100 protein-coding genes and 2 pseudogenes (2 of these 102 cut by a window edge) are annotated in these 115343 nt (G+C 50.5%); 56 read left to right on the forward strand and 46 right to left on the reverse strand.

Annotated features, from left to right (window positions below):
• Positions 1–873: the 5' portion of a sulfatase-like hydrolase/transferase gene (locus tag LIX00_RS24555; RefSeq protein WP_227357574.1), read on the reverse strand. It extends 525 nt beyond the left edge of the window; 873 of the gene's 1398 nt are visible here — the first part of the coding sequence; it begins with the start codon at positions 871–873; the stop codon falls past the left edge of the window.
• A gap of 209 nt (positions 874–1082) precedes the next feature.
• Here LIX00_RS24555 and LIX00_RS24560 point away from each other — a divergent pair, with 209 nt between their 5' ends.
• From LIX00_RS24560 to LIX00_RS24585, 6 genes are all read left to right on the forward strand, one after another.
• The gene (locus LIX00_RS24560; protein ID WP_227357575.1) at positions 1083–2867 is read left to right on the forward strand and encodes a hypothetical protein; all 1785 of its coding nucleotides are present in this window, start codon (positions 1083–1085) and stop codon (positions 2865–2867) included.
• 1206 nt (positions 2868–4073) lie between these two features.
• Positions 4074–5264, forward strand: coding sequence for a sulfatase family protein (locus tag LIX00_RS24565; RefSeq protein ID WP_255679380.1), 1191 nt, complete (start codon positions 4074–4076; stop codon positions 5262–5264).
• Positions 5261–6652 (forward strand): sulfatase, encoded by a 1392-nt coding sequence (locus LIX00_RS24570; RefSeq protein WP_227357577.1) that lies wholly within the window; start codon positions 5261–5263, stop codon positions 6650–6652. The genes LIX00_RS24565 and LIX00_RS24570 overlap by 4 nt, the downstream gene beginning before the upstream one ends.
• 42 nt (positions 6653–6694) lie before the next feature.
• On the forward strand, positions 6695–7156 hold the full coding sequence (locus LIX00_RS24575; protein WP_227357661.1) for a dTDP-4-dehydrorhamnose 3,5-epimerase family protein: 462 nt from the start codon (positions 6695–6697) through the stop codon (positions 7154–7156).
• A gap of 2 nt (positions 7157–7158) precedes the next feature.
• Positions 7159–8232, forward strand: coding sequence for a glucose-1-phosphate thymidylyltransferase (locus tag LIX00_RS24580; RefSeq protein WP_227357663.1), 1074 nt, complete (start codon positions 7159–7161; stop codon positions 8230–8232).
• A gap of 2 nt (positions 8233–8234) precedes the next feature.
• Positions 8235–8414, forward strand: coding sequence for a hypothetical protein (locus LIX00_RS24585; RefSeq protein WP_227357578.1), 180 nt, complete (start codon positions 8235–8237; stop codon positions 8412–8414).
• 3 nt (positions 8415–8417) lie between these two features.
• Here the strand turns inward: LIX00_RS24585 and rfbD are convergent, their stop codons facing one another.
• Positions 8418–9308 carry a dTDP-4-dehydrorhamnose reductase gene (rfbD, locus tag LIX00_RS24590; RefSeq protein WP_227357664.1) on the reverse strand — a complete coding sequence of 297 codons (891 nt, stop codon included), beginning with the start codon at positions 9306–9308 and terminating at the stop codon, positions 8418–8420.
• Between the two features lie 54 nt (positions 9309–9362).
• Here rfbD and rfbB point away from each other — a divergent pair, with 54 nt between their 5' ends.
• The 3 genes from rfbB to LIX00_RS24605 all read left to right on the forward strand — a co-directional run bounded on the left by rfbB (position 9363) and on the right by LIX00_RS24605 (position 12673).
• Positions 9363–10295, forward strand: a complete 933-nt coding sequence (rfbB, locus tag LIX00_RS24595) for a dTDP-glucose 4,6-dehydratase (RefSeq protein WP_227357579.1) — start codon at positions 9363–9365, stop codon at positions 10293–10295.
• On the forward strand, positions 10292–10744 hold the full coding sequence (locus tag LIX00_RS24600) for an NUDIX domain-containing protein (protein WP_227357580.1): 453 nt from the start codon (positions 10292–10294) through the stop codon (positions 10742–10744). Before rfbB ends, LIX00_RS24600 begins: the two co-directional genes overlap by 4 nt.
• Before the next feature lie 594 nt (positions 10745–11338).
• Positions 11339–12673, forward strand: a complete 1335-nt coding sequence (locus tag LIX00_RS24605; RefSeq protein WP_227357581.1) for an outer membrane protein assembly factor BamB family protein — start codon at positions 11339–11341, stop codon at positions 12671–12673.
• A gap of 754 nt (positions 12674–13427) precedes the next feature.
• On the opposite strand, the gene LIX00_RS24610 is transcribed toward LIX00_RS24605, so the two are convergent.
• The 4 genes from LIX00_RS24610 to LIX00_RS24625 all read right to left on the reverse strand — a co-directional run bounded on the left by LIX00_RS24610 (position 13428) and on the right by LIX00_RS24625 (position 15529).
• Positions 13428–13850, reverse strand: a complete 423-nt coding sequence (locus tag LIX00_RS24610) for a type II toxin-antitoxin system VapC family toxin (protein WP_227357582.1) — start codon at positions 13848–13850, stop codon at positions 13428–13430.
• Positions 13850–14077 (reverse strand): AF_0619 family ribbon-helix-helix protein, encoded by a 228-nt coding sequence (locus LIX00_RS24615; RefSeq protein WP_227357583.1) that lies wholly within the window; start codon positions 14075–14077, stop codon positions 13850–13852. Before LIX00_RS24615 ends, LIX00_RS24610 begins: the two co-directional genes overlap by 1 nt.
• Positions 14078–14569: 492 nt before the next feature.
• The gene (locus tag LIX00_RS24620) at positions 14570–15157 is read right to left on the reverse strand and encodes a metal-dependent hydrolase (protein ID WP_227357584.1); all 588 of its coding nucleotides are present in this window, start codon (positions 15155–15157) and stop codon (positions 14570–14572) included.
• 114 nt (positions 15158–15271) lie between these two features.
• Complete coding sequence (locus LIX00_RS24625) at positions 15272–15529, reverse strand: winged helix-turn-helix domain-containing protein (protein ID WP_227357585.1); 258 nt, start codon at positions 15527–15529, stop codon at positions 15272–15274.
• A 348-nt stretch (positions 15530–15877) separates the two neighbouring features.
• On the opposite strand from LIX00_RS24625, the gene LIX00_RS24630 reads away from it, so the two are divergent.
• The 5 genes from LIX00_RS24630 (at position 15878) to LIX00_RS24650 (ending at position 19706) form a co-directional block, all read left to right on the forward strand.
• On the forward strand, positions 15878–16279 hold the full coding sequence (locus LIX00_RS24630; RefSeq protein WP_227357586.1) for a hypothetical protein: 402 nt from the start codon (positions 15878–15880) through the stop codon (positions 16277–16279).
• A gap of 236 nt (positions 16280–16515) precedes the next feature.
• The gene (locus tag LIX00_RS24635; RefSeq protein ID WP_227357587.1) at positions 16516–16854 is read left to right on the forward strand and encodes a hypothetical protein; all 339 of its coding nucleotides are present in this window, start codon (positions 16516–16518) and stop codon (positions 16852–16854) included.
• Positions 16851–17744 (forward strand): DUF8008 family protein, encoded by an 894-nt coding sequence (locus LIX00_RS24640; RefSeq protein WP_227357588.1) that lies wholly within the window; start codon positions 16851–16853, stop codon positions 17742–17744. Before LIX00_RS24635 ends, LIX00_RS24640 begins: the two co-directional genes overlap by 4 nt.
• 439 nt (positions 17745–18183) lie before the next feature.
• Positions 18184–18699, forward strand: coding sequence for a hypothetical protein (locus LIX00_RS24645; RefSeq protein ID WP_227357589.1), 516 nt, complete (start codon positions 18184–18186; stop codon positions 18697–18699).
• Between the two features lie 245 nt (positions 18700–18944).
• Positions 18945–19706: a LamB/YcsF family protein gene (locus tag LIX00_RS24650; protein WP_227357590.1), complete on the forward strand. Its 762-nt coding sequence runs from the start codon at positions 18945–18947 to the stop codon at positions 19704–19706.
• A 271-nt stretch (positions 19707–19977) separates the two neighbouring features.
• On the opposite strand, the gene LIX00_RS24655 is transcribed toward LIX00_RS24650, so the two are convergent.
• Positions 19978–21333 (reverse strand): acetyl-CoA carboxylase biotin carboxylase subunit, encoded by a 1356-nt coding sequence (locus LIX00_RS24655; protein WP_227357591.1) that lies wholly within the window; start codon positions 21331–21333, stop codon positions 19978–19980.
• Between the two features lie 212 nt (positions 21334–21545).
• Between LIX00_RS24655 and LIX00_RS24660 the strand changes: the two genes are divergently transcribed.
• The 3 genes from LIX00_RS24660 (at position 21546) to LIX00_RS24670 (ending at position 23773) form a co-directional block, all read left to right on the forward strand.
• Positions 21546–22451, forward strand: a complete 906-nt coding sequence (locus tag LIX00_RS24660) for a 5-oxoprolinase subunit B family protein (RefSeq protein ID WP_227357592.1) — start codon at positions 21546–21548, stop codon at positions 22449–22451.
• A complete protein-coding gene (locus tag LIX00_RS24665) occupies positions 22448–23428 on the forward strand; it encodes a 5-oxoprolinase subunit C family protein (RefSeq protein WP_227357593.1) in 981 nt (326 codons plus the stop codon). Before LIX00_RS24660 ends, LIX00_RS24665 begins: the two co-directional genes overlap by 4 nt.
• A gap of 84 nt (positions 23429–23512) precedes the next feature.
• Positions 23513–23773 carry an acetyl-CoA carboxylase gene (locus LIX00_RS24670; protein WP_227357594.1) on the forward strand — a complete coding sequence of 87 codons (261 nt, stop codon included), beginning with the start codon at positions 23513–23515 and terminating at the stop codon, positions 23771–23773.
• Between the two features lie 580 nt (positions 23774–24353).
• On the opposite strand, the gene LIX00_RS24675 is transcribed toward LIX00_RS24670, so the two are convergent.
• Entirely contained in the window at positions 24354–26696 is a 2343-nt protein-coding gene (locus LIX00_RS24675; protein ID WP_227357595.1) for a hypothetical protein, read from the reverse strand.
• A gap of 450 nt (positions 26697–27146) precedes the next feature.
• Between LIX00_RS24675 and LIX00_RS24680 the strand changes: the two genes are divergently transcribed.
• Positions 27147–28550: an outer membrane protein assembly factor BamB family protein gene (locus LIX00_RS24680; protein WP_227357596.1), complete on the forward strand. Its 1404-nt coding sequence runs from the start codon at positions 27147–27149 to the stop codon at positions 28548–28550.
• Between the two features lie 1164 nt (positions 28551–29714).
• Here the strand turns inward: LIX00_RS24680 and LIX00_RS26045 are convergent.
• Positions 29715–29837, reverse strand: a complete 123-nt coding sequence (locus tag LIX00_RS26045) for a hypothetical protein (RefSeq protein WP_255679381.1) — start codon at positions 29835–29837, stop codon at positions 29715–29717.
• A 309-nt stretch (positions 29838–30146) separates the two neighbouring features.
• Here LIX00_RS26045 and tbsP point away from each other — a divergent pair, with 309 nt between their 5' ends.
• Complete coding sequence (gene tbsP, locus LIX00_RS24685; RefSeq protein WP_227357597.1) at positions 30147–30977, forward strand: transcriptional regulator TbsP; 831 nt, start codon at positions 30147–30149, stop codon at positions 30975–30977.
• Positions 30978–31445: 468 nt separating this feature from the next.
• Here the strand turns inward: tbsP and LIX00_RS24690 are convergent, their stop codons facing one another.
• The 4 genes from LIX00_RS24690 to LIX00_RS24705 all read right to left on the reverse strand — a co-directional run bounded on the left by LIX00_RS24690 (position 31446) and on the right by LIX00_RS24705 (position 35638).
• On the reverse strand, positions 31446–31703 hold the full coding sequence (locus LIX00_RS24690; RefSeq protein WP_227357598.1) for a PRC-barrel domain-containing protein: 258 nt from the start codon (positions 31701–31703) through the stop codon (positions 31446–31448).
• A gap of 601 nt (positions 31704–32304) precedes the next feature.
• A complete protein-coding gene (locus LIX00_RS24695) occupies positions 32305–32457 on the reverse strand; it encodes a DUF1328 family protein (protein WP_227357599.1) in 153 nt (50 codons plus the stop codon).
• A 269-nt stretch (positions 32458–32726) separates the two neighbouring features.
• Positions 32727–33926 carry a Cdc6/Cdc18 family protein gene (locus LIX00_RS24700; protein ID WP_227357600.1) on the reverse strand — a complete coding sequence of 400 codons (1200 nt, stop codon included), beginning with the start codon at positions 33924–33926 and terminating at the stop codon, positions 32727–32729.
• Between the two features lie 77 nt (positions 33927–34003).
• Positions 34004–35638 carry an ArnT family glycosyltransferase gene (locus LIX00_RS24705; RefSeq protein ID WP_227357601.1) on the reverse strand — a complete coding sequence of 545 codons (1635 nt, stop codon included), beginning with the start codon at positions 35636–35638 and terminating at the stop codon, positions 34004–34006.
• A 787-nt stretch (positions 35639–36425) separates the two neighbouring features.
• Here LIX00_RS24705 and LIX00_RS24710 point away from each other — a divergent pair.
• From LIX00_RS24710 to glmM, 3 genes are all read left to right on the forward strand, one after another.
• The gene (locus tag LIX00_RS24710) at positions 36426–38255 is read left to right on the forward strand and encodes an ABC transporter substrate-binding protein (RefSeq protein ID WP_227357602.1); all 1830 of its coding nucleotides are present in this window, start codon (positions 36426–36428) and stop codon (positions 38253–38255) included.
• A gap of 103 nt (positions 38256–38358) precedes the next feature.
• Entirely contained in the window at positions 38359–39195 is an 837-nt protein-coding gene (locus LIX00_RS24715) for a phosphatase PAP2 family protein (protein WP_227357603.1), read from the forward strand.
• A gap of 814 nt (positions 39196–40009) precedes the next feature.
• On the forward strand, positions 40010–41323 hold the full coding sequence (gene glmM, locus LIX00_RS24720) for a phosphoglucosamine mutase (protein WP_227357604.1): 1314 nt from the start codon (positions 40010–40012) through the stop codon (positions 41321–41323).
• 297 nt (positions 41324–41620) lie between these two features.
• Here the strand turns inward: glmM and LIX00_RS26225 are convergent, their stop codons facing one another.
• On the reverse strand, positions 41621–41785 hold the full coding sequence (locus LIX00_RS26225; RefSeq protein ID WP_368410795.1) for a zinc ribbon domain-containing protein: 165 nt from the start codon (positions 41783–41785) through the stop codon (positions 41621–41623).
• Between the two features lie 529 nt (positions 41786–42314).
• On the opposite strand from LIX00_RS26225, the gene LIX00_RS24730 reads away from it, so the two are divergent.
• Both LIX00_RS24730 and LIX00_RS24735 read left to right on the forward strand, forming a co-directional pair.
• Positions 42315–42467, forward strand: a complete 153-nt coding sequence (locus LIX00_RS24730; RefSeq protein ID WP_227357605.1) for a DUF2080 family transposase-associated protein — start codon at positions 42315–42317, stop codon at positions 42465–42467.
• A gap of 3 nt (positions 42468–42470) precedes the next feature.
• Entirely contained in the window at positions 42471–43667 is a 1197-nt protein-coding gene (locus LIX00_RS24735; protein WP_227357606.1) for an RNA-guided endonuclease InsQ/TnpB family protein, read from the forward strand.
• 341 nt (positions 43668–44008) lie between these two features.
• On the opposite strand, the gene glmS is transcribed toward LIX00_RS24735, so the two are convergent.
• From glmS to LIX00_RS24750, 3 genes are all read right to left on the reverse strand, one after another.
• Complete coding sequence (glmS, locus tag LIX00_RS24740) at positions 44009–45823, reverse strand: glutamine--fructose-6-phosphate transaminase (isomerizing) (protein ID WP_227357607.1); 1815 nt, start codon at positions 45821–45823, stop codon at positions 44009–44011.
• Positions 45824–46183: 360 nt separating this feature from the next.
• The gene (locus tag LIX00_RS24745; RefSeq protein ID WP_227357608.1) at positions 46184–47545 is read right to left on the reverse strand and encodes a thrombospondin type 3 repeat-containing protein; all 1362 of its coding nucleotides are present in this window, start codon (positions 47543–47545) and stop codon (positions 46184–46186) included.
• A gap of 293 nt (positions 47546–47838) precedes the next feature.
• Entirely contained in the window at positions 47839–48411 is a 573-nt protein-coding gene (locus LIX00_RS24750; RefSeq protein ID WP_227357609.1) for a DUF7344 domain-containing protein, read from the reverse strand.
• Between the two features lie 493 nt (positions 48412–48904).
• Here LIX00_RS24750 and LIX00_RS24755 point away from each other — a divergent pair, with 493 nt between their 5' ends.
• From LIX00_RS24755 to LIX00_RS24775, 5 genes are read left to right on the forward strand one after another with little or no spacing between them, the layout of a single operon-like run.
• On the forward strand, positions 48905–50275 hold the full coding sequence (locus LIX00_RS24755) for a nucleotide sugar dehydrogenase (RefSeq protein WP_227357610.1): 1371 nt from the start codon (positions 48905–48907) through the stop codon (positions 50273–50275).
• Positions 50276–51229 carry a glycosyltransferase family 2 protein gene (locus LIX00_RS24760; RefSeq protein WP_227357611.1) on the forward strand — a complete coding sequence of 318 codons (954 nt, stop codon included), beginning with the start codon at positions 50276–50278 and terminating at the stop codon, positions 51227–51229.
• The gene (locus tag LIX00_RS24765) at positions 51229–52290 is read left to right on the forward strand and encodes a DUF354 domain-containing protein (protein ID WP_227357612.1); all 1062 of its coding nucleotides are present in this window, start codon (positions 51229–51231) and stop codon (positions 52288–52290) included. The genes LIX00_RS24760 and LIX00_RS24765 overlap by 1 nt, the downstream gene beginning before the upstream one ends.
• A gap of 44 nt (positions 52291–52334) precedes the next feature.
• Complete coding sequence (locus LIX00_RS24770) at positions 52335–54317, forward strand: hypothetical protein (RefSeq protein ID WP_227357613.1); 1983 nt, start codon at positions 52335–52337, stop codon at positions 54315–54317.
• Positions 54318–54356: 39 nt separating this feature from the next.
• A complete protein-coding gene (locus LIX00_RS24775) occupies positions 54357–55274 on the forward strand; it encodes an NAD-dependent epimerase/dehydratase family protein (protein WP_227357614.1) in 918 nt (305 codons plus the stop codon).
• Between the two features lie 30 nt (positions 55275–55304).
• On the opposite strand, the gene LIX00_RS24780 is transcribed toward LIX00_RS24775, so the two are convergent.
• From LIX00_RS24780 to LIX00_RS24790, 3 genes are all read right to left on the reverse strand, one after another.
• A complete protein-coding gene (locus LIX00_RS24780; protein WP_227357615.1) occupies positions 55305–56264 on the reverse strand; it encodes a nucleotidyltransferase family protein in 960 nt (319 codons plus the stop codon).
• A gap of 1028 nt (positions 56265–57292) precedes the next feature.
• On the reverse strand, positions 57293–58561 hold the full coding sequence (locus LIX00_RS24785; protein ID WP_227357616.1) for a DUF1616 domain-containing protein: 1269 nt from the start codon (positions 58559–58561) through the stop codon (positions 57293–57295).
• Positions 58562–58606: 45 nt separating this feature from the next.
• On the reverse strand, positions 58607–60325 hold the full coding sequence (locus LIX00_RS24790; RefSeq protein WP_227357617.1) for an asparagine synthase-related protein: 1719 nt from the start codon (positions 60323–60325) through the stop codon (positions 58607–58609).
• Positions 60326–61381: 1056 nt separating this feature from the next.
• On the opposite strand from LIX00_RS24790, the gene LIX00_RS24795 reads away from it, so the two are divergent.
• A complete protein-coding gene (locus LIX00_RS24795) occupies positions 61382–62188 on the forward strand; it encodes an FkbM family methyltransferase (protein WP_227357618.1) in 807 nt (268 codons plus the stop codon).
• A 66-nt stretch (positions 62189–62254) separates the two neighbouring features.
• Here the strand turns inward: LIX00_RS24795 and LIX00_RS24800 are convergent, their stop codons facing one another.
• Entirely contained in the window at positions 62255–63859 is a 1605-nt protein-coding gene (locus LIX00_RS24800; RefSeq protein WP_227357619.1) for a hypothetical protein, read from the reverse strand.
• A gap of 333 nt (positions 63860–64192) precedes the next feature.
• On the opposite strand from LIX00_RS24800, the gene LIX00_RS24805 reads away from it, so the two are divergent.
• The gene (locus tag LIX00_RS24805; protein WP_227357620.1) at positions 64193–65515 is read left to right on the forward strand and encodes a polysaccharide deacetylase family protein; all 1323 of its coding nucleotides are present in this window, start codon (positions 64193–64195) and stop codon (positions 65513–65515) included.
• Positions 65516–65645: 130 nt separating this feature from the next.
• On the opposite strand, the gene LIX00_RS24810 is transcribed toward LIX00_RS24805, so the two are convergent.
• From LIX00_RS24810 to LIX00_RS24820, 3 genes are all read right to left on the reverse strand, one after another.
• Positions 65646–66212 (reverse strand): FkbM family methyltransferase, encoded by a 567-nt coding sequence (locus LIX00_RS24810; protein WP_227357621.1) that lies wholly within the window; start codon positions 66210–66212, stop codon positions 65646–65648.
• A 346-nt stretch (positions 66213–66558) separates the two neighbouring features.
• Positions 66559–68757, reverse strand: a complete 2199-nt coding sequence (locus LIX00_RS24815; protein WP_368410796.1) for an oligosaccharide flippase family protein — start codon at positions 68755–68757, stop codon at positions 66559–66561.
• A gap of 611 nt (positions 68758–69368) precedes the next feature.
• Complete coding sequence (locus tag LIX00_RS24820) at positions 69369–70619, reverse strand: glycosyltransferase (RefSeq protein ID WP_227357622.1); 1251 nt, start codon at positions 70617–70619, stop codon at positions 69369–69371.
• A 283-nt stretch (positions 70620–70902) separates the two neighbouring features.
• Here LIX00_RS24820 and LIX00_RS24825 point away from each other — a divergent pair, with 283 nt between their 5' ends.
• On the forward strand, positions 70903–71817 hold the full coding sequence (locus LIX00_RS24825) for a glycosyltransferase family 2 protein (protein ID WP_227357666.1): 915 nt from the start codon (positions 70903–70905) through the stop codon (positions 71815–71817).
• 368 nt (positions 71818–72185) lie between these two features.
• Positions 72186–72767, forward strand: coding sequence for a DUF7344 domain-containing protein (locus tag LIX00_RS24830; protein ID WP_227357623.1), 582 nt, complete (start codon positions 72186–72188; stop codon positions 72765–72767).
• A 478-nt stretch (positions 72768–73245) separates the two neighbouring features.
• Here LIX00_RS24830 and LIX00_RS26440 read toward each other — a convergent pair whose 3' ends face one another.
• Together LIX00_RS26440 and glmU are read right to left on the reverse strand one after the other, a co-directional pair.
• Positions 73246–73470, reverse strand: coding sequence for a DUF7563 family protein (locus tag LIX00_RS26440; RefSeq protein ID WP_438267129.1), 225 nt, complete (start codon positions 73468–73470; stop codon positions 73246–73248).
• 313 nt (positions 73471–73783) lie between these two features.
• Complete coding sequence (glmU, locus tag LIX00_RS24840) at positions 73784–74965, reverse strand: bifunctional sugar-1-phosphate nucleotidylyltransferase/acetyltransferase (RefSeq protein ID WP_227357624.1); 1182 nt, start codon at positions 74963–74965, stop codon at positions 73784–73786.
• Positions 74966–75613: 648 nt separating this feature from the next.
• Here glmU and LIX00_RS24845 point away from each other — a divergent pair.
• The gene (locus LIX00_RS24845; RefSeq protein WP_227357625.1) at positions 75614–75910 is read left to right on the forward strand and encodes a hypothetical protein; all 297 of its coding nucleotides are present in this window, start codon (positions 75614–75616) and stop codon (positions 75908–75910) included.
• 347 nt (positions 75911–76257) lie between these two features.
• Positions 76258–77127, forward strand: a pseudogene (locus tag LIX00_RS24850) (RNA-guided endonuclease TnpB family protein); the annotation flags it as partial.
• A 163-nt stretch (positions 77128–77290) separates the two neighbouring features.
• Here LIX00_RS24850 and LIX00_RS24855 read toward each other — a convergent pair.
• Positions 77291–77794, reverse strand: a complete 504-nt coding sequence (locus LIX00_RS24855; RefSeq protein WP_227357626.1) for a PH domain-containing protein — start codon at positions 77792–77794, stop codon at positions 77291–77293.
• Positions 77795–78069: 275 nt separating this feature from the next.
• Between LIX00_RS24855 and LIX00_RS24860 the strand changes: the two genes are divergently transcribed.
• Positions 78070–78321: a hypothetical protein gene (locus LIX00_RS24860; protein ID WP_227357627.1), complete on the forward strand. Its 252-nt coding sequence runs from the start codon at positions 78070–78072 to the stop codon at positions 78319–78321.
• A 23-nt stretch (positions 78322–78344) separates the two neighbouring features.
• Here the strand turns inward: LIX00_RS24860 and LIX00_RS24865 are convergent, their stop codons facing one another.
• Both LIX00_RS24865 and LIX00_RS26050 read right to left on the reverse strand, forming a co-directional pair.
• Positions 78345–79805, reverse strand: coding sequence for a M1 aminopeptidase family protein (locus tag LIX00_RS24865; RefSeq protein ID WP_227357628.1), 1461 nt, complete (start codon positions 79803–79805; stop codon positions 78345–78347).
• A 120-nt stretch (positions 79806–79925) separates the two neighbouring features.
• Positions 79926–80015, reverse strand: coding sequence for a hypothetical protein (locus LIX00_RS26050; protein WP_255679382.1), 90 nt, complete (start codon positions 80013–80015; stop codon positions 79926–79928).
• Between the two features lie 362 nt (positions 80016–80377).
• Here LIX00_RS26050 and hisS point away from each other — a divergent pair, with 362 nt between their 5' ends.
• The 3 genes from hisS (at position 80378) to LIX00_RS24885 (ending at position 82440) form a co-directional block, all read left to right on the forward strand.
• Entirely contained in the window at positions 80378–81670 is a 1293-nt protein-coding gene (gene hisS, locus LIX00_RS24875) for a histidine--tRNA ligase (RefSeq protein WP_227357629.1), read from the forward strand.
• Positions 81671–81989: 319 nt separating this feature from the next.
• Positions 81990–82193 (forward strand): hypothetical protein, encoded by a 204-nt coding sequence (locus LIX00_RS24880; protein ID WP_227357630.1) that lies wholly within the window; start codon positions 81990–81992, stop codon positions 82191–82193.
• Positions 82186–82440 (forward strand): DUF7563 family protein, encoded by a 255-nt coding sequence (locus LIX00_RS24885; RefSeq protein ID WP_227357631.1) that lies wholly within the window; start codon positions 82186–82188, stop codon positions 82438–82440. The genes LIX00_RS24880 and LIX00_RS24885 overlap by 8 nt, the downstream gene beginning before the upstream one ends.
• A 214-nt stretch (positions 82441–82654) precedes the next feature.
• Here the strand turns inward: LIX00_RS24885 and LIX00_RS24890 are convergent, their stop codons facing one another.
• The gene (locus tag LIX00_RS24890) at positions 82655–83794 is read right to left on the reverse strand and encodes a two-component system sensor histidine kinase NtrB (RefSeq protein WP_227357632.1); all 1140 of its coding nucleotides are present in this window, start codon (positions 83792–83794) and stop codon (positions 82655–82657) included.
• A gap of 629 nt (positions 83795–84423) precedes the next feature.
• The gene (locus LIX00_RS24895) at positions 84424–85038 is read right to left on the reverse strand and encodes a response regulator transcription factor (RefSeq protein ID WP_227357633.1); all 615 of its coding nucleotides are present in this window, start codon (positions 85036–85038) and stop codon (positions 84424–84426) included.
• Positions 85039–85956: 918 nt separating this feature from the next.
• On the opposite strand from LIX00_RS24895, the gene LIX00_RS24900 reads away from it, so the two are divergent.
• On the forward strand, positions 85957–86949 hold the full coding sequence (locus LIX00_RS24900; RefSeq protein ID WP_227357634.1) for a helix-turn-helix transcriptional regulator: 993 nt from the start codon (positions 85957–85959) through the stop codon (positions 86947–86949).
• 430 nt (positions 86950–87379) lie between these two features.
• Positions 87380–87976 carry a DUF7344 domain-containing protein gene (locus tag LIX00_RS24905; RefSeq protein WP_227357635.1) on the forward strand — a complete coding sequence of 199 codons (597 nt, stop codon included), beginning with the start codon at positions 87380–87382 and terminating at the stop codon, positions 87974–87976.
• 67 nt (positions 87977–88043) lie between these two features.
• Here LIX00_RS24905 and LIX00_RS24910 read toward each other — a convergent pair whose 3' ends face one another.
• A complete protein-coding gene (locus LIX00_RS24910) occupies positions 88044–88271 on the reverse strand; it encodes a UPF0058 family protein (protein WP_227357636.1) in 228 nt (75 codons plus the stop codon).
• A gap of 204 nt (positions 88272–88475) precedes the next feature.
• Here LIX00_RS24910 and LIX00_RS24915 point away from each other — a divergent pair, with 204 nt between their 5' ends.
• From LIX00_RS24915 to LIX00_RS24930, 4 genes are all read left to right on the forward strand, one after another.
• Complete coding sequence (locus LIX00_RS24915; protein WP_227357637.1) at positions 88476–88775, forward strand: PadR family transcriptional regulator; 300 nt, start codon at positions 88476–88478, stop codon at positions 88773–88775.
• 398 nt (positions 88776–89173) lie between these two features.
• Complete coding sequence (locus LIX00_RS24920) at positions 89174–90130, forward strand: transcription initiation factor IIB (RefSeq protein WP_227357638.1); 957 nt, start codon at positions 89174–89176, stop codon at positions 90128–90130.
• A gap of 456 nt (positions 90131–90586) precedes the next feature.
• Positions 90587–90943, forward strand: coding sequence for a PadR family transcriptional regulator (locus LIX00_RS24925; RefSeq protein WP_227357639.1), 357 nt, complete (start codon positions 90587–90589; stop codon positions 90941–90943).
• A gap of 641 nt (positions 90944–91584) precedes the next feature.
• Positions 91585–91821 carry a UPF0058 family protein gene (locus LIX00_RS24930; RefSeq protein WP_227357640.1) on the forward strand — a complete coding sequence of 79 codons (237 nt, stop codon included), beginning with the start codon at positions 91585–91587 and terminating at the stop codon, positions 91819–91821.
• Positions 91822–92021: 200 nt separating this feature from the next.
• On the opposite strand, the pseudogene LIX00_RS24935 reads toward LIX00_RS24930, so the two are convergent.
• Together LIX00_RS24935 and LIX00_RS24940 are read right to left on the reverse strand one after the other, a co-directional pair.
• Positions 92022–93087 (reverse strand): annotated as a pseudogene (locus LIX00_RS24935) (RNA-guided endonuclease InsQ/TnpB family protein); the annotation flags it as partial.
• A 1038-nt stretch (positions 93088–94125) separates the two neighbouring features.
• Entirely contained in the window at positions 94126–94833 is a 708-nt protein-coding gene (locus tag LIX00_RS24940) for a class I SAM-dependent methyltransferase (protein WP_227357641.1), read from the reverse strand.
• A gap of 230 nt (positions 94834–95063) precedes the next feature.
• On the opposite strand from LIX00_RS24940, the gene LIX00_RS24945 reads away from it, so the two are divergent.
• Together LIX00_RS24945 and LIX00_RS24950 are read left to right on the forward strand one after the other, a co-directional pair.
• Positions 95064–95381, forward strand: a complete 318-nt coding sequence (locus tag LIX00_RS24945) for a hypothetical protein (RefSeq protein ID WP_227357642.1) — start codon at positions 95064–95066, stop codon at positions 95379–95381.
• Positions 95382–96544: 1163 nt separating this feature from the next.
• Positions 96545–96847 (forward strand): DUF5789 family protein, encoded by a 303-nt coding sequence (locus LIX00_RS24950; protein ID WP_227357643.1) that lies wholly within the window; start codon positions 96545–96547, stop codon positions 96845–96847.
• Positions 96848–97093: 246 nt separating this feature from the next.
• Here LIX00_RS24950 and LIX00_RS24955 read toward each other — a convergent pair whose 3' ends face one another.
• The 4 genes from LIX00_RS24955 to LIX00_RS24970 form a co-directional block, all read right to left on the reverse strand.
• Positions 97094–98074, reverse strand: a complete 981-nt coding sequence (locus LIX00_RS24955; protein WP_227357669.1) for a DUF7972 family membrane protein — start codon at positions 98072–98074, stop codon at positions 97094–97096.
• Between the two features lie 41 nt (positions 98075–98115).
• The gene (gene sp36 / locus LIX00_RS24960) at positions 98116–98340 is read right to left on the reverse strand and encodes a Sp36 family protein (RefSeq protein ID WP_227357644.1); all 225 of its coding nucleotides are present in this window, start codon (positions 98338–98340) and stop codon (positions 98116–98118) included.
• Positions 98341–98672: 332 nt separating this feature from the next.
• On the reverse strand, positions 98673–99188 hold the full coding sequence (locus LIX00_RS24965) for a hypothetical protein (RefSeq protein WP_227357645.1): 516 nt from the start codon (positions 99186–99188) through the stop codon (positions 98673–98675).
• A gap of 294 nt (positions 99189–99482) precedes the next feature.
• On the reverse strand, positions 99483–99677 hold the full coding sequence (locus LIX00_RS24970; RefSeq protein ID WP_227357646.1) for a cold-shock protein: 195 nt from the start codon (positions 99675–99677) through the stop codon (positions 99483–99485).
• Positions 99678–99781: 104 nt separating this feature from the next.
• Here LIX00_RS24970 and LIX00_RS24975 point away from each other — a divergent pair, with 104 nt between their 5' ends.
• Positions 99782–100210 (forward strand): DUF7539 family protein, encoded by a 429-nt coding sequence (locus LIX00_RS24975; protein ID WP_227357647.1) that lies wholly within the window; start codon positions 99782–99784, stop codon positions 100208–100210.
• Positions 100211–100258: 48 nt separating this feature from the next.
• On the opposite strand, the gene LIX00_RS24980 is transcribed toward LIX00_RS24975, so the two are convergent.
• The 3 genes from LIX00_RS24980 to LIX00_RS24990 all read right to left on the reverse strand — a co-directional run bounded on the left by LIX00_RS24980 (position 100259) and on the right by LIX00_RS24990 (position 103566).
• Positions 100259–101275, reverse strand: a complete 1017-nt coding sequence (locus LIX00_RS24980) for an alcohol dehydrogenase (RefSeq protein WP_438267130.1) — start codon at positions 101273–101275, stop codon at positions 100259–100261.
• Between the two features lie 1140 nt (positions 101276–102415).
• Complete coding sequence (locus LIX00_RS24985) at positions 102416–103147, reverse strand: helix-turn-helix domain-containing protein (protein ID WP_227357648.1); 732 nt, start codon at positions 103145–103147, stop codon at positions 102416–102418.
• A 95-nt stretch (positions 103148–103242) separates the two neighbouring features.
• A complete protein-coding gene (locus LIX00_RS24990) occupies positions 103243–103566 on the reverse strand; it encodes a rhodanese-like domain-containing protein (protein WP_227357649.1) in 324 nt (107 codons plus the stop codon).
• A gap of 91 nt (positions 103567–103657) precedes the next feature.
• Between LIX00_RS24990 and LIX00_RS24995 the strand changes: the two genes are divergently transcribed.
• The 4 genes from LIX00_RS24995 (at position 103658) to LIX00_RS25010 (ending at position 106975) form a co-directional block, all read left to right on the forward strand.
• Positions 103658–104764, forward strand: a complete 1107-nt coding sequence (locus LIX00_RS24995) for an MBL fold metallo-hydrolase (protein ID WP_227357650.1) — start codon at positions 103658–103660, stop codon at positions 104762–104764.
• Between the two features lie 8 nt (positions 104765–104772).
• Positions 104773–106068 carry an MFS transporter gene (locus LIX00_RS25000; protein ID WP_227357651.1) on the forward strand — a complete coding sequence of 432 codons (1296 nt, stop codon included), beginning with the start codon at positions 104773–104775 and terminating at the stop codon, positions 106066–106068.
• A gap of 130 nt (positions 106069–106198) precedes the next feature.
• On the forward strand, positions 106199–106552 hold the full coding sequence (locus tag LIX00_RS25005; protein ID WP_227357652.1) for an aminotransferase class V-fold PLP-dependent enzyme: 354 nt from the start codon (positions 106199–106201) through the stop codon (positions 106550–106552).
• Positions 106553–106696: 144 nt separating this feature from the next.
• A complete protein-coding gene (locus LIX00_RS25010) occupies positions 106697–106975 on the forward strand; it encodes a DUF433 domain-containing protein (RefSeq protein ID WP_227357653.1) in 279 nt (92 codons plus the stop codon).
• A gap of 237 nt (positions 106976–107212) precedes the next feature.
• On the opposite strand, the gene LIX00_RS25015 is transcribed toward LIX00_RS25010, so the two are convergent.
• The 3 genes from LIX00_RS25015 to LIX00_RS25025 all read right to left on the reverse strand — a co-directional run bounded on the left by LIX00_RS25015 (position 107213) and on the right by LIX00_RS25025 (position 110296).
• The gene (locus LIX00_RS25015; RefSeq protein WP_227357654.1) at positions 107213–107473 is read right to left on the reverse strand and encodes an ATP-binding protein; all 261 of its coding nucleotides are present in this window, start codon (positions 107471–107473) and stop codon (positions 107213–107215) included.
• A gap of 811 nt (positions 107474–108284) precedes the next feature.
• Positions 108285–108587, reverse strand: a complete 303-nt coding sequence (locus tag LIX00_RS25020; RefSeq protein ID WP_227357655.1) for an SWIM zinc finger family protein — start codon at positions 108585–108587, stop codon at positions 108285–108287.
• A gap of 776 nt (positions 108588–109363) precedes the next feature.
• A complete protein-coding gene (locus LIX00_RS25025; protein ID WP_227357656.1) occupies positions 109364–110296 on the reverse strand; it encodes a lamin tail domain-containing protein in 933 nt (310 codons plus the stop codon).
• 297 nt (positions 110297–110593) lie between these two features.
• Here LIX00_RS25025 and LIX00_RS25030 point away from each other — a divergent pair, with 297 nt between their 5' ends.
• The 4 genes from LIX00_RS25030 to LIX00_RS25045 all read left to right on the forward strand — a co-directional run bounded on the left by LIX00_RS25030 (position 110594) and on the right by LIX00_RS25045 (position 114201).
• The gene (locus LIX00_RS25030; RefSeq protein ID WP_227357657.1) at positions 110594–111193 is read left to right on the forward strand and encodes an NUDIX hydrolase N-terminal domain-containing protein; all 600 of its coding nucleotides are present in this window, start codon (positions 110594–110596) and stop codon (positions 111191–111193) included.
• A gap of 32 nt (positions 111194–111225) precedes the next feature.
• Positions 111226–112035 carry a sugar phosphate isomerase/epimerase family protein gene (locus LIX00_RS25035; protein WP_227357658.1) on the forward strand — a complete coding sequence of 270 codons (810 nt, stop codon included), beginning with the start codon at positions 111226–111228 and terminating at the stop codon, positions 112033–112035.
• A 214-nt stretch (positions 112036–112249) separates the two neighbouring features.
• On the forward strand, positions 112250–113218 hold the full coding sequence (locus LIX00_RS25040; protein ID WP_227357402.1) for a Gfo/Idh/MocA family protein: 969 nt from the start codon (positions 112250–112252) through the stop codon (positions 113216–113218).
• Entirely contained in the window at positions 113215–114201 is a 987-nt protein-coding gene (locus LIX00_RS25045; protein ID WP_227357403.1) for a Gfo/Idh/MocA family protein, read from the forward strand. Before LIX00_RS25040 ends, LIX00_RS25045 begins: the two co-directional genes overlap by 4 nt.
• 28 nt (positions 114202–114229) lie before the next feature.
• Here LIX00_RS25045 and LIX00_RS25050 read toward each other — a convergent pair whose 3' ends face one another.
• A complete protein-coding gene (locus LIX00_RS25050) occupies positions 114230–115243 on the reverse strand; it encodes a Gfo/Idh/MocA family protein (RefSeq protein WP_227357404.1) in 1014 nt (337 codons plus the stop codon).
• Positions 115240–115343, reverse strand: partial view of a Gfo/Idh/MocA family protein gene (locus LIX00_RS25055; RefSeq protein WP_227357405.1) — the end only. Its footprint extends 895 nt past the window's final position; only the last 104 of its 999 coding nucleotides appear in the window; its start codon lies beyond the right edge, outside the window; the stop codon is at positions 115240–115242. Before LIX00_RS25055 ends, LIX00_RS25050 begins: the two co-directional genes overlap by 4 nt.

Raw genomic sequence — 115343 nt, forward strand, 5'->3', positions numbered from 1 at the left:
ATCACCTATATTCTCGCCATGATCACCAGCTATTATAACAGTCGTCTCTGGCTTAAGGAAATTAATGAGATCGTTTAGTATCTCACCAAGATACTGGATTGACGCCCGATAGAGTGCTTTAAGCACCTCAAAGTCTCGATCACTCATATCTACAGCACCAGATACAAAATCCCATGGATTCTGATTTATCTCAAGTGCTTCTTCATAACTTACTTCTTCTGGAAGATGCTGCTCTGCATGCTGCCGAGGTGGTTCATACGGAAGATGAGCCTCTGTGAAATTGGCAAAGAAGAATGATGGCGCTTCAATATCAGCAAGAAGATTTTGCGCTCGGGAGGCAAGATGTAGAGCTCCACTTCCTTTTTTACGTGACTGATATAGTAAATATGCTAGGTTTCCCGCGTTCTTTATAGGAGAACCACTGGTTAAGTTTTTAGAAAGTGACTGTAGTCGATTACGCCAATTTTCGGCTCCAACCACAGCGGACATATCTTCACCATTAAAAAAGTATTCCCACTTGGTAAGAAAGTAGTCAAATCCGTCACTGAACCCGTAATTAGGAGAGAGCCAAGGATTGGCTGACACGCCAACTGTCGTGTACCCAACCCTTGAGAGTTCCTTCAAAAACGTCGGATGATTCCAAGTGGGGTTATCCCCTGTGATACCGTGTTGGGATGGATACATGCCAGTAAATATTGATCCGTGTGATGGAACCGTCCAAGGACCGTTCGTGATTGCCTGTGGGTATCGAACTCCATCCCTTTCAAGTGATTTAAATACAGGAAGGCATTTTTCATCAAGTAATTCATAGAATGTTGATGCCCTTACACTATCGAGGACGATTAATGCGATGTCGGGTCGTTCTCCTTTCATTGTTTTATGTACTGATGTTAAGGAGAGTTTAAAATGATTCGGTTTTTGAGTACAGCGGTCAACCCACTCGCAATATGAATATATATCGAATGCCACACCCCCATCAGATCGTACCTATGATATATCAGCCCAGGCGTAATGGGAATGCCTTCAACGCTACGCCAGAGAATGTAATTAACGACTAAGGGACCACACAAGCACCCAATTTATTGACGCTAAACAATTCAATTTGGGACATATGGATTAAAAACGAAGCATTAATACCATTCCAACAAGTGGATGAGATAATGGAGCGGCGTTCAAAACTTGGACTCACTATTGCCGCATCAGGCTTCTCGGCAGGCATCCTCCACGCACACGCCGTAGGATCACTCTCCCCTGGCCTCCCACTTGGCACAACAATCGCCACTGTCGGCCTCCTCGTACTTGTTTGGAGCGAACAACTTTCCATTTCACTCTCTGCGATTGTCACCCTCGGCGCACTTTACCGCGTAGTAGCGTTCGCTATCCCACCAACCCTCCTCAATTTCGATCCTGATGCCCACGCTGTTCGTAGTCAGATCGTGCTACAAACGGGAAGTACAAAAGATCTAGTCGGAGTCTTCTACGGGACTGCTGCCGCGTTCGACGTGCATGGTGCACAGATTGCACTCCTTACTGGCCTGCCAATAGACGATGCCTATGTGTTCTACCCACTTGCGATTGGCGTCGGGATACCCCTTCTCGCACTGTTGGCCGTCAACGTCCTCTTTCGGAGTATCGACCTCCCCACGCACTCGAAACGGATTGGACTGGGTTGTGCGGCTATACTGGCAGTGGTTGAAGCTACCACGATTCAATACGGTGCAGCCCCTGTCCCAGTTGCGTATTCGGCTCTGTTCCTTGCTGCAATCGTCTTCACTATTGTTTCATTTCTGCCTCACCGCACGTGGGAATTTCTCACCGTTCTTGCACTCTTTTCCGCTGCACTACTAACGAGTGCAAAAGTGCCGTTATTGCTCTTTGTGGCCATTCTCTCGGTATGGGTGGTAGTCGACAGTGTGACATCTACTCAACACCCTTCGCCGAGACAAACACCGTTAACGTTCACATTACTCTTTGGGGTGCTTCTTGCACTCCAATGGATGTACATCACGGAATTTTTTTCATTCGGTGCCGGTGCCCTTGCAGTGTTGACGAAATTGGTCATCGGCGAAGCGGCGACCAGGACTCCCCCGGCGGCAACCCCGTACTCAAAAGGCCTCTTGGAAAAGTTACTCGGCCTTTCTAACATTCTCTCTCTTTTAGTAGCAGGTGGGATTGCATGGCTCTATATCGCAGCTACACGACTATCAAACGAGTCTGTCAAACCACTTCTCGCCGCAAGTGCGGTAACAGTGGCCTTCATTATTCCCAACCTTGTATTTGGTTCCGGGCCGGGATTCCAGCGTGTATTTGTGTACGCCGTCCCATTCGTTTGCGCTCTCATCCCTACTGCTTTACTCCTTGCCCTCAACGATAACCACCCCCGCCTACCAATCCCTTACATCCCTCAGGGAAGTGCGATAGTTTGCGGGGCTATCTTCCTCCTCGTCATTGCTAATCTTGGGTCGATGGGTGCAACACCTGACCGAGTTGGAGGCCACCGATTCTATCTCACACAATCGGAAGTTGAAGGTAAGCACTTCACTAATGCCCATATCTCCGACAACGTATATATGGACATGTATTACGGGGATGAAGTTGTCAACTTTCAGCGTGCGGCGCGTGGTCCAGAGTATCATCAATATACAGTACCCCACTCATGGGGTCGGCCACTGTTGAGCCAGGAATTATTGACGAGAAATCTAATAGCACAACAGTACTCGTATGTTGCCTACCGGCCGACTGTAGATGTTTACCGTCTCTCAGGAGGCAGGTATCGATTGATGTGGGACCCTGGAAACGTACTGGATAAACATTACTATAAGGTCTATAGTAGTGGTGGGTCGAATATCTACCGACGCCCTCAATAACACACGATTAGTATACTATATATAAAATTGCACATATTTAACAGTGGGCAAAAATGATTACACAGTATGTCTGAATGAATATATTTGACCGTAACGATACGATGGATTGCCACTCTTGGATCTTCACAGCCAGTATGTATCAAATAGCCAGATGGATTCGACGGAACTTGCTGCTAGTATATTGTATCAGTTCTCGACAGAATAAGTAGAGTCATTGGTTGATTATTACGTGTCAGAGCAGTCATGAGCCAGCGTTGCTTGGTTCAGCTATCTTGCTTGGTTTTTTGCAGTCATCGATTTCCGAACCATCATTAGAAGACCATTCTGAGCGAAAACCAAGTCGTAACCAACATACCTAATTTGACCCTTTATGTAGTTATCCATCGAATATACTAATCATAATCATGCTCCTTAACGATCTTCACTAGACGATATTGGGATGGAAAACCATTGCATTAATGTCGCTCTAGAACATGGCTCTGGAACTCTGATACAAATACATTCAAGTTTTTCTTACGACCAAATTCAAGACTGTTGTGTGCTATTAAATTGGAAAAGCGATGACTTCGAGAACATGTCATCGAATGGTCTTCTCGAGAGCGCGGTCAACGAGATCTTCAGCGGTGTTACTAAACTCTCCTATCAATTAAACTATAATGAAAATTCACTACTTCAGCCAACACTCCCAAGGACGGGGCAATTTGCACGGGTCAATGACTATGAGTAAAGCCTTTCATTGATATCTTTGTTGATTCTTTGAGTCGATAGTACCTATAGTGTTGTGACAGCATACCTGCTCTACGAGAATATCTATCACTCCCGGTCGATTCTAGGTTATTCATTAAATAAATTAAATATCTTATATATTGGCCAATCTGATTTCTGATCTCGGGTCTAGCGTGAGAACCCTAAATGATATGATTAATAAGTGGAAATCTGACTTTGTTCTCTTGATTTATCGGTAGATACATTATGCTCACCTATCTACCTTAACACATGCAGGATAATTCCGCGGCAATATCTGTTGCAAGAGGGGTACAACGAGTTATCCCGGATTCTCTCTTCCAGAGGCTCACAAATGAGTACACATCGTTATCTAACTGGGTAAGGTTCAAGCAACGTCAGAGGAAGGTGCCGTCAATTCCATCTCTAAATAAGGACGTCCTTTTCATCGTGGTCGATTGCTTAAGGGCAGATCATACGTCCATGGAATCTTATCAACGTGAAACAACACCATTCCTTAAGGATTTTGGAACCGGCTATGCGAATGCGGTGAGTGCCGCACCCTGGACGTTCCCGTCCGTTCCATCACTACTAACTGGCAAATACCCCCACGAACATGGAGCAACATTCACAGATAATTTTCGGAATTTTGATACAGGTAACCTCCCTGGAGCACTGGATGACAAAGTCTACACGCTTAGTGAATTATTCGCTGGTAGTGGGTATGACACATATTTTTCGTCGGCCATTGTAACTGCGTCACTACCGATCAATGGTCGCTTTGGACAAATCCATGTTAACCACAATGCTTCTGCAGAACGGATGATAAATGACTTCATGAATTGGTGGAAAAGCTGCGATAATAGGTTTGGTTACTTACATCTCGGCGATCTCCACCAACCACTTCATATTCCTGATAAACAACCGTTTGGTGTCATTGATGAGGGTTTAGAGAGCTTGATTGGTTGGGATTTCCGGAACGAATCGGAGTCTAATGGTGATTTTGAATACTATCGGGAGCAGAGAGTTAAACTATACGATACTATTCTAGCTGAGGTTGATAGACAGATTGAACGACTAATTGAGTTCCTCCGTACGCGTGATGAACTTGAAGAGACTATCGTGGTGGTGGTTGGCGACCATGGTGAAGAATTTTGGGAGCACGCTGCTCGGGAATACGAACAATATCATGATCCACGAGGATTCTATGGCGTTGGTCATGGACACAGTCTATTTGAACCGGCCATCCGGGTTCCACTTATTTTTCACTTCCCGTCGGAAATCTCTGATCTCCCCCAGCGCATATCAACAGTAGAGATCGCCCCTCGCATTCTGCGTGAAGCAATTGTTAGATCGGATAACGACGTCCTTCGCCATGTGGGGACGGATTTTGAGCCTGATTCTGATATTATACTTTCCGAGGGTATTGGATATGGCTACGACAAAAAATCTTTGTATAAAGGTGACTATAAACTCATCCATTCGATAAATGAGGAAGAAACCGATTTCTTGTTCGATCTCTCTGAAGATCCAAGCGAAAAAACCAACCTAAATGACACAGACAGAATAATTAAATTGATGAATTTACTCCCAAATAAGGCTAAGCATACTGGCGATGAAGTAAATGTAAATTCCGAGGCTCGTGATCGGTTGGAGGACTTAGGATACATATGACACAGTTATTCCGTCATCTTGAGCGTATAGCTGTTGACCGTGTTCCAGAAAGGATAAAACCATATCTACGAACAGTTCGCAACCGCATCAAAGATTCTCATAATACGGTCGAATATCATCGGCGTCTCAACGGCACACCACTTGTAGAGACTAACGGAAAGGACGTGATCATCGTTGTAGTAGACTGTTTAAGAGCTGATCATACCTCACTCCGTGACTATGAACGTGAAACGACCCCGTTTCTCTCTACATTAACAGGCCAGTATCCCCACGCCATATCTGCGGCTCCATGGACTTACTCATCGGTTTCGTCAATTCTCACAGGGCGTTATCCTCATAATCACGGTGCTCTTCCACAGGGAGAATTCCGGAACTTCGATGACAATGTCCCCCGAGAAATTGACGATGATGTCATGTTTCTCAGTGAATTGCTTGGCAACGCAGGATATGATACATTTGCACTCACATCCATTGGTTTCGCCGATATTGTTTCTCAGGGTCGGTTCCTAGATCGGCAGTACCGCCATGACGCTGACGCAACGACACTAGTAGATGAACTCCTTGAGTGGTGGCATAGCCATGAATCCCCCCGGTTTGCGTATCTTCATTTAGCCGATCTGCACGAGCCTTTATCCATACCCAACAACCAACCGTTTGGGCATATTGAAGAGGTAGACGGGCTTCAACGGTGGAATTTCCATAACTCCACAACCCCAACTGAAGAATTTCAGCATTATCATACGGAAAAAGTCAGGCTATACGATACATTAATCCGTTATGTGGACAACCAATTAGAGAGACTCTATGAAAATATTGGCTATGGTGATAACCGTCCGTTGGTTGTGATTACAGGTGATCACGGTGAGGAATTCTGGGAGCACGTTGATATCGAACGAAAGCATTTCGAAGACCCTCGCAATTATTATGGTATTGGCCATGGGCATGCGTTGTTTAATGAAATTGTGAACGTCCCATTAATCATTGATCACTCAGATATTGAAGAGTCATCGGATGATTGGGTGTCCCTTGTTGATATTGCACCAACAGTGCTTGATGCTCTTGGAGCAAATCCACAAAAGGAAATAGATGGCAGCAGTCTTTTTCTGGGTAATGAAAGCAAAGTCTATTCAGAAGCTGTTGGATATGGATATGAAAAAAAGATGGTGATTGAAGATGGTTATAAACTTATCCACGCTGAACAAGATGGTGTTGACCTACTCTATGATCTTGATATGGATGATACTGAAAAGCAACCGATTGATGATAAGAAACGCAAAGAAACGCTGCTAGAGCAAATTAGAAGTGTCGATGAAAAACAAGGTGGCAGTGAAATCAAGATAGACAAGGAATCAAAGGAGCATCTTCAGGATCTAGGTTACTTTGAGTAAGCACCAAAGATTATATTACCCTATCGCGTCAATCCGACAATGATGATTGAAGGCGTAAAAGTACATGATTTGCAGACAAATGCCGATGAGCGTGGCCACTTAGTCGAAATATTTCGCGAAGATTGGGAAATCTATGATCCTAATCCAGCTATGGCCTATTATTCCCTTAGTTATCCCGAAGTAATTAGAGCTTGGCACCGCCATACTCGTGGGCAAATAGACCACTTTGTTTGTCCATCTGGACGAATTAAGATTGGCATTTATGATGACCGAGAGGAGTCTTCTACTAACGGTGAAGTTAACAAATTTGTGATTGGAGAACATAATCAAAAAGCGGTCCGAATACCGGGCGAGTGTTGGCATGGCTTCAAAGTTATAGGAAATGAACAAGCTATTCTCATTAATTTCCCAACGAATATATATGATTACGAAGATCCTGATGAGGAACGTCTTCCACCGAATACAGACAAGATACCCATGGATTGGGAGCAGCAGTCCCACTAACAATGAAAGGGATAATTCTCTCAGGCGGGACTGGCTCACGCCTCCGCCCAATCACTCACACTGGGCCTAAACAGCTAGTTCCAGTCGCGAACAAACCCGTTCTTGAGTATGCAGTTAGTGATTTCAAAGAAGCAGGCATAAACGAGATCGGCGTCATCCTCGGCAACAAGGGTCGTGAGGAAATTCAGGAACTCCTCGGGGATGGGTCAAAACACGGTGTTGATATTACGTACATCGTCCAAGGAAATCCACTTGGGCTAGCGCATGCTGCTGGCTGCGCACGGGACTTCATCGGTAACGATGACTTCGTGATGTATCTCGGAGACAATATCCTGAAACAGGGGATCGCCGACCTCGTCGACAGCTTCGAAGCAGGCGGCTACGGAGCTGGCATTGCCCTCCAGGAGGTTGACAACCCTAAGCAATTCGGTATTGCAGATGTTGACGATAAAGGGAACGTTCAACGACTTGTCGAGAAGCCAGATAATCCACCGAGCAACCTTGCTCTCATCGGTATCTACGTATTCTCCCCTGCTTTATTCGACGCTATTGAACGTCTTGAACCCTCGTGGCGCGGTGAACTGGAAATCACAGATGCAATCCAGTACCTTCTCGAAGATGGCTATGAAATAGATTCCCACATCGTTGGTGGATGGTGGAAAGACACGGGGAAACCTGAGGATATCCTCGAGGCTAACCGCCTTGTACTCGAAGACAAGACCCTCAAATCGCGGGGAACTATCGAAAACGGAGCAGAGACTAGCGGTAAGATCGACCTTGCCAAATCTGCAATCATCGAAGCTGGAGCAGTCGTTCGTGGTCCAGTATCTATCGGTGACGGAACGACAATCAGGGATGGAACCTACGTTGGGCCGTATACGTCAATTGGTGAAAACTCAACGCTCGACGGCGTTCATATAGAGAACAGCGTCGTCATCGGAGATTCCGAAATCACGACTTCGAAAAAGATCGTCGACGGATTACTCGGCCGTGGTGCAAATATCGGGAGTGCAGATGAGTATCTGCCAGAAGGCCAACGCCTCGTTGTGGGCGAGAACTCCCAGCTCAAACTCTAATCATGCACATTATTACCTTTACCTGTCCAGAATGCAGCACAATCGTTGCGGCAAACGAACTTGAGAAGAACCGAGTGATGAAGTGCCCTGGATTGAACTGCCGGACTGTCCTTCGGTTTGAGGACCTTCCAGAGAACGAGCAAGAACATTTCTTGGAATATCGCGATCAGTACCAGATATAGAATCTAGAACACTGCATCTTCTATTTCGTTCAGTTCTGCTTCGAGGGTGGGCTGCAAACGGTTGAGCGACTCCTCAACCTTCGAGACGTCTAAACATGTGTAGGATGGCCGAGCGGCGGAGCGGTCGACATCGTCTTGAGATCCTTCGCTGAGGAGCTCCTCCTGAATGTTTAAGCGGTCACGGATCTGAGTTCCGAACTTGTATGGAGTTATGCACGAACGGCATGCAACGTGATAGAGTCCTGTCCGCTTAGCAGTAAGTAACTCGATTAGTGTTTTGGCAGCTTGCCCTGCACGGGTCGGCGTGATCCGTTGATCGGTGAACAACGGAGTTTGTTCGCCGTTTTTCAGTCGATTACGTACCCATGCGGGAAAACCTGTAAGCTCATTCGTATCGCCATGAATGCCATAGACGAAGGAAAGTCGTGTTATCAGTGTCTCTTTGTTTACGGCTATAACCTCTTTTTCGCCCTTGCGTTTCGAGCCACCATAGACTTGTAGCGGACTCGGGGTAGCGGCTTCGGTGTAGGGTGATGCAGTAGTCCCATCGAACACGTAGTCGGTCGAGACGTGAACAAAGTCGACATCATGTTTAGCGCAGCGCTCAGCGAGTGCTCTTGGTGCATCACAATTCACGGCATACGCCTGTTCAGAATTCTCCTCACAGGCGTCAACGTCCGTCATCGCCGCACAGTTAATAACAGCATCTGGTGTATAGTGGTTCAAAAGTTCGTCGAACTGTTGCGTGTTTTGGATGTCGAATTTGGTGAGTGGAATATCGAAACTGGGTTTTGTCGAGTGATATGTTCCCACAACATCGATATCCCGATCTTGACTAACCGTGACAACATTGCTGCCCAGAAGTCCGTTTGCGCCAACGACAAGCAACCGCATATTGGACAAATATCGATAGAAATGTAAATAAGTGCCGTTAGCTAGGTAACCAACATGCAGGTACTTGTCACGGGCGGTGCTGGATTCATTGGCTCCAACTTCGTGCATTATCTCCTCACCGAACGAAACGACATCGAGATCACGACACTTGATAAACTCACGTATGCCGGATCTCGCAACAACCTCGATGGTGTCTTGGATGATCTGCGCCATACCTTCATTGAGGGTGATATCTGTAATCGTGACCTCGTCGCAGATCTCGTTGCCGATGCTGATGTCGTCGTCAACTTTGCTGCCGAATCGCATGTTGACCGCTCCATCGAGGGGGCTCGCCCGTTCGTAGAGACGAATGTCACGGGCACCCAAACCCTTTTAGATGCAGCGAACGAGACGGACATCCAGCGTTTCTTGCAGATTTCCACGGACGAAGTGTATGGTCAAGTTCTTGACGGTAAGTTCTCCGAAGATGACAATCTTAACCCCCGAAATCCATACTCGGCGACGAAAGCAAGTGCTGACTTGCTTGCTCAAAGTTACGCAACGACACATGACCTTCCGGTCGTTATCACGCGAACATGTAACAACTTCGGGCCACGGCAGCATCCAGAGAAACTTATCCCAAAGTTCATTAGACGAGCAGCAGCAGGAAAGTCACTTCCCCTCTATGGAGACGGGTCCAATATTCGTGAATGGATCTACGTCGAAGATAACTGTCAAGCACTCGATCTTGTCCTTCAGGACGGCAACATAGGTGAGATATACAATATTGGCAGTGGACACGAACACACAAATTTCGAAGTGACGCAAACAATTCTCGACGCTGTTGACGCTGATGAGGACCTTATTGAGTTCGTCGATGATCGAGCAGGACACGACCAGCGATATGCCCTCGATACAACGAAGATAGAGAACCTTGGGTGGGAAGCAGAGTGGTCGTTTGAAGAGGGGCTCGAACAGACGGTTGATCACTACTTGACAGACAAATGAGCGAGAACAAACAACAGATTCCGGACAATGAATGGGCAACAATTGTCGAGAATGTTCCACTCGTCTCCGTTGATCTCGTCATTCGACACGACGGTGGAATCGTCCTCGGATTTCGCAAAAACGAACCTGCAAAAGGTGAGTGGTTCGTCCCAGGCGGAAGAGTTTTCAAAAACGAGAAACTCAATGATGCAGTCGCCCGCGTTGCGAAAGAAGAATTAGGGACGACGGTCACGATCGAACGTCAGTTAGGTGTCTACGAGCATTTCTATGAAACTTCAGAGGTTGCCGGGGTCGAGAGTAAACACTACCTTGCCAACGCGTTTCTGGTTAAGACGGATACCGATAAACTAGACACTGACGACCAACATGCCGAATTTCGAGTGTTCCACCCGCCATTTGATGAAGCCGTCCATCACCCCTATGTCCTCCGTTATCTTAATGAAATTTAAACAATATATTTAATGTGTAGTGAAATGGAGTGTTAAAAACCTACTGGCGATTCGGAAGGGATCGCTCGAATTTCGGTTGTCGCATGCCAGCCGATCTGTAAGCGGATTCAGAAAAGAGCAGCCCCATGAGTGGTCACACTGCCGACCATGATGGGCACCGATGCTCATCCTCCTGAGAATCAGCGACTACTGGTTTCACGTATCGTTTTATCTCGTTCTAAATACTCCTATTCCCAGTATATCAATAGGGAGATGGCGATAACGTTGCAACTTTTATATTTCTGATATTCGTAATACAGGAAAAGATAATATCAACATGTTAAAACAGTCCTTTATTTTTAATTTTATCACAGAAAGCTTATTAATGCGTGATCCCCACTATTCGATATGAACAAGACAAATCGACGAGATATTCTTAAATCAGTTGGGGTACTTGGCGCGACTCTTACGGTTGGGACACAATTTGCACCCTCAGTAAAAGGTACTAGTGTACCAAGTAACTCGTGGACGACATCTCGCGGAAATGCCGGACGAACGGGAGCAACTACTGATAATGGCCCTCGTTCGGACGTGACTACAGAGTGGTCGTTTGACATGGATGGTGGTATGCATACCACCGAACCGGTAGTCGACAATGGAATGTTCTATCTAGCTGTGTCGACGGCGCATACGCCCTCCGCCAGTAATGGCTATGTCGCCGCCTATGACGTGGCCGAACAAACCACGGTATGGAAACGCAAGAATATCGCGCGCCCTGGGACACCAACGATCGGCAATGGTACTATTTATTTCGCCACCTTTGGTTCTGAGGACGCCAACGGGACTGGGTTCTTCGCGCTCGATAGCTCCAACGGAGAAACAAAGTGGCACAAATCTGCATCGGCTGGCATATCAGATTCATTGTTTACAGACGGTCGGCTGTATGTCAATATGTCTGCAGGCGCTGCGCACCTCGATCCCAGTACTGGTGACGTTATTTGGTCAACTGAAGGGATCAATAGCAGTGCTTGCTACGCCGATGGAAAACTCTTCTATGCGGAAGGCATTGCGTTGAGCGCCGACGATGGGTCCGTCTTGTGGGATGTCTCTACGGATGAAGACCAACTCCAGTCAGCGACGAATGGGCTTGTCTACAGTGTGAAAACTGGTAACGCAGGACCCGCAGTTATGGCACGATCAGTAGACGATGGCAGCGTCGAGTGGTCGCACTCACTGAGTGTAGACGATTCGTTTTGGAATGCTACGCTCGCAGTTGCCAATGGACACGTCTTCTTCCGGGCTGGCAATTCAGTGCGGGCACTTGACGCAAAAACAGGAACCGAAGCATGGGTCCATGAGGTAGATGCAGAACTCACGAATGCTCCTGCAGTTGGTAATAATACACTCTATATTGCTGGGCGGACGACTCTCGACCAAGATGATGGGGATGCAGTGGTTACTGCAATAGATACGGCGTCCGGTGACCGCCAATGGGACTACTCATTCGGAAGTTGGAACTTTGACGAGTATGGTCCTGCTGCTAAAACGCCCGTCATCGCTGACGGACGAGTATACACTACCACATACCCAATGGGGTCGACCCTCGATTGGATGTATACTGAATACGCTGACTTCCACATCCTTGGTTCCAGCAGTAAACCAACGACAACGGACGGAAAAACGACTGAAACTACTACGAATACAACTTCAGAGACAAGTACAGTGAACGCAACTACTTCGAAATCGGCCCCAGGACAATCGACGACGCAAAAAACAACATCGAGTACAGAGATGAGTAAAACAACCACTACAAAGTCAACAACCGGAACAACAGGGACAGCTACTATGACAGCCTCCAATGGCCAGCCAGGTTTTGGAGTGCTTACTACAATTGGCGGACTCGCTGGTCTTGGTGCATATCTCCGTTCACGAGTCGAACGCAAAGAGTAATCTAACCTATATAAATTTCTCATAGCTTGGGGCAAACGCGGCATGCGATTCAAGCCAGTCTATTTCGCATTCATGGTTTGTATTGACAAGCTCGATCGATGTCGTGGGAGCATCTAGAATGCATAGTCGTAACTGAAAGCGTGAGATGGAAGGAAGCTAACCGGTGGTGCAAACACCAGTCTCGTGCTTTCGTCCCTGCAAGGAGACTGAAAAGATATCCACTAACGCAAACACGGTTCAAGTAAGTGTCAACGCACAGCTCACCAACTTTGACGATGGCGATATCTGCCCATCTGGAGAACCTGCGTGGTTCTATGACGGGCCGGACAATGATGTATTCGGGTGCTTTGGCTGTTTTCAAGTGGCGTAGACCGACGGATCAATGCGCGAGTGTCCGAAGTGCAGTGTCGAAGTCTTTTTTGCGACGCATAGTAGCCCCGAGGAGGTTTGCCTCTCCTGCGGATGCACAACAACCCCCGCCATCGTGCGGGATCATTACCAGCATGACAGTGGCACCAATGCGGACGATACGACAGACGATGAGCAGTAGCAAAGCGTCACGATCATCACGAGGGTCAGAACAGCGGAGCGCTGGCCACTGCCAAGCGGAGCGGACGGAAGCGACCCCTTGCGGGTCGACCCGTCGGCTGGCCCGCACAAGCGACGTCAGGAGCGAGAACGTGCGGCGGTGGCGGTGCAGTCAAGTACTTTCGTAAGTGCAGCATTCAGCTTGTTGATTGTCATCTGTAATTCATCACTCCTCGACGATTTCTTCGGCGGTTGCCACTGACACTGTCTCAGGAGCATGGTCAGCCATCCCACCATCTTCGGTCACAAGCAGTGTGTTCGTCTCCTTTGCGGCGGTGATATATGCGGCATCATAGTAGGTGACTCCCTCATCCCAAGCCATATCGAAGACCGTTGTTGCCCCGACGTCCGAGAGTGACAGTACTAGCATTTCCTCTCGAATGGAATCAAGGTAGTCGACAGTGTCGGTCGCATCCTCACGACTCACGAGTTGCTGTGCTGCCGAATCATTCCAGAAGCTATTCCCCGCCTCGTAGAACGCGAGATCGAGTGTATACTGGCTGAATGCCGCAGCTGCGGCGCCATCACCGTGCCTGATGAGTTCAACGAGACTACTTGCGTCGAACAGCCGGGATTTGTCGGGCGCCACTATCGGGACTCTCGATCTTCGCGGATGTTTTCGACGACGCGTTCGGTCTCGATTTGATCCCCGATTCGCTGACTGAGTTCATCGCCCCGTTTGATGAGTTCGTTCCGGCGTTGGCGGCGCACTTCAGCTTCGAGCGCATCACGGACGATTTCGCTGACGTTGATGTCGTACTCGTCCATGTCGGCTTTCAACTCGTCCGGAACACGGGCGGTAACCGTAGGTGACATACAATTCTGTATTACGATATAGTAACACATAAACCTTCTTCAGACGTGCTTGTTCTCGACGCCCGTGGACCTTGCCATCCTTCCCGCCGTAAACGGCGAGGTTTGAGTGCCCTGCACTCTAGATCATAATCTCGCAAAAAGCGATGGAAATCCAGGATCCCTTGAAGCCGTGGATCACCTAAATTTCGAGGCAGAGGCCCATCCTCTACGGAGTGAGCGAAGCGAACGAATTGGGGTAGAGCCGGCAATTGCTCGCCGTACCACGTTCTCAGGCAAGCCAACTCCTGAATGCTAATAATACACTCTTCCGTCTGTGATGGTACGATGGAGGTCAAACGAACCATCCCCGTTAAACTCGATGTACCCGACGAGCGACGCCACCCGCGACACGATGCTCACCACCTACGTCGAAGATGAGTTCCGAGACCATCGCCTGATTATTGCCGAGTAACACCGCATAGAGGGTAACAGTCACCAGACGGCGTTAGTCGGTCATTGTTCAGTCTCTCGTCCTTGACGAAAATGCTTGTGTACTCGTTGTTGAATCTCCATAGCTCCCGGCATCCCAGTGCGAATCCAGACGGCGACGGCCACGCCAAAGAGCACAAGTTGAGTTATCATGTAGGGATCGAGCGTCAGCGCCACAAAGTGCTCGTAAAAGGAGCTATCGTGGGGGTACGGCGGTGACGGCAGCAGCGGCCAGAGAAGATATGTCGTCCACTTCAGCTGGCTCAAATCTCCAGTTAAGACGCCAAACACCACTCCTGGGCCGAGATCAACGATACTATGCGAGAGATATCCGATGCCGAACGCGATGGCTCCCTCCTTAGAATCTAACCGTTGGCCGATCCAGTAAACAATCCCGATAATCAGTGTAGCGGTAATGAGTGAGTGGGCGAACGATCGTCCAGACGGAAGTATCGTCGTACTCCACGCGAGTGGCTTATCAATAAGGTCGGGAAATTGAGTGCCGACGGCGACGGCGACCAATGTGAAAAGCGTTTGTTCACCCTCGCTGCGTAATTTAATTGCGGCAACGTAACAGAGATAGCCGACAGCGAGATGTCCCCATGGCCACATTAGTGGTGGTTCTTTGGCGAGGCATTGTGGCTCTTTTCATCGGACGGCTCTAGAGGATCTTTACTATCAATCTGGACTCGTCATGGGAAACTACCATAATCTCATAGAGTTTTCTTATCCGTGTTCCAAATCCTCTGCTTCGAGGTCACCTGCGAGATATTTTCGGCCTTTGTCGCTTATCGCATAGTAGCCTTCTTTTTCCTTCTCTTTCTCAACTAATCTATGCGCTTCTAAAAGTTGAAGACGACGTCGAACAGTGGAATAGCCGATACTATATCCACTCCGTTCCAAATTATAATGTAACGGTGCTGGAGGAAGTGACACATCTTTCTCGTGGAGGTATTCTAGAATGGAGTCATCATTACCAGTCATCCACGAGACTCGAGGCCGCATATCGCGACAGAGAGGAACCGTTTGTTTAATCACATCGATGTGTACCATTCTTAGCACAAATAAGCTTACTATGAGCGTATATGCGCTAACTTTTTAGACCTACACCCTCATAGTGATACCAACGGCTGCTCGATGGGCCCGTAAGTCCGGTAAAATCTATACGGACGCGTGCTTGCATCACGCGCCCGTCGTGCGGTCGTTTGAGGAACCGCATGTCCATCTACACACACACGGGACAAAAGTGTCCCGTCCGAGAGCTGCAGCACCCGCCAACCACCACCAACACACAAAGCCTCGTTTTTCACACTCGTGGAGAGGTGAGGCTCAATGACTGACCACTCACCACACAGCGAAGTCATCCTCTCACTCGAAGCAACTGACCTCATCCAGGTCACCACCAAGCGCACACTCACTGGTGTTATCTACAACGACGAACACACCAACTCGATACACAGCCACCGCGGCCCAGAACCTGGCCACTACACACTGCTGTTCGCCGCCCCCAGCAACGATCTGTATCGTCTCACCTGCACCTATTACATTGCTTACGACCACACCCAGCACCAGCTTGACCGCTACGAATTCACTTCCACCGGGAAGTACGCCCGGGGACGAACGCATGCCACCATCGAGACCGTCACACGCCCCAACGACAACCACGCCACAAGCGAGTATGACGGCCATGAGTCGACCGATGCCACCGACGCACAGCATGGGGGTGACCGATGAGCCAGCACTGCACTGTGATGGCCACAGCGCCGCAGCCCGCCTGCCCGACACGGCTCCGGAACCCAAGCACCTCATGGTGCACCACGCCACTCTCCGCCGGCCTACTCACGCTCTACACACCCCGTATACATTGTGTCCCCGACGAGAGGGTCGGTGTCGAGACAGTCATCCAAAGCCGTAATGGAGTTATCCTCCATCGCCCGAAGATAGCGGAACCGGTGAAGGGGGCCTGACCGATGACGGACGACCAGATCGCAACCGTCCTCGGGTTTGAGCGTACTGCCCCAATCCAGATCCGCACAGAGCTATACACCATCACAGGCGTCATTTACCACTGTGATCACCGTGAGCCAGCATTGACGTTTCGTGGCCCAGAACCCGGCGAGTGCACACTGTTCGTGGTCACAGCCCATAACGACCGCTACCGCCTGCAATACACCTACTACGACGAAATAGATCACACCAACATCAGCCTCGACCAGTACAGATACATTTCCGATGGCCAGTACAGCTGGTTTCGTACTAGCGTTTCTGTCGAGGCCATTATCGGCCAAAAAGAGGGTGACCACTTGTGACGACCGACTGCCTCACCATCGCCGAGGGCGACGTCTCGGTCAGCGAGCTGGCTGCACAGGTCCAAGCACTCACCAGCCGTATCGACGAACTCGAACAGGACATTGCTAAAAAAGACGAACAAATCGCTGCTCTCCGTGCGAACCTCGATCAGAAAGGTACCCAAATCCAGGAGCTCGAGCAGCGCATAGAGGAGATAGAAACCACTGCAACTGAGGCGAAAGCCCATCGGGAGGCAATTGCCCGCAAGACGCAGGCATGCGATGATCGGGTCGACGAACTGCAAGCACGCGAACTCGAGAAAGGCGCGCATCTCTGTGCCGAGCATGTCGAACACGATCGGATCACCGTCGAGGGAAGCACACTCGAACGGATTACAAAAGACGACGGCAAGACCTATGTCCGACTTCCTGGAGAGGACGACGCCCTCGATCGAGGCGGCGCAGTCGCACATTCGACGGCGGATCTCTTACCGATCCAACGGTTGGCCCGTTATGACGACGAGATGCTCGCATCAGTGACCAACCGTAAACCCGACGAACTGGCGGGCAAGGCATGGCGCGAACGCGACGATGCTGACCGCTATTCATTATGGTCCAAGGGCAGTAGCGAGATTCGTGTCTACGTAGATGCCTCCGACCTTGCCGAGTGGATTCGCCTCAACGAGTCCGGTATCAGCAAGAAATACAGCCAAGAGCTTGCACGCCGGACAATGGATGCAATGCTCGAGTTATCGAAGGGACGTCTTGGGAAGATCAAACGCCAGCGATCCAAAGACGGCCTACGGTATCACGAGAATCGCCTCGTGTTGAAGACGGATGTTGATCTCCCTGGAGAAGTCACCACGAGCATGGACACTGACCCGGCCACGGACGCGGTGGTCGGAGAGTAACGTGGCCGGGACAAGTGTATGCCCGAGAGGGCGACATCTCTACATGAGTTCCCATCCGAACGCGGAATTGGACGCCCCGAAGTAACAACAATTCGGGGCTGACGCGGGACGACTACTCGTGAGTACGGCAGGTGTATCGGCACCTATCGGCTACAAACCAGCGGGTGGGGGAAAGATGGAACTGACCACCGCGTTTGTGGTCGGAGAGAAGTCGAATACTAGCATACTGAGTAGCGTTCTCTCTGCCGAGTGAACCACGTTGCAGGAGTAATTTCGGCGACCGATGCATTCGCTAGTCTACAAACTAATCGATAACCGAAAATGGCATTCAGGCGGGATAATCTCGACGATCGTAATATGATGAAAACAGTTCGAACTTCGCGGGATAGTACATAGAAACGGCCGAATAACAATGACCCAAGCGTGAGTGGCCAACATGATGAGACGCGACTCAAATGCAACGCAGAGTACACGTCGAACGTTTCTCCAAAGAAGTGCCGTTGGTCTTGTAACGGCAAGCGCCATCGGAAGTGCACAAGCCACTGAAACACCCAGACTCGATGAAGACATCCTCCGAACAGGAAACGCGTGGACAGACCCTACCGGGGTGACAATCTGTGGGACACTAACGGACTTTCTGGATGAAGACTACGTTTGGGCGGGTATTCTTTATAAGAAGAAGGGCACGATGAGCGGAAGTTACGGTGAAGAAATCAAACTCTGGAATCCAAGAAAAAGGCCAACAAAGGCAGGGCAGACAGACCAACATGGGCCGACGTTTACGCTGACATTCGAATACGGAAAGGAGGGCGTCACGCGAGAAAGTGAGGAATGGCGGCTTCAGCCTGGAAATACATACACGTACCACGCGACCGTTAGAATTCCAGAACAGATCGGATTCAAAGGAATTTCGGGGAGTGATCGAGAGTTCACCATTCCACAGCAAGAGCAATAATTTACTCTAGTGACATTCCCTCGCGCTAAAACGGAGATCCTGTATCGGAAGTGTATGACTCATACGCAAACTACGGAAACCATGGAGAAATACGTTACTTGCCAGATTATCACTTCTCAAGGCTTCAGCGCGCAGAATTAGTCTTGTTCTCGATCGGATCTGTGCGTTAGTATAGGCTACTAACGAACCGACCAGCACCACTGGATGACCGAAGATATTTCTCTTTCTCCGGCTACGTATCCACCATGGTAACAATCGACATCAACTGTGATATGGGAGAAAGCTTTGGAAACTGGAAGATGGGGCGGGATGATGAAGTGATGCCGTACATCACCTCCGCCAACATCGCAGGGGGGTACCACGCGGGCGATCCGCATGTAATGAACGACACCGTTGCCCTCGCTGTCGAACGGAACGTTGGCATCGGTATTCACCCAGGCCTTCCGGACAAAATGGGGTTTGGGCGACGAACGATGGATGCAAGTCCTAGTGAGATTCAGGATTACGTTATCTATCAGTTAGGAGCGCTCCAAGCGTTTGCTGAGCAACACGGAGCAACGGTGCAACACGTCAAACCGCATGGTGCAATGTACTCGATGCTCTCTGAGAGCAACGATCACGCTCGCGCAGTGATGGAAGGGATTCTTAATGTGAACGAGGATCTCATCTATCTCGCGACAGATATGAATATCTACGAGGTTGCACAGGAGTATGATGAGCTTCGTTCAGTCTTCGAGGGATACGTCGATCTAACTTATCGGCCAGATCGAAGCCTGATTGTCGAGCAGCAAATGGAACCGAAAGACCCAGATCTTATCGCCCAACGGTTCCTTGATATCGCACTCGATGGTGAGGTCGAAGCCGAAAACGGGGAAATGATCGATGTTCCTGCCCAGAGTATCTGTATTCATGGCGATGGCCCAAACGCCGTCGAACTCCTCGAAACGATTCATGAGCAGGTTAATGAACACGATATCCAACTCGTATCACTGACCGAAATCGCGTAGGAGCATATGGGATAGAACTGCTTTCAGGCGCTAAGTTCACTTCCTCACGGAACATGCCGCGTCAGCGGTGAGCAAGTAGGATGGGGTAGTTCACTCACCATCAAATCCCACGTGATCGCTTTACCTGAGCAGTTCGGAGCAGGACGCTCCGAATCAACGCCTGCGAAGACTTCGATCCCTACTGATATCGTTGTATCTGCAACGTGCGTTGTCGAAACAGCAAGCTTCGTCCTTAGTGAGGCCATCAGGCCGAGCAGGGCGGGGTAGTTCACTACTCATCTTCTGAAGGCATGCTGAACACCTCGTCGACGTACTTCGTCGAATATTCACCATTGTTGAAAGCATCGTCGTTGAGCATCGCCAAATGGAATGGAATAGTTGAGGGAATCCCCCTGATTTCTGCTTCTTGAAGCACTCGCTTTCCTCGTCGGAGAAGTTGTGTTCGATCTTCTCCGGAGACTATGAATTTGGCGATGAGGGAATCGTAATGCGGGCTAATGATGTCTCCTTGGTCAATTCCGTCGTCAACACGAGTTCCGATTCCGCGAGGCGGATGATAACGCTCGACCGTTCCTGGCATCGGAGCGAACTCCTCGTGTGGGTCTTCTGCATTAATTCGGAACTCCATCGCGGCGCCGTGTGTTTGAAGCTCCTCTTGGTCAACCGATAGTGTCTCTCCTGCAGCGATTTTGAGTTGCCATTGGACGAGATCGAGTCCGGTGACGATCTCGGAGATGGGGTGCTCGACTTGGATTCGGGCATTCACTTCCAGGAAATAGAACTCGCCATCCTCATAGAGGAACTCTACTGTCCCAGCATTGACGTACCCTGCCTCGTCGGCACCGCGACGGGCAGCACGTCGAATCTGCTCTCGCTCTTGCTCGGTCAGTGCTGGACTTGGTGTCTCTTCAATGAGCTTCTGTTGTCGCCGTTGAATACTACAGTCGCGTTCCCCGAGATCTAGGACGTTTCCGTGTTTATCACAGAGGATTTGGACTTCGATGTGACGCGGCTGTTCTAGAAAGCGCTCGACATAGACGTTTGAGTTGTCAAAATACGCGTCTCCTTCCCGCTGAGCACTCGTGAACTGTTCTTCAATATTCTGTTCTTCATGAACAACTTTGAGTCCACGACCGCCACCGCCACCGTCTGCTTTGATCGCAATCGGATATCCGTGTTCGTCGGCAAATCGTTGTATCTCTTCGACATCGGAGACTGGTTCTGTGGTGCCAGGAACAATCGGGACATCGGCCTGTTGCATAATCGCCCGCGCTTTCGTTTTCTCGCCAAACCGCTCCATGACGTCGCTTGGAGGGCCAACCCAAACGAAATCACTGTCTTCGACCGCAGTTGCGAACGACGTACTCTCAGCGAGAAATCCATATCCTGGATGGATTGCATCGACATTTGTGTTGCGTGCAGCAGCGAGCAAGGATTCCGAATTCAAATAACTCTCACGAGCAACTGACGGCCCAATATGATACGCAGTATCGGCGAGTCGTACGTGACGTGCATTCTCGTCGGCATCGCTATAGACTGCCACTGATTCAACGCCGAGTTCGCGGCAGGCCTGTATAATGCGGACGGCGATTTCACCCCGATTAGCGATCAATACTCGATCAAACATCGTCTCTAGCTGAATCGAGAGCCTGGCATATAATACCGAAGTTCAACCTACCGTCGTCTGCCATACGGACAGCTGTCCGTGACGGTTGTTGGTTTCAATCGTGAAATCGCCTGCTCGTCAAACTTGTAGGTGGTCGATTGCTCATACAATCACACCCGAAGAACAATCGGCGATAAGTATACGTTTGCATACAGGGTGTGTTCTTCCATAGCATGCCAGGAAAACAGATTCAGCGAACGGAGCTGCCATCAGCGCGATACGAATATGGTGGCGATGACTACGTCTTCGTCGAACTCGACCAGGAGATGAGTTTCGACGCCAATTTCAAGGCCATGGCGATCACCCAGCAGATTCAGGAATCTGACCTGCCGGGCTTGGTCGAGGTCTGCCCGGCGAATGCATCGTATCTAATTCACTTCAGTCCGGAAGAGATTGAGCCAGATACCCTCATTGCCGAGCTGAAGGAACTCGACCGAGAGATTCACCTCTCTGAATATGAGTGGGAGACACGTATTATCGATTTTCCCATCCTCTACGATGATCCATGGACACATGAAACGCTGATGCGCTTCCGAGAGAACCATCAAGACCCAGATGCGACGGATTTGGAGTATTCGGCACGGATTAACGGTTTCGAGAGCGCTGAGGCATTCATCGACGCTCACGCTGGTGCACCGCATATGGTGACCATGATTGGCTTCGTGCCTGGACTTCCGTGGACGTTTCAGATGGTTCCGCGGGACGAGCAGATTGAAGTACCGAAATACGTCCAACCGAGAACCGACACACCCAGTCGCGCAGTCGGCTACGGCGGGGCATTCACGGCGATTTATCCAGTTCAAGGAGCAGGAGGCTACCAACTATTCGGTCGGACGCCAGTAGAAGTACTTGACGTAGAGCAGAATCTCTCTGACTTTACCGATTCAATGGTCTTCCCACAGCCTGGCGATATCATGAAATTCAGAAAAATTGACCGTGGTGAATACGATGACATTCGTGCAGAAATTGAGGATGAGACATTCCAGTATCGGTATGAAGAGATAACGTTCTCGCCGGAGGCATTTTTCGAAGATCCAGAGGCATACAATGCGGAACTCATAGAGGTGCTATACGGATGATTGAAGTATTAGAACCAGGGATTTCGACGACAGTCCAAGACCTTGGACGATATGGGCACTATCACATCGGAATGCCACCGTCAGGAGCGATGGATCAGTTCTCTCATAAAGTCGCGAACTATCTCGTCGGCAATGATGAAAACAGCGCGACGTTAGAAATCACGTATCAGGGGCCGGACCTCAAATTCGAGGAGGACGCCGTCATCGCGATTGCTGGCGCTGATATGGAGGCAACCATCAACGACGAATCAGTTTCTACTTGGGAAACAAACCAGATCGAGGCTGGGGAGGTTCTTTCGTTCAATTTTGCGACAGAGGGGGCTCGAAGCTATCTCGCTGTCGCCGGAGGAATCGATGTTTCGCTCATGATGGACAGTCGATCAACCTACACGCTCATTGGAATCGGTGGGCACAACGGGAGACAACTCCAAGAAGGAGATACACTCTCAATCGGAGATTCGGGGGATAATTCGGCCAGTATTGGTACCCGAGTACCAGACGAACACCGCCCGACATACAGTGAAATGGATCCGATTCGTGTGGTAATGGGCTTATGTGACTACCGCCTCACCGATGAGAGCAAAGCGGAATTCTTAGAGACGAAGTGGACCGTGACGCCAGAGGCTGACCGTGTCGGATACCGACTTGACGGAATTGACCTTGAGTTCATCGAGCGGGAACAGCCCTTCGGTGCAGGAACGGATCCCTCGAACGTCGTCGATCTCGGATACCCAGTTGGGTCGATTCAAGTTCCAGAACAACCGATCGTTCTCATGCGAGATGCAGTGACCGGCGGCGGCTATGCGACGATTGGAACCGTGATCAGTCCCGACCGGAATCGCCTTGCACAGCATCGAACCCATCAGTCATTCTCGTTCGAAGGAGTGATGATCGACGAAGCACTCTCCGCTCGAAACGCTCTCACTGATCGCCTTGAGACAATACGCTCCTCGGTTACGAAGGAGAACAATCCTTGAATTCTGTTCACTTGAGTCGAGTGGACGAAGCATATACAAGCGATTCCAGAGTATCGATACTGAAGACCCATCATAGAATACACCATGACTGAAACAACAACTCTCCAATCCCCGATGCCAGGCGTCTTCTATCGGCGTCCCAATCCAGATGAAGACATATTCGCAGAAGTAGGGGATACTGTCGACGCTGGAGACGTCGTCGGCCTCGTCGGTGTGATGAAAAATTTTCACGAGATAAAGGCTGAGCAACCGGGTGAGATAACCGAATTCTTCGTTGAAAATGAAGTCGAAGTTGAGGCAGGGCAGGATCTCGTCGAGATCGAAGTGACATCCTCCTCGCCATAACCTAATTCAGGTTTGGTTATTTACGGAAATTCGAGGAGAAAGCCTCGCCCTTGAGGGCGGGGAAGAGTCACGAGATGTCGAACGTCACAATTTCAGTTGACTCACAAGTGGGACACTGTTGCTCAATGGATTCAACTGCTGTCCCACAATGACGACACTCATAAATAATGGCACCATCGTCAGCTAACCACCGCCGCACGGCGACGGAGAATGGCATACCACATGTCCTTTAGCAGCCAACGTAATAAGAGTTCGCTCTCCTACTGCCCATATTATAGATGCATTCATCCGCTGTCTTCGCTAACCCGACAGAGTCCAGCCGAGCATCGATATAATTAGTAAAGCTAATCCGAAAGTAAGGAGCTTTGCTTCGCAGAAAAAGAAGTTAGTAAACAGAGAGATGCATGTATCATACTCTCAGGGATATGTATGTCAGTTTCAGTTCTATAATTTTGAACGGTAGATTCGGCCCACTTTCTTTCAAGGCAGAAAATATTATGTGGTGATTCCTCACCTGATTTCCAGTGAAATCGTAGACAGATACACCTTTTCTCTATCATGGTAAATACAGGCAGGTAGTTCATACAGACCCTTCAAAGACAACGTATCCAATAGCCTCTGCGGTGTGGCTCGTTTCGGTGTCAGCGCTTTGCTCTTCTTCGACCTTGACCTCAACGCCAGTCCCGGAAAGATTTCGATAGCGCAGATTTGCCGGATCTGGACCTCTGAACGTTTGCTGATTGGCAACGAACTGAGGCATATCATATTGTTGTTGGAAGGTGATTCGAGACCATTGATCGGAAACCGTTGTTTCGGTTCGCGCGACCTCAAATGGTGTACCGTTGAGTTGCCCCGTCCCTTGCTGGAGCGCGATATAGCCAACTGTCTCACTTTCATGCGGAGTAGTGACGTACCGTTCTTCTTCTTGGATACGCACTCTGAACGAACTACTTGAGACATCCGTTAGACGTGTGACGATTGGATACGGACCGTTGAACGTTTGGGCCTGCGCCAGAACAACCGGCGTACTTGTGCCGAAAAAGTCTGCCAGCGAGATAGTGGTGAAATTGGTCGAAACAGATGCAGTTCCAGCTTTCATGCGATACTGTGTCCCATCGCGCAGTTGGAACTCATGTTCAGTCGGTTCCACGGCAAGCATGTGAAACGTCTCTCTTCCGTGTTGTCCGTCGAGATACGACCATTCTTCGAGTTTATACTCAAAACTACTCTCGGTAACGTTCCGCAGGCGAGTATGCGCAGGATTACTCCCATTGAATGAAAGGGGCTTTGCACAGATGACGCGAGGTTGTTGAACACCAGTCTCAATATGATGCCAGAGACCACGAGTCGGCTGTTCGCCAGAAATGGTGCTCGTGGTGAAACCGTTCGCAGCGTTTGGATCGTATATTTCCCCATCGAGAAGCCAGGTTGCTGACCCATCGGCCTCAGTCGCGACAATACCGCCAGTGACGTAGAACGCATACGTTTTGCCTGCCGGAACAGTGCCAGTCGCCTCAGTTGAATTCGGCGGCCGCTGTGGCCCTCCGTCTGGCCCCCAGGACATTGTTACCGTTGCACCGTCGTTCCCTGCCGGAACGACATTTTCACCAGCGGTAATTTGGTAGGACGTCGGTGTTTCATTTCCTGCGTTGTCAATGCGGACGAGCTGTGCCGACTGCATCGGCACCTCTCCAAGTGGTGGGGGACTTTGGAGCGGCGGGGTTCGGTTTGGTGATTGAGGATTTCCATTAATCGTCATTTGCTCTTGAATGACGGAGGAGTTAGTCTGCGGGCCACTGCCACCTAAAACACCGGACACTGTTCCCCATGTATCTGGTGTCTGTCCGATGTAAATAGCGTATTCAGAGTTGTGATCATTGCGGACGTGAACATCCTGAAGTTGAAGATACTCAAGGTTCGCAGGCGTACCGTCTTCCATCCTTCCCTCATATGTGTAGATCGCATCGTGATTTTTTGTGGACTCATAGCTGATTCGGACGCGTTGGATATCGATTCGCTGGCATGGAACTGGTGCCGTAATCGCCCCACCACAACTGCTGGCTAAATAGCGGTGGTAGAAGTCACAGTCGGCGATGGTAAGGGTTCCGTCATAGCTATTGACGCCTGCCGATGAATTCGCAGGATCGATGGCTTCCACGTTTGAGCCACGTTGGATAGCTCCATTCGACCATGCAGACCGTGGATGCTCATCATTTTTAACTGAGACGCAGTTCCGAACCTCTGTGTTGCCACCAAGCCGTGGGCCATTTTGTGAATTCCTGAAGAACGAGTTTAGAATTTTGAGGTTGCCTTCCGGCTTCTTCGCATAGATCGTATTCTCACCCCAATACTGGAACCAACAGCGGTTCAAGGTGAGTGCACCTTTCGATGATTCGATCAGGATTGCCCGGCGATTACTGGCTTCAGTCGGCGCGCACGACCCTGCGTGGAAGTAACAATCTTGTAAAAGGCCGCGCGTCCCCGCAGCAGACGACAGGCGGAAGTACGTCCGCGCATCGCTAGAATTATTTGAGCCGACGTTGGTGTCCGTGGCCGCCCGAACCCGTCCGCGAGTGATCAACCGTCTGAGTTCCCAATTACCTGCACTAGAGGTCATCCGCACAAATGGCGGCACTGCCGTACCCCGCATGTCGAGTTCGAATCCATCCAGTACGAACCCTCTCGAATAGACATCGATCCAACGAACATTATCGCCCGACTGGCCAGGGACAAGACGTGCACCGTCAGGGGCGATGAGTTGGAGGTTATCGGTGCCGGACTGAACCACGAGTTCGTTGAGTCGGTAGATGCCTGGCGGAAAGATGATGGTCGTATCGCTGCCGACGAGGTTGTTAAGAATGGGGTCGATGGCGCTATCGCCGGAGTTGTTTGCGCCTTGCTCAACGATATCGTACGTCGGCATTCACAGTTCCCCCGTCAATAGGTCTATAGCGGTAGTTTGGTTACGTGCGTAGTAACAAGCGTCTATGGATACTTGGGGATATTTCTCTTTGCGATTTTTCTCGATTCGATGCTCATCAGCTCTACTAATTATTTCAACTTTTCTACCGATAGTTCTTCTCCAATCCATAATATACCCATGTGTGGAAATGAAGATTGTTCTACTCACCCTACTTCCAATATTATATTCTGTAGGGTGTAATTGAATACTTTGTGTAAATCATATAACTCAAAAATGAGTCATTATTCTGGTACTTTATCATGGAATTCTATACTCTGTTGGGCGGGGGTTTCATCTGCTTATATTGTTGATTTCATTTATTGGGAGCAGAATATACATATTGTCTATCATATTTTTATGATTCAAGCCCCCCATAACAAAGCGTGGGGTGCTTGTTTTAACTACTATTGTATGAGTGGAAAGTCACAAATGCAGAATAGCCGGCGAACATTCCTAAAGACGGTTGGTATCACGATGGGTGTCGTGGGCTACGAAGGAACTACTGTCACTGCAGGTAAGAGAGACACAGAACGAGAATCAATTGACGGTTGGACAACTGTTCGAGCAAATCCAGGGCGGACAGGTGCAATTGCTGAAGATGGTCCAACACCGTATCCAACAACCAATTGGAAAATGGATCTTAATGGGAGCATGTACAACGTTGAACCCATTGCAGTCAATGGATGCAGTGAGACGGTGTATCTCGCCGTCACGACGGATGATGATCCTTCGAAAAGCCAGGGCTACATCGGAGCATATGACGTTCAGACTGGTGATCAGCGGTGGAAACAAACAGAGCTACCTGCGCCACGGACGCCTGCGTTCAATAATGGAATACTGTATTTCGCAACAAGAGTACCGTCCACTCCCGATGCAGACGCAGGTGGCTTTTACGCGCTCAACGCCAAAACTGGTGAGATAAAGTGGAGTCGAACGAGTACCCAAAAGTGGGCCAACCCAATTGTGACGGAGGATTATGTGTACACAGCGAACAGTACCGCTGCGTATGCACTTGACCAAACGACTGGGACCACCGTCTGGAAAACAAACGATATCGGAGGTCTCGTAGACGGCGTCGGCGCGGCATTAAGCTACAGCGATGGAACCATCTTTTTCGGAGAGGGAACTGCATTAGACGCTTCAAATGGATCAGTAAAGTGGCGTGTAGCTGACGACCAAGTAACGCTTGGAAACCACGCAGCCCATGATGGGATGGTGTATTATATTCGAACCGAGTTTGTTGTCGGAGACGATGACAGGGTAAGTGTGACAGCGCGGTCAGCAGACGATGGGACGATCATTTGGACGTATGAATCCAACGGTAGTAACAGATGGGATGGGCGGCTCGCAGTCGCGGATGGATACGTACTCCTTCTCAATTCAAACGACAAAGAATCTCTCGTGAAGGCACTGGATGCGGCAACAGGCGAGCTACTCTGGACAGCAGCTGTGGATGGATCACACTTCAGCAGTCCGGTCATTGCCGACGAAACAGTATATATCGGTGGTCGCTTTGCGCCAGACTCCGACCCTTGGAATGGTCAAGCAGTAATCTACGCGCTTGATCTCGAGACAGGTGCCCGAACATGGGCGTATCTTCTCGATAGTAGCGATCTCGAAACGTCACCTGAAAATCCACCTGCAGCCGGCACACCCGTTGTATCCGACGGAAATCTCTATGCAGCTACCTACCCATCTGGCTCGACGCTTACTTATCGGTATGTTTCTTACTCCAACTTCTTCGTCCTTGGATCATGTGATAAGTGGCCAGGTTCCAACCATCGACGGCCGACGGATAGTGGAAACAACACATAAACAATAAAAACTACATTAAGATAACTCTAAATCCTGATGTAACCAACCTCAAAGCTGGCGACACTATTCAGCTCGACACTTCTTGATTGATAGGAAGTAGCCTGTGCAAGTGTAGTAACAGCAGATTACGCTATCAATTATACGCTAGGAATGAAAATATTTAATATCTATGGTATCGGTTAATTGCCATGGATAATTGGAAAATTGAGCAAGAGTATGAGAGCATTATTGATCATCGTTGTTCAAACCAAAATCCAAACTCAGAACATCGACCACCCCCAGACTCAGGGAGCTTTTGGCAAGGGTTGGCTATTGCAAGTTGGTTAGCACTTCTCAGCTGGACGATATTATATTCATTTATAATTGTATACTACATGTGAATTAAGAATAATTCTTTGCTAGTTCGCCGTCCTATGTTTTGAGATACCACGGCACGCGATATTCTTACAACTAGACAACTCCTGTATTTTTATTCTCCTGGAATAATCTATTCTCCAATAGAATTTCGAAATGATATGGAAAAAGCAACTCACATCGGAACCCTCCGTTGTTAAAATGTGTTGATAATCGAAGACACTATCTTGCCCTGCTCAATTGATGTTCAGGTAACGCATGAGCTGAAAAGCCCCGCTCTAAATCCTGATTTTTTTGGGTGGTGATTTGTTCTGCTTGGTCAGCCGATAATCCATGTAGGACAATATCTACCCCCTCTCGATCTGAGGCAACTACGACTACATAGGATTTGTTGTCTGGACGCACACTCGTCCCACTGCCCTTTCTTTGCTGAGTTGATGTCATAGGCGTTCCCTAAGTTCTCCTTGGTAGTCTCTCCCACTACCAATTGATTGCTACAACGGAGGGGTTAAAAAAGATTATTACTATTATATGATGCTCTATACACTATTCAAAATTCCATTGAGGAAGAACCCGGTAATAGGCGAGTTTAGTGAACTTCCTCCCTCTTCGTACTTCGTGCGTTGAGCGTGGCGCTTCCTGTCCCAACACCGTACTTCACAGAGAGAAGAAGATATATCCTGAAGGTAGCGCAATCTCAATAAGCGTTGATTCAGAACATCTTGCACAAACTAATTGGAGCTGGAGTAAAACTGTTCAACGCTGCATTTGCGTCTCGATCAGCTTCAAACTTATTTGTCGAGGAGAAGTCTACGAGTACTCTTCGATGTGTTCGTCGAGTTTATCTTGGACGAACCGGGAAAGGTTTATGTAGTTCTCCTGAATCCATTCGGCTTGGTCTTCACGAATAGAGATATTCTTTCTCTTTGCCATAACATTCAATGTACAAGTTGTGTATAAATCCGTTTTGCTTTTATTGGGCTGGAAACCGACTAAAATAGGGTTTTTCAAGCTTGTGAGGGCGAAGTAGCTTCTCCTTACTCATCCATTTTGCCCCTTGAGAAAGAAACCTTCACACCTGATTTTAGCCTGGGCAGTCCATAGAGGAACTAAAATCTAGGTTTTTTATTGGTGGTAATATTGCGGTGAATCGCGCTCAAAAATTATAGTTTTTGCTTCATTAATAGAGGCCTTACTCATTATTAGTCTTCGATTTCAAGGAACAGGGGACACAGAACAAAGGTGCTAGTGCTCATCGAAAAAAGTATGTCTTCAACCGCTGCTGTGCTCGACCAAGAATTCAAGGAAATAATTCAGTCAGTGCTTGAGGAGACAGAATCGCTCCTTCTCATTAATCCAGCGCCGAAGGTATTCAGAGAATTTGTACTCACAGTATCGGAAGTTGACGACCACCTCCCCGATATCCAGGTGTTGGCATCTCCCGATGTATTGAAAACAGTTACAGACGATTTCATCGTTGCAAGTCAGATCTCGGATTTAATTGAACAAGAAACGCTTGCGCTTCGTGCAACAACTGAGATCTCTCGAAATTCGCTGCTCGTCAGTGATGATCAAGTGGTGGCATTTTTGGCGATAGATGGAAAATTATCTGGGCTTAGTTCAGAAGATGATGAATTTGTTGACAATGTCCGATCGACGTTCAATGACGAGTGGGAGACGAGCAATGACTTTAACCTGCGAACACCACCGCTTTCGCGGGTGAAGAAAACACTGAGAGAAGAATTTGGGGATGAAGTAGAGGATGACTTTATGACGGTGCTCGACTCAGTTGAGTCAGTTCCCGGCGAGGAAAATGAACTGGATGAAGTAACGATCGCGTTGCTTGTTGGAGCAAAAAATAACGAATTACTCTACGATATTAGCAAATGGGGTGAGGATACAGGAGTTGCGAGTAAAGCTACATTCTCACGAACCAAAACACGACTTGAAGACCGTAATGTAATAGAGACGGAGAAGGTACCCATTGAGATTGGTCGCCCTCGACTTCGATTGCTCTTAGTGGAAGATAATTTGCAAAATTCAGAGGATCTTATTGAACAGGTAGATGCATAATTTTGTGAATTATAAGACAGTGGTAATAGAGCTAGTTGCGTAGAGATTGAGAAACTGAAAGGAGCTTTTCAAGCCAAACCATTAATGTGCCGAATCTCGAAGTTGCCTATAGAAAGAATGTCTCCCAAGGATTCTAAATATACGCCATTAACTTCATTAGAAAAAGAGGCACTCAATCATCTTTACTCAAACTTTGGTTCGGATGAATCGTTTACATACAACCAGGCCTATCGTTGTCTACAAAAGCACGAGATGGAGCAACTCCTTGCTGAAGATCTTCTTGAAGCCCTATTGCTCCGTGGATACCTTTATAAAGTAAACGGTAATTTACGCATCACAAGTTAACACCGCAAATTTCCCGAATGAGTCGCTCTCTTTGCGTACTCATTACACCAGACTATTTAGGGTCTTTCTTAGCACTACTCGATTGAGGAAAAATATTCATTTTACTGTTAATTCACTTACAGATTATTCATTCAAGTCATGTTGTATAACAATGTAATCTCTAATTGCACGTGTCTTATTAGCAGAAAGTTGAAGGTCCCCTTGGCTATTAGTTTCAAGACTAGAACCTTCAGCGTCAAATTCGTCGTCAGGTATTATGACTAAATTCAAAAGATCACCTGTTTTTCTGTTCAGAGTAATATCAGACAATTCTCCTATCGCTGTCCCGTCAGAAGTCATTACTAACTTTCCTATGATGTTCCCTGCGAATACATCCGTCATTTCCGAATGCATTGGATTTGTATGGTATAAATATATGGTATTTACGTTTCGATAAATATCTTCACGGCGTTCAGAATAGAATTATGGTCTTCTAACAGTTTTGGTCCGGGATTAGTTAAGATACAGTAAACACGCTTACCATAGGTCAGTAATCTTTGTGGAAATGAATTGCTCCACGCCATTCACAGAAGATCTTTCCATCTTTTTGGCTAGCGCTAAAACGAGGGGGCTGACTTGGAACAGCAATGACTTCCGCCCCCTTGTTTGTCGGGAAGAGACGCACGTTCCTTTCTCTCCATTAGCTCCCGACATATCGATTTAGAAGTGTGGTGTTTTAATAGTTACGCCTTCATAATAAAGTGGACGATATAGATTAGTTTCGTATTAATGTTGGACGTTGAAATGGATACACATGATATTGGCGGTCTTTTTGAGTCTATGGCTGGGGTTCAATGAGGGGATAATAAAAGGCAGAAATAGAAACGGGAAGCAGAGTATAGTGTAATGGAAACAAGAAGATAGACAGCGCTAACAGAAGAATCTGTAAGAGTTTGTTTTTGAACCCTTCAACGAGAATTTTGTGCCACGAATAAGGTCCCCGTCAAAGTATAAGTGAAATAATAGCCAAAATGAGAAAGACGATGATTAGTAAGCGGGCAATCTCCATTGACATCCCTGCTACTCCTCGTGCTCCAAAAATACCTGCAAGGACTGCGAGAACAAAAAATCCGATAGCAAGTTCCAAGATTGCCATGGTCACCACCACCGCCGTGAACACAGTACTTGATCATGTTGTACGAGTGCTGTCTGATTGAGCGTCGAAGCCATTTCCGTTTTACAACTTGATATTCATGAACTTTATTATTATTTCGTTAAATCGTACTCCATAACAGAACGACTACGGAAAAAGGCTAGCGTAATCGTCACTGTTAAAAGAATCCGGAAGGTTGAAAATTAATCATCGTGGCTTGGGGTGACACCACATTTCCAGTGAAATCACTAGGGGAGACCTTTGATACCGTTTTAAACCTCAGAGACAAGAACCTTTTTGACTACTTCTGGATCTTCAAGGAGTTGGTGTTCAGTATAGCTTCCTTCAGCGCTTCCACCGCTTTGCCGAGTCTGTTCAATGACGTCGAGAAACGCCTGTTCCCGGAGCAGGTCGCGAACACGTCGAGTCGAAAGCGGATCGCTATCCATCTGCCGACAGACTTGCTCGTATACTCCATAGACTCGGCTAGTTCGGAAGGCACTCACATCGGGGTTGTCAAGGGAGAGAATGGCGAGCGCATGTAATGCATATTTTGAGTGTGGCGTTGCTCCGCGGATGAGCTCGCGGAAGCGGTCATTTTCGGCCCGTTCGCGGGCTTTTTTTACATATTCTTCACGAACCGTCTCAGCGTGCTCCGCCTGTGCAAGTTCGCCCGCATATCGGAGGATATCGATTGCTTTTCGTGCATCTCCGTGTTCCTGTGCTGCCTGTGCGGCTGCAAGGGGAATCGTCCCAGGTTCAAGAACGCCTTCTTTAAAAGCGTCACTCCGTGCCTCCATAATGGATCGAAGTTGGTTGGCATCATACGGTGGAAACACAAATTCTCGTTCACAGAGGCTTGATTTGACACGCTCATCCATCCTATCCTTATATTTTATTTTGTTGCTGATACCAATGACACCAAGCTTACATCGTTCGAGTTTTCCTGCCTCACCTGCGCGAGAAAGTTGCATTAGAATATCATCGTTCTCCAGCTTGTCAATTTCATCAAGAATAATGATGACGACATCGTAAAGTTTGTCGAGGATTCGCCACTGGCGTTTATAGTATGTAGAAGTAGAAATGCCCTTATCAGGGATAGAAATGTCTGTCTCTAATGAATTTGTGGCAGAGGCAATAGTTTGAACTGCTTGCGTTTCTGTACTATCCTGCGCGCAGTCTACGTAGGCTACACCGACGGTAACACCCTCTTCGTTCGCTTCATCGACGAGTCGGCGTGAGACGTGTTTGGCACAGAGCGATTTGCCTGTTCCTGTCTTTCCATAAAGGAGGACGTTACTTGGCGATTGATTGAAGAGCGCGGGATTAAGAGCATTTGCGAGTGCCGAAATTTCATCGTCTCGACCGACGATGCGCCCGTGATCTGGAAGATGATTGATCTCAAGAAGCTCCTTTTTTGCGAATATGGGGTCTTCTCGAGAAAAGAGTTCGTCTGAATTAGTATCGCTCATGGACACCACGTTTCCAGTGAAATCTCTTTACTGTTGCGGAGGATAGGAAGTAAGAAGAGCGAAGCTAAAATAGGGTATTATTCTGGTTGTGGACCGTCATCTGGAATCTTCGTCGGTTTCATCGGCTCCTGAACGCGGAATATCATCGCCCCCTCATTCTCATAGATGATCTTGTAACGTTCGGAGTTTACGAGCTGTTCACGCATCCACGGTTTCTGGTACTCGTCAATGCCACGCACCGTGTAGTGGCCCTTTGGGACGTAGATATAGTCGGGGTTGACATCGTTCGAGATCATCTTTTCGGTTAAACAGGTTTTCTCTGGACAGCGAGACATCCGTTTATATAGGCTAAGATGCTTGTTATACGGCTTGTGCCCTTCCCATTCGACACCCCACGGTCCGACAAGGATCGCCCGATCCGTCATGAGCGGGAACCACTCGGCGGCGTCGCCAAGGACAACAAAGTCAGCGTCTGAAGCGGTGTTCTCTTTTACCCAGTCCATCGCAGCCTTATCATTGTAGTCTATAAATGCTGGTTGGCTAGTGCTGTGATGATGAGAGTTGAGACCGCTTGCAGCGAACGAAACACCGACACTTGAAACAAGTATCCCAAGGATAATAACGCCGATTAGCGGTGCAGAACGAGAGTAGTTCGACCGCGACCAAGCACGGATGCGCGGAACGAAGACCTCGAAGACTAACACCGAAGCCATCATTGCCCCGGCTGGGAACTGGAAGCGAACTTTGCCGAGCATAAATGCAGCAGACACCAACCAGAGTGGGAGGAACACCCGTCGCTTGGCGAGTAAGTACACAGCGCCTGCAAATGACCCGAGGTAGAATATACTAGGGATGTCGAAGGCCAATGGGTAGACAAACTGGTCGAGGAGTCGACTAACGCCACCACCGATGCCCGAGTGCGTTCCAGAAGCGGCAGCGAAGATGTCAATTCCGTGTGTGGCGATGATCTGTAACCACCACGGCGACGCAAGAAGGATACCGCCAACAGCAACAATGGCCCCGTGAACAAGGCCCTGGGGTGTCGGTTTAAAACAAATAAACATGACTAGGTAAGTTATCCCGAAGAAAACCGTGTATACTGGATGAGTAAGGATGGTAAGTCCAAATAACACCATCGAGGGGATGATCCACTTCCGCTCAGAAGTTTTAAACAGTTTTAGTCCGGTATACGCGCCGGTCAATGTAAAAAGGAAGGCCGGAGCACGAACGATACCACCTGCTGAAAGGTGCCACTGGAGGACAGGCGGTGTCACGGCAAGAAGGAGGGTGGCGAAGCCCGCTCGCGGTGTCGACTGTAGTACCTCACGCGCGAGGAAGTAGAACGGCACGAGATACAGCACCGTGACGAATCCTGGTAAGAGTCGGCTGAGTGTAATCGGACCGACACCAGTTGTCTCCATTATTATCGCCGAGACATAGTACATCAGTGGCGGATAGCCGAAGGGGACGCCGTCGTTGGTGTACAACGGAATGCGCTCTGGTAAACCATAACTGTGAGCACTAATCTCCTGTGCTATCTGGAGGTAGAGACCAGCCCCGTAAGCGGGATATGGGTGTGTCATGAGATACGCAAAGTACACTAGCAATCCGGCTCCCAATGCTATTGCTAGCCACGCACGTTCGTTACGGGCGAGTTCGATCAGTTTCGATGAAACGTCTATATTATGTTGATTTTTGATACGATGTATCATTTAACTTCACCCCATCTTTGGTGTCCGATTGTGAGTTTGTCCACACATGGTTATCGGCTGAGTGTTATCTGTAACCGTCCATAGGAAGACAACGGTCAGATAAACTGCGTAACGCGTTAATTTTCGTACAGACATGCCTAACCAAAACGCCTGCAATGCGAGCACCTTGGTAATCCCTGTCCAACCGGATAGGAAGCACATGAGGGCATTCATATCTCTGCACGAGGCGAGATTCGTTATTCGTAACCAGATACGTCCAACTATACGTTCTTTCTGGCCGATGTTCTTACTGTTCTTATTGATGGCTCTACAAGAAAACTTCGATTTGAGCTTGAAAACTGCGTTACCCTCACAATCAATCCAACCACTAAACACGGAAAGTGAGACAAAGGAAAGCCAGTAAAGCGTCCATGGGGACATCTTCACTTTCTTGTAATCCTGATCAATTCTTTGTTATTTCGATGCTAATCCGTTCAAGTACGGTTTGAACGATGCGTGAACGATAGAACAAAAGTTCGTATTCCCAAAGCAAATGCGATTCTTTATGTTTTCGCTTGTGCTTCTAGAGGGGTATCGTACCGAAATTACGTCTGTATGGAATCAGCACTGAGAATAGCCGTTTACAAGGGAGAGAGATGGTTGAACGCGGGGAGAACAGTTAGGTGCTATATAATAAAAAGGGTTCCCAATCACTTCAGAGATAGTAACTCACGGATTATTTCATGTGGAACTTACAATGGCGCATACTAAATCCCTAAAGTCCACCTACAATTGACAAACACGTTTAATGGAAATGTTATCTAAGGAAAATTCGGATCACTCAACCATAGCTAATGAGGGCTCAAAAACAGGGCGAAGAGAGCTACTTGTAGCCATCGGAATGACGCTGGGTAGTGGTTGCATCGAAGAGGCACAATCACTGGTGAGCCGCGATCGACCAGAACAGATATCAATTTCTATAAAGACGCTTCCGGCGGATGCAGATCCATGGGCAATTCGTATCGCTCGATTTCTCACTGAGCAACTCAACGCAGTTGGTATCGCGGCACAAGTGGAACCGATGGATCGAGTTGAATTACGTCGCGATATTCTCCTAAATCAGTCGTTCGACTGCTACATTGCCTGCCACCCCGGCTTTCGAGATCCAGATATATTGCGAACGCTCCTTCATTCCCGCTTCGGCACGGAAGCAGGGTGGCAGAATCCGTTTGGATATGCGAACCTCAGAGTAGATAAACTGTTGGCGGCACAACAGCGCCAAAGTGGGCAGCAACGGATGGAGACACTCCGGGAACTACAACTTGCAATCGCTCGCGACCAACCATTTACGGTCATTGCCTTTCCCGACGAAATTCGTGCTATTCGGACGAATCGTTTTGCTGGATGGTCAAATCAGGAGAGTGTCCACACGTTGCTAGGCTATCTTTCAGTACGATCGCGAGGAAGTAGCGACCAACGGCTCCGAATGACATTGCAAGACTCTCGCCCGACGGAGAACCTCAATCCGTTGTCGGTAGAATACAGATACAATGGAACGATTCTTGATTTACTATACGATCCAGTTGGACGGTGGATAAACGGGCGTGTTCGCCCATGGCTCGCCAAGTCATGGGACTGGCAGTCATCAACAGACAACCTTGTTGCAGAGATAAATCTCCGAGATGGGCTGTGGTGGCACGACAATACGGCTCTCACAGCAAACGACGTCGCGTTCACATACGAATTTCTCAAAGATACAACACTAGGAACGCAAGAGAGCCCAGTTCCATCACCCCGATTTAGAGAAGGATCGTCGATCATTAAGTCGGTAAAGCCAATAGACAAATATTCTCTTCGTGTCAATTTCGGCACGAATAATCGGGCAGTAGGACGGCAAGCGCTTACAATACCAGTTCTACCAAAGCACATCTGGAGGTCAAAGCATAAACAGGCCAAAATCGCGGGGTTACAGACGGACTCGGCTGCTACTAAAGCGCTTATCTGGAACAACATGCAGCCCGTCGGTAGCGGTCCGTTTCAATTTCATAATGTAGAACATAGACAGTCGCTGACCCTTAAGCGGTTTGACCGTCACTTCCTCGCTCATACCAGTAAGGATTATGATCTAACATCGGAATCTGAGTACATCGAACGATATGCAGGTGGAGTCAAATTCAAGCAATTACAGTTTCTCATCGTTCCATCGGCGGCTGCAGCGACGAAGCTTATTCTTAACGGTGAAGCTGACGGAACAGCAACTAGCGTGACGGCATCTGAAGTGCGTAATATCGGGCATGCAGAAGATGTCGAGTTATTCATTGATGAATCATTGTCAATGTACCACCTTGGTTTCAACACTCGAAAGGCACCATTCAGCAACGTTAGATTCCGTCGATCGGTGGCTCAATTACTCGATAAGGCCTTTCTCGTCCAAAACGTATTTGGAGGCTACGCTGAACCAGGAACTAGCCCGTTGGCGCGTCATGACTCGCTTGCACCAGAGCTCCGCTGGACTGGGACTGACTCTGAGCTTCCATTCCCGGGCGAAAATGGGAATCTCAACGTAGCAAAGGCGAAGGCGGCGTTCAAGGATGCCGGATATCGGTACACGAAAAATGGAAAGTTGCTTAGGCGGTGAAAACAGCTATGACAAAGATAGACAGAAACTGATCGAGTGAGAGAATGTCTGAAGAGATGAACACGCAAAAAGGAGATGGAAGAAAACATACGGAGGACACGCCATGAGTTTGGCGAAAATTATCGGATATATATTTGTTGGTGAGGCGATAATGTTGGGGGTAGCGACGATAGTGTTTGTCGGATCTTCAGGTCTCAATCGCATTCGCAACACGTTCTGTGAGAAACTTCAAGCAATAGTTCCCCACTTAGGGCTATTGATTATTATCCTCGTAGTGAACAAAGTTGCCCGTGAATATGGCCCTGATCTCTCGTGGATCATCGGTTGGAATATTACAGGTTTAATTTATACCATCGAGGGAGACTTCGTTGGGCAAATCCAATTGATCGCGACGCCGAGCTTGACAACGTATTTCTCATTCATATACATTTATGGATACATATTCATACTTGTGTTCCCCTTCATCGTCTATTTCTCACATCCAGAAGTATATCCATTGAAAGAGACAGCAATCGCCTATGCAGTAAATTATGGGATAGGACTCATCTGTTATATCCTCTTTATCTCATACGGACCCCGGAATATGATCCCAGACATAGTCGATCCCCTTCTTTACTCTACGTACCCACAGTCCCAAATACTCACAGGTGAAGTGAACGCGAATACAAACGTATTTCCGTCTTTGCATACTTCGTTGTCAGTCAGCGTTGCCCTGCTCGCATACAAGACTCGCGAAATGTACTTGGCATGGACGCTAGTGGCAATTCCCACAGCTGCAAGTATCGTTATTGCCACGATGTACCTTGGAATTCATTGGGGTACAGATGTGTTTGCAGGCATTCTACTTGGAGTCGTAAGTGTGTTTGTGGCAGAACGCGTTGTATTTGGGGAGTCACGTACACTAAGACAAAAAATAAAAAAGTACAGTAGTTATTTATAGCGGAGAAGGGACTGGGCATGCTAGCAACTAGCATTGAGAGACACACACCACGTTTCCAGTGAAACGAGTGAGAGAGGGAAGAAGGGTAGAGATGAAACGAAGGTTAATGCCGTTCATTCAAGCGAATTGATCTCGTGAACACCAAGCAACAATTTCACTGGAAACGACGTGTGCAAAGGTAGGTTGACTACTCCACCAATCAGGGTGGGCTGTTGACCACTTCATGTACTAAAGGAAAGAAAGACTAGTGAAATTAGGAAAGCCAATTGAAGCCATTAAAGAGCCTTAGAATGGTGTTTTCACTGGAAATGCGGTGTCCTTGAGGGCCATTGTCTACTCGTGAATAAGCCTTGATGAGGGAGAAGTAATTAATCGAAAGAAACGCGAGTACTGGATGGATCAGAAGTTACTCGGGAAACAAAAATTAATTAGCCGATGATATGAGGCAAAACGAATACCACGTTTCCACTGAAACCTAGCCAAGGTACCTCGACCTTTTCTTCAATTGAAGTGCTCGTGACTACGTCACTGGTTACTCATACCTTTTGACTAGCTTAATGGAATGTGACGAGATGCATCTGTATAAAACCTTCGAAACTTAGATGTGAGATCAATCTCGCCCACGCGTGCCTTGTGGCAACTATCTCCGGTTCTCTAAGTTGTGACTTCTGTTCTCTCAGTATTTCACTGGAAACCCGGTGTGTGTTTCTTCTTAATTTCGTCCGAATTGAGAGGATGTAAGACTGAACACCGTGTGGAAGGACATTACATACCCCACCGAAACCTTTTGCCCATTCCAATTGATGTACGTCCAATGTTCGGAACTAGCGGAATCCGCGGATCTGTTGGTGAAGTCGTTACGTCCGAGCTCGCACTTTCAATTGGCCGAGCGCTTGGCACGACCGACGCGGAGAGTGTCGTTATTGGTCGCGATCCACGAGAGAGTGGCCGATTTCTTGCTGACGCACTTTCAGCCGGTCTTCGCGAATGCGGAACAGACGTAGTGGATATCGGCCTCGCCGCAACACCTACGGTCGCCCGAAGCGTTAAGTGGCAAAACGCTGACGCGGGCGTTTCCATCACTGCGTCTCACAATCCACCGACGGACAACGGTATTAAACTTTGGAACCCATCTGGGCAGGCGTTCGATGCCGACCAGCGCGCAGAGATCACTCGGCTGGTCGAGGAGGAGACGTTTGATCTCGCCAGATGGGACGAATCCGGCGCGAAGATACAATGGGATGGTGCGCATGCAAAACATGTCAAAGCGCTCCGTGAGGCGGTTTCATCCGCTAATATTAGCGTTGTAGTGGATGTGGGTAATGGGGCAGGACAAGTCACTGCCGACGCTCTCTTCGAACTCGGTTGTAACGTCGAGACGCTGAACGCCCAACCCGATGGTCGATTTCCTGCACGTCCGAGCGAACCAACTGCAGAGAATTGCCAGTCGCTTTGTGACCACGTTGTAGCCACTAACGCTGATCTCGGTATTGCCCATGATGGCGACGCTGATCGCATGATGGCAGTGGACGAGAACGGCAACTTTCTGTCGGGTGATGTGTTGTTAACCCTCTTCGCACGTCAGCGAGCAGGCGACGGCCAGACCATCGCTACGCCCGTCGATACTAGCCTTATCGTTGAGGATGTACTGGCCAAGCAGGGCGCTGACGTAGTTCGGACACAGGTTGGCGATGTGTATGTTGCTGAGCGCGCGACCGAATCTAATGTTGTCTTCGGTGGTGAACAGTCAGGGGCATGGATCTGGCCAGACCAGACTCTCTGTCCCGACGGTTCACTTGCGGCGTGTCGGCTGGCAGAATTAGTCGCCCAAAATGGTCCACTATCGGAGCTCACCACTGAGATTGGTCAGTACCCAATTCGTCGGAAGAATATCGAGGTCGCAGATAAAACCGGTCTGATGGAGCGCCTTTCCGACGCTGTCACTGATCGCTACGCCGACGCCAACACCATCGACGGTGTGCGTGTCTCGCTTGATAAGGGTTGGTTCCTCATCCGCGCAAGTGGAACTGAGCCGTTGGTTCGAATCGCCGCAGAAGCCCGCGACCCCGACGCCGCGGACGCCGTATTTGAAATGGCGGACGAGTTCGTTGCCGAGCATATGAATTGACATCCTCCCCGCCCTAAAGCGCGAGGATTCCACAAAGTGGATCTTGCGGTTGCACGTTTCCTCAGTTCTCAAGGACACTTTCGCGTGGAACGTCAACGGTAGCTACCCAATTATGACCGACGGTGTGCATTACAGCGCGTGTAGCCGTATCAAAGCGGTCTTCCTCCCAATTAACTATGGGCATCCCCAGAAGTCGAAGACTTCTGATATGCGGACGAGACGTGAAGCGTCTCGTCAACGTCAAAGACGGCTGGCTGTTCAACTAGCAAGGGAGCACGGTTCGCGTCAGCCGAACTGCTACGCCGTGCATGGTCCTCTCTCTTGTTTACCGATGTTCGCCGCCGCGTTCAAATCAGCATGGGATTCCGAGCTACACGGCAGACATCGGAAATAATCGGTGTTCCGTGAGCAACGTTCACCACACGAAGAACAATTCTGACCAGTGTAGTCCGGCTCAACCAATTCTAGTCGGTTATCGACCTGTTCAGCCTTGTAGGTGATGAACGTCTAAAAGTGGTGGAAGTGCCACGAATAGATACTCGACTACCGGTACGGTTACGGATACCTTCGAGCGTTTCTATTCGAATCACAGGAATCTTAAAGTGGTTTAGTGAAAAGCGGTCTCAGAAGATGTACTGAGACCACCAAGGATTGGATGACAGGTGTCCCGTCGACGATTGCCACGGCGACGATGGGACATTAGTTCCTTTGAGCTGCATTTAGTAATAATTTTCGGCCCCGGAAAAATCACGATTTTCTGAAGTCTATTATACTATCACTTCTAATTTCTCTGGTCGTTATCTGAATTACAGGCACTAAAACCCCGTCGTTTACGGCGGGGATATAGCGTTCACAAGAGCGAATCTCTTGTTTGCGAACAAGACATAATGTGTCTCGTCAAAGCCGTCATCGTCTAGCTTACACGTGAGACTGCTATCCCGCAGGCCCACGGAATCAATATACTTTGGTCCCTACAATATCTACACAATGTATGGAACGGTTCGAAATCAATGGCCACGAAGTCGTGGACGGCGATGTGCGTGCGACCGGTAATGGTGCGCACGTCTACGTCCCACGGCGGTGGCTCGGCGCGGACGTGAAAATCGTTCCTGTTTCTGAACCAGATTCCGATTCCGGCGAGTAGACTATGCGATACAACTACCGATACAGGCTCGCCCCGTCCGACACTCACCGAGAGACGTTGGACTCCCACCGCGACCTGTATCGGCAAATGTACAACCACTTCTTCCACCGCCTCAACCACGAAGACGGGGCGACGAAGTACGTCGAAATCAATCAACTCCCATCGATTAAGCAGTGGTGGGACGTCCTCACCAACCTGTATTCACGTACACTTCAGAACGTCGTTGAGAAATTGTACACCAACCTCTCACGGCTAAAAGACGCGAAAGACGCAGGTCGGAAGGTTGGTCTCCTCAAGTGGAAAGCACCAACAGAATATCGGTCGTTCACGTATCGACAGTCTGGCTTGGAACTCAAGAACACGAGTGGTCAGCCTGTTCTCCGACTCTCAAAAATCGGTGAGATACCAGTCCGAATGTACCGAGACATTCCAGATGGTGCGAAACTCAAGCAAGTCACGGTGAAGAAGGAACCGACCAGTGAGTGGTTCGCCATCTTCGGTATTGAGACGCCTGACGACCCACCCGAGAAGCCCGACGAACTTACGGACGTTGTGGGTATCGACGTAGGCATTCTTAAGTACGCTCACGACACCGACGGAACTGCTGTTGAATCGCTCGACCTCTCGGACGAACGTGAGCGACTGAAACACGCACAACGTGACCATTCGCGCAAACAACACGGGTCGGCGAACTACCGCAACCAACAGCGTGTCGTTGCATGTCGTCATGCGGAATTGAAGCAAAAACGCCGCGACTTCTTGCACAAACTCTCAAACTACTATGCTCGGGAGCACGACCTCGTGGCGGTCGAAGACCTGAACGCCGCCGAGATGATGCAATTCGATTCGAATTCACGCAACCGAGCAGCCGCCGCATGGGGCACGTTTCTCCGGCTGCTCGAATACAAGTGTGAACGGGAAGGAACGCATTTTGTCGTGATTGACCCGAGAAACACGACGATGGAATGTGCGTCTTGCGGCGTGAAGACGGACAAACCGCTCTGGGTGCGCGAGCTTTCGTGTCCTGCGTGTGGGTTCGAAGCGAATCGAGACGCGAATGCGGCATGGAATATCCTTGTTCGCGGTCTCAAAAAAGTAGGAACGGGCTGTCCCGAATCAATGCCTGCGGAGACTGCGCTCCCTACGGACACCGTTGTGTCTGCAAAGCGCGTCGTGGAAACAGGAAGCCCCGCCCGTTAGGGCGGGGAGGAGTCACCTCTCCATCTTGTCTCTAATAATGAAAATAGTAAGTTAAATAATCCTAAGATACCATCTTTGCGCGCCTCCTAGTTAGTCACCCGATAATAAAACGCTCTCCATACGATGAATGGCTAATGACTACCACTGACTGGAGTGCTCGATACCTTAGTCTTGCTGTCTTCGGTACTGTTGGAACAGTCGTTATGTGGTTCGTCAATGACACATTCGTTATTTATATTGCGCTCGTCACTGTCGCAGCGTTCGCGGTACTAGCGCTTATTCACGCCTATCGACTCCGCAACTCACCGCAGTATTAAAAGCCCTAATAACCACTCGTTCGGCTATTCGACGGTCACGCTCTTCGCCAGATTGCGCGGTTTATCAATGGGGCGACCAAGGTCGTAGGCTGCGTAATAGGAGACCAACTGCACTTGGACGTTTGCTAGCAGCCCTGACCAGACAGGATGGGTCTCGGGGATTGTGAGGAAGCTATCCGCGACGTTCATCGCCGCGTGGTTCTCGTTTGCTATAGCAACGATAGGTGCGCCACGTGCCTGCGCTTCTTCTGCATTCTTCAGCGTCTTCTCGTCGTTATTGCCATTGAACAGCGCGAACACCGGCGTCTCTGGCGTTACGAGTGCTAGTGGACCATGTTTCAATTCGCCAGATGCGAAGCCTTCAGCATGCTCGTAGGTGATCTCCTTGAACTTGAGCGCACCCTCCTTGGCGACAGCATTGTTGAGACCTCGTCCGATGAAGAAGAATGACTGGCTGCCGGAGTACTGGCTTGCAATGCGGTTCGCATCCGTCGAAGCTAGCACTTGTTCAACGTTATCAGGCAAGCGATCTAGACTTTGTAAGAGCGATGTTTTGTCCTCCGGGGGTTTTGCCGTCTCGATATCCTCGGCAAGGCGAATGGCAAGCAAGGATAGTGTGACAGCTTGGGAGGAGAATGTTTTGGTGGCAGCGACGCCGATCTCAGGTCCTGCACGGATGAACAGTGCGTCGTCGGCTCTGCGAGCTGCTGTCGAACCCATTACGTTCGTCACCGTGATGGCTCGCGCGCCTTGTTCTTGGGCTTGTCGGAGCGCACCGAGCGTATCCGCCGTCTCACCGCTTTGGGTGACCGCGATGACTAGTGTATTCTTCGTGACTGGGCCAGGTATGGATCCTACGTATTCGCTTGCACGGAATGCCTGCGCTCGGATACCTGCTTCATTGAGCAAGTGTCGGCCGTAGAGAGCTGCATGGTACGATGTACCGCACGCAACCAAGTGTACATCGTCGATACCACTAAACGTTCCTTTGGGGAAGTCTTCGAGTTTGACTTCACCGTCTTTCACCCGCCCTTCGATGGTGTTCGCCAGCGCATTGGGCTGTTCATGTATCTCCTTGAGCATGTAGTGATCGTACCCACCCTTTCCAGCATCTTCAGGATTCCAATCGATTTGTTCGACGTCGCGGGTAACGCGATCTCCGTCAAGATTGGTCATCGTAACGCCGTTTGGTTCAAGAACCGCAATATCACCGTCTTCGAAGTAGACGACTTTGTCGGTGTGATCGAGGAATGCAGGTACATCACTGGCGAGGTAGTACTCGTCGTTATCGAGCCCAAGGATGAGTGGCGAGCCCTGTCGAGCCGCATAGATAGCGTGGTCGCCATCAACGAGTGCCGCGACTGCATAGCTTCCTTTAAGGTCACGGATGGTCATTCGAAATGCTTCCTCGATGCTTGGCGCCGATTCGAGATACTGTTCAAAGAGATGCGGAATGACTTCAGTGTCGGTGTCGCTCGTAAACTCGTGTCCTTGCTCTTTGAGCCATGTTTTTAGCTCCGCGTAGTTTTCGATAATTCCATTATGGACGACGGCGACTTTGTCGGTTTCGCTCGTATGCGGATGGGCATTCTCGTCGGTCGGCGGACCGTGCGTACTCCAACGAGTGTGACCGATACCCACGTTTCCTTTTGGAACATTCCCGACGATCGTGTCTTTTAGCTCCGAGATTTGCCCCGACTGCTTATAGACGGAAATTCCAGCGCCATTTTGAATTGCGACACCAGCTGAATCGTAGCCTCGATATTCAAGATTTTGAAGTCCTGTGACAAGCTTTGTGATGGCATCGCCGTCACCGATACGGGCAATAATTCCACACATCTACGTCCCCTCCTTTTGGAGTACGGACTGCTCACGTTGGGTCTTGGAGGACAACTGTCGCTCCGTAAAGCAGCCCACTTTGAAACGAGCTGTCTTGTGTCCGTCTGTTAGCTTTGGGTGGTTCATAGGTGTAGTATCCTGTAACCACGCCGTCGAATTCCGAGAACGACGGGTGGCCCTTAGACCGAATATCCCACCCTAGCCCCATTACTATAGACTGGTTAAGGTGGTACCTTAGTAAGGCTGTAAACGAATAGATTAGACGTCATAAATGGGTCATATAGAAGTAGTTTTGTTTATAATGTTTAGTTTTGGTTTATCCACATTGAAAATTTCGAACCTAAATTTTAGAAAATTACGCTATTGGTCTTCTTCTTGCTGTGAATTCTGCGTTTCTAAGTCCTCTCCGTAGAGGATAACTATATTTTTTCTTCCAATATTTATCTTGCTAATTTGTTGGCTGTCTTCCATTTTTGAGAGCAATCGACTCACCTTCGATTTTGACCAACCCGTTTTATCAATAATACTGCTTTGGGGGAGCCGACCACCATTCTCGCGTATGAGGTCAAGTACGCGATCTTCATCGGTGAGGACCTCTTCAGTTTGGACTGTAGATGGGGAAGTAGTGTCTCGAGTTTCATCATTGTCGAATATAGTCGAAAACCAGTCTGTTCCGTTACGCTGAATTAGTAGTGCTCCTCCAATAAGTAGCGCGAATAGAATCACATAAATCCCTCCTATAATAAAACTCCCTGTGGGATTGGTGTTAAATTCATGCTCAAATTCATCGTTTAAACCGTCGTTATCCGTATCCTTCTGAGTAGGATTCGTACCAATTCGTTGCTCAACTCCGTCGTTGAGCCCGTCATTGTCGGTATCTTTCTCAGTTGGATCGGTGAGACTCTCAACTTCCTCGCTATCGTTTAATCCATCTCCGTCAGAGTCTGCCTTGACCGGATTCGTACTAATATCATGTTCTGCGGCATCTGTTAGACCATCGGCATCCGTATCTGCGTTACTAGCGTTTGTCTGCAGTTCAACTTCAGTTTTATCGTCTAACCCATCTCCATCGGTGTCTACTTTGGTTGCGTTTGCTCCTATTGTGATCTCCTGGGCATCAGGGAGTCCGTCATTGTCACTATCAGTATTAATTGGGTCAGTATTGTAACTGTTTACTTCTTCGCCATCATCGAGTCCATCTGTGTCAGTATCTGTGCTAGTAATATTGGTTCCGAGGCTGATCTCCTCCTCGTTCGTTAAACTATCACTGTCTAAATCCCCTGTTTTTGTAAGAATATACGTCGAGATGGTTTTCTGAGCCAGAATAGACTTCTCATTTTTCACTGTAATCATCGTTGTTTGAGGCCCAGTTACGTTCGATGAGACATTGCCAAATGTAAAATTGGTCTGTTGCACAGCATTCGCCATGAGCGATACCTCTTGGCACTGGGATGTTGTTGTATTATTGGTGCTAAGCTCCCGATGATTCATACAAACCTCATGATTACCGGAGTGGTTCCCAGTGTAGAGGGTGACACTTAGGTTATGAGCTTCTGACTGCCAGAGATATGTAACGTTCTCTTCAGTTTTGATGACACCTTGTCCTGAGTATGAGGCGTTTTGGATAATAAGTGAATTACTTGATGGTTTTCCCACTGTGGAAGTCATACCAGCAAGTAAAAGCAGGAACGTGAAGAAGATGACAAGTGTCTTATTGGTCATTTTTCGAAGTCTGGCTTCTGTTTCGGTGTGTAAACCGTTCTGTCTTTAGCATTCTTCTGGGAAGTATTTTTCCTTTGGGGTTGTACCACTACTACATATATTTTCTGAATGAGCTGTTAGTGATGATTTATTGTAGACATTATAGAGCGTTTCGTTAGTTTTGAAGGAGAGACGTCGGCTACAGACCTCACAAAGCTTTCATTAGATCATAGCTAATTCACCGCTATCCGCTGAATTCGCAAAAAAACACGCGAACGTTGCCCAGTGGTGAACTTCTTCCCGAGTACTCTAATCTAGACTAGTCGGTGAAAGGACGCCAACAATCCAAACATAGTGACAATAAAAATATTTGCTATCGTCTGCGGAACTACAGTAAATGGGTTGATATTAAATGTTGTTCCTATAAGAAGAATCGTACTTATGCCAGAAATACCTAGGTAGTAGTATTCCCAGCGGAAATCCTTATTTTCGCTATTCGCCTCTTCGTCAGCTTTGGTTTCATGTGGTTCGAGATAGTTGTAGAGGATTTCAGCTGCGTCCGTCTTTTGGACCGTTCCGCGGCTCTGATCGTATTCTATGATCCCCTTTTCGTCAAGCTTTGGAAGGTGAGACTGATAAAGCGGGATATATGCGCGTTGGCGCTCATTTGATGAAAGCGCCTGTACTGTAGTATTGTTTTCCCACGCCGCCACTTGTTCAGCGAGGTCACGCATTGCCACTTGCCCCTCTGTTTTCTTGAGGTACCGCAAAATACTACGTCTCCTCTCATTCTGCAGCAAGTGGTATATCTGATCTTCTTCCAATCTTAACGATGGTTCCGATGTCGTCGTATCCGGTTGATTTTCGACTTGTTGTGCTGTACTCATGATCACAAATTAGAGGAGGATTAGTAATAAAGCGGGAAGATAATCCCAGAAGTTGCAGTCACCTTTTCGGTTGTTTTCGCTTCAGTTTTTACATTTGAACCGTTTATTGAGTTTTCTCTCTACCGTTTCACTCTGTTTTGAACTCCACAAATTTTCAGACTCTCTTTCCCTTGTTAATAGAAGCGTTCGTATCTATTTGTTTCCATGTGGGATTATAGGTGATAGCTGTTACGAGGTGGTCTTGATACACTTCTTCATCAATACGCGTACCATGAGTTTATGTAACATGGAAATCGCCCGACGAGACGCCAATTTCTGGCTATGAATTTCTTAGCCACTGTATAATAAAGCGTACTGGGTTTCATCCCTTCAAGCGAGGCTCGTGTCCGACCGGACGTGCGAGGGCGAGCATACCTCCGAACCCCTTGTTTCCGGTCGCTCCAGCGCCGTTTCCGTTGGCGTGGGAGAGCGAAAATACGGAGGAAAATCACTCATGAACCCGACGATAGGAGATATCGACAGTCAGCCAGAACACTCCGGAAGTGATGAGAGTGACGTTAAAAAAAGTATGGACGCTACGATCTGCGTCGTCGGCCTTGGTTATGTTGGCCTTCCGCTGGCGGTCGGATTTGATCAAGAAGGATACAGCGTCGTCGGTTTCGATATCGACGACACAAAAGTTGAAACTCTTCGCAGAGGGACGGATACGACGGGTGATCTCGGTGATGAGACCATCATAGAAAGCGACATTGCATACACGGACGATCCGAGCGAGATTACTCATGCAGACTACGTGATGATCACCGTCCCAACCCCGGTGGATCAGAACCACCAGCCGAATCTCGATTTTATTGAGAGTGCTGGAAACGTTGTCGGTAAGCATATGTCCCCCAATACGACGGTCATTCTCGAATCAACCGTCTTCCCTGGCGCAACTCGTGAAGTGCTCGTTCCCGCTGTTGAGGAAACCTCGGGCCTCACGTGCGGTGAAGATTTTTATGTTGGCTATTCTCCTGAGCGTGCGACGCCAGGTGACCCTGAACACGGCCTACGCGATGTCGTGAAGGTTGTCAGTGGTATGAATAGCGATGTTTGCGATGACATTGCCGATCTTTACGCGACAATCATCGACGCAGGTGTTCACAAAGCAGATTCTATTGAGGTTGCGGAGGCGAGTAAAGTCGTCGAGAATATCCAACGCGATCTGAATATCGCCCTCGTAAATGAACTCGCGATGGCCTTCGAAAGCATGGACATGGATATTGATACGCGTGCTGTGCTTGAAGCATCAGGCACGAAGTGGAACTTCCATCAGTACCGCCCTGGACTGGTCGGCGGTCACTGTATCCCCGTCGACCCATATTTCTTTATTCACCGCTCCAAGCAGTCTGGTTTCACGCCACATCTCATCGAACAGGGCCGGGCTGTAAACGAATCGATGCCGGTCCATATATCTAATATGATGATAAAGGAGTTGAATAAGGCAGGCAAGACTCTTCGAGACAGTCGCGTTCTCGTACTTGGACTAACCTACAAGGCGAACGTGGCTGATATCCGTGCTTCGAAGGTGGATGGCATCATCCGCCAGCTTCATGAGTTCGATATTGATGTTGTCGGTTACGATCCTCATGGAGACGATGACTTCATGCGCGAGAAATTTGGGATTCCGATGCAAGAAGAGGATGAATTCTCCTTCGAGGCATTTGACGGTGTTGTCCTCGCCACACCTCACCGCGAATTCTACGATGTGAACTTAGTGGACGCCCAGTCACAGATGAATGAGAATCCCGTCTTCATGGACGTGACCGGCGCATTCGACGCTGAGACAGTCTCTCAAGCTGGCTTCGCCTATCGGAGGGTTTAGATGTACGAGGGGCACACGATAGGGGTCGTCGTGCCCGCATACAATGAAGAGGGGTTCGTCGGCGATGTCCTTGATTCACTCCCCGACTTTGTTGATCGCGTCTACGCCATCGATGACGCCTCGACCGACGGTACATGGGAGGAGATTAGTGCACACTCGGCCATCGAGCGTGCGCCACGTGCAGGCATAAGCAACGATACTGATGGTTGGGTTGTCGCAATCCGACACGACCGAAATCGCGGTGCCGGCGGGGCCATCAAGACAGGCTACCTTGCTGCTCGCGAGGACGGCATTGATGTGACTGTCACCATCGACGCAGACGGACAGATGAACCCTAATATGATGACACGGTTTATCGATCCCATTGTGGCGGGTGAGGCCGATTACGCGAAGGGCAACCGCTTGTCGAATCCTGAATATCGCTATGATATGCCACGGTTCCGGTTGTTCGGCAACTATTTACTGACCGGCCTGACGCGTATCGCCAGTGGCTACTGGAATGTGACTGACCCACAGAATGGCTACACTGCCATCTCACTGACGGCGCTCGAAGCCATCGATCTTGAAGGGATGTATGAGTACTATGGCTATTGCAACGATATTCTTGTGAAACTGAATGTTGCGGGGATGCAAGTCGTTGATGTTGACATGCCCGCCAGCTATGGCGATGAGGAAAGTAGCATCAAGTATGCTGACTACATTCCGAAAGTGTCGCTCATGCTTCTTCGAAACTTCCTCTGGCGACTTGGATCGCGTTACCGAAAGCATCCGCTTGGACTAGCGTATGGCCTTGGAATGGTCACTACACTATTAGGCATCTTCTTTGGCATTCACGCCTTTTGGGCAGCACTCACCAGGGCGGAAAGCACCGATGTACGTAAATCACTTACGTCGTTCGCTGTAGGTGCTTTCAGCATTCTCGCTGGAATCCTACTTGACAGGAGAGAAAAATAATGAGAGTGTTCGTCACTATTCAGCATCCAGCGCATGTTCACTTTTTCCGTAACGCCATCGCGGAACTGGAGAGTGAGGGCCATGAGGTGCACGTCTTCGCTCGTGAAAAGGAGATGGCGGTTGAACTGCTCCAACGATATGATATTGACCACGAAGTGTTGGCCGGTGCCGCATCAGGGCTATCGCAACTTGCACGAGTCCAGGCCACCTACGAGGCGCGCCTACTCTACCGCGCAGTGCGGCTGAAACCCGATGTGATAACCGCTATTGGTGGCGTTGCGGCGGCTCATGTTGCCAAACTCGTCGGCGCGCGGAGCACTATCTTCTACGACACAGAGCATGCGAAACTCATCCAGAACCTCGCATTCCCGTTCGCGGATGCCGTTTACACACCTAGCTGTTACATGGGAAGTATCGGACCAAAGCAAGTACGGTATTCCGGATACCATGAACTCGCGTACCTCCACCCCGACCGATTCACGCCTGATCCGAGCGTCCTCTCCAATCTCGGTCTTGATCAAGAGGACACATTTGTCGTTCTCAGACTCATTGAGTGGGGGGCATCACACGATGTTGGTCAAGCTGGGTTTGACGATGTGTGCGACGTTGTCTCACGACTCGAAGCTGCGGGTGCGGAGGTGCTCATCACATCTGAACGGTCACTCCCGTCGACGCTTGAATCATGCCGTGTGACTGTCGAACCCCATCGGATGCACGATCTGTTAGCCTATGCCGACCTGTTCGTCGGCGAGGGCGCGACAATGGCGGCGGAGAGTGCTGTTCTCGGAACACCAGCCATCTATGTCAATACGCTCACGATGGGATACACAGATGAACTGGATGAACGCTACGGACTGCTCTTTAACTATCAGGAAGATGACCGCCACATACGAGCGCTAGAGAAAGCAGTCGAAATCCTCGAAGGCAACGATGATTGGCAGGAACGCCGCGAGCAACTGCTGATGGATAAGGTCGATACGACTAATGTGATTATGCGTGCAGTCGCCGGTCGCGGTGAATTAGCGAGCGGTCAGGCGGGTAAGTCAAACGCGGAGGTTTAAACATCATGATGAACCCACGACTCGACGGAGGACGACGATAACCCATGTTCGGACAGATGTCTAATTGGTTAAAACAACGACGACTCGACGTTGACGCCGCTACCGTCGGCTTCATCATTGCACTCTGCTTATTCCCACTGCGATTTTTCGCCTCCCAGGTGTACATCAAGACGATTCCTATCGTTCTTGGATTAGCCTGTGCACTCTATCTCCTCGCGGTTCGCAATGACCGTGAGACAATGGAGATGTTCCCATCTTTCTCGCGCCCGGTGGCACAGATCCTTCCGAGCGCCGTCTTCCTGACGGTGGCGGTGATGGTCGCCGTCGCGCTCTACTCAGGAGAGCGTTCCGTGCTTTTCCACCTCCTTACGGGCATTACGGGGACGTTCATCATGCTCCAGATACTGTTTACCGATGACGAGGATTTCCTGCCGGCACTTCTGCTCGCACAAATACTTGTGCTGGCGGTCGTCGTCCGGTTCATGGCGGTGTACACTACACCGTCATACATCGGTATTGATATCTGGACGCACATCACACAATTGGCGCAGGGCGTCTTGAACCAGCATTCGCTTTCGGCCATGCAGGGGAACAAGCACATTGCCGCACCACTGTACCACCTGCTAGTTGCATCGTCAGCGATGCTCTATGATGTATCAATCCGTAATGCACTCTATCTCTCCATTGGTGTTGCCATGCCAGCGATTATCCTATTTATCTACGGTGCGACGAAGCTCCTCGTACCGGCGCGGTGGGCGGTGTTTGCGGCGATGCTTTACTCGATCGGCGACTATGTCATTGAGTGGGGTATCCACCTTATACCGACGAGCCACGGGTTGTTGTTCTTCCTTGCTATCATCTATGCTCTCCTACGAATCATGCAGTTGGAATATAACGCACGAGACTTCAGTCTACTCGTGTTCCTCTCCATTGCCATCATACTGACCCACCAAGTCTCGACATTCATCATGCTCGTCGTCCTCTTTTCGGGACTGCTTGCACAATTTGTTCTCAAACTCGGTTTCTTCCAAACGACGGCTCGCAGACCTGGCGTCTACCGGAAGATGGAGCCAGTGAACCTCGCAGGACTACTTGCATTCGACATGGGTCTCATCACATTCATGTGGTCGTTCACGCCGTACAACGGCAATTCATTCCTCGAGACTGTAATATCATATCTTGCCCAGACGATGAGAGAGAGCTTCGGATTTCTGAATATCGTCTCCAAGAACTCTGAGGCGATCAAACTCCCTCCATCGACGTTCATTGAGACTGTAGCGTCGTATATTGACGTGATGGGCTTCCTGATACTGTTCGGGCTGACTGTTGTCGGCTGTCTATACGTCCTGCGGCGAAAGCGCATCTCACACTCAGTATTCACGTTGCTCTTTGCGACCGTCGTAATGACGGTTTTCACGCTTGGCCTCCCGCTGTTCGGTATTCGGAACTTCATCCCGCAGCGATGGTTTGCGTTCCTCTACGCACCGATGGTGATCCTCGCTGCGATCGGTGTGGGCTATCTCGTCCACAACCTTGATCGACGAATCATCGTCGCTACTTTGGTCGTCGTGGCTTGTCTTTACCCAAGTGTGATGGTGATGTCGAGTCACGGTGCTATCGACAGCCCCGTTTTCCCAAGCGAACAAGAACGATTGTCCTACACTGAACCAGAGATGGCTGCTGTCCACACCATTGCGAACATGACCGGATCGCCGGACTCTGCGAATATCTATCCAAACCAGGTGCTGCGAACAGATCACCCCTATCAGACAGTGTTTGTCAGAACAGGGGCATATCCCGCAGACGCAGCCAATCTCTCAGTGCATGGCGGGCCGACCAACCATCCGATCACCGTCTATCGTGAGTATCAATCCACGGGTGCGCCGCAGTTCCGACTCGTCGATAAGAGCGAGAATGCGAGCGTTCCGGTTCGGCGAACCGTCTCGCGTGAACGGATTTGCCGTCCCGGTCAAAGTATTCTATATACGAACGGTGATGTCACTATGTGTGCGAATCGGTCGGTGTAGAGGGGAATCCTTTTCTCGTGCCCCTGTGGACTTTGGGGTATGCAGGAAAAGCGCGCACTTGTGACCGGCGGCGCAGGGTTCATTGGATCGAATCTAGCTAACCACCTTGCCGAAAAAAACGAGGTTATTGCCATCGACGATGGCTATCTTGGAACACCCGAGAACCTAGATGAGACCGTCGAATTCCATGAGCAGAGCGTTCTTGAAGATGACCTCCCCACGGACGTTGACGTGGTCTTTCACCTTGCAGCGCTCTCCTCGTATAAGATGCATGAGGAGAATCCCACAAAAGGTGCGAGGGTGAACGTCGAAGGCTTTGTTAACACCGTTGAACAGGCCCGCAACGATGACTGTGACACTATCGTCTACGCCTCCACATCCTCCATCTATGGTAGCCGTACAGAGCCATCACCAGAGTATATGGATGTGAAAGCCCGAACGGGGTACGAAGCGTCGAAGCTTTCCCGTGAACGCTACGGCGAGTACTTCGCCAACCACTACGACATGAACGTAGCTGGAATGCGGTTTTTCTCGGTGTATCAAGGCTACGGTGGTGCAGAAGAGCACAAGGGGGAATTCGCCAACATCATCGCGCAGTTTGCCGATGAGATTGCCAACGGTAAATCGCCGGAAATTTACGGCGACGGGAGCCAGACCCGTGATTTCACCCATGTCTCCGACATCGTTCGTGGCCTCGAACTCGCTGCAGAGAACGAACTGACGGGCATCTACAACCTCGGCACCGGCACGAGTTACGATTTCGACACGGTCGTCGAATACATCAACCGCGAACTCGGCACTAACGTAGAACCTACCTACGTCGAGAACCCCATCTCAGAGGACGTGTACGTCCACGACACGAAAGCCGATGTGACGAAGTTCAAAAATGCCACTGGATGGAAACCAAAAATCAATTTCAAAGATGGCGTCCGTCAGGTTTGCGAGCAGTATCAGTAGGCGATACTGGTAGCCAGATTCGCTTGGTTATCAGTCTATTCGGGTGTGCGCGCCGATGACCGCACCGGCTAGATCCATGCTTTCGATATGTGTCTCCTCATCGATGATGGATTCGCATACCTCGCAGTCCCGCACCATCGCATCCTCGAACACGACGGTCTTATTGAGGTCCGCGTTTTGAAGCGTCACATTGTCCATCACATGGACGTTCCCGCCGACGGTCGCATCCTTTAGCGTGGCCGACTCGGCGACGTAAGAGTCGCCATTGAGGTACCACGCGACCGCATCGAGGTAGCTCTCCGGTGTGCCGATATCGAACCACGCCTCTTCGAATGTGTATGCATACACATCACGGCGCGACTGGAGCCACTGGACGAACCACCCTGGCTCGTCGGGGTTGTTGTCCCCGTTCAGATAGTTGGTGAGCGCAGGAAGCGTGTCTCGAGTGAATGCGTAGCAGGCGATTGAAACGAGTGTGGACTTCGGATCTTCAGGTTTCTCCTGGAAGTCCACGACACGATCACCGTCGAGGGTGACGAGTCCATAAGATTTTGCTTGTTCCCTGCTCTCCACGTCATAGGCGGCGAGGATTGGAGACTTCTTGGTTTCGAAGAAGTCGACGAAGTCGCTCACGTCGAAGCTAATGAGATTGTCGCCCGCGATAACGACGAGGTCGTCGTCGACCTCTTCACGATCGACGAGCTGGGCGAGTGCCCCGACGACTCCAAATTTCTCATCTTCTTCGGAAGTGTCCTCCACGCTCACCTGCGGTTTCTCGAATCGGCTCTCGGCGAGGTGGGTTTCGAAGTCCTCGGCGAAGCGCTCGTTGGTGCTGACGTAGACGGTGTCAATACGATCGTCAGCTTCCAAATCGGCGAAGATTCGGTCGATGACCGTGGTCTCCCCGATCGGCAGGAACATCTTCGGTCGATGTTTCGTAATTGGCCACAAGCGAGTCGCGTATCCGCCAGCTAAAACAACAGCCTCCATAGTTCCCAGTTGATTTCTGCGCCCTTCATTATGTAGTGTTTAATCACTCTGGGACAAAACTAACGTGTTACTTGCTTACACTGCTCATTTCGATAATTATGATTAGTCCTATCATCTTCTTCTACTACTTTCGTCTGCTTGACATTAGTATTCCTGATATCCCATTGTATAACCAGCGGAGGAACACAACGAACATGAAGATGATCTCGAATACGACAAGTGGCTGCAGCCTTGCATCGTCTATCATTCGGAGAAATAAAGCAGGAATTGGCCGACAAGACCGTAATGCTATTCAGATGTTGGAAGATGGACAACTGGCTACAATACAACCTCTGGCTTTAATCTCTCGCCCAGGATAAATGGAGAGATGATGTCGCCAATGAGATGAGAGATGTAGCCGACTCCAGGTGTAGTGGCGTAGTGAAGGGAATGTCGCCACCACACAAGTGCTATGACAATCGCCAATACATTAGGTATGATAAATTTGGAATGAGTGACCGAGTATCCAGTGAAGAAGTGCCTATACGACTACGATAGCGGCTTGTGACCTCCTCCACGCCGTTCACGGCGTGGCATCCCACCATGGGATATCGGCCAATAGCCTTTGAGGTTCTAACCCGCACTCGGAGGGAACCGGCGACACACCGGGGGAATCTCTCGGTTTGACTCCCATGATAGGGCTATGGCCCAATCACGCAGGCCCCATCTCCGACCGAATCATCGGCATACGTGTGCTCTCTGGTATGACTCTCTCCATCGGAGTAGCACGTCGAAACACGAAGTACAGACGCTTAAACGTACCGTCGTGGGATATCCGGCCTCGCAACCGACGGCGGGTAGTCGGCCGGGTCTACCGTTCGACTCGCGCCTAAAGACGCGGGTATACATTACAAACTACTATAAGGTCGGGTAAGAGAGTGACGAACCTTAGATAAATACTTCCTTTTTACCTGGCGGCGTTCGACGCCTAAGATTCACCGTTAGAGAGTAATACAGGTACCCGAATGCGAGATGCTCCCACGGCCACGTTATGTGCGGTTATTTAGATGACTCTCATCGCGATCGAAAAACCCGTCATCAGTCGTTGTCGTACGACCTGACTGAGTTGTCGTTCCGAAGCCAGCAGTAGTGTTACTAGGTTGGGTGGTCGTTCCAAAGCCTGTAGTCGTACTTTGAGTTGTGCCTGTTGTTGCGGTAATTGATGTCGGACCTGCCGACGTTGTGGTAGTCGTAGTTGAAGGAGGCGTTGTAGTTGAAGGAGGCGTCGTAGTCGAAGTAGATAGGGTAGAGGTTTGTGCCGGCTCGGTGGTCTGCCCATCGGTGGTCAACCCTTGCTCGTCACTTTCGGTTGTCTGATTTTGAGTTGGAGCGTTCTGAGTTGACAACCACAGTCGGATCGTACGATAGGGATTTCCGGACGGATCGCCTTTATAAAGCCTAAGTTGGAGTCGGACGTTATCGCCAGTGATAGACGGGTCACCGGTGAGTGTCACCTGCTTAGTTTGGCCCTCATTGACCGCTATTTGGTTCTCGGCGAACTTTGTCTGTTCAACAGTATTCCCATTCTCGACGCGTTGTAGAACAGCGACCACGGTATACTGTACGCGTTCTCCCTCACGGTTACCGACGTGTACAGTCACTCCTTCTCCACTGAGGTCTGTCTGGTATAGGGTATTCGTATCACTACTTATATTATTTGTATCTACATAGAATTCTGTGAATTGTTTTCCTTGCGGTGGGTGAAAGACCGCAAAGCCGACACTCGACGCGACAAGCAGGAAGCTGATAACAATCCCAATATTCAACATAGCGGTCATATCTGAATCTCCCCGTCGTCCTGGACTGAACAAGAGTCCCGGAACCCCTGGCGAGTACCGATGTTCTGCGGGAACACGTATTCGGCGCACTAGCGCGACCAATGTGAAAATTGCAGTGAAACTAATGACACCGATTAGAATCGGGCGCAGTGTCACTCCCCACGGTGTAAAGCTGGCAACTGCCGCGATCATAGGAACAATACCGACGCTCAGTGCGACAGCGAGCCCAATCCGTTCAGGTCCGCCCAATGCGTACGTTGAGTCAGTATCAAGAATTCCAAATTGTCGGTCTCCGTCCTCACCGCCACCAGGAAACATTGCTGAAATGAGAACGTAGCCTGGGAGGAAAACAACAAGCGGAAGCATGAATAAGACGCGTACTCGACCACTAAGTCCAATAAACGCCGCAAAACCACTGCCAATGGTCAACGCAAGTGCCACTACGAGGTCTACAAACCACCAGCGGCTATTCGTACTCATTGTGCTCAGAGTGGTATGGTGGAGGTTTTATTATACGGCCCCTAATCAATTCTCTGACCGAACATCATCGGCTCGGCGTGCTTCTGCAGGCATGTAGAGGACGTCTGTTGGGTTGACTGCTGTCTCAGAGCACTGGGCGACCCAGCCGACCATGTCGTTGATACGGAGCTTGTGCCGTGACGGTAGCTCATGGATCGTCTCATGTTCTGGGAACAAGCGTTGGTCGAGGTTGTATCGGTCATACACCTGCTGGCGGTCAGGCCACGCCGATTCAAATTTTCTGACAAACGGTAATTTTCGGCGCGCGAATCGCTCCATTTCCGAAAGTAACATTGAGGTATATGGACGGTCTGGTGGCCGATGGCGGAATAAATCTGCGTCTAGTTGCTTGATGGCACGGATGAATGTTGCCGTTGTCCGGTACTTGGGTGGTGTCTGGAGATGCCACTCTAATAGCTCTGTGTCTGCTGCAATGAATGATTCGAGGTAGTTATCTGCGAGGTGAGTGCGGAACGGGATAGTCGGCTGATTACTGATGCTGAACAGCGACAGGGCGTTTTGTACAGAGTCAGTGCGTTTCCAGCATCGCTCGAATTCAGTAGCGATGGCTTCACTGACAAAGGCTTCTGCTGCATTCGGATCAGAAGTATACTGTTCGGCTACTTTTCGGCTTTCGTCTGGTAAGTAGCCGAAGTTATCGAAAGACGCTTTGACAGGGTCAGGATCGTCTTCGAGTTGTTTTAACGGAATATCCTTTCCGAATAGCTTGAGTTCACTTCTCTTCTGCCCAAATCCACGTAGAAGTGTATCAAAGAGGAGTCCATGATACATCGTGTCCACCTGAATCTCATTATTGTAACCGGCATGGTGGATATGGATCGACTCCTTGATCCCATTTGTATCACGAACTTTTTGCTCGCCGGGCATGATATAGCGATCATTCGTCACTAGCGTCGTGTGGTCGACGTTGTACTGCTTAGCCAATCGCCGAGCGACTTTTACCTCCTGTGCATCGGGCATCCCGACTGTGTAACAATGCTCTATCTCGGGGAACTGTGATAGCAATGTCCGCGAGTCATAGCCTGCAGATAGGAGTAGTCCCTTTTTTCCAGGCTGGCGCGCGCGCCGCTGAATCGCTCGCTGCATCCGATCAGCGAGTTCACTCGAATAGTCCATTTCTTGTTCATCATAGACAAACCGATCAAGTTCCCCGGCTTCACGGGCTGTTAGATAGCCATCGAATGGAGTGCGATGGAGTTCGTGGAACAGCGTTTTGTTCCCGAGAACGACACCCATGTGAAGGAATTCGCCAACGGACTGCCGGCGCATCGTTGGATTCTCAATGGTTCGTGCGATTTCTGCTGCATCCGACCCGAATACACGAACACCCGGTTCGTCCGTGTAGAAGCACTCCCATGAACGAATGGGATCCGTGAGAACCACCGCATCACCCTCGTGTTCAATAAACGCAAGGTAAGACCCATTTAGCGCCTGAATCGCATCTCTCCCTTTCTCTACGTACTGTTCAAGTAGCCATCGGGCTGGCTCTGACCAACCACGCTTATTCGGATACGCTTCTCCCCAGATGATGCACGACCCAAGGTCTCCTGAGTAAGAGGCGCTTCGTCCAGGGATTCCGAGCCCGGTATCTCGAATTCCAACAGTTGCTACATCGTTCGAAACAACTGTATCGAACTCCCGTTCGACGCGGAACCGCGTGAATTCATCTCGGTCACCAAAGACGCCGAATATTTCCTTATTCATCGTTCTACCTCGTCCATTCTACCATTCGGTTATCGTCCCGTGTCACGGTGAACGATTGTCCCTTATCTTCCTCTCCTTCTCGCACTCGTGTCACGGTCAGCTCTAATTCTTCGATAGTGTCTCAGGTGGTTAACTATACACAGTATAACATCAGGAAGATTGTGATTAGGGGGGGCAAAAACACTTCTTCCTTTCCAACACCATCGACGATAGTTTCGAAAATATTCTCAAATATTGTAGTACCCCAGTTCTACAACAAGCGATCACTCCCGTTGTAGGTGACGAATGGCGGTGGTGACTAAGAAGGTGGATTTCGAAATCCAATCAATAAATACACTACCATTAACAAATAATATAACCGCATGTATTAAATCGTGACGGTGGGTAGATAAGAGATACTACCGAGAAACTGCTAGTAACTACCGTCAACGAAACGAGGGTCGAGAAATGTTGAGAACGCATTGAGGGCGAAAGAGCATTGCTGACGATATTTACATCTGTACTGCCAATGCCGTAGACTGGTGTCACTGGGAAAACGGTCACGCCTTTGATGATATGAGCTTTCCAAGATGGACCTAGGTGGCGATATTAGAATTTCATTATCTGACACTCACCCTGGTTGTTACAATAATAGAGCGAATGAAACCCACAGCGCAAATTGAAATAACGAAACCAGCAAGCGGCCACTCATGAACTCGTCCCACTGTTATCATCCTGCGCCATGGTGAGAGCGGATTTTCTCATTTACGGTTTAGCATTAGACCCCTTTGATACAAGTGATTGTCTCTTGTTTTTCTATTGTTTACTTAGAAGGTCGCAGGGGGTGGTTTTCTCTTAGCCTCAATAGCAGACAATTTGAAACCTCATTATCCAATAGAAATGTTTGATCCGTCAATACCATGGTTATATCTCTTGTACCATGGATATACGGATTGTTGTTACTCTAATATATACTCATAAGTAGCATCATTAGGGTTCTGCTAAGCCGATTTCTCCAGCTAAAATGCAAGCAGTTATCCGTACCATATATTTATGCTTGCTCTCCGTGGTTTTCGTATGCCGAATCTAGAGCGACAGGCTGCTCGAAGTCGCTTATGGACTTTCTGCAAACGAGTTGGGATTGCGCCGACGCTCGCGACGCTCTATTGGAATATCAAACTCGCACTTCACCTTTGGTCTGCATCGGTGTCTGTTGGCGGTTACACGGCTGAATTTGCAGCGGACACTCGAACTGAATATCAGCGTGTGACTTCACTCATTGGCGAACGAGACGTCGTTAAGTCGCTACTTGAGGATGTTCGCGAGTCAGACGTGGTATACGACATTGGCGCAAACATTGGTACTCACACCTGCTTTGTCGGAAAACGTCTTCGAGATGGAGTAGTCATTGCCTTTGAGCCAATGCCGACGAATGCGGCTCATCTCAGACAAAATCTCTCTATGAACGTCCCAGCCGGTCGGTGGGTTGTCGCCGAATGTGCTTTATCCAACGAGAATGGAAATGGCACACTCGCCGTTGAAGGCCAGAGCTATGGCGCAGGTAGACATGCACTCTCTCAGCACGGCGAGCTCGATATTGATGTTTGCCGAGGGGAAACACTAATCGAATCAGAACGTTATCCTTTACCGAACATCATCAAAATCGACGTTGAAGGGGCGGAACTCAAAGTACTCAAAGGGTTTGGGGATCTTCTCTCTGAAGTCCGAGTCGTGTATGCGGAACTCCATCACGACCTAAGCATAGAATACGGAACCTCGACTGATGAAATTGAGGCGTATCTTTGCAACTATGGGTTCGAAATTGAGCGACTTAGCGAACGATCTGATGCCTACCACATTCGGGCTATCAAATCACAGGGTTAACGGCACGAAGCGTCAGCGGTGGGAACCGTGGAGCTGACTGAGATTACCGCCTACTCTCGATACAGCTCATCTCATCGGGCAATACGAGCCATCGGATGAATCGTCTTTTGGCTGCTTTGACTTCTTGGTCTCATCATCGGACCCCTCCGAAGTTGAGTCGTCATCGGATCCTTCGGAAGTTGAGTCATCACCGGAGTTCCCGCTATTCTCGTCACTGCCGGAATCACCATCAGACCCACTGCTGGTGTCCCCGTCGTTTGTATCACCACCGTCATATTCCCAACTGTTATTGCTACCGTCGTATCCATCTGGACTTTCGTCGTTAATACCGTTCGCAATGTGTGAATCTTGGACGGTGACGTTTTCGGCGTCGCTTGTAATCCGAAGTGCTGCATTGCCACTGCGTGCGAGTGCCGAGACGCTTTCGATCAGCGTGCCAGAACCACTCTCTACGATCGCATTCTCCTCGGAGACGTAATCTCCTTCAGATATTACGACATCGTTCCCCGTGTTTGTCAGTGCGCGTCGGCCATCTCCACCACCGTGATCGATTTTCAGATTTCGGAACTCAGAACCGTTACGGAAGTTATGGATTGCGCTTCGGGTACCATCCGTGGGGGCGTTTCCAATGACCGTGACGTTTTCGAGGGTAACAGGTTTGTCACCCTCCTTGATTTTGATGGCTGGGCCACCTCCAGCCTCGTGATCGACTGTGGTTTGTTTAATTTCCGTTTGACCCGCAGATCCCCGAATAGATATTGCAGGCGATGGGCCATCAGTTCGTACCGTAACGGTGGAGTCGATGATTGTTACGTCGTTTGCACTGCTTGTAATCCAGATTGGAGAGCTCTTATCGATACTCGACTCGAAATTGACATTCCGTGCGACGAAGCCAGCGCCTCCCTCGATACGGAGACCACGCTGAGCGATGCCATTGTCGTCTTGCTGACTAACGATAATAGTGGCGTTCTCGATGTAGCTGTCGTTACCACCAAGACGAACATTCGCACCGAGGCTATTCTCAAAGCGACCGCCTTCAATTTGGATGGATCCCGACCCGTCTGCTGCATAGAGACCGTTATCCGGGAAACTTCCGAGCTCGCAGTCGCGGAACGTCATTGTTCCTTTGTTCGCCTCATTACAAAGGATGCCTGTTGGGCCACGCCAGAGAGAGTCACTTGGTGCGTCACCTGTCCAAGCACCTCCATCAGGGGCCTTGAATCGTTCCACTAGACCGCTTCCATCCTCTGTAGTGATAACAGCCCGAAGCGGTCCAAACGTTCCACTATCGTGATATCCATTGACGTCAATATCACGTATAATTAGTCCGTCGGTTATCTCAGCTTCGACAACACGGATTCCTGTATTGTCGCTCGTTTGATCAACGGTGAAGCCCTCAACACGAAGATCCGTACCAGGGTCATATTCGACACCGAGGCGGAAAAGGCGGTAGTTATTGTCGCCGCCATCATCGAAATTGCTGTAGTTTGCAGGGACGAGCTCCGCATTATGACCAACCATACCGAAATTCGTGAAGCCAGTATGTCGGACCTCTGAGTCCATGTAGTACTGACCTTCGGGGAAGTAGAGGAGCGTATTGTCGGCCGCGTACTCTTCAAGTACGGGTGATACAGACTCGTTTCCGCTGTTGTCTGCTCCTACCTCTGTCACGTCAATGACCTCGTCATATTGATCTTCATAGCCCGAGTGATCCGCTGACGCAGTGCCTACGACTGCGGACGAGGTGGCAATTGCTCCAGTAAGTTTGAGATAGGTTCTACGATTCATCAAGCTTCGATTTTGCCTGTCTGGCGCCATCAGAATCCCAGTATCAATCCCACGTATTAATTATCGGGTGCCTAGTTCAGTCTCTCCCCGTTTTCCCTCTGTTGGAAACGGTGTAAACAGTCCTCAGCGTGCGGTTCTTACACAAATGTGACTAGCTGAATATCTCCCTTAAGCGCCATATAAGGAAATACCTAGGCCTGATTGGGTAGGGTAGCGATGAGACGACAGACACGACGCACGTTCCTGACGACGGTCGGTGCAGCTGGTACGGCTGGCCTTGCTGGGTGTAATGCGCTCAGCAAAGGCGGTGACGGTAATGGAACGACCTCCACAACACCGAGTAATAACTCAACCACTGGCGGTGGCGGAGAAACAACGACTGAAGAAACAACGACGGAAGACGGCTCCCAAAACAGTGGCCCAACAGTATTCGACGGCTTTGAAAAGCTCGGACAGTGGCATGCAATCGAACAACAAGGTACGCTAAAAAAGAGTACAAAAGAGAAGTACCAGGGATCACAGTCGGCTCACATTCTCGGCAGTAAGAAGACGAAAGAGGGCAAAATTTTCCGCGCCAACTTTGGCAGTAAACCAGCTAACATGGCTGGAAAGAACCTCTCCTTGGCGTTTAAGTGTACCTCACACGACTTCGCAAAAATTGCTGTTCAATTGTACGCGCCCGACCAGGGCCACATCGTTGAGATGAAACGAACCCTCTATGGTCCAAAAGGGAAATGGGTACGCGTCAACCTTGGCGTCACAAGCGCCCAGCGCCAGAAGACTGTAGATCTTTCAACGGTGTATGAGATTCACGTTGTTGGACGACCAGTAGATGGCAACTCGTCCAAGCCAATTGAATTCTACGTCGATGACCTCAAGACCGTCCCTGCACCGAAGCAAGGGATGGTGATGCTCACCTTCGACGATGGTCTCAAGTCTCACTACACGAAGGCATTCAAGAAGATGCAAAAGTACGGCTTCCCAGGTGTTGACGCCGTCATCACGGAGGCGATTTACGACGATGGTTTCCTCACACAATCTCAGATGCGTGAGATGACTCGGAATGGCTGGGATATGATTTGCCACCCGAACGCTCAAGCATCGCCGATGAATAAGATACCGCGGAAAGAGCAAGAAAAGTTGATGAAGCAGTCGAAGGGCTGGCTCAAACAATATGGCTATGAGGGACACAAGTATATGGCCGTTCCGAAGAACGTCGTTGGACCGAACACGTTTGAACTTGCTCAGAAGCATTTCGATTTAACGCTAAGCTTCGGTGCATCTCCGAACGCACTCCCGGTTATCAAAAAGGATACTATCCTTTCGCGTATGTACGGTGACAGCAGTCTCGCCACTACGAAGCAGATGATCGACTACGCTGAGCGTTACAAACAGCTGACCGTCCCATTGTTCCACAGAATCGGCGGTAAGGATGGGATTTCGGAGAAGGACTTCGAGAAGATCCTCAAATATATCAAGAAGAAGAACGTCAAGGTCGTCACGCCCTCTAGTCTGAAGAAACAGGGTCTCCTAATCTAAGCGACGGTTGATGAATTAATCTGTCTTACTACTTCCTCATTGTTTTCCATTTGTCGTTTTAGGATATGTCCATGGATGCCAATCTACGTATAATGTGGGACGAATGTCCCGAGCTTGGATTTGCGGCGGATCACTGTTTTTCGCCCCGGATGAAGTATTCCGCACCCCTGTTGTGTAGTGTCTTGACCGAAAAACCATACTTCCTCAACGCTACCCGAACATCATCTTCGCTCGCGTCGTAATCACTAAGGAATGTCGGATGTACTTCACAATACACGAGTCGACAGTCAGGTCGTGAAAGTGTTTCTTCGAGACCAGTAATTGTATCTAGCTCTGCACCCTCAACATCGATTTTCACGACTGTCGGTGGCGGTACGTCACCTCGCTCGACCAATTTATCTCCAATTCTGAGTGATACCTGCTCGGTTCCAGTTGTCGAGAGTTGCGCAACCTCATTAACCGAGAGCGATGCCTCACCCGACTCGTTTGAGAGTGCCTCATGACGTACATCTGCCGCCAGGTTGTTTCGTGCAAGGTTTGCTTCGATGCGAGCAGCCTTCGGCTCTCGAGGTTCGAAAGTGATAACCTGTCCCTCTGGAAGCGCCGCAGCGGCAAGACAGGTGTAGCTTCCAATATAGCCGCCGATGTCGTAGAACACATCGGCAGGTTCTAGCCGTGAGAGCAAGTCTGCTATCACGGGACGCTCGTCCACTAATGTGTGATAGTGGCGGAACTCACTAGCTGTTTTGGCGGTAAAGGTAACACTTGTTCCGCTAATGCGTTGGGTATGTGTTCCGCCAGAGCTACGGAAGAGCAATTCCCAATACGCCCGCGATAAGGAAGATCGGAGGCCGAGGTGGTCAATGATTCTTCGAACTGGTGGCGTCGAGAATATCCACTGGCCCACCCTGAGTGCACTTGCTGTGAGTTTCTTCGTAGACATCCCTCTGTAGCAATTGCCGGTGGCTCTTTATATAGCCCCTGGACTAACCTCTTCAACCGCTCCCGTTACTACCTGAATTGTGCTAGCGACTAGTGGAGATCTAGCTCCAGTCCCAGAGTATGAGCCCGAGAAGACCACCATTTGATGTAGTCTGTGTCCCCGTGGTAGTGCTGGGCTGCGTATTGGTGGTCTGAGAGGCTGTGGTCGATTGCTGAGATCCTATCGTCTTGTTTCCTGGGAGAATCTCAGTAGTTGTAGAGGTGCTAGTTGTGGGTGTCGTACTGGTCATACTCGTCGTAGCGGTTGTAGTGGCCGAAGTTGTCGTAGTGGTGGTTGTCGTCGTACTCGGTGGTGATGTCGTGGTCGTTGTCGTACTTGGCGGTGACGTCGTGGTCGTCGACGTACTTGGTGGTGTTGTGCTGGTCGTTGTCGATGAGGTTGTTGTCTCAGCCGGAGGCTTAGTAGTACTCGTTGGTGGTTGCGTAGTACTCGTTGTTGAGGTTGGGTCCGTCGTACTATCGGGGGCCTCCGTCGTGCTTTCTGGCGGCTCTGTTGTCGTCTGTTTCGTGGTCGTACTGTCGACGGCTCCAGCAGGCGTCGTACTCGTCAGCGACTGTGTAGTATTCTGTGACTGTGCAGGGTCAGGGCCGCCGCCGAGTCCGTCAAGCCCTGGGTCGAGGAACGCATACCCGACACCGGAGACGAACAAGAGGATCCCAGCGACGACCATCATCTTTTGCATTGAATCGGATGACATGGTACCTGTTCTCACTTTGGATTGGAGTGTTTCAGCATATGAACCAAACGGTCTGGGGAACGACGAGAGCGTATTAAGTACTTCACAGAGTTCAAGCGCGCCCATGGCAAAGCAGAAGAACAGAAAGATCACCAACCCCAACGGTGGTATGATGATGAGCGACAGTGGAACGTGAACTCCGAAAACGATAGGTCGTAGGTCAAGAAGATGCGCAAGGACAAAGATGGGCGGCGCAGAAAGTATTGTCGTCGCAATAACTCGCCCAAGACGGGCATCTGATAATGGGTTGAAACCGACTTTCCGGGCGCTCCAGAGGTGAAAGACGAACATCGACCCATAGCCAATACTTGTAGATATTGCTGCCCCGTGTGTCTCGAATCGAGGGATAAGCAGACTATTCAGTACAAGGTTGATTCCAGCAGCGGTTCCTGTGGCAAGGATGGGGAATTTGAGATCGCCTTTTCCCTGCGAAATTGCGAGGATAGGTCGCGCCACTGCGAATCCAAGTGTCCCTGGTAGGAGCAAGAGCAACGGAGTAATTGCTGGGATAAATTTCGGCCCGAAATACACAGGGACAGCGACATTCGCGAGCGCCGCCAACCCGAGTGCCATTACGCCGGTCAGCAAGAATGTGTATCGGGTAGTCCGAGCTGCAAGTTCCGATATCTTTTCTGTCTCGCCATTCGACCACAGCTCCGATGTGGAGTGGACGAACACCGTTTGGAGTGCAAGTGGAATGAACCACAGGAACTCTGCGAGCTTGAGTGCAGCTCGATAGTAGCCGACTTGTTTACTCCCAGACATCAGTTGAAGCATCAAGATATCCACGTGATAAAGCGACATTAAGAGAAGAATGAGCACAATCGATAACGAGTTGAACGTCAACATCGTTCGCCGTGGGAAATTGCTGGGTGTCGTCCGAAAAACACCGCTAAGCGATACTTGTCGTGCGACGAGTAACAACCCAGCAACTGCTACAACCGCTCCTGCAGCAATTTTCCCGGCCAATGCACCCTTAACGCCAAAGCCGAAGTGCACCAAGGGAAGCGCCACTGCCACGAACGCAATCTGCTGGAGGACTTTTAGTGGTTCAGAGTACCGTTCTAGTCCGAATCCCATTAGCGTTCGCCGGCCGTATGCCCGAAACTGATCCGTTACGACAAGTATCGCAAGGACGTAGAAATACGGCTCAAACCCTGAACCGAATACTTCTTCGACTAGTCCGGCCCATGCGGAGAGCGCAAGTACGACTGATCCAACGACCGAGAGCGCCAGTGCCAGTCGAAAGTAAAACCCGACAACATGCTCCTCCCAGCAGTCCATATCACGGTCTTCGGCGAGAAACTTCCGAACACCGTCGGTGACGCCGGAACTCACAAATATCATGAACAGTGAGAACACGGAAAGGACAGTGGTATAGACACCGACTCCTTCTGGCTTTAAAAGCCGATAGAGGATCGGCGTTGTGAGGAGGCCGATGATAAGCGTAAGTACCTTCGTTCCTGCTACTGAAAGCACTCCACTTAGAATACTTCGTTGCATAACATCACCATCCTACTGTCTTTTCACCGGAGACTACTTCGAATGACACTCGTCACATTGTTTTCGGTGTTGGGGCTTTATTATACACTAACTAGACCACGCAAAAGCGGTGAGGGTGAACTGTTCAGCTCTGAAGGGTGGAGCTTTCTGCTTCTGAAATCCACTGTCCCTGGCAGTATATCCCATTGGGAACGCAGTCTCCCCGAATGATTGGATTAGACTGATACATTCCTCTCCACTTGACGATCTCGTTAATAGAACTGAACAATTATCCATCCGTGCTAATAGACTTAAATATAGATCCACACTTCGACGGTCTTACCCTCGATTTCGACCACCAAGTTGGAATCTGAAACTGTTCTGGGGGCACGACTTCAAAAGGCGCCTCTCTCTGCCTAAGAGAGCACGATTTAAGCGTCTACATTCTGCATAGAAATCCACAATGATTTGGTGAGTCTCGACTGTAATAGGCGCGTCTTGGTCAGTCTCTTGATTGCTTCTTAACTGACCTTTTTATAATAAGAATTCAATGATCGAGATTCGTTAGGAAAACGGCTACCGTATAGGCCTCTTTTAGAGCCAACCTAAATACAGGAAAATAAGCTCTAATATCATCCCTCAAGGACGTGAGCGTATATGTGTGCAATATCAACGCAAACGCGTTCCCATGTGAACTGTTCCGCATGTGCCTCGATTTGGTCATGATCCCACTCTTTTTGGAGTGCCCGCACTACTGCATCTATGAGAGCGTCGTAGTTCTCTGGACTGTCGACCAAAAACCCGTGGTCCTCAGAAGTGATGACTTCCTCACTCCCACCATTTATTGTGGAGACAACTGGAGATCCGCAGGCCATGGCTTCTAACTGAACAAGGCCAAAACTCTCACTGTAACTCGGGAGGACAAAAGTGTCGCAGGCACTCATCCAATAATGCAACTCTTCGTTCGATACATAGCCTAGTAGACGAACATGGTCGGTGAGATTAGCTTTATTAATCTGCTCTTCAAGTTCTGAGCGCATCCCTCCATGGCCACCAATGGCACAAATAACATCATCTTCACGATTAATAATTTCAGGCATTACACTGATCAGATGTTGAAATCCTTTGCGCTTTTTAAGATGCCCCAGTGAGAATAAGAGTTTCGTCTCTTGTGTGATTCCGAGATGCTCTTTTGCCTTGGTTTGCGGAACTCGACGAAGGCGGTCTCGGCTAAATCCATTTGGGATATAATAAACGTGCTCATTGAACTGCTTGAGCTTGTTCTGGTCTTGCCGATTAACCCGAATAATAGCATCAGCACATTTCCATGTTTGATCAATTTTATCATTTGATGATTCAAGTTGTTTCATAAATAGGTCGTGGTTCTCATGCACCGTAAGAACGAACGGTATCCCCAGTTCCTGTCTGAGGACACTACCGACATATCCGGCGGTCCACGTGAGATGAGAATGAATAACATCAAATTCAATAGGAAGTTCAGTGATTATCTTTTTCACCTTTCTAGCGTGCTGATCGCCAAGGAACCGTCGATGAAGGTCCACCGGTAAATAAAGTAGTGGCGTACTGACAACTGTGACGTTTTCAGGTTTATCCTGTTGATTTATCTTCGCATTTTTACTATATGGTTTAGCGTAGTCTATGGGAAGGTACTTCGAGACGTCCGCGAAGCGATTATATCGTACAAAAACGTACACCTCCTGAAAGTACTCCGCAAGTACGTCGACTTGCCCCTTTACAAAATGATTGTAGCTATGAGAGACAATAAGTAGGTTCTTCGTTGCCAGCGTGTTGAGGTCGTGATCATGTGGCACGTTCCCAACGTCTGGCGGTTTGGTGATCTGTGCTTGCGTATTTTCTAACATGCATATGCGGAGGTATTCGCTGGAGTTTATTATCTGGTGGCTAAGTTCGTGGTTACTACTTGAGAAGCCAAGAGTACTTGCCACAGGGGATATGCTGAGTTTCTCTATGTCGGTTTCCCTGGTGGATATCTTGGATTACTTCTACTGTTATTCGTCGCTATGGTCTTGCCTAGAGACGAAACAAGCTAACTGCCTCAAGTCAGGCCCTGAGGCAGTTCACGATTGTGCTTTTCGATTAGGTGGTCGATAATAATACACTGCGAAAACGGACATGCAAGCAAAAATGGCCCCAAGTGTGAGCGTCATTGTGCCGACGTACAACCGAGCAGATGCCCTCCCTCGGACTATCGAGAGCGTTCTCTCTCAGACACTCGAAAATTTGGAACTCATCATCGTTGATGACGCCTCTGAGGACAACACGGAGGATGTGGTTGCGTCCTATGACGATGAGCGGATTCAATTCATCCAGCATGAAATAAATAAGGGAGCAAGCGCTGCGCGAAACACGGGAATTGAGCACGCCGACGGGGAGTACATGGCATTTCTTGATTCCGACGATGTGTGGCTCCCCACAAAGCTCGAAAAGCAAGTACTCACTCTTGAATTGCGTTCTGATGACTGGGTTGCTGCCTACTGTGAAGCAGAGACAGTTCGTCCCGGTGGACAGAGTCCGCTCGTAAGGTGGGTGACGCGACTCATTTCACGGCGAAACAAGACCGAAGGTGCAGAAGGTGGAAAAGAGCTTATTGGGCTCATTCTAAGCGATGATCTCCATACGAGTGCAGGGTCATCGCTACTCGTGAAAAGTGACGTTGTGCGAACCATAGACGGCTTCGATGAGTCGTTTAACCGATTCCAAGATCCCGAGTTTCTTATCCGTGTACTCAAACATGGAAAACTCGCTTGCGTAAACGAACCCCTGCTTTTGCGCTATGAGACCGGGTCACCTCCCGCAGATGCGGTCGCTAAAGCCGATGAACACTTCCGACGGACGTTTGCAGAGGAAGTTGAGCGGTTGGAACGGCAGGGGATCGATGTAACCGGCGCACACCACTACATACTCGCTCGACAATATTTGGATGAGGGCCAGCTTCGTACCGGCTTCCGCTACCTTCGACATGCACGCCGACCTGAACTGCGACAGCTTCCAGGACTACTGCTAAACGTGTACTCAGGCCTCCGAACACACATTCGATGAGTATGAAAAATCGGGCAACGAGATACGCTTGGTACTATCTCGCTCTGTCAGTGTTCTCGATACTCATCTTCGGCTGCGCCATACTTGACGTTGGTATACTTGCTTCTTTCTCGCCAAAGCAGTCGACAATAGTAATCATCGTTTTATACACCATTTTGACGTTATTGCATTCAGTTACTGACAATTAATCCTCACTATGATGTATCGTTTTGGTTAAAAAAGGAATAAAAATGGTAAATCTTGGCTATCTATTTACTCCGTTCAAATCGTACAATCGCAAGACTTGAACGGAATAAAACGACGCGGAAAAGAACGAAAGGATCGCCGTACTTTATATCCCATCCATGTCTCGGCTGTAGCGAAGAAGCATGAGCGCTACAACGGAGACGCCCGCTGATGAATCAGCAGTATTATCTGACGAATCGCCGGACAACCTTACGAAGGACAAAATTTTCCATATCCTTCAGACGCAGCGTCGTCGGGATGCACTTCGCTATCTAAAAGAGAATGATGGACCCGTTGAGATGCGGGATCTTGCCGAGCAGGTAGCAGCCTGGGAGAACAATACAACCCTCCAAGCGCTTACTTCGGATGAACGCCAGCGTGTGTACATTGCGCTTTATCAATCACACCTCCCAAAACTCGACAAAGAAGATATCATTAAATATAATCAAAGTCGTGGCGTTGTTGAGCGGGGTCCGCTAGCTGAGCAGTTTGATCCATATCTTAATACGCTTGAGACTGATGATACAGATCTTGAACTAGATGCCACTATTCAAGATGACGACCGCTGGTTCCACTACTACCGTTGGGCGACCGTAGCAAGCGTTGGAACGCTTGTGGGTTCATGGATAAATTTACCGTTTCTCTCAGCCCTTCCCGGTCACTTTCTCGGTGCCTTCGTCGTTATGCTCTATGCGGCTATTTCCACTATTCATTTCTTCCGGTAATTAGCGAACGTTGTTATAGAATCGCAGGCGAGAAGACTACGACCTTAAGGGCGTGGATGAATCGCCGTGTTTGTTTACTTTCGATGCACGGTAAAGACGTAGGTGCCCTCCGTGCATATCTATCTCAGTCGATTCAATGGTTTCCCATCGAATTCTGACGGTCCGAAAACTGTCAGTTGACTCGGTGTTTGCCGCATCAAATACGTAAACCCTCGGACACCCAACCGACACAAAACAATCAGGTACCTCCAAGTCCCGTCCGTTTCCCGGACACGATAGGAGTACCGGTGGCGTGGCAGTGCCAGCACCTCATCGGGGTGCGAACCGTAACTGTCCCTACTCAGCACGACCGGCGTGTGGGACGCCCGCATCTTGAGGCGCGGGAGGATGTCACTGGTACAGGTCTGGGGTAGTTCCTCTTGTTCAGCTATTTTCCCTGTATTTTGCGCCTCCGACTGAAGAAACGATAAAATTGTCACTAACGCATTTCCTTACGAGCGCGGTGGGCCTCTTCAGGATGATTGGCGCGACCTCGTTTTACTTCTGTGGCCGTCATACATTCAAAACAGCCGTATACCTCATTTCTGTTATTTCCGAAAACACGAGCAAATTGAGGTGTCACGAATGAATCGCAGTTCTGACACTGCGTATCAGCCATTGAGCTACTATCGACGTTTTGTGACGCCTTCATATCCATCGACATGGCGTCTTATTTTTCAGGAGGCGACACCATTACTATCCAGAAGCTAAATTGGTGAAACAGACGAAACAAAATTGGTAATCTATCGTTTCTCCATCTAAGCTTAGACATGAGGCTCCTTGTCTAATGGACGATCGGAGTGAGGAGAAAGGTGATAGGGGCTTCCTTGTTTGAACTATCTCCGCAACCTGCAAACGGACTATATGTGTCTTTTCTATCTTACCCGGCCGATACATTAGCTGTATGCAGGTGCTAAGCCCCCGTCCTCAGCGAGGCCGTTAGGCCGAGCAGGACGAGGTAGGTCACGGAGAAGAAGTCACTTATCTCGAGAGACTTCTTCGTTGGGAAGTGTTGTTATTCCAGGTGAGAGCGTCACGCCTGGGTAAAGGCTAGTGTTAATACCAGTTTTTGCATTGTCGCCGACAACGACCCCAAATTTCCGACGATCGGTTGAAACACGGTCTCCCTTTACGGTGTGTTTCACTGCTTGTCCGTCATGCCGGAGGTTTGCCACATTTGTCCCTGCACCGAAGTTCACATTACGTCCGAGGATACTATCGCCGACATAGGAGAGGTGGCCAAGCGTAGCGCCGGGCGAGAGTACACTATTTTTCACTTCGACACTGTGGCCGACTTTTGCTCCTGTACTCACGAGCGTCGCCCCGCGGATATAAGCGTTCGGCCCAATGGTTGCATCCGATTGAATGAGTGCGGGACCTTCAATGACAACGCCCGGTTTCACCGTCGCACCCTCTTCGACGACAACACTTCCATCGAGCGTTGCTAGTTCACTTACGTCGCCCTGTATGTCCCGCTCCAGTTCGCCAAGCTTCCACTCATTAGCTTCGAGCAGCTCCCATGGACGACCTACGTCGAGCCACCGCTCCAGTTCCACCGCAGTCACGTCGTATTCCGCGATAACGCGCTCTACTACATCCGTGATCTCGTACTCACCGCGTTCGCTTTCACCCACCTCGAGCCAATCGCGCGCTTCCTCGGGGAAGACGTAGGCTCCGGTGTTGGCGAGGTCGGTCGGTGGGTCGGCAGGTTTCTCGACGATGCCAGTTACGCGGTTACCGTCCGCCGAGATGACACCGTAGTTCGATGGGTCGTCTACCCGGTACGTGCCGAGGCTCGGCCCACTCTCGAAAAGGTGCTTTACCGCGGGCGCGTCGTACAGATTATCGCCATTCAACACTGCAAACCGTCCGTCGATATGTTCTTGCGCCGCGCGAACCGCGTCCGCCGTGCCGCGCTGTTCTTCCTGTATCGCGTACTCGACTGGGATTCCAGCGTACTCCGTGCCGAAGTACTCACGAACCATCTCGGCCTCATAGCCGACGACGAGAATGAGTTCATCTGCTCCAGCTTCTACAGCAGTGCGTGCCGTGTGCGCAACTAGTGGTTCCTCCGCAACTGGCAACATGGGCTTGGGACACGAGGAAGATAGCGGTCGCATCCGTGTACCCTCACCCGCAGCCAAAACGATTGCCTGCATGACGCAACATACTGCTAGAAGCAGTATAATTATTCACGGTCTAACTCCGGGTCACGGTCAAAGAAGGTCTTGTGAGGTAGTAAGACTATTCCGAGTGGGTTCGACTCCTCGAGAATGGCCATTCCGCCCCCACGTCCCGGATTTCGTACTTCCATGAAAACTCCATGTACTCACGCCCCAGCCATAGCACGTTGTTCCGAGAGCCAAGTTCGGCACGGAGGATGCGCGTCAGTATATCGCAGCCAGCAGCGTCTACCACCGCTCGTCACCGTGACGACAGAGCAATGGCTCGGTGTTGTCCTAACACTCACAGATATTCCGACGGAGGCAAAACTTACAAATGCGAATTGGATTTCCATGGAATGTCTGTTTGCTTCTTGAATGGCCTAGTCGATGACTTGGATTATGATTCGTCTCTTCTATCGTGGTAATTTTAGACTTATATATTGAATGAGAACATGATATAATATCTGAAGTTAGCCTTCGTACTCTTACCATTTATAAAGGATAACGTGGAATGAATGTAGTATGATATGAAAACATCGAAATTGCAAGGGTAGGATATGGTTTTAGCTGTCGATTAGAGGATAAAACGGTACGAAACCATATCTCCCCTTTTTGGTGACGGGGAAAAAACGTCGAATCATCATGAGTGCGACCGAACGTTGTCACGAGGTTTCTGGATTAGTCGATACATTCGTCGACCTTCAAATCGAAGATGCACTCCGCGTCACTGTTGCAGGCGTGACTATCGATTGCTGTGTTCACGACATTGACCGGCGGGACAGCCGGTTTACACTCCTACTAAAAACGTTCGCGGAAGATTATCTCCGCATCGAGACGCAGTGGGCGTGCGGGTGGCTTGACCCTCAGGTAGATCGACTCAAACCTGTCGCTGAGGAGCGTCAGCCGCTCGGTGAGCTACAGGGTATCGAACTGCTTTGATATCCTCCCCGCGCTAAAGCGCGAGGATCCTCAAAGAGGATAATAAGAACGAGCGACGGTGTGAGCCATGATGAGGAGCTATTCTGTCTTCGCGAGATGCGTTATCTCTACCGTCAGGCGCGACCCGTCGGCGCATTCAAACGTCAATAAACAGCCGAAGATGAGACCTGAGGAATAGTGGTCATAGAGGGGAGCATGAGTTCCGTCTCGAATGTCTCTGTATTCACCTCGGACAGATATCGGTCGCGACAGAGGTACGTCTTATAGTAGCGACCGAGACGCGTCACTTCAATCATTAAATTGAGTTCGTTGATTGGCCAGTGAAACGTCCACAAGCAGCTGAACGAGTGGAGTTCCGCATCAGTGCGAAGCCGTACAAGCACGTCAAGGGCGTCCTCAAAGGGAGTGACATTCACCTCGACCATTCTCAAGACCGCACTCGAAAGCGAACAGTGGAAAATTGGGACAGCGGAAGCCCTGTTCCACAACGGCAACCCCGAGTTGCACGTCAACGTCACCAACACCGAGCAGACCGTTCGAGATAAGCAGGACTCACGGACGGTCGTTGGTGTGGACGTGAACGAGGATCACGTGGCTCTCACCGCCCTCTCCGAAAACGATGTCGAAGATACATTGGTCATCGACTTTCCCGAAATCAAATTCGAGCGTCACCGCTATTTCACGATGCGGAAGCGCGTCCAGAACGCGGGGAAGGACAGCATCCACTACACGCTTGAAGGACGCGAGAAACGATTCGTCCGTGACCGACTTACAAGGTATCTCAGCACATCGCGGAGTAGAGCCAGCAGTTTGGGAAGCCGTGCATCGTCTTTGAAGACCTCAAAGAGATGCGCGACAGTATCGACTACGGCACGCGGATGAACCGGCGCTTGCACCACCTCCCGTTCCGCGCTCTCCAGTTCTATACGTCGTACAAGGCGTCATTCGAGGAGATTCCGACCGCGTGGATTAACCCCGAGTACACCAGCCAGCGGTGTCCGATATGCGGACACATGGAGCATGCGAACCGCAACAAGAAGCGGTTCAAATGTCGGTCGTGTTCCCATCAAGACCACAGCGCCCGTGGTATAAGCGTCAATATCGCCGTGAAAGGCGTAAAGAAACTCGATTGGAATGTACCTGCTCTCAACAGCCTTCCCGTTGTTCGGAAGGTGTGACGGCAGGCATCGGGGACTTTGGATGCCCCGACCGTTTGAGGCTATCAGGCCGATGGTCAGATGGGAGTGTCCGACTAAACCACGGGAAGCCTCGGGGCTTGACCCCAAGGCGGTTCACCAGGAAAATGAATACAGAGAACACACCGTGTCCAGCTTCCAACCTCGGAAACACGCTTTTCGAAGAGTTCACCCCGATTCTGCACTAAAACTGCCTCCTTGGTGATACCCTATCCAACTGATCAGTCAGCAGGCCATTCACTCGTTGTGGGTCGGCGATGTTCTCGAAAACGAGGTTGACGGATCCCGTGCCCGCCGTGTGGATGGTAACGTCGCCGTAGTTGAATACTCGCTCTACGAGCGACTGTGAGTAGGTTGTGTTCTGAATTCGATCGAGTCGAACCTGCGTCACGTCCTGTCCAAACACGCCCGTCTTATGGTACACCTCCTCCGTTGTGAGGACGTACCACTCGCTCCGCCAGCGGAGGAACGGCGGCACCGCGACGGCAAAGCCAATCGGAACGAGGAGGAGCGCGATCCATCCTAGCCCGCCGAGGATGCCGCTTCCGGTCACCCCCGCCCCTATCAGGATGAGCAGGGAACCAACCGTCACGGCCGGAAGAACGTAGTAGACACTCCGGTGACCTGCCCATAGTATCTCCTCGTCAGGCGTGAGGTGAAGCCATGACGGCTCGAAATTTTCGGACATCGTCTCACAACGATGAGAGCAAGCCCCTTACGTTTTACCGCTGTTTTCTGGAGAAAGGGGTTTTCAGGTTTGCAGTTCGAACTCTGCTTCATCAGTATTGAAGCCCGAGGAAGCATTAACGGAGAGTAAGGACACACCTTCTCCCGAGAGCACTACAACCAAGATGGAACTTCTCAATTCGATAGTCAGAATCCCAATCGAATACAGTTTTAAAAATCACTTTCACCGCACTTAAGGAATTTATTTTTGTACAAACAAATTCAAAATAAAGTGCGATGAGGAAATTCGACCCGCCGACTCCCTTATCGCCGCTCACCATTATGAACGACGACAAACAGACGGCGGACGAAATCCCGCCAAAGAACTCGAGAGACGTACCGTGCGCCAAGAAGCTCAGACGCTTGCGTCTGTTCGGCGCTGTACTGAAGCTGTGGGGTGATGCTATTACGGTGTGGCTGAAGATCATTGCGGCTTTGCTCGCCGGATTCGCGGCGATACTGAAGGCAGGAATGCCGTTCAACTGGTGACCCCAAGCACCGTCTCTCCCCCGTTACTCCTCTTTCTCATTCCGTAGCTGGTCCACCAGCCTAGGTAAGTACTTCGCGACGGTCCACCCGAACATGAGTCCAATGAAACCGAGACCGCTCCACGCCATCAGCGTCGAGGGCAAATCGCCGATCATCGCTGGTGGTCGGTCGCCATCCGATCTGCTGTCGTTTCCGCCAGATGCCTTCCCGCCGGTCGAGTCGTCGACTCCGCTACCGTCGGTCTTCCCCTCACCGATTCCACCCTTTAGCCCTTGCACGTTAAGATTCGCGGGCGTTGTGACGTATCGAGCGAGCCACGTGTCCATCGGCTTTCCGGCTACGTCGGCGACGATCTTCTCGAAATCTGTGTAGGTCACTGGTCCCTCGTGGCGATTCATCCGGTAAAACACGTCCATCAGACTTCGCTTTTCGCCGGTTGCGTTCTGGATTTTTGCGTCCAACGCCCATAGCATGAGCGCGCCTTGGTAGTACGGCACCTCGCGGCTCACCCATGTGGTCGGCCTTGAGAGAACCGCCTCGTCGTACTGTTTCGCCGAGAGCGTCCGTGCGACCGCGGATTGAGAAGTTCGATCCTGTCGAATCGTCAGGTCGGACGCGAAGTAGGAGGCGCTAGCCTCGCGAAACCACCGCATTCGTTCCCCAAGTGTGAACGACTGGCGTGTATGGACGTACTCGTGAATCCAGAGGTTCTGCGGGTCGGAGAGTCTAGCGTCTTCGTGCACCCAGAACTCATCGCTTTGGGGTGAGGCGTATCCACCGCGCCAGATAGGATCAGACAGGACGAAGAGCAACACCTCGTCCGGAGACTCGCCTGGAAAATGTTCGCTCGCCGTTCCGAGCGACTCAAACACTTTCCGGGGTGGACTAGCGGGCGTGGCACCTGCGCCGATTACCATCCGGAACCGCTGGCCATCCGCTCGGTGGATGCGTTCCTCGTACGGCCCGACGTAGGTGAACATTGACCCAAGCACACCCGAGTTGGCGAACTCGACGCTTGAACCGGGATAGTCGTCATCCAAGAGATGGTCGTAGCGCCACTCGCCGTTTTCACCCGGCGACCATGCAACCGTGAGCCTCGGCGTCGGCGCGAGCACCCACTTATCAGTAGCGGCGTACTCGGACCCATTTCCAACGTTGGCGACAACAGTCACCGACGGTGATTTAGTTTCACTGTCCCAGCGAAGTGCATGGTTACCATCCTTCGTCCGATCCGCCACGAACCCCTCGGAGGACACCACGTTTCCAGTGTAGTTAATGAGCCAAAACGCTCGCTGCGGTGTCTCAAATTCGAGGTGATATCGGACCTTCGCCGCATCGTCGGCGTTTCGCTCGACCGAAATCGAGACGCCCGGCGGTTCGGCTGTAGACTGCGCCGTCGCCGGCGCGCTCACGCCGGCGGTAACCAGCGAAAATACGAGCAAGAGCGACACCGTCCCGCCGGAAACCCATCCCTCGAGCGCCATCGAGTACAATGGCGTCCTGAAGTCGTTTTGTTAAACACTGCCTGCGCCACGTTCAGGTACCGCCACCGACTAATTAGGGTTTTTATTCGCCGCAATACAACAGGAGCGCGTCATCCTGTATCACCTACTATGTCTCCGTCGGCGATAAGATACGTCCCCCGTAATGTACGTCGTATCGTCGCTGGCCAAGAAGGCCACGGCACTCGGCATATCCTCTGGTCTGCCAAGTCGGCCGACTGAAGAATTGACTCGAATCGTTCGCGGTATTTCACATCTGTGTCCTCGGTATCTCGACCACAGGACATCGTACGCCGAGTCCAGAACCTGGACAGACGATGTTGCGGCGTTTAAGGCCTAAAATCTTCAACCCGAGGTTTACCATTATCGGAAGCTCCGCTCTTACGGGCGGTCGAGGACGTTACGTAATCCTGCTATTTGGAGGTAATATGGAAAATTCACAACATTTCCCCGTAAGTGGCGCTCGGTAGGTGCTCCGTACTATTGAAAGGTCCTACCACCATTCAAGACCGAAGATAGCCAGAGGTAAATTGCTTGCCTTCGATACGCGAAGCATGGACGAGTTTGAGAGCCTGAAGGGTTTTTACGATCGTTACCCGGAGGAGTGGGCGGCATGGCGCGAGGTCGTGGACGCTGTGGAGGCGGCGGCCCGGGAGTTTGGGTTCCGCGAGATTGACGCGCCGAGCGTCGAACTGACTAATCTGTTTAGGGTGAAATCAGGCGAGGAGATCGTCGAACAGACGTATAGCTTCGAGGATAAGGGCGGGCGTGAGGTGACGCTCATTCCCGAGCAGACGCCAACCCGAGCACGATTGGTACAACAACGTAAAGACCTCGGAACGCCAATCAAGTGGTTCGACACCTCGAAGCGGTGGCGCTACGAGGCGATACAGAAGGGCCGAGACCGGGAGTTCTTCCAGACCGACATTGACATCTTTGGCGTCGAATCGGTCGAGGCGGACGCGGAGATAATCGCCTGCGCCGCGACCATCTTCGAGAAACTCGGCGTCGCCGACGCGGTGGAGTTCAAGCTGAACGACCGAAAACTACTCGACGCGCTCCTGCGAGCGATGGACGTCTCCGAGAGCGAGGATGTGATGCGGGTCATCGACAAGAAGGAGAAACTCAGCCGCGCGGAGTTTCTCGGGCAGCTCCGCGAGGAGGGCGTCGACCGCGACACAGCCAAGGAGATAGACGAACTCACGGCCATCGGCGGCGAGATGGAGAGTTCGCTGGTCGAACTCTCGGACAAAGCGCCCGAGGGCGCGGACGACGCGATCAACCGCATGCACGACCTCTACAACGCCCTCGCCGGCTACGGCGTCGAGTCGATGTGCACCTTCGACCTCTCCATCGTCCGCGGAATGGACTACTACACCGGCCTCGTCTTCGAGGCGTTCGCCACCGAGAGCGACCTCCGCGCCCTGTTCGGCGGCGGGCGGTACGACGACCTCATCGGCCAGTTCGGAAGCCGCGACGTTCCGGCCATCGGATTCGCGTTCGGCTACTCGACGACGATGCAGTTGCTGAAGGAACGGGGCGAGTGGCCCGACGAAGCCGTCTCGACCGACGCGTACGTTCTGAACGTCTCCGACTCGGTGCGCGAGGTCGGTCTGGAGTACGCCATGGAGCTTCGCCGCGAAGGACTGACGGTCGAGACCGACCTCACGGGGCGAAGCGTCGGCGAGCAGTTCGGCTACGCCGACCGCATCAACGCCGACTACACGGTCGTCGTCGGCGAGCGCGACTTGAACGAGGGCGTCGTGACGGTGCAGGACATGGACTCAGGCGAGGAAGCGCAGGTGCCGAAAGACGACGTGGTCGACCACGTCCTCGACCGACTCTGAAGTCCCCCTTCTCCGACGTCCGTGGGGCGCGGTCTGAGGATGCCGTGCAAAGCCGATTCCACAAACCCACGAGCTCGGCGTCAAGACGGTCAGTTCCGGAGAACTATCTGGACCGTCAGAACCGTCCAAACGGTCAAAACCGCCAAAGCTGGCGAAACCATCGCGACCGCCGGCTTCGTCGCCTTTACTTTCGCTCGGTAATCTCTCGATTCAACCGAAAAAACCGCTAGATGAAGGCGGATGCGGACCGAACTCGAAATATTCACTTTCGCTCCGGGTAAGACTCGGTGTTTTGAGGTGAATGGGCGTAGCCACTCGCATGAGCATTCGCGATATCGACACGCCGACGGCGAAGTGGCGCTACACGTGTCCCAATGGCCACACCAGTTGGGAGCCGACGAACAGTCACTTCTGGTGTCACCAGTGCAGTCGTCTCCCCGACGCGGAGGCGGAGTTCTGGAAGCTCCGGGATAGAAAGACCGGTGAGCGACTCGCGCGCGAGAAGGTGGTTCTCGATGGCTGAGACGGAAGAACGCTTCGACGCACGGCGTCGACGTCCTGCGTGGAACCCGAGTAGTCGGTCGCGGTACGTCACCTGTCGAAACCCGTCCTGCGAGAACGAACACGTCGACCCCGACTTCGCGCGCACCTTCGGCGACGACGACGGAACCGTCTTCGCCTGCCCCGACTGTACTCCGTGGGCGGCGCTGAAACGCGGCGCGGCGGCCGACCCGGCGTTCGAACATCGGGTGAGACGCGACAGCTGGTGAACGGGGCGGCGAGCGCGCGTTGGTTCGTCGGTGCGATTTCGTTCGAGTTTCGAACGAACTACTTTCACTTCCGGTTCGGGTAAGAGAAAATGCTTTTCCGGTGTCCGTCCTCGATACGGACGCGGGTCACCGACCCGCACAGGAGGTTGGGTTTACGCGACTGCTATCCCCTGCGCGTACCCCAGATTTTGTTTCCACCCCTTCGGACGGGCGGTCACTCCGCCCGTCCGGTGAACTCCATTCCCGTGATTTCGAACTGAGCGCCGCCGTCGTCACCCTCGGCGATGGAGATGTCCCATCCGTGCGCGTCGACGATCTGCTGAACGATGGTGAGACCGAGACCGGTGCCATCGTTCGTCGTGAATCCGCTCTCGAACACCGTCTCGCGCTCGTCGGGCGGGATACCCGGACCGTCGTCCTCGACGGACACGCCGTTAGAGAAGCATTCGATATGAACCGACACGTCGTCACCCGCATGTTCGATGGCATTGCGAAAGAGGTTCTCGAACACCTGACTCAATCTGTCCACGTCGGCCGATATCTCGCCCTCGACGTTCTCCAACACCAGCGTTGCCTCCGGCGGTGCGACGCGTGACCACACGTCCTCCACGATCTCCTGTAACGCCGTCATCTGTGTCTCCTCGATGACGCCGGGCTTGCGTGCGAGGTCGAGCATCTCGTTTATCATCCGCTCCATCCGACTAAGAGCGCCACGAACCTCCTCGAATGCGTCGTCAGAACCGTCAGCCTCCGCGACCTGGAGGTATCCCTGCGCGATTCCCAGCGGATTGCGGAGTTCGTGGGCAAGCATGCTTGCGAACTCGTCGAGACGTTTGTTCTGATCCTTGAGTTCCTGCTTTCTTCGCTTGTGCTCGGTGACGTCCCGAAAAATACCGATGACTTCGGGGTGCTCGGCGTCGAATTGTATCCGTGCCGTGTTTATCTCCGCGTAGCGCGTCTCCCCATCGGGTGCCGTGTACGTCACTGAGTACGGCGGCTGTTCATCGTCCGTCTCCCGCTCGCGCAGATTCGCTGTAAGTTTCTCAAGCGAATCATTGGGGAACACGTCAATAGCGCTGATTCGCTCGCTGAGGATGGCAGGACGGTCGAGTCCAGACACTTGGCAGAAAGCATTATTAATCGCCTGAATCTGGCCGTCCGAGTCCAGAACGAACACGGGATCAGGAGCGGTCTGGAACAGCGTCCGGAAGCGCTCTTCGCTCTCTTCTTTCTGGCGTTCGAGTTTCACTGAAAGTCGACGTCGTTCGAGCAAGCCGTCGATGCGCGCCTGTAACACCGCCTTCTCGATGGGAATCGTGATAATTTCGTCGAGGCCCTGCCACACTTTTGGCATCCGTGCAGGGGAACTGGTCGAAGTAACGAGTAAGTAGGGGAGAAACGTTGGCGATGCGGCGTCTTTACAAGTACGAAGTTCGTCCCGATACCGATTAAATGACGGTTCATCAACGATACAGAGATCGAATGAGGGGTCAAGTCCTTCGGTCGGAAAGACGACATCGTACTCCGAGGCCAGCCACTCGTCTAACAACCGACGATTTTCACTATGGTCAATGAGGAGGAGGACGGTACTGCTCGGAGCCTGCGCGTGGGTATTCGTCTCCCGATACCTGCTCATCGTTGTCCCTCTTTCGACATATCGGTTTATCGTTCGTCAAATAGAATTCGCTCTATTTTGCCCATCCATCCGAGTGTACCGTTTGAGACGCCGTAAACGCAGTCGGGCAACTGTCCTTGCCCAAGTTCATTCGGCGTGAGAACGGTCTTTGTGGTTCTGGGGTCACTGTGAAGGGAAAAGCTTTGCTCTGCAACGAGTCCACTAGACACAATCTTATCCAGTTCGTGGACGCCGGCCGAAATGCACGCAAGCGGACTCATCATACCTGTCTTTCTCATGCCGAGTTTACGAGCGCAACTCATAGCCCTATCGTATAATTGGACACGAACCGTACTGGGGGAGAGAAATTACGTCCCCGTTTCGTCATCCGTTGACGACTGGATCAGCTTCGATCTGGCTGTGTTCCGGTTGTGGAACTCCGCACGCAAGTCCTCGTTGTCAAGATCCATCGCCACGGCGGACAGCTCTTCCCGAAGGGACGCTAACTCCGTTTCAAGAGCGTTATACTCTTCGTTTTCCTTGAGTTCTTCCGAGTCCTTTCGCTCTTCCAAGGCCGCCTTCTTAGACGAGAGTGCGAGCAGTTTCTGCACCTGTGAATCGTAGGACGAACGGGCTTCGAGCGTCGAGACAATATTCTGAAGCTCTTCTGGGTCAGAAACCGGCTTACAGATGTACGCGTCGAAGCCAAGTTCGAGTATATCGAAATCCGGTTCGACCGCGGTCACCATTGCAACCCGGCAATTGAGTTCTCGCTCGCGAATCTCATCCAATACCTCTCGACCAGATAGGTCGGGCATACGTCTATCAAGAAGAACGATATCGACGGATTCGTCTATCTTCTCAAGTGCCTCCGTTCCGCTATACGCAGTTTGGATTTCATAGGAATCCTCGAGCCACCGCGCATGTAAATCCGTAATCGCATGTTCGTCATCGACGATGAGAACGGTGGACTCGTTAAACATTGTCTATATCCCAGTTCATCATCCCTGCCATATCAAATGTATCGGTTTGCTTCATTCATTGGTGGTTCTTCCGAATTTGCCTTGCGAAGAGCTCTTTCACGGACAATAACGGCCTTTGTGCGATAACTAATCGATGAATATGATCGTTTTTATTAAAAACGTTTCGGCACATTGGTCGATTTTGTGATGTATAGGACGGGTCGGTTCAGTATTACCAATACGATCGGCGGAATACACTTAAAATTGATAAGTACTTTAAATATTTATTCTCTCTGCGCTTTACTCCGATTCAACGCCTGTGGAGACTGTGCTCCCTACGGACACGGTTGTGTCTGCAAAGCGCGTCATCGAAACAGGAAGCCCGTCCGCAGCGAGGCCGTTAGGCCGAGCAGGGCGGGGTAGTTCACTGGGTGCTTGCTTTTGCAAGGCAATGCTTTTTCTTACCTAAGTAGAAATAAACGGTAGAAATGGCCACACATTTGGCTTCCCCGGAAACTAACGGATGGCTTCAAATGGACATGGGCTGTGGATTACCCAGGTGAAGTATGAGTAAAGCTACCAAGGTGGAAAATAATAACACAGCCGTGTTTCGCGATGACGCCTCGCGAATTAAGGTTCACAACGATTAACAGCAGAACTGGAACGACGAAGGTAGATAAACTCAAAATGAAGACTGATGACTACACTATTACGGGTTCATTTCTTCCTCTATTGAGGGCATCTCAATTAGGAACAAGTAATAATCCAGATCGAATAATGTCGTCTAGTATTAATACCGAAATAAAGATATGAATAGTGCTCTTAAATCAGTATATTCGGACAAAAGGTGAGTTCCAAATGAATAGCGGAAATTCGGAAGAAGATCTCCGAGGGGCGTCGACCGTGTTAGTACTCGCACCGCTAACGCCAGACGGCAACATGGCACATATGGAACTCGTTGGTTCGACACCGCCGGAGGAGATGAGCCTTGCAGCCGTTACGTATACTCAACCACCTGATCAGTGGCTCGAAGACTGGCAAACGAACCTTAGAAGGCTCCCGCAGGAGACACAGTTCATCCACGCAAGTGGTATGGCTCAACCTGGTATGTACGAAGAGCAGATGCCAGACAACGTCACAACGGTGACTGTTGATCCAGCAGATCCAATGGAGATCATCGTACCATTGAGCAGTCATTTAGAGAAGTGGACTACTACCGAAACGCAACCAATAGTCTCGATACAAACGCTAACTGTTCTCCTTGAATACGTCGATTTCGACACTGCATTCCGATATCTCCATATTCTCACCCATCGAATACAAGCCGCCGATGCGGTTGGCTATTTCCAGATGGATCCCGATATCCACGACCCAGAAACGATTAATACACTCAAAACGCTATTTGACGTTATCGTCGAAATTTCCGAAGAGGGTGTTGAGTGGACGACTTCACCAGCATACGCACCGAGTCAAGAGACAAACGAAGCTGATGAAACAGGTGCATCCGAGGAAGATGTGAATGCACACGATGGCCCACTATCGTCAATTCGGTCAATGGTATCTGGGTTTTTCGACCGCTCAGTGGACGATCATGAAGTGAGAGCGGAGTCCGTACCTAATTCTAGTACCTCTGTTGACCACCAAACGGATGAAGGAACAGAGTCAATCGAAAAATCTCCCGTCGGAAATCTCGCTGATGAAGAAATGCTCACCGACGAAGAACGTATTAAATCACTCCTTCTCAAGTATGGAGGTCGGATGAAACAGTCAGATATTACGGCGGAAACTTCATGGTCAAAATCGACCGTTAGCAGAAAACTCTCGAAGATGGAAGAAAATGATGAGATCACACGTGTACAAGTTGGTCGCGGAAATCTTGTATTCTTAAATGGGACTGAACCAGAAGCCACAAAGTCCCAATTTGAAGCATAAACCCATTCCTCATCTGTTTACCATTTCATCGTTTCTTTCTAAAAGAATCTCTACTTCATCGTGGGTTACAGGCAGTCGCAAAACGTGAGAGGAAGCAAGTCATGAGCGCTACTACTCTCACGGCCGGATATTAGTACCGTGCCTCCGCGCTAGGCAATCCTATCTTTATGCCTTACTCTTAATTACTATGTTGTGGTTAATCGCCTAAACCCGTTAGAAACCTCAAACTCTGGAGAAAAAAGATAGTTCTGCTATTCTTTCCCTTTATACCTCCATCAAAAGCGGTTATGAATCGCGTAAACTCCTACTCAAAAGCCAGGGTGTTTTTATCCTTATAGGGTCAATAAGCGGTCCACATTCAGTAAATTTGATTTCGATAAAAGAAGACCGCAATAGACTTATACTTACTGAGCGGCTAATTCTATTAGTCATGAGCGCTGTAGAGGATCAATATAACGATGTTGAGAAGGCTGTTACAACAGACGACAAAGAAGAGGAGAGTATCGACCACGAACTCTCAAAAGACAAGATATTCCACCTTCTTCAGACACCACGTCGACGAGGTGTCCTTCGTTATTTAAAGGAGAATGATGGACCCGTTGAGATGCGGGATCTTGCCGAGCAGGTAGCAGCCTGGGAGAACAATACAACCCTCCAAGCGCTTACTTCGGATGAACGCCAGCGTGTGTACATTGCGCTTTATCAATCACACCTCCCAAAACTCGACAAGGAGGGTATAATCAGGTACGATCAGAATCGCGGTACCGTTGTGCGCACAGAGCTTGCAAATCGACTTGATTGTTACCTTAACGTTTCTGCCACTGATTCCCCCGACTCTCATGACGAAGACAGCACAGCCACACGATGGGAGGTATATTATCTCGGCGCGTCGGTACTTGGTACCATCATCCTTGGAGGCTCTGAACTTGGTGTTCCTCTACTCGTAACGCTTCCTGCTGTTGCCATCGGTGGAGGTATTGTTGCTCTATTCCTTTTAGTAACGCTCGCCCAGTTTTTCTTCCATTAAATCTATCGATTAATATATTAGAATAGCGCAGAATTGCCCAATGAGCGACTCTCCTTGTGGTCAATTGTTAGCTTGGTGTAGGGGTAGGTATCTCTTCTTCCATCTCTTCTGTAAGTTTTTCTGAGAGCTTGAATACTGCCTCTTGGTGGTCAGTTTTGGAGCGATGAATTGATGTAGGGTAAACTCCTGTTGCTTCATAATCGGTACAGTCGAGCGCTCGGTCGTTTTGCATCTCATAGCGTGTTTTGATCTCTACGAGTAGTCCATGGAGGTGGATCAGTTCTTGCTTCTTCATATGGGTGATTAGGCTGCTCTATGATTATATTTTCTTGGGCCAGTTTCTTTCTGCTTCGGCTATAAATGTTATACGAAAATCAAATTCTGCATTCGTAATGGAGAGTACAATAGATTCTAGACAAATAATATGCTGGGTTCAATCAGAATGATAACATTATAATACACTTAACTAATACCATGTAGACATAACATAGTGACGGATATGTACGACCTAACCGGATTCCAACGAGATCTGTTGTATGTCATCAACGGATTGGACGAACCGCATGGCCTTGCCATTAAAGAAGAACTAGAGGATTATTACGAAAAAGACATTCACCACGGTCGTCTCTATCCCAATCTCGATACACTCGTCGACAAAGGACTAGTCGAAAAAGGGCAAGTGGATCGTCGGACTAACTACTACACACTCACTCGTCGCGGACAGCGTGAGATTGAGGCGCGACATGAGTGGGAGGCACAGTACGTCGACGAAAAAGAACCTGTTGAAGTCACTGACTGATTCCGTTCTGGTTTCAACAGAACACCCAAGTTTTCTTTAAAATACGCAACCTGCCCTTTTAGTGGGTATTTCCGTTCTATCCATTCATTTCATGAACTTGAAAACGAATAGAAACCGCTAAGTTGATTGAAGTAACACGATATTGAATGATTGTTCTTAATGTATTAAACTATGATGGGATATGAATGAGACCGGAACTAGATCTAGTTAGAACTCCATCAGGCCAAGATCTCTCTGTCCTTTTAATCCTATAATTACTATCCATAATGCAATAACTACGTATATGGAATACGCAGACTGCTTTGACTTCTTTGCTTTTTTATCCTGATACCGACTATAGTTCGAAACGTGTCTTTCCATCCGGGGGTTTAAATGTTTCCTGTGAGTATAGAGCATTGATGAAACGGTCCACTCGCCAACGGGAGCGCCGTGCGGAGCAAACCAAAACTGAGGAGGAGGCAGTACAGGGGTGTCCCGAGTGTGGGTCGGAAAACCTCGTGAACAGTGCAGACCAATCAGAGCTGGTCTGTGACGACTGTGGACTGGTGGTTGAAGAAGACAATGTAGACCGCGGACCAGAGTGGCGCGCATTCAACCACAGTGAGCGACAGAGCAAATCACGCGTGGGTGCGCCAACCACACAAACAATGCACGATAAGGGGTTGACGACCACTATTGACTGGAAGAATCAAGACGCATACGGTCGCTCGCTCTCGTCGGAAAAGCGGAGCCAGATGCATCGGTTGCGAAAGTGGCAGGAGCGCATCCGAACGAAAGACGCGGGCGAGCGGAACTTACAGTTTGCCCTCTCTGAAATCGACCGGATGGCTTCTGCACTTGGTGTTCCCCGATCGGTTCGCGAAGTAGCATCGGTCATCTATCGTCGAGCACTCTCAGAAGACCTAATTCGAGGGCGCTCTATTGAGGGTGTTGCAACAAGCACGCTCTACGCTGCCTGTCGCCAAGAAGGCATTCCGCGGAGTCTCGAAGAAGTAGCGGAGGTGTCTCGGGTGAATCAAAAAGAGATTGGTCGAACGTACCGATATATATCGCAGGAGCTTGGCCTTGAGATGAAGCCTGTTGATCCTAAGCAGTATGTACCTCGATTCTGCTCTGACCTTAATGTTAGTGAGGAGGTGCAATCAAAGGCGAATGAAATAATCGATACCACAGCAGAACAAGGTCTACTCTCGGGTAAGTCACCGACAGGTTACGCAGCCGCCGCAATCTACGCTGCATCGCTTCTTTGTAATGAGAAGAAGACTCAACGCGAGGTTGCTGATGTAGCACAGGTGACCGAGGTCACCATCCGTAACCGATACCAAGAGCAAATTGAAGCGCTTGGAATTCACTGATACTTTAAGTACATCCTAGTTTTCACTGGGTTTTTCGAGACTATACAAGCGTATACTTCTCTAAGTTGGCGTCAGCTCACCAGGTAACTTAATGGACTTGCCGGCGGGTTTCTTACCGTTGTTCATAGCACCTCTCTACGCTATCAAGAGCAGAACGCCATAATCAATCATGACCTAATAAAAGGATTATACTGTGATTAAGAAGTAAATGGTGAGGAGATGTACTTTTCGTTTTCACCCGTTTTGTTCTTCAAACATTTAGCCCAGAAATACAGATGATCACTCTTATGTAAGAATGTATGATTGTTTACATCCTTCACGAATATTTCCCTCTTGTTCTCCTATTTTCTGCAACTCGGTTATGGCAGCTAGATAATATCTGTAACAAAAGCCGTAAAAATTGCTCAAATTAGGAAGTTTTATATCCTCTGTCAGTCCATGTCACAATAGACCCCCATGTCAGAGGCACAAACCATCACCGAAACGGAAACTGCTCGCGACTTAACTGCCTTCCAGCAAAACGTTCTACTGGTTCTTGCCGAGGAATCTCGGTATGGCCTTGCAGTAAAGCGTGAACTGGAAGATTACTATGATGAGGAAGTGAACCACGGTCGGTTGTACCCGAACTTGGACACTCTTATCGAACAAGGATTGGTTGAAAAAAGCGAACTCGATAAACGCACTAATGAATACGCGATCACCGATAAGGGGATCAATGTCCTCCTCGACACGTTCAATTGGCGGTTCAAGCAATTCATCACAAACAATGAGCGTGCGGAGAAGGTTCGTACGCTTCTAGAAAACCAGTCGTAATTAAGACCTTCTTTTTCGTGAAAGTGTGGTATAGCGGCATTCTCCTGAGTGTTTCACACGTTCATAGCAATGCTTTCTCCATCTAGGTCAATAATTTCGCACGCTCCATCTATAGCCGAATTGCAGGTAAGTACGCCCCCTTCCTCACGGAGCGATCGAAGCGAGCGAGTAGGGAGGGGATACAGCGCCGTCTTTGGTGTTCTCACACGCGCGATAGTAGGTGGAATTGAAGCCCTCAAGGCCTCCCACGCACTGGACAGCGCGGAACCATAAGCACGGGACAGGCCGAATCCACGCCTTCGGAGACTGCGACCACTGTGGATTCCCGGTGAATCTGCACGCCTTATTGGTGAACAAGGAAGCTCCCACCGCACGAAGCGAGGGATGAGTAACTCCGAGTGCGGTAGGACAGAGTAGTTTACGACTCTTGAATTCCTTATTTCTTACAGAGATGCGAAACAAATAGGGAAAATAATTATCTCCCATAATTGTTCTAATTATCATCTATCAAAAATGCCGTTTCTTCTTAATCAAGAAAGAAGACGTTGTATTACAGCAAAAGTATCGCTATAATAATCGGCCTGTTTGCGAATGTGTCTCAAGGAAAGGTTATGGGTTTAGGGTTTGAAGATCGTGCTACGATGAAGAAACAAGAACTCATTCACCTGCATGGACTTCTTTCAGAAGTACGTAACAAACTTAATCAAAAAAATAGTTCCCCAATTGATATACCTGCTTATGAAACTCAAGATACACGGCCAACATCTATTCACCATTCAAAAGAAGATCACCGTAAAGCAGTGCTCACGTTATGCGACGGTATCACAACAAACTTGATGGAAGAGAAAACTGAGTTTATCGTCTCACACGCGGACTAGATTTTTGTCAAAACCAATAAAATGGTATAGACACTAATATACGGATAGAGGATTTGACAGCTAGCATATCCTTGAGGATATCGAACAGCGAGGATTACAATATGTCGTGCCAAAGCTGATGCAGCCGAGTAAACTACCCTACTTCGCTCGGTCTGACGACCTCGCTCGTCGAGGGTAGGGCTTTCGCGTAGACTCCCGTTCTATGCCACCGTCCGCGGTAGCAAGCGGGGGACATACTCCCCACTCACGTTCAGCGTCCCGCGATTCAACGTCTACTGGTGCGCCTCCGTCGGCTGCATTTTGCCTCCGACGGAGATACCGGAATCCGATATTCTTCGCCGTGTTGTAATCCGCGTGGTTCTGATACCCGCATTTCAAGCACTCGAAGTGCTCGCCGTCGCGGTTGTCCTCATGAGTACAGCCGCACGTCGAACAGCGTTGAGACGTGTGGTTCGGTGGGACTTGTACGGCTTCGACGCCGTGCTCTGCCGCCTTGTACTCGACGTATTGGAATAACCGGCGGAACGCCCACACGTGTTGCCACGTCGCCTGCGGGATGTTCTCGCGGATATACGTTAGGTCCTCGAAGACAATGTGCGAACAGCCGTATTCGACGGCTTCCTCGATGAGTTCGTTCGCTACGCCGTGAAGATATATCTCGAACCGTCCGTACTCCTTACGTCCGACGCCTTCAATAGCTTCGTGTGCCGCTCGCGATCCTCGCTGTTGAAGTGAGCCACGGCGCTTCTCGTACTCTCGACGCCAGTGGTTGAGTTCATCGGCAGACCAAAACGTTCCGGTGGACGAAACGGCGATGTTGTTTACCCCGAGGTCCACACCGAGTACTGTTCTCTGCTTGGTGTCGGGTTCGGGGTCGTCGGCTTCGACCTTCCGCATAGACGCATGAAGGAACCACTCGCCATCTCGACGCTGTAGGTTCGCCATGCGGAACTCATACTCCTCGTCTTCAAGGTAGGTCCGTGGATGGCGGTCGGGGTCTTCGGGGAGGATGTAGTCGCACTCGACGCGCCCGTTGACGGTCGAAAGGGAGACATGGTCGTAGTGGAACGTCGCGCTTCGTTTGTCGTAGACCGCGCCATCGGCGGAAAAGTAGGGTTGCGACGTTCGTTCACCGCGCTTCAGCCTCACTACACCGCTCTTGACGGCTTCGACCGCTCGCCGAACTCCCTTTTGTACGAGGTTCGCGGTAAGGTCGGTTTCGTCCCGTAGTTGGTCGTACAAGGCACGTTCTGCTTTGGCCTTCGATTTCGTGTCTATCCATCATCTGTGTTTAGACCAAGTTTCAACATAAAGGTGGTAGTGGGCCTGTGGGCCGAGCGTCGAACGTGTTTGAGAACCGTGCGGCGCTGTATCCCCTCCCTACTCGCTCGCATCGGTCGCTCGTTGAGGAAGAGGCCTTAGCGCCTCAATTCAGGTAATCCACCATAGGAGGTACAGTAGATATCAAAGCGGATTCGTTTCTGGGTGATCCGCTGCTTTGATCAAATAAACATCAAACTATATTGGAGTATGATTGCTAATCAGAATTAGCTTTTGAACTCCAGTGTGAAGTGGTTGCAGGTCGGTGGATCAGTCGAAATCGTGCATTACAGACTCTCTATACCAGCTGTAGTCTCCTTTTCCAAAGGGGTCGGATTTGATATAGCACTATTCAATTTATACTATCGGCTATTTGGCTTCTAGCCTCTCTACCGTTCGAATACGGCAATTGCTTGCATAAGCCATCTACTTCCGCATAGATCGATAAGCGGAAGTGCACCCACCCCGGGACCCCCGAAGCAATCTATGCGCAACGCTTTCTCACCCTGAATCAGAGGGAATTGTAACGAACGGCTCGCACGCTATCGGTGCTCGAAGGTGGTCACACAGCCTGAGAACTACAGTTGCGGCGACTGCGGCGGATTGCTCCGTGTCAAGGGCGCCACCGAATGACGCGCAACTACCGCTGTCCGCGCTGTCTGCAGGTTATTGGGACGATGACGGTGGGTGGTTCGTCGTGGGTCCATCTGCGTCCGTGCGGGCACCGTCTTGTTACTCCTGATGCCGTGCTTGCAATGGGCGATCTGCACCCACCCCGCCCTGATATGTGGGTGACGGATTTCCTTGCTGCATCTCACTGACTCCTGCGAACGCTTTCGGCCCTCATTTGTTCTTTTCAAGCGGCAGAGGGGCGTGCTCTAGTTAGTATAATATACTAACTTCTGTGTATCCACCTTGGCTTTGGCAGGCGACTGTTTGCAGCGGTTTCGAGCGGAGGTTCGTGTATGTCTACTCTTTCTCTACTCAGCGTTTCGTGAGAACTGCCCGATAGTAGTGTCCATTCTCACCCCGACGAATCTCAGCTACATCCCATCCGGTTCCAACCACGGCATCACGTAATCGACTTGGGCTTACTAACCGAAGTAACAGCGGTTCGCTCACATCGCCTTCGTATTCGAAGTGGTAGATGCGAAAGCCGAGCCCTGGTGCTGGATCAGCACGATAGCCAAAGAACTTGGGAGCGTGCTCATGATCTGGGTCGTTGCCGTCAATGATCGCTGTGGCATCGTCTGTTGTGACGTAGGAGAGATCGCCGAGAAACTGCCGAAGACCTCCTCTCGACCTAGCGGCTCTAACCTGCGTCCCGTGGGCGAACGCCGAGCGAAACCGGTTTTGTCCAAATGATTCTCGCAGGGCGAACATATCGGCCTGCCGTGCATCGTTCACACCCTGATCTCGTAACGTCACCACAAGATGCTCACTAATCTCGATTGCAACGGTCTCAAAGCGCTTTTGGAAATACAGTGAGTGCTGACCGACTCCAGCGCCCATATCGAGTAAGGGGCCTGCAAGCCATATGTCGTGCCAGTCATCCGTTGGCTCGAATCCGCCAAAATAATACTCTCCGATTGGATGTTCGCGTGTTTCACCGCCACAGCGTTCGATGAGTGGTTCGGTTTGCTGGTCGAGATAGTAGTCGCGAATTGCACGACTGTATGGATCAGAGTCCATCACAGTGTGTCACAGACCATCATTTGTAATAAATTTATAATGAGTGGTGGTACCAACCAGCGAAGATCCATCATACAATGATCCACAGAGTGAGCTTGCGATTGACCTAGAAGAGACGCAAGATGACGACACTGAGCGGCTTGCTAAGCGGATGTTTGACGATTGACCCTGAACCTGTTTTTTCTTTTGATTGTCGAAACAGGTTAGTCGAAGATCCACCTGTACTATCTATGGTTGATCCACCACGAGTCATACTGACCGTGGAAGAGAGTTATTCCACTGATCCAAAGTGTGGATACGTCCGAATTCATCAGAAGGCTATCGACACACTTGAACTCAGAGCTGGTGATGCCATTACGGTTAAGCCCGAAGATCAGCAACCGCGCTCTGGGTTCGCGATTCGTCGACTCCCATGGTTCAAAGAGGGAATCATCTGTATTCCAGAAGCCATTCGAGATCGACTGAATGTCTCGGTGGGTGATACGGTCACTGTTGCTCATGAAAAGTATAGTCTTACTCCAGAAAGTCTCGATGACGAGATTCTATAACGGTGGTATTCACCTTTTGATAGCCTGTTTTACTAGCAATGAATAATCGAAGTTTCGGTCAAACGCAGGAATAGTACGAAGCGATGTACAATCTACGCTGAAGAACGAACGTGGGTGGATAGGAGTGAAAACGGGCTCGTAGTATTTCACTCAAAATGAGGAGTATTCACTTCTGCTGAAATCTATAATCGGCAGTGCAACCACCCAGGGGCCCCGAATCGATCTGTGCGGAATTCGTGGTGCGAATCTTACACCGGTAGCATTTCTATCAAGAGGATATTTTACCATCTTATGAACACGCGAGTATGGCGAAGACGACTTAACGGGTGGGGACTCCTATTAGTCGGCGGCGTGGGAACGGTGTACTCAGTTAGTCAGTGGGGCTTAGATACACCGGTTATGACTGCGCTTTTCGGAATTTTTGCACTCAGTGGTGCTTTTACGGTTGGTGGACGGGAGAACGTCTATTACTATCTCCTCCCAGTTATGGGCGTACTTACATTTATCAAAACAGTTGGATACTATTTGATTTATGGGATTACGATGGTGACACTCGCGTTTCTCCTCCTCGGTACCGCGATTGTCGCTGTAGGAGTCCAAGCGTATCGGAAGTCGCAGCAAGACACTGATGCGGAGACATAAATAAGTGATATCAAAATTTTGTATTATCGTTCTTTTTCCTGTCCAACACATCCTCTTTATCCAGCATGACGCGATCTTTTATCGCCTTAGTCCATAACCGACAGTGGAATCCCCTGATCACCTTTGATCGAATTTCTGGCCAGTTCGTGGCACATATTAGCGTGCCCACTGCCGTTGAGTTCGATGATCAAAGTCGGCTACTCCGCATAATCGGTGAAAAAGTAGTCTATGTTCTGGGATTTCGGCGTGTTTCAAGCTGCGTGATTGGTTTGATAACCAAACTAGAACGTGTGACGGCAGCAAGGTCGATTTCTCAGAATCGGTGATTTTGGGTGATTTACTTCTTGTGGGCATAGTAAGCGGAAGTGGATCACCCTCGGTACCTCCATTTCGATCTGTGCGGAGTTCGTGGCGCGTATGCATCGATTTCAGGTGGGTCTGTGAAGGTGGTTGTTGTCCTGGAGGTGGTCATTTCGATGAGCGACCCAACCGTTATCCGAATCGGTCTCCTACTATAAGGTATGACAGATGACGAAGAGCGACACCAGTCAGAGCGAGAGGTAGAGGAGGTACGTAACCGTGCCGGTGAAGACGAACAGAAGCACGGCGACCCTAGTGCACAGCTTGGTGACCTTGATGAAGCACTCGAAACCCACGACTATCCAACCACGACGGATGAATTGGTCGAGGCCTATGGCGGCTATGAAATTGAAACGCAGGGTGGGACGGAATCCCTCGAGGAAGTGCTCGCTTCTACTGATAACCAAACGTACGACTCCGCTAATGATGTTCGAAGCCGGATACTAGGGCTAATACATCGCTAGTACAGACAGCTCAACTCCTCTGTCTCGCTAGTCGGGATTCTCTGGATCTGAGACGTTTCTCCTCTGAGTAGACAATATGGTCTTTGAAAACTGTCCCTAACAGTATCCATATGATGAGTGCCGACGAGTAAGAGGAGTTCAGTGAGGGGGACACTCGAGAACCCTAAAAGAGACATCGTCGCGGCTGACAGATCGTTCATCTCCAAACGACCTGACTGATACACTCTTCTGGGGAATCTACTATCCCTACCGTTGTGAGTCACGGAGGATGAGCGGTTCGATTGCGAGCGTCCGCTTGGCGACCGTCACAATCCGCAGGACGTAGGCCGCAAATATTAGAAATGGGAGAAGCGTAATCGTGAACGCTACACCGATCGTCCACGTCATATTTGCCACGCCAAGCGTGCTCCCAGGAAACGTGCCTCCGTCAACGACCGTGAGCATGATTCCAGCGACGACCAACGCTGGAATTGCTGCATAGAGAATCATCTGTGAGAGCGTGACAAGCTCCCATTCGAAGTACAGTGTCTTGATGTGTTCACGAGCTGGGCCGAACAGACTGAGCGAAGTCTTCAAATCGTCCAGAAGGGCGGTCTCATTGTCGCCGAGACTGTCTTCGTATTCGTTGGCGATTCGTTCGACTTGGAAGATTTTCCAGCTATAGTTGAAGTTAAGCGCGGCGAACAGTACATCAAAGGTTCCGAACGATGCCCCGTCAAGTTGATCGTGAACCGTTTCGGCATTGCCGATGAGACTGTCGGTGAATTCGTCAACCTCTTCGCGGAGCTGGTCATTGTTACTTTCCGATAGGCCGTCGCGGAGCACTTTGGCCCGTTGTTCGGCGGTGTCGATGATTTCGCTAAGAAACGCTGACGGATCTGCCGGACTAGGCGATCCAATTAATTCCTCAGTATAATCCCGGAAGTCCATCGAGTTCTCCATTCGTTCACGTTGCTCGCCAAGCGGGCCGTTCTCTTGAGAGAGGACCAGCTGGCCGATGGTGATGACGATTGTGGTGCCGGTGATGATTGCTCCGATCATCGTCGAGAACATCGTCTCAATTGTGTCACCAGCCCTGAGTTGTGGTTGCAAGGGTTGTGGAAGGGAGGTGACCGCCACAACAAACACCACGAACACAGCCAGTGCCAAGACGGCAGTAACCTGAAGCCGGTTCGAAGCGAGGAGCAGCCAAATTTTGAGTCGGCTCTCGCCCGCTCGCTCACGCATCGTGTTAGCCGTACTGATGTCGGAAGTCTCCGTACTCTCGCTCACAGCGGGTCACCCTCATCGATACTTGCACCTGCCTCGACAGGGCGTTTGAACACGAGGAATTTTGTTCCGCCCCCCGTATAGTCGATCGTTTCAATGAGTTCCCAGCCGTCCTTCCCGTGAGCATTCAACTCGGCTTGGGGGTCTTCCGCCTCTTTTTTGCTTTCGCCTCGGTGTGGTCTAAGTGTCTTATACTCCCAGTGACTTGATTGTGGTTGACTCATTTACGTTTGGATGGACGCACCTCCCGGCCCTAAGAATGGTGGTAGCACCAGTTAGTCCGTCTGACCGATCCATGCACTGTTTCAGCAGGTGATTTATCAGCTACTGATTCAGTGGCTCTGTAGTTTCGCTAGGCGGAGGTCGATTTGGTGTATTTTGGCCAGTATATCTCCACATTGATTGCGTGATTTTTAGCCTTGTCCAGCGGTTCCCTGGTTGGATTTCAGAAAAACCGAGAGACGGCAATCGATTCGTGACATATATCTCTCTACTGACTGTTTAAGAGTGATTTCTCGCTAATTGTAGCACCGTCTAGCGAAACTACAGAGTCGATTCAGTCACTCCGCTGAACAGCCGCTATGAGTTGGCTCTTCGGAAGCCACTCGTCGGAGAGAATGGAGGCATCGTCTCGGTTTTCAAACTCTCGACGTTTTTCACGAAGACGATTTTCCAGCCCTTCGCGGCGGTCGTCATCTGCCCCAGTGTTTTCTATGCCGCGTTTGAGAGAGTGTATCCCGTGTGCGAGCCGCATGAGCGGACGAGCTGGCGCAGAATTCTCGAAAAGAATCGCATCCTCGGTTTCCCGGGTGACGTGTCCAACGAACGTTGTCGGTGTAGATCTATCCATGACACGGACCTTCTTTTCAGCCAACCACTCCGGGATCTGGACGAACAGATCGTTTTCGCTGAGGAGACCTAACAATTGCCACAGTTGACGAGTATCTTGTTCGTTGAGTAGCCCCCGTTCTCGGGCTTCGTTAAGGGATACACTGTAGTCATTGAGAGTCTCTGAGTGCCGCTCACGAGCGAATGATTCGTAGTCGGTGTGGTCGGTAATCAGATCCGTCACTGTTCCTCACGGTAGCTTAGTTTCCCATCATCTATCTCTTCCGAGACTATGTCGTCCACTCCCTGATAGACGATCGTCGCCATGAACTACAGTTGGCGGGCCACGTCCATAACATGGTAGGTGATGGGTTCTGGACGAACACACGTCTCCGAGGGCGAAAGAGTGATCCACGGCAACCACCAACCAGGATTCCTACACACCAGTCCCTTCGGACGAGTATAGATACCGCTCTAACAACGGTAGTCTGAAAAATGAATCCGTACCGTCCGTCACAGTGCAGTGACTGTGAGTAACTCAGGCGCGGACGACGTTCGTCGCGCGCGGACCCTTGGGTGCCTGTTCGATATCGAACTCAATGTCCTGTCCTTCTTCGAGATCCGGGCCGCCCACGTCTTCCATGTGGAAGAAAACGTCGTCGTCCGCGTCCTCAGTCGAGATGAAACCGTAGCCGCCTGTATCGTTGAAGAAATCAACTTTACCGTTTGCCATTACAAACAATTGTACAACCGAATGATGTATAAGGGTTCCGAGAGTCACGGTACCGCGACCCGTGTTGTACGAACGTTGATTGGCCTTGCCATCCTACTAGGCGCATGGCCGAGTTTCCAGACGAGCGACAGCTCGTACTACGAGCGCGATCCCGCTTGGAACAATGGACGAATAGTGCCCGGACGGCGGCATATGCTGAACTGTTCGACGGTGACGAGCCAATCCTCACCGCGGACGAACTCCGACTCCTCGATGCCCTCGATTCTGAACTGGAACGACAGGGCGGCGATGGTGTCTGGGGAACCGACCAGTACGGAATCCACACGGCGGGAATCTCAAGTTCGGATACTTCACTCGGAGTGGTCTGTGTCTATCACCCACAGATCACCACAGACTCCGTCCTTCGTGGAGCAGACGAACTCGACGACGAGACCGAAGAACGGCTCAACGTCGCACTCTGGCAATACAGTGAGCGTGTCGCAACGCTCATCGAAGCAAAACTCGACGAGTTCGTCCGCCGGACGCAGGGCTAGCCGCGCATTCTCGTGGTTCTTTGGCTTCTATTCGTAATGGAATCAAGTTCAGGGTTCAATCACGGCTCGAAACCGAACCTCGCTTTCCATCATACGTTCATATGCTTCAGCGGCCTCCGTTAGGTCGAATACCTCCACCTCGGGCGTAATATCACGAAGTGCACTGAATTCTAACGTATCCTGTGAATCACGGGCATGACCGGAAGCCCAGCCACGGATCGTCCCACGATTTCCAACCAATGATGCTCCAGAGACATCAATAGGGTCGCCGGGGACACCAACAACGACGACTTCACCGTCCGTTCCCAAACCAGGGATGATAGAAGAGATTGCCGTCGCACTCGGTGCTGTAGCAAGGATCACCATTGCGCCACCAAGTTCAGAGAGTACTTCCGCAGCATCTTCTGCATTCGCGTCGATAAAATGATCAGCACCTAAATCGAATGCATACTCTTTTTTGTCTGTTCCGCGTGAAATTGCTACCGTCTCGAATCCTGCTTGATGAGCATACTGTACGCCAAGATGACCGAGGCCACCGATACCTTGTACGGCGACTAAATCACCTGGCTGAGCGTCGGTGTGTCGAAGGGCGTTGTAGGTCGTGATTCCAGCACACAGCAACGGTGCAGCATCAACTGGTTCGAGTTCGTCCGGTACTCGAGCGAGTGCCTCCGCGTTGATAGTAGCATATTCAGCGTATCCGCCATCGACCGTTATCCCATGGATGTCCTCATTTTCACATTGTTGAAACTCACCACGACGGCAAGCATCACAGACGAAGCAGTGACCGCCGTGCCAACCGGCACCGACACGGTCTCCTTCGGTCCACAGTTCTACAGCTGAACCAACGGAGTCCACACGTCCAACGATCTCATGCCCGGGGATTCGGGGGTAAGAAAGACCTGGGTAGCCACCCTCTTTCGCGTACGAGTCGCTATGGCAGACACCGCAGGCTTCGATCTCAACGCGAACCTCCGTGGCTTCCGGATTGGGGACTGTTCGGTCGACAAGTTCAAATGGTGCACCAGGTTCAGCTACCTCTATTGCGCGCATTGTGTCAGGCATAGCATCATAGCTATCGGGCGCACTGTCAATAAAGATAGCTTCAGCGGAAGGAGATGTTTTCAACACATCATTATGCGAATCAAACCCCATCCAGCGTTGGAAAAGGTGCTATGACCTCCCAGAACTTCCGGCTCTCGACAACGGTGTCACACTCCTCGAGACAGACGAGCGAGCGACCGGCGCATTACAGTCGCTCGTACTCGACCATTTGCTTCTCGGCGGTGGCTCGGCTATTTGGATAGACGTCCACGGTCATGGGACAACACAACTACTCTCGCGGATCACACCATCCATGCGCGTCCTTGATCACATCCGAATCGCACGTGCATTCACCGCATGGCAACACCAAAGTCTCTGCCAGGATCTTCCACCTGAACTCACTGACGACACTGCTCTAGTCGTCCTTCCGGCGTTCAATTGGTTCTATCGATCGGAGGATCTCCCGCGCGGCGACGATGAGCGAATGCTCTTAGCTGCTTTGAATCTCATCGGTGAAATTGTAGATTCCTTCGATGTCTCAGTGCTCGTGACTCAGCACACTGATGATGCGCTGACGGATCCGATCCAAGAATTATCGAAACAAGATCACTTATGTCAGTCTAATTCATGTCATTTCACCCCATTTCGAGATGGCTGATTGGTTCTATGACCGATACAGAACGTGTGACGGCAGCGAGGTCGATTTCCCAAAATCGGCGATTTGAGGCGATTGACTGCCGGTTGAGAGTATAAGCGGCAGTAGATCACCTCATGTTAATCAACGAGCAGGAGACATCGTCTGGGAGTACAAAGGCGTGGATTTGCCCTATTCTGCCGACCGATTGAGCGTTCCTGAAGAATCCGGGAAAACAGTTCCCGGATGGCAACTCGACAATCGGACATCGAACGCCGGTGACGTTGTCGGAACTATCCGCAGTTTCGAGGGGTGGGCCTCCTACGTCTTCCCCACGTGGATGAAGCTTCCTGAGTTACTAACGCTTGCTGCGAGCGGACTTGCGATCCTGGCGATAGTGGTTGACCTATCGATCTACGGTATTGCAACTCTGACTCAGTACCGAAACTAGTCTTTTTCTCACAATCCTCGATGAGTGGCCAGCTGAGCAAATTCATCCGGAATGACGGTACTGTATCATGATTGAGTCAATCTATTTTTGCGATTTCAGACGACAGCGACGATCGAGTACCCAGAATATCGGATACTTGTGTCTCGGTGAGGAGCCGGATGAACGGTTCAACGTTCATGAGGAGCTTGTTCTCGGCTTTCCGGAGATGCTCCTCGAACGTTGCCCGGGCGATGTTTGTCTGTTCAGCCAGCTCCTTCGTCGATGCATCTCGCGGTTGACTGTAGTACCCATTGTCCAAAGCCAGACGGAGAGCAGCGAGCTGCCTATCGGTAAGCCCAGCGAAGAGTCGATCGACAGAGAAGAGTGTGCTCTGAGGGAGCTGACGCTTCTCAATAGAGGTTTTTGAGAGGACGTCGATCTCACGAGATTCGTCTAGATCTTGTAAAACCCCCTGTATATCGCTCTCATCAAACCCAATCACCGTATAGTGTTCCCACCCTTGTCGATAGATGGTTGGTGGGGTGTACACACAGCTGTGGTTCTGAAACCGCTTGATAATGGAGTCCTCAATCGGACATTTACACGACTGTGCTACCACGTACAGCCCATCATCGTCGGTTGTACTGTGCAAGACGTCTCCGATGTGCTGAATTTCCTCAAGAAGATCCTCGGATGGTGCCGTTGTGCTTGACAGCTCTAAAACTTGGCAATCGTGGTGATGCCACTCACGGATTGTGACGTCCGGAAATCGCTCAGAGAACTCTCGGTATGGGCATTCGTGACGGATTTTAAATGAGGTCTCGTACATCGGTGTAGTGAAATACTGTCCGGTATCGTATATAGACTACCGGTTATAGCTGGTGTTGTCGGCGATAAAATCGTTGTACTAGCTAGGAAAGAGTGTTACTCTGAACTTTGGTTCCATCCTTCGAGTCCGTTTTCGAGCGCCTTTGCATCGTATCCTTGCTCGCGAAGCATGTTTGCAGTCTCCCCCGAGACATGGCCCGCATCGCAGACCGTGACAATTTCAGCATCGGCGGGAAGATCATCCAACAGTTTCAGTGCCTCGTCGACATTTCCAGACAGTAATGCTTCTCGAACGGGAAGATTCTCACTCCCTTCGATGCGCTCTTCTTCATAATCTTCTGGTGAGCGGATATCTACAATTCGAACATCAGCGTCGTTCTGAAGTCGGGTACGAAGTTCTTCGGGGCTAATTCCAGCCATCGCCAAGTACTACACAGGTGAGGTAATTAGAGGTGATGCCAGTTATAGCTGGCAGTGCTGATATAGCGATGTCGAAGCTACCTAGTAGGTGATGGCAGAACTCGCCCCAGAGGATCTTGCGGACCGATTGGAGGACGGTGACAGTCAACCCCTTATTCTCGATATTCGGCACGAAGATGAGTTCGAGAGCTGGCATATCCCGGACAGCGTCAATATCGATGTCTACGACACATTAAAAGAATCACCCGAGCAAGCACAATCGGCACTCGAAACACTACCACAAGATAAAGAGATCGTTACCGTCTGCGCAGCGGGAGCAGTCTCCGACACAGCGACGACTGTACTCACCGATCTCGGATATGAGGCGTCGACCCTTGAGGAGGGCATGCGTGGTTGGAGTCGTGTCCATCTCGCGGCAGAACTTCCAACCACTGGCCCTGAGCAGCTTCTTCAGGTGGCACGACCGGGAACCGGATGTCTTTCGTACGTTCTCATCGATGACGGCGAAGCAGTTGTCGTCGATCCAAGCCAGTACACACAGAACTATCTCGACCTAATTGATGCCCACGGAGCAACGCTAACGGCGGTTCTCGAAACACACGCTCATGCCGATCATATCTCCGGCGCACAGGAACTCGCTGAGACTCACGACATCCCTCACTACCTCCACCGTGCCGATGCTGGTGCTCTCACGTCGATCACCACACTCACTGATGGGCAGGTGCTCTCCATCGGCTCATTCGAGATTGAGGCCATCCATACGCCTGGCCATACGGAAGGAAGCGTTACGTTCAACGTGGATGGGGAGACCCTCCTAACCGGTGATACACTCTTCCTCGAAAGCGTCGGTCGCCCTGACCTTGAGGGTGGAAACGAGGAAGCCATCCGTGGACGTACACAAACGCTATTCAACAGTCTGCAGCGGATCCTCGGCCAGTCAGACGACCTCTTGGTTCTCCCCGCCCACGATCCAGGTGCGCCCGAGCCACCGACGACCGCCTCTCTTCACGACGTCCGTGAGCATAACGAGGTCTTGGAATACGATCAGGAGGGATTTGTTGAAGCGATCACTGCAAATATCCCTGAGACACCGCCCAACCATGAACAGATCAAACGTGTGAACACCGGAAAAGAGAACGTCGAGGACGAAGAGGCTCGGCAACTCGAACTCGGCCCGAATCAGTGTGCAGCAAACTAACGAGAGCGATGGCACTAGAAAATTCATCCAAATATACGCAGGGCATTCGTGAGCACCTTTCGCAGTTTTCCCTCCACGTTGTACTCGTATTTGCGACGGGACTGACCATTGGATCCGAACGTGCGGTCGTGCCTATCTTGGGCCGTGACGTTCTCGGTGTCAAGTCGCTCTTCGTCATTGGTTCGTTCGTCGTTTCCTTTGGAATTGTGAAATCGCTGATCAACCTCTATGCTGGCAAATGGGGCGAAGAGTATGGTCGTAAGCCCGTGCTCATCCTGGGATGGGCGACCGCACTCCCGTTGCCGGTCATTTTGATTTTCGCGCCAAACTGGTGGTGGATCACTATCGGGAATATCCTGCTCGGCGTCAATCAGGGACTCACCTGGAGTATGGCAGTGAACGCGAAAATTGATCTTGCAGGGCCAGATCAGCGTGGTCTCGCCGTCGGCATTGATGAGGCGTTCGGGTACACTGGTCTTGCGGTCGGTGCGTGGATTACCGGCGCGATCGCCGCTCAGACGAGCCTTCGCCCACAGCCGTTCTACTTCCTCGCTGTCGTAGTGGTGCTGGCATTTCTCATCTCGATCACCCTCGTCAAGGAGACGGTTCAGTACGCACTGGCAGAGGGTGACGAGGACCATCACGACGCGAATTTGCCGTTCAACGAAGTGCTGAAGCGAGCGACCTATGGTGATCGAACATTATTTGCGGCTGCACAGGCGGGTCACATAGAGAATTTCGTTGATACGTTGTTCTGGATTGGTGTCCCGCTCTACCTCACGAGTCAAGGGTTGGGTATCGCGGCTGTTGGTGTTGTCGTTGGCGTCCACAGTGCGATGTATTTCCTCCAAATCGGGACTGGAGGGCTTGCAGATCGAATCGGTCGGCGACCGCCAGTGATTGCGGGCATGTTTGTGGCTGGTATCGGTGTCTTAGGGATGACAGTCGTCGACGGATATCTTCTGTGGGCGGTAATGGCGGGTATTTCGGGCGTTGGAATGGCGTTGCTCTATCCGAATCTGATGACGGTTCCGGGAGATGCGGCACATCCAACGTGGCGTGCGTCTGGCATGGGTGTTTACCGGATGTGGCGTGACTCTGGCTATGCCGTCGGAGCGATTCTGATTGGGCTTGCGATGCAATTCGTGAACATCGAAGCTGCCTTCTATATGACCGGGGTGTTAATGTTCGTCTCCGGCGGCCTTGTGTACCTCTGGATGGAAGAGACGCACCCCGACTTCGGAACGCACGAACCGCCTGCGCCAGCAACTGATGTACCTGATCAACTCGTTACCGAGGACTAGGCGTAGCTGTCTACTACGCAAAGGATCTTCGCATGTCCTAATGTAGTACAGTTGCGACAGGTCGAGACGACAACGAGACTACGTATCGTAAGCAATCGAACGATCCCACTCCACCGAACATATGATCTACATGGATCACGCAGCAACGACGTATACTTCCACTCGAATACCCGTTAAGTCGGCGGGGAAAATCCACGTCGACATAGACGACCTCAGCTTGGATCTGGTGAGTTTGAGCGCCCACAAGTTCTACGGCCCGAACGGCGTGGGCGCACTCTACGCCCGCGACGGCGTCGAATTAGAATCACTTATCCACGGCGGTGGGCAGGAACGCGGCCTTCGCAGCGGCACCAAGAACGTTGCCGGTCTCGTCGGGATGGGGAAAGCCGCCGACCTCGCGATGGTGGTGTGTAGTGCACTTCCGCCTTGTGCAACATGGAGCAGTGAGACACATGGCTCCAACCCATCCACTCTTCTTGGGTGAGTGTATTCTCACCTGAACTGATAAGCGGAAATGGATTCAGCTGGGTCGCCGCCCTCGGGGAAGCACGAAATTTGTTCGGAGAGGACTGAACTGGATGGCATCGGGGAACATCTTTACACGATGGGCCACCTATCTAGCGGTGTGATGACCCAGAGATCCGCCCGGATCGTCCGGGAGCTGCACGATGAACCTCACATCGAGGGCAGCCGTCTCACCGTCCGATACATCAAAGAGCGCGTCGAAGGGCTTAGTCTGGACCCTCAGACCGTTGCCGATCGTCACAATCTCGACGTGGCCGACGTGTACCACGCCCTCGCGTACTACTACGACCACCCCAAGGAGATGCTAAAGGTCGAGCAGCGCCGTCAGGCGCGCATTGAGGAGAGTGCCGAGACGGCAATTACTGGCCCGGAGGATCTGTGAGGGGTTTCCTCTGTGTGCTTTCGTGTCCTCCTTGACGAGAACGTTGAGCGGCAAGCAATGCAGATGCTGACCAAGATGGGTCACGACATCGAGATGGTCGTCGATGTCGACTCACTTTGTAGAGTATCGACAAGCGTCTGAAACGCCGAGAGGACGGTGTCACTCGACGTAACGAGGTACGGAAATTCGTCGAGAGCGATCAGTCGCTTGCTGTCAGCGAGTGTTTCGCCAAGATAGTCAGCTACGTCGTGCCAGTCGTCGAGCCGTGGCACTCGCTCGTCGCGGTAGACTGCGGAGTTCGTCGGCGAGTTTCTCCTGCTGGACTTTTGCGGAGTCCTGTGTGGCGAGATGATACAGATGCTCTTTCCCGTTACAGAATGCTTTGATGAGTTCGGTTTTTCCGACGCGCCGCCGACCATAGATGATGACGAGACTGAAGTAATCGCGCTCATATTCGGTGTGGAGTACGTCGAGTTCGTCGTCTCGGTCGTAGAACATTCGTACGATAATGCTCACTACGATAATGACTTAGTTGTTTTCACCAATTCTGGTTCTCTCTGTCTTGACTGTCTCCAATCGTGGGCCGAGAGCGATGGTTCGTTAGATGCCTGTTCTTCAGATCACCGTTTAGCGGCCAACATCTCTCAACTGATGTTTCGGTGCTTCTCATGCGTATTCGATGGTGAATGGGCGTTGTTCTTCGGTCAGTTTTCCTTCGACTACTATATTAGGCAGTAGAAGAGCCGTCAGCCTCTTCGATACGCAGCAACCTGCCGCAATCGCCACAGCATTACTCGTCGAGCTGCGTGACTACCATTGAGCGGCGATAGCGCGGGAGTCACCTACCGCATTCAGTGCAGACCACCTATCAGTTCGGCGTCTTAAACCGCTCGCAGTAGTAGTGTCAAGCGCGTCGGTCCAACGGTCGAACGTTCGGCCGTGGTCAGCGTCGCCGAACTTATGGAACTGCCAGGCGTGAATGAGTTTGTACCGGACGATGGAACTGAATTGCTCCCACCCGTGTTTTGCGTAGGCCTTCCAGGTCAACGCAATCCCAATCTTGTCCGTTGTAGGGTCCTACTTCGTGACGCCTGCTTGCTGTTGTGCTCTGTGTGAGATCATCCAGTCGATCGTTTCGACCGGCAGATCAGAGGAATACTCGGTGGTGACGTCGGCCGCGTGCTGTTGTGTTCGGTCGAGGAGGGCTGTTGGTGTCTCGATTATCGGTCGAAGTATCCGCACTTTCCGTCAACGTTCGCTGGTCGGTGATGTCCGAAAACGTCGATTGGCGTGACATAGATAAAAAATACTAGAGCGGTGGTTCGTTCGGCAGTTCCGCCAATCCTGTTTGCATGCACGGCCAGCACGGGAAGCCACCGAGGCCGTCACAGTCGCAGCCTTCAGAGTCGACATCGTCTTTGTCCTTGGATGAGAAGACGTCGAGTGTTCCGTCGTCAGTTACGTTTTCGACGCCCGCCATGTGTTTGCAGAACGTGCTTAGGTGACCGTGGTGCGGGCAAGTGCAAGCCATCGCGTCATCGGTCACGTCGTCCAGCGTGACGACGTATTGCTGCTCAGCGGGGTTGTCGTGGCTCTCGTTGGTGACTTCCACTATTCCAGAGGGATCGGTGTTGAAGGAGAAGTCATCTACTGGAGATAGATTACAGGAAAAGCTCTTATATGGCAAGAATAGTAGTCTCTGCTGTTGGTACTGGGTTTAGCTTACAAGATTCGTTGGGCGGCCCAAATGATAACGGCAGCAATAATGAGCATGACGCCGATCCCTGACGTTGCTGGTTCTGGGAAAATAAAGAGAATAATACCAGCGAGAAGCAGTAGTCCTACGAGTCCGAGGCCAGCTATGTTACTGTTGCGCACCATAGTTACCATATTTTGCCGGTAAAGATATGCATTTTGGCAGAGTGTTGAAGTATTGTCCAAATCTCACGGCGATACGCAAGTCAGAATTTCCTACAGCGACCGCTCAGTGGGTGGCGGATACGCTCGAGGTTGAGCGGTCGTCTGCGCATCGACGGCTTGAGGGGGTTACAGGAGGATGGGAAGGTTGAGCGAGGAAATTGAGTCTGCGAGTTGTTATCTGGTGGATTTCGGAGGAATAGAGCAATAGATACCCTCCGAGAATTTTATACTGACTAGTTTCGATTGACTCCGAGCGAAGGTAGCATCGTGGTGGCGAATTGCTGCCAGTATTGTGAGTGCTCCATAGAGTGATGCCGCCATGTCTGATAGACTCGTACTTTACACTGGAAGTGATGGTGTTTCGGTCACTTCTGCATAGATAAGTGGAAGTGGACCATCCCGGGGGTGACTCAAAAAAAGATGCATGAACGCTATCCACCAACTCCACTAAAAACGAAATCGGCCTACTCAGCAGTCTTCTTTGTCGCCAGTACCCGACTTTTCACCACTCGAACTCCCGTCTTCATCCGACGAGCCACTGGATTTCCCGCCGTCATTTGGTGTGGTCGTCGTGTTGTCACCACTAGAGTCTGAATCGCTACTACTATTGTCGCCTTCGGATGTTGTCGGTGATGGTTTCCCCGGCTCTCCATCGTCGTCGACTATCTCGTTTTTCACGATAGGGAAACAATTACTGGGACCGTCTACGGCCCACATGCGCAACTCTACCCTCCCGTATGTATTTACGAGAACCTCGAACGTGGTTTCACTATTTGCATCGACGGTCACCGTCCCTTGTCCGACGGTCGTCACTACATTACTATACCCAAGTTTGAGGGCTTTGTCTTCATGATTCGTGACGCGGAAAGTCGCAAAAGTTTCTTCGTCGGGGTCGGTTGTCCCGACAGCTTCAATTTCAATGTTGGGACAGTCTTTGTCAGATTCTTCCTCAGTCGTTGTTGTTTCTTCTGGGGTTGTCGTCTTTGTCACAGGAGCATCCTCGCTCGTCGCAACTTCCTCACCTTCCGGCGTAAGAAGTGCAACAACGTCTGAGCCGTCATTTCGGAGGACACTTCTCTTGTAATCAAGCGTCTCATCGGCATTGGGCACGTCTTCGGCACCGGTCGCAACTGTCAACGTCCCACCAGCAGGAATCGTCACGTTTTCACCGAGTGCTTTCCGCTGATCGGTACCGTCGTTCTCATACTCAAACGCAACCGTGTAGCCAGAGACGTCAACATCCTCACTTCCGTTATTCGCGAAGACGACGTATTCACCTTCGTAGTTGACCTCTTTCACTTCGATGTTGGTGTCTGCTTGGCCGAATACTTGTGTCGCACCGAAACCGACTGTTGCTACTGCCCCAAGTCCCACCAGGACATTCCGTCGTGTGTTGTTCATGGTACCACCAATCCAACATCTGCATGATGGTAAATACTTTCTGTATTTGATCTATGAGGGAGTGGTCAATAAATGCGGATGATTGCGATGTGTCCCAGTTTCGGTGACGCAACCAATTCGAAACCGTCCTCACATCAATCCTCTAGTGCTTGCATACATAGACCCCCAGTCCACGACGGACAATCTCGTGCTCCCCCGGTTATCTTCCTTGAAGCGATCTTATCGAACAGTCGCCGTAGGTGGGATATCCAGTAACCCTAACCCATCTGAATACGAATCGACTTTCGAAACCAAATCATGAATCTCATGCGCCTCCTCGACGAATTGCGTATTCTCAGTCAGAATGGGGTAGAGTATGCCGATAACCCGTACGACAAAGAACGCTATGAACGGATACTTACGCTAACGAGTCTGTACTATGGAAAGGCGCTCTCGCTTCCCCCTGCTGAAGTTCGCAATCGGTTTGCCGCTGAACTTGGACATATCACGCCAAAAGTGGGAGCAGAAGCAGCGATATTTAATTCTGCAGGAGATATCCTGTTGATGCAACGCGCTGACGACGGCACGTGGTGTCTGCCCTGTGGATGGGTTGATCCAAACGAGTCGCCTGCTGCCACTGCAATTCGAGAGACCAAAGAGGAGACGGGCCTCAACGTTGATGTGATCACATTAGTTGATGTATACTTCCATGCTCCAAGTGCCAAATTTGGTCCACACGGCCGCATCGACATCCTTTATTACTGCTCAATCGTCGACGGATCGCTCAGACTATCTCATGAAGGTGAAGCTCTCGAATACTGGAACATAGACGATGTTCCTGTCTGGCACAAACAGCATGAAACGTATGCGCGGGACGCCGAGCATGCATGGAGCGAGGATACTTGCCCTGAAAAGTAAGGCTTTACGCTTGTTTCTACATAATATGTTTCTTGACGTTTGAATGGCGGAATGACTATGTTAATGGCTCACATCTCTTCGGTGAAATGGTTCGACCGGCGATTCAACTATACACTCTCCGTGATCTCGAGGAACCGCTGACAGAAACACTCCATCGGATTGCCGATAAAGGATACGAAGGCGTTGAATTCGCTGGATTAAGCGACGAGTCGCCCGAAGCTATCGCCAACGCGCTTGACGACACTGATCTCAGACCTGTCGGTGCTCACGTCGGCCTCGACATACTTCAGACCGACTATGAGGAAACAGTTGAGTCATACCAAACCTTGGATTGTGAACGTATTATTATCCCCTCCTACGGCGAGGATGGCTTCACTTCCGAATCTGCGGTTTCAGAAGCTGCAAGCCGACTTCTAACGCTTTCAGACAGCCTCATTGACGAGGGCTTCGAAGTACACTATCACAACCATACTTATGAGTTCACAGAGTTAGCAGGTGATTTTGACACCGCATATGACGCGTTTGCCGCACAGACAGACGATCGACTCGGTCTTGAGTTCGACGTTGGACTTGCGCGTCATGGCGATGTCGATCCAACATTGTACCTTGACCGCTATTCCGATCGGATCTCGCTGATTCACCTGACTGATACGATCCCTGGTAAGGACAACTCACTCCATGTCAACCTCGGTGAAGGCGTTGTCGACCTCAATGCATGTGTTCGTGCAGCCGTCAGCGCCGACGCAGAGTGGCTCATTTATGAAAATGGTCTTACAACTAATCCAATTGCCACACTCACCTCAAGCATGACTCGTATTCAGGAACTGCTCAACACCGCCTGATATCTATATTATCTGGATTATAGGCGTAAAAGCCCCCTCGTTAACGGGGGATACAGTGCCATCATTGTCTTACTTGCGCGAGACTACCGTCTTGCAGGCCCACAGAATCGATAAAGCAGTTACCCACCCAATAGAGACGTTACTCCTTGAGCGACTGACTTGCACTGGGTGCGAGTTCACAATACTTATCCCAAGTGCTATAAGACGTATCCCTATGTCTCGCATCGTCACGGTTGGAAGGAGGGCGGCGGTGCAAGCGCATGTTGAACGCTACAAACGGTTCGGCGAAATGACCGTCTGTGGAGCTGTCGGACCTGCCGATGAATCACTTGACGATCTCGACGTACCAGTCTACGATTCACTAGCCCACGCGCTTTGCGACGACGTAGATGGGGTGGACATCTGCGGACCGGGCGCAGCCTACGACAACATGATCAATGCAGCTCGTGATGCGGGGATTCCAATTCGCTGTGATCCGCCATTCGCGCTTGATGAGACACAGTTCGATCGACTTGTCTCAGGAGCGTCGAACGAGAACGGATGGTTGATGGCGCACTCCCCCCACCGCTTCTCACGGCTGTACAGCCAACTTCGGTCAGACGTTGAAGCAGGTGCTATTGGAACAATTGGCGTTGCCAGAATCAAACGAACCGCACCCTTTGGCGGTCTCGGATGGAACACTTCGTATGACGGTGTCGCGGCCGCTACCGACCATGTGGAGGCGCTTTGCTCTGTTCTCGCTCATGATATTGACGTTCTTGATTGGACATTCGGTACTGTTGGGCGTGTCTTCGCTCGGGCTCGCTTTAGCGAACGATACGACCATGCACATGCTGTGCTCACATTCCAAGACGGTGGACGAGCGACCATCGAAACGACCTGGAGCAAGGAAGAAACTCCTTCACCACGCGTCAGTGTCGAGTATAGCGGCAATCACGGGCGTCTCAGTTTCAATGAGCGTGATGCATCAACTGCACTCCAAGAAAAGTCAAAGCCACTAAACGTAGATCCGCCGGAAAACGACTGTCGGGGTCGATTGCTGCGCGAGTTCATCACCCATATTCAGAACAGTGAAAAGCCCCCATTAGATATTACTCCGATCAATGCCTCGCAAGTCACAATCGCTGTACGCCAGTCTGTCGACGAGCAGGTACCGATTACAATCGCTGAGGAATCGTTATGACCGTTCCCATTGGTATTTGTTCGACCGCCCACGTTAACGCAGAGGTGTACGCAGCGCTTCTATCAAAATTACCAGAAGTCGACCTTGTTGGAATCTCCGAGCAGACGGCTGATCAAGCGCGTAAACGAGCGAACGCCGTCGGTACATCGGCGATGTCGCATCGTGAACTGATGCAGATAGCCGAAGGGGTAGTTATCTGCTCGACAACTACTGCTCACGACGAGTTAATCGACCTTGCACTTCAGCATAATGTTGCTTTTCTTTTAGAAAAACCAATCGCAACATCACTAGCGGAAGCGAAGTCAATACACAAGCGGTGCGCCGAAAGCGACGTCATCACGGGAATGGCAATGCCGCTTCGTTATAGTCACCCGATGCGGCAACTCAAAGAGCGATACGAAGCAGGATCAGTCGGCGAACTCGTCGCAGTCTCGGGAGTAAACCGCGGTCGGATGCCGGGTGGATGGTTTGTTGATCCTGAACTGGCTGGTGGTGGAGCCATTGCCGACCACACAGATCATATCGTCGATATTGTGCGGTGGATTACCGGTGAGGAGGTTCAAGAGGTGTACGCCGAAACGGATACCCGATTCTACGATCTTCCGGTTGAAGACGTGAATTTGTTGTCGATGACGCTCTCAAACGGCGCCTCATTCTTCCTCGATGGGTCGTGGAGCACGCCACAGAAGGACTCATTTTGGGGTGATGGTAGGGTCGAACTCGTAGGGACAAAATCAACGTTTTCGGCGGACTGCTTCGGTTACCGGTATACACGCGTCAAAGATACCGCTCACGGAAAGCACAATGAATCCATTTACTGGGGCGCTGACCCGAACAACGCCTTGTTACGAAATTTCGTCATGTCTATTCGTGGAGAGTCCGCCCCTGCAACGACCCTCGAAGATGCTGTGCAGACTGCTGCAGTTATTGATGCTGCGTACGAGTCAGTCGAACAGGGCCAACCAGTTACAGTCAAATATTAATCAATTTCCCGATATCATAGAAATTCTATCAGCTTGTTGGAGCGGTGGTTTCGGCTGTTTCGACGGCGACAGATTCGGTTCGTTCCGCGGACTCATAAGCCGCTTCGACGACAGCAACGTCGTTGACGGCGTCTGCGCCCGTTTTAAGTGGTGGCCGATTCTCCGCAACGGCGTTGACAAAGTCGGCGACAAGCCCCTCGTCAGGATTTGACCCCCAGTACACCGACTGAATCCCAGGGGCACCAGTATCACGTGTTTGTTTTATTTTTTGGTCGAAGCAGTCAATGGAGACAACCCCTTCTGTACCAACAAGTCGAAGCGTCGCGTCCCCCCAGAAATCCCATTCGTTGGGTTTGCTCCACGACCCGTCGAGGACAAACTCCGTTCCGTCGGTGAGTGTCATCGATAGGAGGTTCACATCCTCGACAGAAATGTCGTGGAATCGAGTATCTGTTTCTGCGTATATTTCTTGGACCTCTTCACCAGTAATCCACCGCACAATATCGAGGATGTGTACTGAGTGGTCCATCACTGCGCCACCGCCAGACGCTTCGCTGTCGACGAACCATCCACCAGGCATTTGTCCGCGATTCGTTCCACTGAGGAATTTCAGCTCTCCAAGCACACCATTTTCCATTGCCGTTTTTGCGTTCCGGACTGGTTGGCTGAAGCGAAGTGGCATCGCCACACCAAGGTTGATATCTGCTTTTTGACAGATATTGACCATTTTCTGCGCTTCGGTAACTGTCGGTGCTAATGGTTTCTCGCAGAGAACATCAACGCCAGCGTCAGCAGCGCGTTCAACCCACGCGGCGTGATCAGTGTTCGTCGAACAGACGATGACGCCGTCTGCCTCGGCAAGCAACTCGTCAGGGTCGAGGTAATCGACGCCGTACTCATCAGCTTTTGCACGTGTGTTGTCGATGTGGTCACCGACATCTGTAACGCCGACAAACTCGGCGTTTGACCGATCAGTTAGCGAGGCGGCATAGGAGTCAGCATGAAGATGCGCGGTCGAACAAATACCGATTCGTACAGTCATGCGCCCACCTCCATAGGTGAGACAGGTTCACCGCGTTCGCTTGACTCGATAGCCGCGAGAGCGATTCTGACCGCTTGACGCGCATCATCGGGTGAGATAT

Source organism: Haladaptatus salinisoli, assembly GCF_020614375.1.
Taxonomy (GTDB): Archaea; Halobacteriota; Halobacteria; order Halobacteriales; family Haladaptataceae; genus Haladaptatus; species Haladaptatus salinisoli.

What these genes read in the sequence shown, in the direction of transcription:
- LIX00_RS24690 (WP_227357598.1), bottom strand. Translation starts at nt 31,703, where the DNA reads ATGACGGATGTATTCGCAGGGAACATCATAGGAAAGTTAGTAATGACT.
- LIX00_RS25025 (WP_227357656.1), bottom strand. Translation starts at nt 110,296, where the DNA reads ATGAACAACACACGACGGAATGTCCTGGTGGGACTTGGGGCAGTAGCA.
- LIX00_RS24750 (WP_227357609.1), bottom strand. Translation starts at nt 48,411, where the DNA reads ATGAGTACAGCACAACAAGTCGAAAATCAACCGGATACGACGACATCG.
- LIX00_RS24990 (WP_227357649.1), bottom strand. Translation starts at nt 103,566, where the DNA reads ATGGCTGGAATTAGCCCCGAAGAACTTCGTACCCGACTTCAGAACGAC.
- LIX00_RS24600 (WP_227357580.1), top strand. Translation starts at nt 10,292, where the DNA reads ATGAGCGAGAACAAACAACAGATTCCGGACAATGAATGGGCAACAATT.
- LIX00_RS24830 (WP_227357623.1), top strand. Translation starts at nt 72,186, where the DNA reads ATGAGCGCTACAACGGAGACGCCCGCTGATGAATCAGCAGTATTATCT.
- LIX00_RS24710 (WP_227357602.1), top strand. Translation starts at nt 36,426, where the DNA reads ATGGAAATGTTATCTAAGGAAAATTCGGATCACTCAACCATAGCTAAT.
- LIX00_RS24675 (WP_227357595.1), bottom strand. Translation starts at nt 26,696, where the DNA reads ATGCCGACGTACGATATCGTTGAGCAAGGCGCAAACAACTCCGGCGAT.
- LIX00_RS24745 (WP_227357608.1), bottom strand. Translation starts at nt 47,545, where the DNA reads ATGACCAATAAGACACTTGTCATCTTCTTCACGTTCCTGCTTTTACTT.
- LIX00_RS26440 (WP_438267129.1), bottom strand. Translation starts at nt 73,470, where the DNA reads ATGTCGATGGATATGAAGGCGTCACAAAACGTCGATAGTAGCTCAATG.
- LIX00_RS24865 (WP_227357628.1), bottom strand. Translation starts at nt 79,805, where the DNA reads ATGGCGCTCGAGGGATGGGTTTCCGGCGGGACGGTGTCGCTCTTGCTC.
- LIX00_RS25045 (WP_227357403.1), top strand. Translation starts at nt 113,215, where the DNA reads ATGACCGTTCCCATTGGTATTTGTTCGACCGCCCACGTTAACGCAGAG.
- LIX00_RS24570 (WP_227357577.1), top strand. Translation starts at nt 5,261, where the DNA reads ATGACACAGTTATTCCGTCATCTTGAGCGTATAGCTGTTGACCGTGTT.
- LIX00_RS25005 (WP_227357652.1), top strand. Translation starts at nt 106,199, where the DNA reads ATGGATCACGCAGCAACGACGTATACTTCCACTCGAATACCCGTTAAG.
- LIX00_RS24660 (WP_227357592.1), top strand. Translation starts at nt 21,546, where the DNA reads ATGCCAGGAAAACAGATTCAGCGAACGGAGCTGCCATCAGCGCGATAC.
- LIX00_RS24620 (WP_227357584.1), bottom strand. Translation starts at nt 15,157, where the DNA reads ATGTGGCCATGGGGACATCTCGCTGTCGGCTATCTCTGTTACGTTGCC.
- LIX00_RS25000 (WP_227357651.1), top strand. Translation starts at nt 104,773, where the DNA reads ATGGCACTAGAAAATTCATCCAAATATACGCAGGGCATTCGTGAGCAC.
- LIX00_RS24680 (WP_227357596.1), top strand. Translation starts at nt 27,147, where the DNA reads ATGAGTGGAAAGTCACAAATGCAGAATAGCCGGCGAACATTCCTAAAG.
- LIX00_RS24770 (WP_227357613.1), top strand. Translation starts at nt 52,335, where the DNA reads ATGTTCGGACAGATGTCTAATTGGTTAAAACAACGACGACTCGACGTT.
- glmS (WP_227357607.1), bottom strand. Translation starts at nt 45,823, where the DNA reads ATGTGTGGAATTATTGCCCGTATCGGTGACGGCGATGCCATCACAAAG.
- LIX00_RS24880 (WP_227357630.1), top strand. Translation starts at nt 81,990, where the DNA reads ATGAGCATTCGCGATATCGACACGCCGACGGCGAAGTGGCGCTACACG.
- LIX00_RS24890 (WP_227357632.1), bottom strand. Translation starts at nt 83,794, where the DNA reads ATGCCAAAAGTGTGGCAGGGCCTCGACGAAATTATCACGATTCCCATC.
- LIX00_RS24915 (WP_227357637.1), top strand. Translation starts at nt 88,476, where the DNA reads ATGTACGACCTAACCGGATTCCAACGAGATCTGTTGTATGTCATCAAC.
- LIX00_RS24565 (WP_255679380.1), top strand. Translation starts at nt 4,074, where the DNA reads ATGGAATCTTATCAACGTGAAACAACACCATTCCTTAAGGATTTTGGA.
- LIX00_RS24670 (WP_227357594.1), top strand. Translation starts at nt 23,513, where the DNA reads ATGACTGAAACAACAACTCTCCAATCCCCGATGCCAGGCGTCTTCTAT.
- glmM (WP_227357604.1), top strand. Translation starts at nt 40,010, where the DNA reads ATGTTCGGAACTAGCGGAATCCGCGGATCTGTTGGTGAAGTCGTTACG.
- LIX00_RS24635 (WP_227357587.1), top strand. Translation starts at nt 16,516, where the DNA reads ATGACGGACGACCAGATCGCAACCGTCCTCGGGTTTGAGCGTACTGCC.
- LIX00_RS24705 (WP_227357601.1), bottom strand. Translation starts at nt 35,638, where the DNA reads ATGATACATCGTATCAAAAATCAACATAATATAGACGTTTCATCGAAA.
- LIX00_RS24760 (WP_227357611.1), top strand. Translation starts at nt 50,276, where the DNA reads ATGTACGAGGGGCACACGATAGGGGTCGTCGTGCCCGCATACAATGAA.
- LIX00_RS24920 (WP_227357638.1), top strand. Translation starts at nt 89,174, where the DNA reads ATGAAACGGTCCACTCGCCAACGGGAGCGCCGTGCGGAGCAAACCAAA.
- LIX00_RS24775 (WP_227357614.1), top strand. Translation starts at nt 54,357, where the DNA reads ATGCAGGAAAAGCGCGCACTTGTGACCGGCGGCGCAGGGTTCATTGGA.
- LIX00_RS24845 (WP_227357625.1), top strand. Translation starts at nt 75,614, where the DNA reads ATGAGTGCGACCGAACGTTGTCACGAGGTTTCTGGATTAGTCGATACA.
- LIX00_RS24985 (WP_227357648.1), bottom strand. Translation starts at nt 103,147, where the DNA reads ATGTACGAGACCTCATTTAAAATCCGTCACGAATGCCCATACCGAGAG.
- LIX00_RS25040 (WP_227357402.1), top strand. Translation starts at nt 112,250, where the DNA reads ATGTCTCGCATCGTCACGGTTGGAAGGAGGGCGGCGGTGCAAGCGCAT.
- LIX00_RS24955 (WP_227357669.1), bottom strand. Translation starts at nt 98,074, where the DNA reads ATGCGTGAGCGAGCGGGCGAGAGCCGACTCAAAATTTGGCTGCTCCTC.
- LIX00_RS24805 (WP_227357620.1), top strand. Translation starts at nt 64,193, where the DNA reads ATGAGACGACAGACACGACGCACGTTCCTGACGACGGTCGGTGCAGCT.
- LIX00_RS24855 (WP_227357626.1), bottom strand. Translation starts at nt 77,794, where the DNA reads ATGTCCGAAAATTTCGAGCCGTCATGGCTTCACCTCACGCCTGACGAG.
- LIX00_RS24715 (WP_227357603.1), top strand. Translation starts at nt 38,359, where the DNA reads ATGAGTTTGGCGAAAATTATCGGATATATATTTGTTGGTGAGGCGATA.
- LIX00_RS24700 (WP_227357600.1), bottom strand. Translation starts at nt 33,926, where the DNA reads ATGAGCGATACTAATTCAGACGAACTCTTTTCTCGAGAAGACCCCATA.
- LIX00_RS25015 (WP_227357654.1), bottom strand. Translation starts at nt 107,473, where the DNA reads ATGTTCTACGACCGAGACGACGAACTCGACGTACTCCACACCGAATAT.
- LIX00_RS24945 (WP_227357642.1), top strand. Translation starts at nt 95,064, where the DNA reads ATGGTTGATCCACCACGAGTCATACTGACCGTGGAAGAGAGTTATTCC.
- LIX00_RS24825 (WP_227357666.1), top strand. Translation starts at nt 70,903, where the DNA reads ATGGCCCCAAGTGTGAGCGTCATTGTGCCGACGTACAACCGAGCAGAT.
- LIX00_RS24785 (WP_227357616.1), bottom strand. Translation starts at nt 58,561, where the DNA reads ATGAGTACGAATAGCCGCTGGTGGTTTGTAGACCTCGTAGTGGCACTT.
- LIX00_RS24650 (WP_227357590.1), top strand. Translation starts at nt 18,945, where the DNA reads ATGGTAACAATCGACATCAACTGTGATATGGGAGAAAGCTTTGGAAAC.
- LIX00_RS24895 (WP_227357633.1), bottom strand. Translation starts at nt 85,038, where the DNA reads ATGTTTAACGAGTCCACCGTTCTCATCGTCGATGACGAACATGCGATT.
- LIX00_RS24815 (WP_368410796.1), bottom strand. Translation starts at nt 68,757, where the DNA reads ATGCAACGAAGTATTCTAAGTGGAGTGCTTTCAGTAGCAGGAACGAAG.
- LIX00_RS24860 (WP_227357627.1), top strand. Translation starts at nt 78,070, where the DNA reads ATGAGGAAATTCGACCCGCCGACTCCCTTATCGCCGCTCACCATTATG.
- LIX00_RS26045 (WP_255679381.1), bottom strand. Translation starts at nt 29,837, where the DNA reads ATGGCAAAGAGAAAGAATATCTCTATTCGTGAAGACCAAGCCGAATGG.
- hisS (WP_227357629.1), top strand. Translation starts at nt 80,378, where the DNA reads ATGGACGAGTTTGAGAGCCTGAAGGGTTTTTACGATCGTTACCCGGAG.
- LIX00_RS25030 (WP_227357657.1), top strand. Translation starts at nt 110,594, where the DNA reads ATGAATCTCATGCGCCTCCTCGACGAATTGCGTATTCTCAGTCAGAAT.
- LIX00_RS25050 (WP_227357404.1), bottom strand. Translation starts at nt 115,243, where the DNA reads ATGACTGTACGAATCGGTATTTGTTCGACCGCGCATCTTCATGCTGAC.
- LIX00_RS24630 (WP_227357586.1), top strand. Translation starts at nt 15,878, where the DNA reads ATGACTGACCACTCACCACACAGCGAAGTCATCCTCTCACTCGAAGCA.
- LIX00_RS24980 (WP_438267130.1), bottom strand. Translation starts at nt 101,275, where the DNA reads ATGCCTGACACAATGCGCGCAATAGAGGTAGCTGAACCTGGTGCACCA.
- LIX00_RS24765 (WP_227357612.1), top strand. Translation starts at nt 51,229, where the DNA reads ATGAGAGTGTTCGTCACTATTCAGCATCCAGCGCATGTTCACTTTTTC.
- LIX00_RS24625 (WP_227357585.1), bottom strand. Translation starts at nt 15,529, where the DNA reads ATGACTGGTAATGATGACTCCATTCTAGAATACCTCCACGAGAAAGAT.
- LIX00_RS24950 (WP_227357643.1), top strand. Translation starts at nt 96,545, where the DNA reads ATGACAGATGACGAAGAGCGACACCAGTCAGAGCGAGAGGTAGAGGAG.
- LIX00_RS24755 (WP_227357610.1), top strand. Translation starts at nt 48,905, where the DNA reads ATGAACCCGACGATAGGAGATATCGACAGTCAGCCAGAACACTCCGGA.
- glmU (WP_227357624.1), bottom strand. Translation starts at nt 74,965, where the DNA reads ATGCAGGCAATCGTTTTGGCTGCGGGTGAGGGTACACGGATGCGACCG.
- LIX00_RS24585 (WP_227357578.1), top strand. Translation starts at nt 8,235, where the DNA reads ATGCACATTATTACCTTTACCTGTCCAGAATGCAGCACAATCGTTGCG.
- LIX00_RS24730 (WP_227357605.1), top strand. Translation starts at nt 42,315, where the DNA reads ATGGAACGGTTCGAAATCAATGGCCACGAAGTCGTGGACGGCGATGTG.
- LIX00_RS24645 (WP_227357589.1), top strand. Translation starts at nt 18,184, where the DNA reads ATGAGACGCGACTCAAATGCAACGCAGAGTACACGTCGAACGTTTCTC.
- LIX00_RS24795 (WP_227357618.1), top strand. Translation starts at nt 61,382, where the DNA reads ATGCCGAATCTAGAGCGACAGGCTGCTCGAAGTCGCTTATGGACTTTC.
- LIX00_RS24615 (WP_227357583.1), bottom strand. Translation starts at nt 14,077, where the DNA reads ATGTCACCTACGGTTACCGCCCGTGTTCCGGACGAGTTGAAAGCCGAC.
- LIX00_RS24925 (WP_227357639.1), top strand. Translation starts at nt 90,587, where the DNA reads ATGTCAGAGGCACAAACCATCACCGAAACGGAAACTGCTCGCGACTTA.
- LIX00_RS24735 (WP_227357606.1), top strand. Translation starts at nt 42,471, where the DNA reads ATGCGATACAACTACCGATACAGGCTCGCCCCGTCCGACACTCACCGA.
- LIX00_RS24970 (WP_227357646.1), bottom strand. Translation starts at nt 99,677, where the DNA reads ATGGCAAACGGTAAAGTTGATTTCTTCAACGATACAGGCGGCTACGGT.
- LIX00_RS24905 (WP_227357635.1), top strand. Translation starts at nt 87,380, where the DNA reads ATGAGCGCTGTAGAGGATCAATATAACGATGTTGAGAAGGCTGTTACA.
- LIX00_RS24790 (WP_227357617.1), bottom strand. Translation starts at nt 60,325, where the DNA reads ATGAATAAGGAAATATTCGGCGTCTTTGGTGACCGAGATGAATTCACG.
- LIX00_RS24885 (WP_227357631.1), top strand. Translation starts at nt 82,186, where the DNA reads ATGGCTGAGACGGAAGAACGCTTCGACGCACGGCGTCGACGTCCTGCG.
- LIX00_RS24575 (WP_227357661.1), top strand. Translation starts at nt 6,695, where the DNA reads ATGATTGAAGGCGTAAAAGTACATGATTTGCAGACAAATGCCGATGAG.
- LIX00_RS24820 (WP_227357622.1), bottom strand. Translation starts at nt 70,619, where the DNA reads ATGTTAGAAAATACGCAAGCACAGATCACCAAACCGCCAGACGTTGGG.
- LIX00_RS24780 (WP_227357615.1), bottom strand. Translation starts at nt 56,264, where the DNA reads ATGGAGGCTGTTGTTTTAGCTGGCGGATACGCGACTCGCTTGTGGCCA.
- LIX00_RS24995 (WP_227357650.1), top strand. Translation starts at nt 103,658, where the DNA reads ATGGCAGAACTCGCCCCAGAGGATCTTGCGGACCGATTGGAGGACGGT.
- LIX00_RS26050 (WP_255679382.1), bottom strand. Translation starts at nt 80,015, where the DNA reads ATGCCGAGTGCCGTGGCCTTCTTGGCCAGCGACGATACGACGTACATT.
- LIX00_RS24605 (WP_227357581.1), top strand. Translation starts at nt 11,339, where the DNA reads ATGGATGGTGGTATGCATACCACCGAACCGGTAGTCGACAATGGAATG.
- LIX00_RS24910 (WP_227357636.1), bottom strand. Translation starts at nt 88,271, where the DNA reads ATGAAGAAGCAAGAACTGATCCACCTCCATGGACTACTCGTAGAGATC.
- LIX00_RS24900 (WP_227357634.1), top strand. Translation starts at nt 85,957, where the DNA reads ATGGCACATATGGAACTCGTTGGTTCGACACCGCCGGAGGAGATGAGC.
- LIX00_RS24580 (WP_227357663.1), top strand. Translation starts at nt 7,159, where the DNA reads ATGAAAGGGATAATTCTCTCAGGCGGGACTGGCTCACGCCTCCGCCCA.
- LIX00_RS24940 (WP_227357641.1), bottom strand. Translation starts at nt 94,833, where the DNA reads ATGGACTCTGATCCATACAGTCGTGCAATTCGCGACTACTATCTCGAC.
- LIX00_RS24695 (WP_227357599.1), bottom strand. Translation starts at nt 32,457, where the DNA reads ATGGCAATCTTGGAACTTGCTATCGGATTTTTTGTTCTCGCAGTCCTT.
- rfbD (WP_227357664.1), bottom strand. Translation starts at nt 9,308, where the DNA reads ATGCGGTTGCTTGTCGTTGGCGCAAACGGACTTCTGGGCAGCAATGTT.
- LIX00_RS24665 (WP_227357593.1), top strand. Translation starts at nt 22,448, where the DNA reads ATGATTGAAGTATTAGAACCAGGGATTTCGACGACAGTCCAAGACCTT.
- LIX00_RS25010 (WP_227357653.1), top strand. Translation starts at nt 106,697, where the DNA reads ATGACCCAGAGATCCGCCCGGATCGTCCGGGAGCTGCACGATGAACCT.
- rfbB (WP_227357579.1), top strand. Translation starts at nt 9,363, where the DNA reads ATGCAGGTACTTGTCACGGGCGGTGCTGGATTCATTGGCTCCAACTTC.
- sp36 (WP_227357644.1), bottom strand. Translation starts at nt 98,340, where the DNA reads ATGAGTCAACCACAATCAAGTCACTGGGAGTATAAGACACTTAGACCA.
- LIX00_RS24975 (WP_227357647.1), top strand. Translation starts at nt 99,782, where the DNA reads ATGGCCGAGTTTCCAGACGAGCGACAGCTCGTACTACGAGCGCGATCC.
- LIX00_RS24655 (WP_227357591.1), bottom strand. Translation starts at nt 21,333, where the DNA reads ATGTTTGATCGAGTATTGATCGCTAATCGGGGTGAAATCGCCGTCCGC.
- LIX00_RS24930 (WP_227357640.1), top strand. Translation starts at nt 91,585, where the DNA reads ATGAAGAAACAAGAACTCATTCACCTGCATGGACTTCTTTCAGAAGTA.